This window comes from Humibacillus xanthopallidus (genome assembly GCF_006717145.1).
Taxonomy (GTDB): Bacteria; Actinomycetota; Actinomycetes; order Actinomycetales; family Dermatophilaceae; genus Humibacillus; species Humibacillus xanthopallidus.
Map to the genome: position 1 here is coordinate 401,299 of NZ_VFQF01000001.1, position 115,343 is coordinate 516,641.

Annotated in this window: 103 protein-coding genes and 1 riboswitch (2 of these 104 only partly in view); of the genes, 73 read left to right on the top strand and 30 right to left on the bottom strand. The window is 71.8% G+C overall.

The window, feature by feature from the left end:
* Positions 1–1,040, bottom strand: the 5' portion of a protein-coding gene (locus FHX52_RS01800; RefSeq protein WP_141819400.1) for an FAD-binding oxidoreductase. The gene continues 328 nt to the left of window position 1, outside the view; only the first 1,040 of its 1,368 coding nucleotides appear in the window; it begins with the start codon at positions 1,038–1,040; the stop codon falls past the left edge of the window.
* Between the two features lie 259 nt (positions 1,041–1,299).
* Between FHX52_RS01800 and ileS the strand changes: the two genes are divergently transcribed.
* The 11 genes from ileS (at position 1,300) to FHX52_RS01860 (ending at position 14,020) form a co-directional block, all read left to right on the top strand.
* The gene (ileS, locus tag FHX52_RS01805) at positions 1,300–4,605 is read left to right on the top strand and encodes an isoleucine--tRNA ligase (protein WP_141819402.1); all 3,306 of its coding nucleotides are present in this window, start codon (positions 1,300–1,302) and stop codon (positions 4,603–4,605) included.
* Entirely contained in the window at positions 4,602–5,183 is a 582-nt protein-coding gene (locus FHX52_RS01810; protein ID WP_141819404.1) for a GNAT family N-acetyltransferase, read from the top strand. Before ileS ends, FHX52_RS01810 begins: the two co-directional genes overlap by 4 nt.
* Positions 5,180–6,571 (top strand): bifunctional folylpolyglutamate synthase/dihydrofolate synthase, encoded by a 1,392-nt coding sequence (locus tag FHX52_RS01815; RefSeq protein ID WP_141819406.1) that lies wholly within the window; start codon positions 5,180–5,182, stop codon positions 6,569–6,571. Before FHX52_RS01810 ends, FHX52_RS01815 begins: the two co-directional genes overlap by 4 nt.
* A gap of 164 nt (positions 6,572–6,735) precedes the next feature.
* The gene (locus tag FHX52_RS01825; protein WP_141819408.1) at positions 6,736–7,182 is read left to right on the top strand and encodes a hypothetical protein; all 447 of its coding nucleotides are present in this window, start codon (positions 6,736–6,738) and stop codon (positions 7,180–7,182) included.
* A gap of 75 nt (positions 7,183–7,257) precedes the next feature.
* Positions 7,258–7,707, top strand: a complete 450-nt coding sequence (locus tag FHX52_RS01830) for a DUF4233 domain-containing protein (RefSeq protein ID WP_141819410.1) — start codon at positions 7,258–7,260, stop codon at positions 7,705–7,707.
* Positions 7,704–8,126, top strand: a complete 423-nt coding sequence (gene ndk / locus FHX52_RS01835) for a nucleoside-diphosphate kinase (protein WP_141819412.1) — start codon at positions 7,704–7,706, stop codon at positions 8,124–8,126. The genes FHX52_RS01830 and ndk overlap by 4 nt, the downstream gene beginning before the upstream one ends.
* A 208-nt stretch (positions 8,127–8,334) precedes the next feature.
* On the top strand, positions 8,335–9,360 hold the full coding sequence (gene mreB, locus FHX52_RS01840; protein ID WP_141819414.1) for a rod shape-determining protein: 1,026 nt from the start codon (positions 8,335–8,337) through the stop codon (positions 9,358–9,360).
* A gap of 7 nt (positions 9,361–9,367) precedes the next feature.
* Entirely contained in the window at positions 9,368–10,237 is an 870-nt protein-coding gene (mreC, locus tag FHX52_RS01845; protein WP_141819416.1) for a rod shape-determining protein MreC, read from the top strand.
* A complete protein-coding gene (locus FHX52_RS01850; protein WP_141819418.1) occupies positions 10,234–10,734 on the top strand; it encodes a rod shape-determining protein MreD in 501 nt (166 codons plus the stop codon). Before mreC ends, FHX52_RS01850 begins: the two co-directional genes overlap by 4 nt.
* Positions 10,731–12,806 (top strand): penicillin-binding protein 2, encoded by a 2,076-nt coding sequence (mrdA, locus tag FHX52_RS01855; RefSeq protein ID WP_246069567.1) that lies wholly within the window; start codon positions 10,731–10,733, stop codon positions 12,804–12,806. The genes FHX52_RS01850 and mrdA overlap by 4 nt, the downstream gene beginning before the upstream one ends.
* 80 nt (positions 12,807–12,886) lie before the next feature.
* Positions 12,887–14,020 (top strand): FUSC family protein, encoded by a 1,134-nt coding sequence (locus tag FHX52_RS01860; protein ID WP_141819420.1) that lies wholly within the window; start codon positions 12,887–12,889, stop codon positions 14,018–14,020.
* A 142-nt stretch (positions 14,021–14,162) separates the two neighbouring features.
* Here FHX52_RS01860 and mctP read toward each other — a convergent pair whose 3' ends face one another.
* Positions 14,163–15,833, bottom strand: coding sequence for a monocarboxylate uptake permease MctP (mctP, locus tag FHX52_RS01865; RefSeq protein WP_141819422.1), 1,671 nt, complete (start codon positions 15,831–15,833; stop codon positions 14,163–14,165).
* Entirely contained in the window at positions 15,830–16,159 is a 330-nt protein-coding gene (locus tag FHX52_RS01870) for a DUF3311 domain-containing protein (RefSeq protein ID WP_221630432.1), read from the bottom strand. Before FHX52_RS01870 ends, mctP begins: the two co-directional genes overlap by 4 nt.
* Before the next feature lie 206 nt (positions 16,160–16,365).
* Here FHX52_RS01870 and lpdA point away from each other — a divergent pair, with 206 nt between their 5' ends.
* Positions 16,366–17,763: a dihydrolipoyl dehydrogenase gene (gene lpdA, locus FHX52_RS01875; protein WP_141819424.1), complete on the top strand. Its 1,398-nt coding sequence runs from the start codon at positions 16,366–16,368 to the stop codon at positions 17,761–17,763.
* A gap of 241 nt (positions 17,764–18,004) precedes the next feature.
* A complete protein-coding gene (locus tag FHX52_RS01880) occupies positions 18,005–18,625 on the top strand; it encodes a hypothetical protein (protein WP_141819427.1) in 621 nt (206 codons plus the stop codon).
* 78 nt (positions 18,626–18,703) lie between these two features.
* On the opposite strand, the gene FHX52_RS23690 is transcribed toward FHX52_RS01880, so the two are convergent.
* On the bottom strand, positions 18,704–18,859 hold the full coding sequence (locus FHX52_RS23690) for a DUF6131 family protein (protein WP_185747035.1): 156 nt from the start codon (positions 18,857–18,859) through the stop codon (positions 18,704–18,706).
* A 398-nt stretch (positions 18,860–19,257) separates the two neighbouring features.
* Between FHX52_RS23690 and FHX52_RS01885 the strand changes: the two genes are divergently transcribed.
* The 3 genes from FHX52_RS01885 (at position 19,258) to FHX52_RS01895 (ending at position 22,731) form a co-directional block, all read left to right on the top strand.
* Positions 19,258–19,869, top strand: coding sequence for a helix-turn-helix domain-containing protein (locus FHX52_RS01885; protein ID WP_185747036.1), 612 nt, complete (start codon positions 19,258–19,260; stop codon positions 19,867–19,869).
* A gap of 196 nt (positions 19,870–20,065) precedes the next feature.
* Positions 20,066–20,335: a 30S ribosomal protein S15 gene (gene rpsO / locus FHX52_RS01890; RefSeq protein WP_141819432.1), complete on the top strand. Its 270-nt coding sequence runs from the start codon at positions 20,066–20,068 to the stop codon at positions 20,333–20,335.
* 146 nt (positions 20,336–20,481) lie between these two features.
* A complete protein-coding gene (locus tag FHX52_RS01895; protein WP_141819434.1) occupies positions 20,482–22,731 on the top strand; it encodes a polyribonucleotide nucleotidyltransferase in 2,250 nt (749 codons plus the stop codon).
* Positions 22,732–22,826: 95 nt separating this feature from the next.
* Here the strand turns inward: FHX52_RS01895 and FHX52_RS01900 are convergent, their stop codons facing one another.
* The 3 genes from FHX52_RS01900 to FHX52_RS24205 all read right to left on the bottom strand — a co-directional run bounded on the left by FHX52_RS01900 (position 22,827) and on the right by FHX52_RS24205 (position 26,156).
* Positions 22,827–23,855 carry a cytochrome c oxidase assembly protein gene (locus FHX52_RS01900; protein WP_185747037.1) on the bottom strand — a complete coding sequence of 343 codons (1,029 nt, stop codon included), beginning with the start codon at positions 23,853–23,855 and terminating at the stop codon, positions 22,827–22,829.
* Positions 23,856–23,916: 61 nt separating this feature from the next.
* Entirely contained in the window at positions 23,917–25,194 is a 1,278-nt protein-coding gene (locus FHX52_RS23695; RefSeq protein ID WP_185747038.1) for a YncE family protein, read from the bottom strand.
* Complete coding sequence (locus FHX52_RS24205; protein WP_246069568.1) at positions 25,191–26,156, bottom strand: polysaccharide deacetylase family protein; 966 nt, start codon at positions 26,154–26,156, stop codon at positions 25,191–25,193. Before FHX52_RS24205 ends, FHX52_RS23695 begins: the two co-directional genes overlap by 4 nt.
* Positions 26,157–26,249: 93 nt before the next feature.
* Between FHX52_RS24205 and dapB the strand changes: the two genes are divergently transcribed.
* Positions 26,250–27,038: a 4-hydroxy-tetrahydrodipicolinate reductase gene (gene dapB, locus FHX52_RS01910; protein WP_141819438.1), complete on the top strand. Its 789-nt coding sequence runs from the start codon at positions 26,250–26,252 to the stop codon at positions 27,036–27,038.
* A 28-nt stretch (positions 27,039–27,066) separates the two neighbouring features.
* Here dapB and FHX52_RS01915 read toward each other — a convergent pair whose 3' ends face one another.
* The 3 genes from FHX52_RS01915 to FHX52_RS01925 all read right to left on the bottom strand — a co-directional run bounded on the left by FHX52_RS01915 (position 27,067) and on the right by FHX52_RS01925 (position 28,807).
* The gene (locus tag FHX52_RS01915; RefSeq protein WP_141819440.1) at positions 27,067–27,381 is read right to left on the bottom strand and encodes an AzlD domain-containing protein; all 315 of its coding nucleotides are present in this window, start codon (positions 27,379–27,381) and stop codon (positions 27,067–27,069) included.
* A complete protein-coding gene (locus FHX52_RS01920) occupies positions 27,378–28,043 on the bottom strand; it encodes an AzlC family ABC transporter permease (protein WP_141821978.1) in 666 nt (221 codons plus the stop codon). Before FHX52_RS01920 ends, FHX52_RS01915 begins: the two co-directional genes overlap by 4 nt.
* Positions 28,044–28,162: 119 nt before the next feature.
* Complete coding sequence (locus FHX52_RS01925) at positions 28,163–28,807, bottom strand: GNAT family N-acetyltransferase (RefSeq protein WP_141819442.1); 645 nt, start codon at positions 28,805–28,807, stop codon at positions 28,163–28,165.
* Between the two features lie 106 nt (positions 28,808–28,913).
* On the opposite strand from FHX52_RS01925, the gene paaA reads away from it, so the two are divergent.
* The 11 genes from paaA to FHX52_RS01980 all read left to right on the top strand — a co-directional run bounded on the left by paaA (position 28,914) and on the right by FHX52_RS01980 (position 38,542).
* Positions 28,914–29,969, top strand: coding sequence for a 1,2-phenylacetyl-CoA epoxidase subunit PaaA (gene paaA, locus FHX52_RS01930; protein ID WP_141819444.1), 1,056 nt, complete (start codon positions 28,914–28,916; stop codon positions 29,967–29,969).
* Between the two features lie 59 nt (positions 29,970–30,028).
* Positions 30,029–30,319 (top strand): 1,2-phenylacetyl-CoA epoxidase subunit PaaB, encoded by a 291-nt coding sequence (gene paaB / locus FHX52_RS01935; RefSeq protein WP_141821979.1) that lies wholly within the window; start codon positions 30,029–30,031, stop codon positions 30,317–30,319.
* 8 nt (positions 30,320–30,327) lie between these two features.
* Positions 30,328–31,173 carry a 1,2-phenylacetyl-CoA epoxidase subunit PaaC gene (paaC, locus tag FHX52_RS01940; protein WP_141819445.1) on the top strand — a complete coding sequence of 282 codons (846 nt, stop codon included), beginning with the start codon at positions 30,328–30,330 and terminating at the stop codon, positions 31,171–31,173.
* Positions 31,173–31,697: a 1,2-phenylacetyl-CoA epoxidase subunit PaaD gene (gene paaD, locus FHX52_RS01945; RefSeq protein WP_141819447.1), complete on the top strand. Its 525-nt coding sequence runs from the start codon at positions 31,173–31,175 to the stop codon at positions 31,695–31,697. Before paaC ends, paaD begins: the two co-directional genes overlap by 1 nt.
* Positions 31,698–32,873, top strand: a complete 1,176-nt coding sequence (gene paaE, locus FHX52_RS01950; RefSeq protein WP_141819449.1) for a 1,2-phenylacetyl-CoA epoxidase subunit PaaE — start codon at positions 31,698–31,700, stop codon at positions 32,871–32,873.
* Between the two features lie 226 nt (positions 32,874–33,099).
* The gene (locus FHX52_RS01955) at positions 33,100–33,282 is read left to right on the top strand and encodes a hypothetical protein (RefSeq protein ID WP_141819451.1); all 183 of its coding nucleotides are present in this window, start codon (positions 33,100–33,102) and stop codon (positions 33,280–33,282) included.
* Between the two features lie 106 nt (positions 33,283–33,388).
* Positions 33,389–34,201, top strand: a complete 813-nt coding sequence (locus FHX52_RS01960) for a thymidylate synthase (protein WP_141819454.1) — start codon at positions 33,389–33,391, stop codon at positions 34,199–34,201.
* 46 nt (positions 34,202–34,247) lie between these two features.
* The gene (locus FHX52_RS01965) at positions 34,248–34,715 is read left to right on the top strand and encodes a dihydrofolate reductase (RefSeq protein WP_141819456.1); all 468 of its coding nucleotides are present in this window, start codon (positions 34,248–34,250) and stop codon (positions 34,713–34,715) included.
* Positions 34,716–34,923: 208 nt separating this feature from the next.
* On the top strand, positions 34,924–35,811 hold the full coding sequence (dapA, locus tag FHX52_RS01970; protein WP_141819458.1) for a 4-hydroxy-tetrahydrodipicolinate synthase: 888 nt from the start codon (positions 34,924–34,926) through the stop codon (positions 35,809–35,811).
* A 60-nt stretch (positions 35,812–35,871) separates the two neighbouring features.
* On the top strand, positions 35,872–37,557 hold the full coding sequence (locus FHX52_RS01975; RefSeq protein ID WP_141819460.1) for a ribonuclease J: 1,686 nt from the start codon (positions 35,872–35,874) through the stop codon (positions 37,555–37,557).
* Between the two features lie 7 nt (positions 37,558–37,564).
* Positions 37,565–38,542: an endonuclease/exonuclease/phosphatase family protein gene (locus tag FHX52_RS01980; protein WP_246069569.1), complete on the top strand. Its 978-nt coding sequence runs from the start codon at positions 37,565–37,567 to the stop codon at positions 38,540–38,542.
* 228 nt (positions 38,543–38,770) lie between these two features.
* Here FHX52_RS01980 and FHX52_RS01985 read toward each other — a convergent pair whose 3' ends face one another.
* Both FHX52_RS01985 and FHX52_RS01990 read right to left on the bottom strand, forming a co-directional pair.
* Positions 38,771–40,159, bottom strand: coding sequence for an aminotransferase class V-fold PLP-dependent enzyme (locus tag FHX52_RS01985; RefSeq protein ID WP_141819464.1), 1,389 nt, complete (start codon positions 40,157–40,159; stop codon positions 38,771–38,773).
* Between the two features lie 37 nt (positions 40,160–40,196).
* Positions 40,197–40,322, bottom strand: a riboswitch (SAM riboswitch).
* A gap of 141 nt (positions 40,323–40,463) precedes the next feature.
* Positions 40,464–41,897: an MFS transporter gene (locus tag FHX52_RS01990; protein ID WP_185747039.1), complete on the bottom strand. Its 1,434-nt coding sequence runs from the start codon at positions 41,895–41,897 to the stop codon at positions 40,464–40,466.
* 282 nt (positions 41,898–42,179) lie between these two features.
* Here FHX52_RS01990 and FHX52_RS01995 point away from each other — a divergent pair, with 282 nt between their 5' ends.
* Positions 42,180–45,158 carry an FtsK/SpoIIIE family DNA translocase gene (locus FHX52_RS01995; RefSeq protein WP_141819468.1) on the top strand — a complete coding sequence of 993 codons (2,979 nt, stop codon included), beginning with the start codon at positions 42,180–42,182 and terminating at the stop codon, positions 45,156–45,158.
* 230 nt (positions 45,159–45,388) lie between these two features.
* Here the strand turns inward: FHX52_RS01995 and FHX52_RS02000 are convergent, their stop codons facing one another.
* Genes FHX52_RS02000 through FHX52_RS24710 form a run of 6 tightly spaced genes read right to left on the bottom strand, consistent with a single transcriptional unit; the run spans position 45,389 to position 53,193 of the window.
* The gene (locus FHX52_RS02000) at positions 45,389–46,066 is read right to left on the bottom strand and encodes a response regulator (protein ID WP_141819469.1); all 678 of its coding nucleotides are present in this window, start codon (positions 46,064–46,066) and stop codon (positions 45,389–45,391) included.
* Positions 46,063–48,669: a sensor histidine kinase gene (locus FHX52_RS02005; protein ID WP_141819470.1), complete on the bottom strand. Its 2,607-nt coding sequence runs from the start codon at positions 48,667–48,669 to the stop codon at positions 46,063–46,065. Before FHX52_RS02005 ends, FHX52_RS02000 begins: the two co-directional genes overlap by 4 nt.
* Positions 48,670–48,686: 17 nt before the next feature.
* Positions 48,687–49,268: a potassium-transporting ATPase subunit KdpC gene (kdpC, locus tag FHX52_RS02010; RefSeq protein ID WP_425460077.1), complete on the bottom strand. Its 582-nt coding sequence runs from the start codon at positions 49,266–49,268 to the stop codon at positions 48,687–48,689.
* Between the two features lie 21 nt (positions 49,269–49,289).
* Positions 49,290–51,407 (bottom strand): potassium-transporting ATPase subunit KdpB, encoded by a 2,118-nt coding sequence (kdpB, locus tag FHX52_RS02015; RefSeq protein ID WP_141821980.1) that lies wholly within the window; start codon positions 51,405–51,407, stop codon positions 49,290–49,292.
* A gap of 53 nt (positions 51,408–51,460) precedes the next feature.
* Positions 51,461–53,107 carry a potassium-transporting ATPase subunit KdpA gene (gene kdpA, locus FHX52_RS02020; protein ID WP_141819471.1) on the bottom strand — a complete coding sequence of 549 codons (1,647 nt, stop codon included), beginning with the start codon at positions 53,105–53,107 and terminating at the stop codon, positions 51,461–51,463.
* Positions 53,107–53,193 carry a potassium-transporting ATPase subunit F gene (locus FHX52_RS24710; protein ID WP_084327844.1) on the bottom strand — a complete coding sequence of 29 codons (87 nt, stop codon included), beginning with the start codon at positions 53,191–53,193 and terminating at the stop codon, positions 53,107–53,109. Before FHX52_RS24710 ends, kdpA begins: the two co-directional genes overlap by 1 nt.
* A 102-nt stretch (positions 53,194–53,295) precedes the next feature.
* Between FHX52_RS24710 and FHX52_RS02030 the strand changes: the two genes are divergently transcribed.
* A complete protein-coding gene (locus FHX52_RS02030; protein WP_141819472.1) occupies positions 53,296–54,042 on the top strand; it encodes an ion channel in 747 nt (248 codons plus the stop codon).
* A 56-nt stretch (positions 54,043–54,098) separates the two neighbouring features.
* Here FHX52_RS02030 and FHX52_RS02035 read toward each other — a convergent pair whose 3' ends face one another.
* The gene (locus FHX52_RS02035; protein ID WP_425460078.1) at positions 54,099–55,331 is read right to left on the bottom strand and encodes a dipeptidase; all 1,233 of its coding nucleotides are present in this window, start codon (positions 55,329–55,331) and stop codon (positions 54,099–54,101) included.
* Between the two features lie 28 nt (positions 55,332–55,359).
* On the opposite strand from FHX52_RS02035, the gene rimO reads away from it, so the two are divergent.
* From rimO to FHX52_RS02065, 6 genes are all read left to right on the top strand, one after another.
* Complete coding sequence (gene rimO, locus FHX52_RS02040; RefSeq protein ID WP_141819474.1) at positions 55,360–56,865, top strand: 30S ribosomal protein S12 methylthiotransferase RimO; 1,506 nt, start codon at positions 55,360–55,362, stop codon at positions 56,863–56,865.
* The gene (pgsA, locus tag FHX52_RS02045; RefSeq protein ID WP_342777887.1) at positions 56,862–57,779 is read left to right on the top strand and encodes a CDP-diacylglycerol--glycerol-3-phosphate 3-phosphatidyltransferase; all 918 of its coding nucleotides are present in this window, start codon (positions 56,862–56,864) and stop codon (positions 57,777–57,779) included. Before rimO ends, pgsA begins: the two co-directional genes overlap by 4 nt.
* A 3-nt stretch (positions 57,780–57,782) precedes the next feature.
* Positions 57,783–58,349 carry a CinA family protein gene (locus tag FHX52_RS02050; protein WP_141819475.1) on the top strand — a complete coding sequence of 189 codons (567 nt, stop codon included), beginning with the start codon at positions 57,783–57,785 and terminating at the stop codon, positions 58,347–58,349.
* Between the two features lie 74 nt (positions 58,350–58,423).
* Positions 58,424–58,726: a helix-turn-helix domain-containing protein gene (locus tag FHX52_RS02055; RefSeq protein WP_141819476.1), complete on the top strand. Its 303-nt coding sequence runs from the start codon at positions 58,424–58,426 to the stop codon at positions 58,724–58,726.
* A 17-nt stretch (positions 58,727–58,743) separates the two neighbouring features.
* The gene (locus tag FHX52_RS02060) at positions 58,744–59,610 is read left to right on the top strand and encodes a serine hydrolase (RefSeq protein ID WP_141819477.1); all 867 of its coding nucleotides are present in this window, start codon (positions 58,744–58,746) and stop codon (positions 59,608–59,610) included.
* Positions 59,607–60,713 (top strand): mandelate racemase/muconate lactonizing enzyme family protein, encoded by a 1,107-nt coding sequence (locus FHX52_RS02065; RefSeq protein WP_141819478.1) that lies wholly within the window; start codon positions 59,607–59,609, stop codon positions 60,711–60,713. The genes FHX52_RS02060 and FHX52_RS02065 overlap by 4 nt, the downstream gene beginning before the upstream one ends.
* Before the next feature lie 29 nt (positions 60,714–60,742).
* Here the strand turns inward: FHX52_RS02065 and FHX52_RS02070 are convergent, their stop codons facing one another.
* Positions 60,743–62,353, bottom strand: coding sequence for a DUF3352 domain-containing protein (locus tag FHX52_RS02070; protein WP_141819479.1), 1,611 nt, complete (start codon positions 62,351–62,353; stop codon positions 60,743–60,745).
* Between the two features lie 359 nt (positions 62,354–62,712).
* On the opposite strand from FHX52_RS02070, the gene FHX52_RS02075 reads away from it, so the two are divergent.
* The 4 genes from FHX52_RS02075 to FHX52_RS24210 all read left to right on the top strand — a co-directional run bounded on the left by FHX52_RS02075 (position 62,713) and on the right by FHX52_RS24210 (position 65,428).
* On the top strand, positions 62,713–63,045 hold the full coding sequence (locus FHX52_RS02075) for a DUF6221 family protein (RefSeq protein ID WP_141819481.1): 333 nt from the start codon (positions 62,713–62,715) through the stop codon (positions 63,043–63,045).
* 166 nt (positions 63,046–63,211) lie between these two features.
* Positions 63,212–63,451: a DUF3046 domain-containing protein gene (locus FHX52_RS02080; protein WP_141819483.1), complete on the top strand. Its 240-nt coding sequence runs from the start codon at positions 63,212–63,214 to the stop codon at positions 63,449–63,451.
* 235 nt (positions 63,452–63,686) lie between these two features.
* A complete protein-coding gene (recA, locus tag FHX52_RS02085; protein ID WP_246069849.1) occupies positions 63,687–64,727 on the top strand; it encodes a recombinase RecA in 1,041 nt (346 codons plus the stop codon).
* 2 nt (positions 64,728–64,729) lie between these two features.
* Positions 64,730–65,428 carry a regulatory protein RecX gene (locus FHX52_RS24210; protein ID WP_246069571.1) on the top strand — a complete coding sequence of 233 codons (699 nt, stop codon included), beginning with the start codon at positions 64,730–64,732 and terminating at the stop codon, positions 65,426–65,428.
* 115 nt (positions 65,429–65,543) lie between these two features.
* On the opposite strand, the gene FHX52_RS02095 is transcribed toward FHX52_RS24210, so the two are convergent.
* Positions 65,544–66,149 (bottom strand): YceI family protein, encoded by a 606-nt coding sequence (locus tag FHX52_RS02095; protein WP_141819487.1) that lies wholly within the window; start codon positions 66,147–66,149, stop codon positions 65,544–65,546.
* A 176-nt stretch (positions 66,150–66,325) separates the two neighbouring features.
* Between FHX52_RS02095 and miaB the strand changes: the two genes are divergently transcribed.
* The 6 genes from miaB (at position 66,326) to dapF (ending at position 72,632) form a co-directional block, all read left to right on the top strand.
* Complete coding sequence (miaB, locus tag FHX52_RS02100; RefSeq protein ID WP_221630438.1) at positions 66,326–67,930, top strand: tRNA (N6-isopentenyl adenosine(37)-C2)-methylthiotransferase MiaB; 1,605 nt, start codon at positions 66,326–66,328, stop codon at positions 67,928–67,930.
* A gap of 43 nt (positions 67,931–67,973) precedes the next feature.
* Positions 67,974–68,603 (top strand): peptide deformylase, encoded by a 630-nt coding sequence (gene def, locus FHX52_RS02105; protein ID WP_141819489.1) that lies wholly within the window; start codon positions 67,974–67,976, stop codon positions 68,601–68,603.
* On the top strand, positions 68,600–69,574 hold the full coding sequence (gene miaA / locus FHX52_RS02110) for a tRNA (adenosine(37)-N6)-dimethylallyltransferase MiaA (protein ID WP_246069572.1): 975 nt from the start codon (positions 68,600–68,602) through the stop codon (positions 69,572–69,574). Before def ends, miaA begins: the two co-directional genes overlap by 4 nt.
* 111 nt (positions 69,575–69,685) lie before the next feature.
* Positions 69,686–70,021, top strand: a complete 336-nt coding sequence (locus FHX52_RS02115; RefSeq protein WP_141819491.1) for an ArsR/SmtB family transcription factor — start codon at positions 69,686–69,688, stop codon at positions 70,019–70,021.
* On the top strand, positions 70,018–71,784 hold the full coding sequence (locus tag FHX52_RS02120) for a SulP family inorganic anion transporter (protein WP_141819493.1): 1,767 nt from the start codon (positions 70,018–70,020) through the stop codon (positions 71,782–71,784). Before FHX52_RS02115 ends, FHX52_RS02120 begins: the two co-directional genes overlap by 4 nt.
* Positions 71,781–72,632, top strand: a complete 852-nt coding sequence (gene dapF, locus FHX52_RS02125) for a diaminopimelate epimerase (RefSeq protein ID WP_141819495.1) — start codon at positions 71,781–71,783, stop codon at positions 72,630–72,632. Before FHX52_RS02120 ends, dapF begins: the two co-directional genes overlap by 4 nt.
* Positions 72,633–72,882: 250 nt before the next feature.
* Here dapF and FHX52_RS02130 read toward each other — a convergent pair whose 3' ends face one another.
* Positions 72,883–73,494: a class I SAM-dependent methyltransferase gene (locus FHX52_RS02130; protein WP_141819497.1), complete on the bottom strand. Its 612-nt coding sequence runs from the start codon at positions 73,492–73,494 to the stop codon at positions 72,883–72,885.
* A 73-nt stretch (positions 73,495–73,567) separates the two neighbouring features.
* On the opposite strand from FHX52_RS02130, the gene hflX reads away from it, so the two are divergent.
* Both hflX and FHX52_RS02140 read left to right on the top strand, forming a co-directional pair.
* Positions 73,568–75,085 carry a GTPase HflX gene (gene hflX / locus FHX52_RS02135; protein ID WP_141819499.1) on the top strand — a complete coding sequence of 506 codons (1,518 nt, stop codon included), beginning with the start codon at positions 73,568–73,570 and terminating at the stop codon, positions 75,083–75,085.
* Positions 75,086–75,226: 141 nt separating this feature from the next.
* Positions 75,227–76,342: a GNAT family N-acetyltransferase gene (locus FHX52_RS02140; protein WP_141819501.1), complete on the top strand. Its 1,116-nt coding sequence runs from the start codon at positions 75,227–75,229 to the stop codon at positions 76,340–76,342.
* A 6-nt stretch (positions 76,343–76,348) separates the two neighbouring features.
* Here FHX52_RS02140 and FHX52_RS02145 read toward each other — a convergent pair whose 3' ends face one another.
* Positions 76,349–78,052, bottom strand: a complete 1,704-nt coding sequence (locus tag FHX52_RS02145) for a formate--tetrahydrofolate ligase (protein ID WP_141819503.1) — start codon at positions 78,050–78,052, stop codon at positions 76,349–76,351.
* Positions 78,053–78,212: 160 nt separating this feature from the next.
* On the opposite strand from FHX52_RS02145, the gene FHX52_RS02150 reads away from it, so the two are divergent.
* The 3 genes from FHX52_RS02150 to rpsT all read left to right on the top strand — a co-directional run bounded on the left by FHX52_RS02150 (position 78,213) and on the right by rpsT (position 82,099).
* Positions 78,213–80,453: an ATP-dependent DNA helicase gene (locus tag FHX52_RS02150; RefSeq protein WP_141819504.1), complete on the top strand. Its 2,241-nt coding sequence runs from the start codon at positions 78,213–78,215 to the stop codon at positions 80,451–80,453.
* A gap of 192 nt (positions 80,454–80,645) precedes the next feature.
* Complete coding sequence (gene holA, locus FHX52_RS02155; RefSeq protein WP_141819506.1) at positions 80,646–81,611, top strand: DNA polymerase III subunit delta; 966 nt, start codon at positions 80,646–80,648, stop codon at positions 81,609–81,611.
* 227 nt (positions 81,612–81,838) lie between these two features.
* A complete protein-coding gene (gene rpsT, locus FHX52_RS02160) occupies positions 81,839–82,099 on the top strand; it encodes a 30S ribosomal protein S20 (protein ID WP_141819508.1) in 261 nt (86 codons plus the stop codon).
* 101 nt (positions 82,100–82,200) lie between these two features.
* Here the strand turns inward: rpsT and FHX52_RS02165 are convergent, their stop codons facing one another.
* Positions 82,201–82,749 (bottom strand): type II toxin-antitoxin system PemK/MazF family toxin, encoded by a 549-nt coding sequence (locus FHX52_RS02165; RefSeq protein ID WP_141819510.1) that lies wholly within the window; start codon positions 82,747–82,749, stop codon positions 82,201–82,203.
* A gap of 126 nt (positions 82,750–82,875) precedes the next feature.
* Between FHX52_RS02165 and FHX52_RS02170 the strand changes: the two genes are divergently transcribed.
* From FHX52_RS02170 to FHX52_RS02185, 4 genes are all read left to right on the top strand, one after another.
* Complete coding sequence (locus tag FHX52_RS02170; RefSeq protein WP_141819512.1) at positions 82,876–84,090, top strand: MFS transporter; 1,215 nt, start codon at positions 82,876–82,878, stop codon at positions 84,088–84,090.
* 231 nt (positions 84,091–84,321) lie between these two features.
* Complete coding sequence (locus tag FHX52_RS02175) at positions 84,322–85,401, top strand: extracellular solute-binding protein (RefSeq protein WP_141819514.1); 1,080 nt, start codon at positions 84,322–84,324, stop codon at positions 85,399–85,401.
* A 47-nt stretch (positions 85,402–85,448) separates the two neighbouring features.
* On the top strand, positions 85,449–87,008 hold the full coding sequence (locus FHX52_RS02180) for an ABC transporter permease (protein WP_246069573.1): 1,560 nt from the start codon (positions 85,449–85,451) through the stop codon (positions 87,006–87,008).
* Positions 87,005–88,051: an ABC transporter ATP-binding protein gene (locus FHX52_RS02185; RefSeq protein ID WP_141819516.1), complete on the top strand. Its 1,047-nt coding sequence runs from the start codon at positions 87,005–87,007 to the stop codon at positions 88,049–88,051. Before FHX52_RS02180 ends, FHX52_RS02185 begins: the two co-directional genes overlap by 4 nt.
* Positions 88,052–88,082: 31 nt before the next feature.
* On the opposite strand, the gene FHX52_RS02190 is transcribed toward FHX52_RS02185, so the two are convergent.
* A complete protein-coding gene (locus tag FHX52_RS02190) occupies positions 88,083–89,249 on the bottom strand; it encodes a M48 family metallopeptidase (protein WP_246069574.1) in 1,167 nt (388 codons plus the stop codon).
* A 168-nt stretch (positions 89,250–89,417) separates the two neighbouring features.
* Between FHX52_RS02190 and lepA the strand changes: the two genes are divergently transcribed.
* Positions 89,418–91,277 carry a translation elongation factor 4 gene (gene lepA / locus FHX52_RS02195; RefSeq protein WP_141819520.1) on the top strand — a complete coding sequence of 620 codons (1,860 nt, stop codon included), beginning with the start codon at positions 89,418–89,420 and terminating at the stop codon, positions 91,275–91,277.
* A gap of 81 nt (positions 91,278–91,358) precedes the next feature.
* On the opposite strand, the gene FHX52_RS02200 is transcribed toward lepA, so the two are convergent.
* Together FHX52_RS02200 and FHX52_RS02205 are read right to left on the bottom strand one after the other, a co-directional pair.
* On the bottom strand, positions 91,359–92,207 hold the full coding sequence (locus tag FHX52_RS02200; protein WP_141819522.1) for a tyrosine-protein phosphatase: 849 nt from the start codon (positions 92,205–92,207) through the stop codon (positions 91,359–91,361).
* Positions 92,208–92,249: 42 nt separating this feature from the next.
* Positions 92,250–93,023 carry a peptidylprolyl isomerase gene (locus FHX52_RS02205; protein ID WP_141819524.1) on the bottom strand — a complete coding sequence of 258 codons (774 nt, stop codon included), beginning with the start codon at positions 93,021–93,023 and terminating at the stop codon, positions 92,250–92,252.
* Positions 93,024–93,083: 60 nt separating this feature from the next.
* On the opposite strand from FHX52_RS02205, the gene hemW reads away from it, so the two are divergent.
* From hemW to FHX52_RS02220, 3 genes are all read left to right on the top strand, one after another.
* The gene (gene hemW, locus FHX52_RS02210) at positions 93,084–94,319 is read left to right on the top strand and encodes a radical SAM family heme chaperone HemW (RefSeq protein ID WP_141819526.1); all 1,236 of its coding nucleotides are present in this window, start codon (positions 93,084–93,086) and stop codon (positions 94,317–94,319) included.
* Positions 94,320–94,324: 5 nt separating this feature from the next.
* Positions 94,325–95,782: an aldehyde dehydrogenase family protein gene (locus FHX52_RS02215; protein WP_425460097.1), complete on the top strand. Its 1,458-nt coding sequence runs from the start codon at positions 94,325–94,327 to the stop codon at positions 95,780–95,782.
* A 131-nt stretch (positions 95,783–95,913) separates the two neighbouring features.
* Positions 95,914–97,623 carry a CHAP domain-containing protein gene (locus FHX52_RS02220; protein WP_141819530.1) on the top strand — a complete coding sequence of 570 codons (1,710 nt, stop codon included), beginning with the start codon at positions 95,914–95,916 and terminating at the stop codon, positions 97,621–97,623.
* 37 nt (positions 97,624–97,660) lie between these two features.
* Here the strand turns inward: FHX52_RS02220 and FHX52_RS02225 are convergent, their stop codons facing one another.
* Positions 97,661–98,551 carry a DUF3097 domain-containing protein gene (locus FHX52_RS02225; RefSeq protein ID WP_185747203.1) on the bottom strand — a complete coding sequence of 297 codons (891 nt, stop codon included), beginning with the start codon at positions 98,549–98,551 and terminating at the stop codon, positions 97,661–97,663.
* A gap of 166 nt (positions 98,552–98,717) precedes the next feature.
* Between FHX52_RS02225 and hrcA the strand changes: the two genes are divergently transcribed.
* The 14 genes from hrcA (at position 98,718) to larC (ending at position 114,075) form a co-directional block, all read left to right on the top strand.
* Positions 98,718–99,761 carry a heat-inducible transcriptional repressor HrcA gene (gene hrcA / locus FHX52_RS02230; protein WP_141819532.1) on the top strand — a complete coding sequence of 348 codons (1,044 nt, stop codon included), beginning with the start codon at positions 98,718–98,720 and terminating at the stop codon, positions 99,759–99,761.
* Positions 99,762–99,851: 90 nt separating this feature from the next.
* Positions 99,852–100,985 (top strand): molecular chaperone DnaJ, encoded by a 1,134-nt coding sequence (gene dnaJ, locus FHX52_RS02235; protein WP_141819534.1) that lies wholly within the window; start codon positions 99,852–99,854, stop codon positions 100,983–100,985.
* Between the two features lie 27 nt (positions 100,986–101,012).
* A complete protein-coding gene (locus FHX52_RS02240; protein WP_141819536.1) occupies positions 101,013–101,756 on the top strand; it encodes a 16S rRNA (uracil(1498)-N(3))-methyltransferase in 744 nt (247 codons plus the stop codon).
* Positions 101,757–102,542: 786 nt separating this feature from the next.
* Positions 102,543–102,899 (top strand): HIT domain-containing protein, encoded by a 357-nt coding sequence (locus FHX52_RS02245; RefSeq protein WP_141819538.1) that lies wholly within the window; start codon positions 102,543–102,545, stop codon positions 102,897–102,899.
* Positions 102,896–104,428 (top strand): S10 family peptidase, encoded by a 1,533-nt coding sequence (locus tag FHX52_RS02250; RefSeq protein ID WP_141819540.1) that lies wholly within the window; start codon positions 102,896–102,898, stop codon positions 104,426–104,428. Before FHX52_RS02245 ends, FHX52_RS02250 begins: the two co-directional genes overlap by 4 nt.
* 13 nt (positions 104,429–104,441) lie before the next feature.
* Entirely contained in the window at positions 104,442–105,533 is a 1,092-nt protein-coding gene (locus FHX52_RS02255; RefSeq protein ID WP_141819542.1) for a PhoH family protein, read from the top strand.
* Positions 105,530–105,997, top strand: coding sequence for an rRNA maturation RNase YbeY (gene ybeY / locus FHX52_RS02260; protein WP_141819544.1), 468 nt, complete (start codon positions 105,530–105,532; stop codon positions 105,995–105,997). Before FHX52_RS02255 ends, ybeY begins: the two co-directional genes overlap by 4 nt.
* Before the next feature lie 46 nt (positions 105,998–106,043).
* A complete protein-coding gene (locus FHX52_RS02265; protein WP_141819546.1) occupies positions 106,044–107,360 on the top strand; it encodes a hemolysin family protein in 1,317 nt (438 codons plus the stop codon).
* On the top strand, positions 107,338–108,297 hold the full coding sequence (gene era, locus FHX52_RS02270) for a GTPase Era (RefSeq protein ID WP_141819548.1): 960 nt from the start codon (positions 107,338–107,340) through the stop codon (positions 108,295–108,297). The genes FHX52_RS02265 and era overlap by 23 nt, the downstream gene beginning before the upstream one ends.
* A gap of 54 nt (positions 108,298–108,351) precedes the next feature.
* Positions 108,352–108,717 (top strand): VOC family protein, encoded by a 366-nt coding sequence (locus FHX52_RS02275; RefSeq protein WP_141819550.1) that lies wholly within the window; start codon positions 108,352–108,354, stop codon positions 108,715–108,717.
* Positions 108,718–108,756: 39 nt separating this feature from the next.
* Positions 108,757–108,912, top strand: coding sequence for a hypothetical protein (locus FHX52_RS23700; protein ID WP_185747040.1), 156 nt, complete (start codon positions 108,757–108,759; stop codon positions 108,910–108,912).
* Positions 108,913–109,156: 244 nt separating this feature from the next.
* On the top strand, positions 109,157–110,899 hold the full coding sequence (gene leuA, locus FHX52_RS02280; protein WP_141819552.1) for a 2-isopropylmalate synthase: 1,743 nt from the start codon (positions 109,157–109,159) through the stop codon (positions 110,897–110,899).
* Positions 110,900–110,996: 97 nt separating this feature from the next.
* Positions 110,997–112,583: a glycosyltransferase family protein gene (locus FHX52_RS02285; RefSeq protein WP_185747041.1), complete on the top strand. Its 1,587-nt coding sequence runs from the start codon at positions 110,997–110,999 to the stop codon at positions 112,581–112,583.
* Between the two features lie 4 nt (positions 112,584–112,587).
* Complete coding sequence (gene larC / locus FHX52_RS24510; protein ID WP_141819554.1) at positions 112,588–114,075, top strand: nickel pincer cofactor biosynthesis protein LarC; 1,488 nt, start codon at positions 112,588–112,590, stop codon at positions 114,073–114,075.
* Positions 114,076–114,117: 42 nt separating this feature from the next.
* Here the strand turns inward: larC and larB are convergent, their stop codons facing one another.
* Positions 114,118–114,837 carry a nickel pincer cofactor biosynthesis protein LarB gene (gene larB / locus FHX52_RS02295; protein ID WP_425460079.1) on the bottom strand — a complete coding sequence of 240 codons (720 nt, stop codon included), beginning with the start codon at positions 114,835–114,837 and terminating at the stop codon, positions 114,118–114,120.
* A protein-coding gene (gene larE, locus FHX52_RS02300) for an ATP-dependent sacrificial sulfur transferase LarE (protein ID WP_141819556.1) crosses the window boundary here: on the bottom strand, positions 114,830–115,343 show its 3' portion. Its footprint extends 389 nt past the window's final position; 514 of the gene's 903 nt are visible here — the last part of the coding sequence; its start codon lies beyond the right edge, outside the window — the gene reads right to left on this strand; its stop codon occupies positions 114,830–114,832. The genes larB and larE overlap by 8 nt, the downstream gene beginning before the upstream one ends.

Here is a 115,343-nt window from a genome sequence, read left to right on the forward strand (position 1 = left end):
CGCACGAACTCGGCGAGCCGCCCGATCGGCACGCAGACGTCCTCGGCGAGTCGCCCGCCCAGCGCCTCGAAGGCGGTGCTCATGACCCGGCGACCGGCGAGCAGGGCCTCCGACTCCTGCGCGTCGTCGGCGACCGCGACGTCGGTGGCGCCGGCGGACTCCAGCAGGGCGGCATACCGGACGAGGTCGTCGGCGACGTGCCCGGGCCGGTCGGACTGCACGAGCAGCACGGCCGCGCAGTCGTCCGGGAAGCCGAAGTCGCCGAACGCCTGGATCGCCCGCACGCTCGTGCGGTCGATGATCTCGAGCAGGCACGGTCGGTGCGGGTCGAGCCGCAGCGCGACGATGCCGGCCACGGCGGCGTGGAGAGAGTCGAATACCGCGAGCGCCGTGAGCGCCGGGTCCGGCGCGGGAGCGAGCCGCACGACGGCCTCGGTGACGACGCCGAGCGTGCCCTCCGAACCGACGAAGAGGCCGGTGAGGTCGTAGCCCGCGACCCCCTTGACCGTGCGGTGACCGGTGCGCATCACCTCCCCACCGGGCAGCACGACCTGCAGCGCCTTGACCCAGTCGGAGGTCACGCCGTACTTCACGCAGCACAGCCCGCCCGCGTTCGTCGCGACGTTGCCGCCGATCGTGCACGTCTCCCACGACGCCGGGTCGGGGCCGTAGAAGAGGCCGGCCTCGGCAGCCGCCTGCTTGAGAGCGGCGTTGACGACGCCGGGGCCGACGACGGCATACCCCTCGAGCGGGTTGACCTCGTGGATCGCGTCGAGCCCCTCGACGTTGAGGACGATGCAGCCGTCGGTGGCGGTGGCGCCGCCGGCCCGCGACGTGCGGGCGCCCTGCGGCACGACCGGGGTGCCGGTCGCCTGGGCGTGCTCGAGCACCGCCACGACATCGTCAAGGTCGCGGGCCCGGACGACGGTGAAGTCGTCCGCTGGCGGCCCCAGCGAGACCGTCGCGTCGAGCGCGTACGACCGCCGCACGTCGGGGTCGGCGACCTCACGACGTGCGAGGCGCTCGGGCAGTCTGGGCACGCTGACAGGCTAGACTGACGCCCACAGGCGTTCGAGCCGTCATCAGCGGCGAGCCTCCGGAAGAACAGAGCGAGAGCTCCCACTAGACCCGGACGGGTGGGCCCGTCACAGCCTTGGACAAGAGCGGCCGTATGCCGTCCGCCCGAGTGGGTGGGAGCGTGCGGCAAGCGGGGTGGTACCGCGGCAGCCTCCGGCAGGAGACGTCGTCCTCGTGGCAGAGACGAGCGACCAACAGACGCGAACCCAGGAGACCACCAGCATGACCTATCCCCAGGTCACCACGAACGGCGAGACGACCGGCGAGGGCACTGCCCGTGCGGGCGTGCCCTCCAACCCGCGCTTCCCCGAGATCGAGGAGCGGGTGCTGAAGTACTGGGACGAGGACGGCACCTTCATCGCGTCCGTGGAGGGCCGCGACGCCGGCACCGACGGCGACAACGAGTTCGTCTTCTACGACGGGCCGCCGTTCGCCAACGGCCTGCCGCACTACGGCCACCTGCTCACCGGCTACGTCAAGGACATCGTGCCGCGCTACCAGACGATGCGCGGCAAGCGCGTCGAGCGCCGCTTCGGCTGGGACACCCACGGGCTGCCCGCCGAGCTCGAGGCGCAGCGCCAGCTCGGGCTCAAGACGAAGCAGGACATCGTCGACCTCGGCATCGACAAGTTCAACGACGCATGTCGCACCTCGGTGCTGAAGTACACGGGCGAGTGGCGCGACTACGTCACCCGCCAGGCCCGGTGGGTCGACTTCGACAACGACTACAAGACGCTCGAGCCCGACTACATGGAGTCGGTCATCTGGGCCTTCAAGCAGCTGCACGAGAAGGGCCTCGTCTACGAGGGCTTCCGCGTGCTGCCCTACTGCTGGAACGACCAGACGCCGCTGTCCAACCACGAGCTGCGCATGGACGACGACGTCTACAAGATGCGCCAGGACCCCGCTGTCACCGTCGGCCTCCGCCTCGAGACCGGCGAGCTGGCCCTCGTCTGGACGACGACCCCGTGGACCCTGCCGGCCAACCTCGGCATCATGGTCCACCCCGACATCGACTACGTCGTCGTCGAGTCCGACGTCACGGGCACGACCGAGCGCTACGTCATCGGCGCCGCGCGTCTCGCCGCCTACGCCAAGGACCTCTTCGGCCCCGACGTCGACACGAACACGTTCGACGAGCGGATCGTCGAGCGCCTCAAGGGCGCCGACCTGCTCGGCCGCTCGTTCACGCCGCCGTTCGCCTACTACGAGGGGCACGAGCGCGCCCACCGCGTCTTCCCCGCCGAGTTCGTCACGACGGAGGACGGCACGGGTCTCGTGCACACCGCGGGCGCCTTCGGTGAGGAGGACAAGATCGTCACCGACGCGGCCGGCATCGAGCCGGTGGTGCCCGTCGGCCCCGACGGCCGCTTCACCTGGCCCGTCACCGACTACGAGGGCATGCACGTCTTCGACGCCAACGCGCACATCATCGACCACCTCAAGGCGGCGACCCGGCGAGAGGGCGACACCGGCTCGGTGACGGCCGGCACGGTGCTGCTGCGCCGCGAGACCTACGACCACAGCTACCCGCACTGCTGGCGCTGCCGCGAGCCGCTCATCTACATGGCGGTCTCGTCGTGGTTCGTCGAGGTGACGAAGGTCAAGGACCGGATGCTCGAGCTCAACCAGGAGATCGAGTGGACCCCGTCGCACATCCGCGACGGCCAGTTCGGCAAGTGGCTGGCCAACGCGCGCGACTGGTCCATCTCGCGAAACCGCTTCTGGGGCAGCCCGATCCCCGTGTGGAAGTCGGACGACCCGCAGTATCCCCGTCTCGACGTCTACGGCTCCTTCGAGGAGCTCGAGCGTGACTTCGGGGTCGAGGTCACCGACCTGCACCGCCCCTTCATCGACAGTCTGACGCGCCCCAACCCCGACGACCCGACGGGCCGCTCGACGATGCGCCGCGTCGAGGAGGTCTTCGACGTCTGGTTCGACTCGGGCTCGATGAGCTTCGCCCAGGTGCACTACCCCTTCGAGAACGCCGAGTGGTTCGAGCACCACTTCCCGGGCGACTTCATCGTCGAGTACATCGGGCAGACGCGCGGCTGGTTCTACACCCTGCACGTCCTCGCGACGGCCCTCTTCGACCGGCCCGCCTTCAAGACGTGCGTGAGCCACGGCATCGTCCTCGGCTCCGACGGCCAGAAGATGAGCAAGTCGCTGCGCAACTACCCCGACGTCTCCGAGGTCTTCGACCGCGACGGCGCCGACGCCATGCGGTGGTTCCTCATGAGCAGCCCCATCCTGCGCGGCGGCAACCTCGTCGTCACCGAGCAGGGCATCCGTGACGGCGTGCGCCAGGTGATGATCCCGCTGTGGAACGCGTGGTCCTTCTTCGCGCTCTACGCCAACACCGCCCGTGGCGGCGAGGGCTACGAGGCCAAGCGCTCGACGAGCTCGACCGACGTGCTCGACCGCTACCTGCTCGCCAAGCTCAGCGAGTTCGTCGGCGACATGCGCGACCAGCTCGACGACTACGAGATCGCCTCCGCCTGCGACACGATGCGCAGCTTCCTCGACGTGCTGACGAACTGGTACATCCGTCGCTCGCGCGACCGCTTCTGGGGTGGTGAGACCGAGGAGTCCCTCGCTGCCTTCGACACCCTGTGGACCGCTCTCGAGACGGTCACCCGGGCCACGGCGCCGCTGCTGCCCCTCGTCACCGAGGAGATCTGGCGCGGCCTCACGGGGGGTCGCTCGGTGCACCTCACCGACTACCCCGACCCGGCGGACCTGCCGACCGACCACGCCCTCGTCGTCGCGATGGACCGCGCCCGCGAGATCTGCTCGACGGGCTCGAGCCTGCGCAAGGCGCAGAAGCTCCGCGCCCGCCTGCCGCTCGGTGACCTCACCCTCGTCGTGCCCGAGCCGGCGAGCCTCGAGCCGTTCCGCGGCATCATCCAGGACGAGCTCAACGTCAAGCGCCTCACCCTCGTCGACCTCGCGACGGCGAGCGAGGCCGACTTCGGCATCACCCAGCGCCTCACCGTCAACGCCCGCGCCGCCGGCCCCCGGCTCGGCCGCGACGTCCAGCAGGCGATCAAGGGCAGCAAGTCCGGCGACTGGTCGGTCTCGGCCGACGGCGTCGTCACCGCAGGCGGGCTCGCGCTTGTGGACGGGGAGTACGCCCTCGAGACGGTCGTGGCCGGCGGCGCCGCCGACAGCCGCGCGACGGCGATGCTGCCGGGCGGGGGCTTCGTCGTGCTCGACACGACGGTGACGCCGGAGCTCGCCGCCGAGGGTGTGGCTCGCGACCTCGTCCGCGCCGTGCAGCAGGCCCGGCGCGACGGCGGCCTGCACGTCAGCGACCGGATCAGCCTGACGATCCAGGGGTCCGACGAGGTCTTCGAGGCCACGGTCACCCACCGCGACCTCATCGTCGGCGAGACCCTGGCGACGCAGTTCGCCTCGGGACCCCTCGGCACCAACGGGTCGACACCGGCCGCACCGGTGCTCCCCGGAGCCGTCGACGTCGTCGTCGGTGACAACCAGCCCGCAACGATCCTGGTGGTGAAGCGATGACCGCGCCCCGACCCTCCGACGGCTCCCACGGCGCTCACGGCGGCGTCGGCGAGGACGACCTCGAGATCCGCCTCGCCGACGGCGACGACCTTGCCGGGGTCCTCTCGGTCGGCCACCGCACGTGGCTCGCGACGTACGAGCCCATCGCCGGGCCGGAGTACGTCGCCATGGGCCTCGCGAAGTGGTGGACCCCCGATGTCGTCACGACCTCGATCCGTCAGGGCCGCACCCTCGTGGCCGTCGACGACGACGAGGTCGTGGGCGTCGCGACGTTCGGGGCGCAGGACTCCGCCTTCGCCCTGTGGAAGCTCTACGTCCTGCCGGGCCACCACGGCCACGGCATCGGGTCACGGCTGATGAACGCCGTCGTCGACCGGGCGCTCGAGCTCGGCCACGACCGCATCGTCCTGTCGCACATCGAGGGCAACCGCCAGGCCGCCCGCTTCTACACCGCCCACGGCTTCACCGAGACGCACCGCGAGTCGGGCGGCTCCGGCCTGCCCGTCAGCGTGTGGATGGAGCGCCACATCGCGTCGTCGCGCGAGGACGACGCGGCCCCCTCGGAGGGGTCGGAGTGAGCGGCCGCCCCGACGCCGCGCAGCAGGACGCTGCGCGCACGCTCGAGGAGATGAGGCGCATGCGCGAGATCGAGGAGGAGATCCTCGCCCGCGCCCCCGAGAACGACATCGGCCCGTCGCTCGAGCGCATCACCGCGGTCATGGAGCTCGCCGGCGACCCGCAGCGGACCTATCCGACGATCCACCTCACCGGCACGAACGGCAAGACGTCGACGAGCCGGATGATCGATGCGATCCTGCGCGAGAGCGGGCTGTCGACGGGCCGCTTCACCTCGCCGCACCTGCACGACATCCGTGAGCGGATCACCCTGTCGGGCAAGCCGATCCCGCGCGAGAAGTTCATCGCCGCCTATGACGAGATGGCTCCGCTCATCGAGATCGTCGACGCCCGCTCGCTCGAGTCGGGCGGCCGACGGATGAACTTCTTCGAGGTGCTCGTCGCGCTCGCCTACGCTGCCTTTGCCGATGCCCCGGTCGACGTCGCCGTCGTCGAGGTCGGTCTCGGCGGCTCGTGGGACGCCACCAACGTCATCGACGCCCAGGTCGCCGTCGTCACGCCCGTCGACCTCGACCACACGCACCTGCTCGGTGACGACGTCGTCTCTATCGCCGAGGAGAAGAGCGGCATCATCAAGGCCGACTCCGTCACCGTCTCGGGCGCCCAGGACGAGGACGTCACCCAGGTGCTCAAGGACCGTGTCGAGGAGGTCGGTGGCAGCCGGATCGTCTTCGAGGGCAACGACTTCGGCGTCGTGACGCGTGAGGTCGCCCTGGGTGGCCAGCAGGTCGGTCTCCGTGGCCTCGCGGGGGAGTACGCCGACCTCTTCCTCCCGCTCCACGGCGCCCACCAGGCGAGCAACCTCGCGACTGCGGTTGCGGCCGTCGAGGCCTTCCTCGGCGGTGGGGAGCAGCGCATCGACGCCGACGTGCTCGCTGCGGCCTGCGCGAGCATGACCTCGCCCGGACGCCTCGAGGTCGTGCGGCGGTCGCCGACCGTGCTCGTCGACGCGGCGCACAACCCGCACGGCGCGCGCTCGCTCGTCGCCGCGCTCGACGAGGCGTTCACCTTCACCCGCCTCGTGGGACTCGTCGGCATCGTGGCCGACAAGGATGCCGTCGGCATGCTCGAGGTGCTCGAGCCGGCCCTCGACCACGTCGTCATCACGCGCAGCTCCTCGCCGCGGGCGATGGCTCCCGACCGCCTCGGCGCGCTCGCGTCCGAGATCTTCGGCGAGTCCCGCGTCACCGTCGTGCGCGACCTGCCCGACGCGCTCGAGCAGGCCGTCACGCTGGCGGAGGCCGAGGGCATGGGCGGCGGGGTCATCGCGACCGGCTCGGTCATCACGGCCGGCGAGGTGCGCATGCTCCTCGGCACGACGGACGTGTGACCGGCGGATGTCGCAGCTCGCCGCCGGCCGGCCGCCAGTCCGAGTGGGCACGACCGCCCGAACCGCCGTGACCGCCCGAACCGCCGTGACCGCCCGAACCGCCGTGACCGCCCGAACCGCCGTGACCGCCCGAACCGCCGTGACCGCCCGCTTAGGCTGACCCCATGCCTCCCTTCGTCAAGCTCGTCGTCATCGTGGCGGTCGTCGTTCTCGCCGTCGTGCTGTGGGGGCGGGTCATGGGCCGGCGCGACCCCGACCGCAAGCTCGTCGGCCTCACCGACGCCGTGCGCGCCAAGGTGAGCCGCGAGATCAGCGCCGGCCACAAGCTGAACGCGATCAAGATCTACCGCGAGGCCACCGGCGCGCCGCTCACCGACGCCAAGAGCGCGATCGACAACTGGTTCGTGCCCGGCCGGGGGCCGGGCGTTCGTGACGCGGCGTCCTCGTGGAGCGAGGGGCGCCTGACCGACGAGGCCCGTTCGCGCATCAGCGAGCTTGTAATGGCGGGTCGGCGCGAGGACGCCATGGCCCTCTATGCAGAGGCCACGGGCGCGAGCAGCACCGAGGCCCAGGCCATCATCCGCACGTGGGACACCGCGCAGGACTTCTGACCCAGGACCCCCGGCCACCCACTCGCACTCCCGAGCCCCACCGCACTCCAGCACCCAGCACCCGAGGACCCTCCGATGCGCGGCATCATCTTCTACGGCACGACCGGCAAGTTCACCTGGCGCATGCTCGCCACCGTGCTCGGCGGCGAGGCGCTCTGCATCGCGCTCGGTGCCCTCGTCGCCCGCGGCCTCGCGGCGACCGACGCGGCAGCCAGCCCCACGGCATACCTCGTCGTCGGGATCGGGCTCGCGGCCCTCGCCGTCGTCGCGGCGGGCACGCTGCGCCGGCCCTGGGGCATCACCCTCGGGTGGGGGGTGCAGGCGCTGACCCTGCTCAGCGCGCTCGTCGTGCCGCTCATGCTCGTCGTCGGCATCTTCTTCCTCACGATGTGGGTCACATGCCTCATCCAGGGCGCGCGGATCGACGCCGAGGTCCTGCAGCGCGAGGCGGCCGCTGCCGAGGCAAACGTCACGGCCGAAGGCGGTGGGTCGGCCGGCGGCCCGGCCGATAGGGTGGACGAGTGACCACCGAACGCTCACTCGTCCTCGTCAAGCCCGACGGATTCAAGCGCGGACTCTCCGGGGAGGTGCTGCGTCGCATCGAGGCCAAGGGCTACACCCTGGTCGCCCTCGCGGTGCTGACCCCGACCCGCGAGCAGCTCGCCGTGCACTACGAGGAGCACGTCGGCAAGTCGTTCTACGAGCCGCTCGTCGACTTCATGACCTCGGGCCCGGTCACCGCCGTCGTCATCGAGGGCGAGGACTGCGTCAAGGGCTTCCGCTCGCTCGCCGGGGCCACCAACCCCACCGAGGCGCTGCCGGGCACGATCCGCGGCGACTTCGGGCGCGACTGGGGCACCCCGGTGCAGCAGAACATCGTGCACGGCTCGGACTCGCACGAGTCGGGCCAGCGCGAGATCGCCATCTGGTTCCCCGAGCTCTGAGCCGGGCGGCCGGGTGGCCGCTCTCCCCGGCGCCGCTCCGGTGTCGTCCCCTCGGACGTCCCGCGGTCCGCTGACCCCGGGGTGTGCCGTCCGGTGGCGTGCCGCGCCACGCCCGGGGCCGCGTCACTCGAGTCACACCCGTCACACAATGCGCGACACTCGCCCGATGCGCTCGGGCCCGCGCGGTGGCCGCGACACAATCCGGGCCATGACCACCTGGCCGGCGCTCGGACGCGATCTCGCGATCGACCTGGGCACCGCCAACACGCTGATCCACGTGCGCGGCCGGGGCGTCGTGCTCGAGGAGCCGTCGGTCGTCGCGGTCGAGGTCGGCTCCGGCCGGCTCGTCGCCGCCGGCACGCAGGCCAAGGAGATGCTCGGGCGGGCCCCGGGCACCATCCGGGCCGTGCGGCCCCTGCGCGACGGTGTCGTCTCCGACGCCGACGAGGCCGAGCGGATGCTCCGGTGGTTCATCGACCAGGTGCGCCCGTCGCGCCTCGTGCGGCCCCGGATGGTGCTGTGCGTGCCGAGCGAGGTCACCGGCGTCGAGCGCCGCGCCCTCGAGGACGCGGCGACCCGGTGCGGCGCCCGCCGGGTCTACATGGTCGAGGAGCCGATGGCCGCCGCGGTCGGGGCCGGCCTGCCCGTGCACGAGACAGCGGCGAGCATGGTCGTCGACATCGGTGGGGGCACGACCGACGTCGCCGTCATCAGCCTCGCCGGCATCGTCACCTCCACCTCGCTGCGCACAGCCGGCGACGAGATCGACGAGGCCCTCATCAGCCACGTCAAGGCCGAGTACTCCCTCCTGCTCGGCGAGCGCAGCGCCGAGGACATCAAGGTGGCGGTCGGGTCGGTCTTCCCGCTCCGCGAGGAGCTGACGACGCGCCTGCGCGGGCGTGACCTCACGACAGGACTGCCCAAGACCATCGAGGTCGGCTCGGCCGAGGTGCGCCGGGCCATCGAGGGTCCCGTGCTCCAGATCATCGAGCTCGTGCGGGCCACCCTCGACGTCTGCCCGCCCGAGCTCGCCGGAGACATCATCGACCGCGGCATCACGCTGACCGGCGGGGGAGCGCTGCTACGCGGGCTCGACGCTCGGATGCGCCACGAGCTCGGCGTGCCCGTCCACGTGGCCGAGGACCCGCTGCGGGCCGTCGCTCGTGGGGCCGGTCGCTGCGTCGACGACTTCGCGAGCCTCGAGCGGGTGCTCGTCGGGGACCGCCGGCTCTAGGCCGCCCATGGACCCGACCCACCAGCGCCGCCTCCTCGCCGGGCTCGTCGTCGCCACCCTGGCCCTGCTCGGCGCCGACCTCGCCGGCTCCGGAGTCGCCGGAGCGGTGCGCGACGCCGGCGGCGCGGTGCTCGGGCCCGTCCAGCGCGCGCTCTCCGGAGCGCCCCGCGACGAGATCGCCGCTCTCGAGGCGCAGAACGTCCTGCTCCGCGCCACGGTCGCCGACCAGCAACGGCGGCTCGCGGAGCGGGAGCGCCTCGCCGAGCTGGTCGGCGGCGACCCGGCGACCGGTCACCGCTTCGTCGCGGCCCGCGTCGTCGCCAGCGACATCAGCCCGCTCGGAGGCCGCGGCCTGACGCTCGACGTCGGCACCCGCGACGGCGTGACGGCCGACTCGACCGTGGTGACCGCCGAGGGACTCGCCGGGCGCGTCGTCGCCGTGTCGCCCTGGACGTGCGACGTGCAGGTGCTCGGCAGCACCGGCTCGGTCATCGGCGTGCGGGTCGGCCCTGCGGGCACCCTCGCGACGGTGAGCTCGCCCTCGTCGACCGACCGCGAGTCGCGGCCGCGCGGGTCGCTCACGCTGTCGTTCGTCCAGCCCGGCACGCCCGTGGTCGGTGACACCGTGACGACCCTCGGCAGCGTCGACGAGCGCCCGTATGCCGCAGGCATCGTCGTCGGCACGGTGACCGCCGTCGACCCCGACCGAGGACAGCTCACCCGCACCGCGACCGTGCGCCCGGTCGTCGACCCCGACGCGATCGACGTCGTCGCCGTGCTCGTGCCGCAGGACCGGGTCGCAGCGCGTCCTGAGGTGCCCGCGGCCGGCGCCGCCTCCGGACCGGTCGTCGCGACCGAACAGGGGGCCGCGTCGTGAGGGTCACGCTGCTGGGAGTCTGCAGGACGGCATACGTCGTCGTCGCGGCGCTGCTGTCGGCTACGCTGCTGCCCCGGCTCGGGGTGCCGGAGGAGTGGGTGCCCGACCTCGTGCTCATCGGGGTCGTCGCGACGGCCGTGCTGCGCGGGCCGGTGCACGGCGCCCTCGTCGGGCTCGTGGCCGGCTGGGTCGTCGAGCTCGTGCCGCCCGTCGGGTCGCCGCTCGGTCTCACGCCGCTCGTCATGATGCTCGGCGGGCTCGTCGGGGGGCTCTTCCACCGGGTGTCATCGCGCACGCTCGGCCGCGCGGTCCTCGCGCTGGCCGCTGCCGGCGTCGTCGTCCTGCTCGGCCGCGCTGCCTCGGTGATCGTGGCCGAGGGCAGCGTCTCTGCGTCCGAGGGGCTGGGCCGGCTCGCCTCGACCGTCGCCGTAGGGCTGCTCGCGCTACCCGTGCTGCTCGCCGTCGACCGCGCCCTCGTGCGACGGAGGCTCGGGTGAGGCGCCGTCGCCCGCCCCGTGGCGCGGGGGTCCGGCGCGCGGGCACCCGCGACAGGGGTCGCACCCGCTGCGCCCGCCCGACCCGGCCGACTGGGGTCGCCGGCGTCGTGCTCGTCCTGCTCGTGTCGCTCTTCGGCCTCGTCGTCGCGCGGCTCGGCCAGGTGCAGCTGCTGGGTGGGGCCGAGCTGACCAGCCAGGCCGGCTCGGTGCACACCCGGACGATCACCGAGCACGCCCTGCGCGGGCAGATCCTCGACCGCACCGGGGCGCCGCTCGTGTCCAACGCCTTCACGACCGTCGTCACCCTCGAGCGGGGGGTCCTGCTCGACGCCGACGACGGCGGGCGCGCCCTCGTGCGATCCGTCGCGGCGGTGCTCGGCCAGCCCTTCGACCGGCTCTGGAGCAAGACGATGCTCTGCGGCACCGTCGGCGCTCCTCGGGCTCCCGCGTGCTTCAACGGCTCGCCCTACGTGCCGATCCCGATCGCGACCGGCGTCGACCCGCAGCGCGCGCTGACGCTCATGGAGCAGCCCGAGAAGTTCCCCGGCATCGGCGTGGCCCCGGAGCCGGCGCGCAGCTATCCCGCGCCCTCGGGAGCCAACGCCGCCCACCTGCTCGGGTGGGTCGCGCGGGCCGGCGTCGCCGATCTCGAGAAGGGAAGCGGCGCCATCGACGCCGAGGACGTCGTCGGCAGGTCGGGTCTCGAGCAGCAGTACGACTCAGCGCTGCGTGGGCGCAACGGCGCCACCGTCGTCGCCATCGACCCCCGCGGCGTCGTCACCGAGACGCTGTCGAGCCGGGCACCGGTGCCGGGGTCCGACGTCGTCACCCACCTCGACGCCCGGCTCCAGGCCCGCACCGAGGCCGTGCTCGCGCAGACGGTGGCCCGGGCCCGCGCCGAGGGGCTGCCCGCCGACGCCGCCGCAGCCGTGGTCCTCGACGTCACCAACGGCGCCGTCGTCGCGGCAGCCAGCAACCCGGCATACGACCCCGGCGTCTTCACCGGCGGCATCAGCAGCGCGCAGCTCGAGCAGCTGAGCGACGAGAGGCGCGGGGTGCCTCTCACGTCGCGGATCACGAGTGAGACCTTCCCGCCGGCCTCGACCTTCAAGGTCATCTCGGTGCCGGCTGCGGTGGCGTCGGGAGCCAGGCTGACCGGCACCTACGACTGCTCACCGAGCCTCACCGTCGGCGGCCGGGTGTTCAAGAACTTCGAGTCGCGCGGCTACGGGCCGATCGACCTGCACCAGGCGCTCGTCGTCTCGTGCGACACCGTCTTCTACCGCCTCGCGTATGCCGCGTGGCAGGCGCAGGGGGGCATCGCCGCGCCGCCCGGCGCGCGGGACTCCTTCGCCGAGACCGCGCGTGCCTTCGGCATCGGGCGGCCCACCGGCATCGACGTGCCGGGGGAGTCGGCCGGTCGCCTGCCCGACCGGACCTGGAAGGAGCAGTACTGGTCCACCACCCGCACCGCGACCTGTGAACGGGCCAGGAGCGGCTATCCGGAGGTGGCGCGCACCGACAAGGAGCGCGCCACCTACCTCACCCGGCTCGCCGTCGAGAACTGCGCGAGCGGCTGGCAGTGGCGCGCCGGCGACGCCGTCAACTTCTCGATCGGGCAGGGCGACCTCGCGGTGACGCCCCTGCAGATGGCGCAGGTCTACTCCGCGATCGCCAACGGCGGCACGCTGTGGCAGCCGCAGGTCGCGGCGGGTTTGCGCGCCCCCGGCGGTGCCGTCACGCCGATCGCGCCGCGGCGCACCGGCACCGTCGGGGTGCCCGCCGAGGTGCTGGCCTACGTGCGGGCGGCCCTCGCCGACGTGACCCGGCCCGGAGGCTCCGCGGGGACGGCATGGGCCGGCTTCCCCCAGGACCGCTACCCGGTCGCCGGCAAGACCGGAACCGGAGAGGTCTTCGGCAAGAAGGCCACCGCGTGGTTCGCCGCCTTCGGGCCCACGACACGGCCGAAGTACGCCGTCGTCGTGGTCGTGAGCCAGGGTGCGTCGGGCTCGAAGGTGGCTGCGCCCGCGGTGCGGAAGATCTTCGATGCCATCCTGTCCCTGAAGCTCTGACAGCTCTGAGAGTTCCGGGTGCGCCCCAGCGCGCTGGGGCCCGGAGCGCTCCGACAGCACTGACGAAGGGGGAGGCCCGGATGGACGACTACCTCCGCAGCGACGCGCCGGTCGTCGAGGCGCTCGACCGCGCCTGGGACCGGAGCAGGCTGAGCGCCGCGACCCGTCTCGCCCGGCTGCGGTCTCGAGCCTTCCTGCTCGTCCAGTGCGCCGTCGCCGCGGGCGTCGCATGGTGGGTCGCCGCCGACGTCCTGGGGCACCGCTCGCCGTTCTTCGCTCCCGTCGTGGCCGTCATCTGCCTCGGCATGTCCTACGGGCAGCGGCAGCGCCGCGTCGTCGAGGTGGCCATCGGCGTCGCCGTCGGGGTGTTCGTCGCCGACGTGTTCGTCCACCTGGCCGGCAGCGGGCCGTGGCAGATCTCCGCCGTCGTGCTCGTCTCGATGGGTGCCGCGTCGCTGCTCGACGGGGGTCCGGTGCTCGTCACCCAGGCCGCCGTGCAGGGCATCGTCGTCGCGGCCCTGGCCGCGACACCGGGGCAGGCCTTTACCCGCTGGACCGACGCGCTCATCGGAGGCGGGGTGGCCCTCGTCGCAGCGACCGTCGTTCCGCAGGCACCGCTGCGCCGCCCCCGGGTGGCCGCGGCCGAGGCGGTGCGCAAGATCAGCGAGCTGCTGCGCCGTGCCGAGGCCAGCGCCGACGACCTCGACGTCGAGAAGGCCGCCGCGGTGCTCGCCTCGGCCCGGGGCACGGAGTCGCTGCTGCGCGAGCTGAGCACCGCTGCGGACGAGGGACTCTCGGTCATCGCCAGCTCGCCGTTCAAGCGCCAGCACGCGCCCCACGTCCGCAAGATGGTCGAGCTCGTCGAGCCCCTCGACCGGGCGATGCGCAGCACCCGCGTCCTCGTCCGGCGGATCACCGTGTCGGTCGGGCGCGAGGAGCCGCTGCCGCCCGCCTACCGCGAGGTCATGCTCGAGCTCGCCGACGCGGTCGACGTCATCGCCCGTGCCCTCGCGGAGAACGCCTCACCCGAGATCGGCCGCTCCGCCATGCTCGCCGTCGCCGAGAGCACCGGCCGGCTGCCGCGCACCGAGAGCCTCGCGACCGAGACGGTGCTCGCCCAGCTGCGCTCGGTCGTCGTCGACCTGCTGCAGGTCACCGGTCTCGACGTCGACGAGGCCATCGAGGCCCTCCCGCCAGAGCGGCCTCGCCCCTGAACGGCGCACGACAGCCGGGCGGCGTGCGCCCCAGCGGTCCCGAGGCTGCACGGCATACCTCGGTGGTGCGCCCACGAGACGCGCGAAGGGCACCGTCCTGCGCCCGAAGGCGGTGGACGGTGCCCACTCGTGAGTGCGGCGCTCAGGCCGAGGGGGTCGTCTCGTGCGGCCCGACCTCGAGCTTCTGGACCCGGGGGTCGCCCGCGTCGGCGAAGTAGTCGGCCGGCACGGTCGAGTCGACACCCTCCGGGGCCTTCGCCGCACGCAGCACCAGCGTGAGCACCACGGCCACGACGACGTTGATCGCGAAGGCGGTGACGGCGATGTAGCCGAGCTGCCCGATGACGGGCATGTTCGCCACGGAGCCGGCGAAGGGCGCACCCGTCGCCTTGTTCGTCACGTTGTAGGCCGCCACCGTGCCGTAGACCATGCCGACCGCCCAGCCGGCGAGTAGCGCCCAGCGGTGGAACCACCGCGTGTAGAGGTAGAACACGAGGGCCGGGAACGTCTGGAGGATCCAGATGCCGCCGAGGAGCTGGAAGTTGATCGCGTTGCTCTTGTCGAGCGTCAGCACGAAGATCAGCGCGAACCCCTTGACGACGAGCGAGGTGATCTTGCTGACCTGCGCCTCCTGCTTCGTCGTGGCGTCCGGCTTGATCCACGCCTTGTAGATGTTCCGGGTGAAGGTGTTGGCCGCGGCGATCGACATGATCGCGGCCGGCACGAGCGCACCGATCGCGATCGCAGCGAAGGCCACACCGGCGAACCACGACGGGAACATGTCCTCGAAGAGCTGCGGGATGACGAGCTGGCCGTTCACCTTGCCGTCGAGCCCGACCGGCTTCGTGCCCGCGGCGATGGCCACCCAGCCGAGCAGCGCCAGCAGACCCAGCAGGAAGGAGTAGGCCGGCAGTATCGCGGCGTTCTTGCGGATCGTGTTGCGGCTCTTGGCCGACAGGGTCGCCGTGATCGAGTGCGGGTACATGAACAGCGCCATCGCCGAACCGAGCGCCAGGGTCGCGTAGGCCCAGTAGGCGCCGGGTCCGGGGATGAAGACGTTGGGTTTGCCGGTGGCGGGGTTGGTCGTCGTCGTCATCTTGTTCTCGGCAGCGTCGAAGACGTGACCCCATCCGCCGACCTTCGAGGGCAGGTAGATGACGGCGACGATGATGACGATGTAGATGAGGATGTCCTTGACGAACGCGATGATCGCCGGTGCGCGCAGACCGGAGGTGTAGGTGTAGAGCGCGAGGACGAGGAACGCGATGAAGAGCGGCAGGTCCTTGGCGACCCAGTTGCCGCCGCCGCCGACACCGACGACCTCGAGGACGGCCTGGATGCCGACGAGCTGGAGCGCGATGTAGGGCATCGTCGCGAGGAAGCCGGTGATCGCGACGGCGAGCGAGAGCCCGCGCGAGCCCGAGCGGCCCTCGACGAAGTCGGCCGGCGTCACGTAGCCGTGGCGGTGCGAGACCGACCAGAGGCGGGACATGAAGATGAAGATGATGGGGTAGAGGATGATCGTGTACGGCACGGCGAAGAAGCCGTTGACCGCACCGAAGGCCCACATCGCCGCCGGCACCGCGACGAACGTGTAGGCCGTGTAGAGGTCACCGCCGAGCAGGAACCACGTGATCCACGTTCCGAACGAGCGACCGCCGAGGCCCCACTCGTCGAGGCTCTCCATGCTCGTCGGGCGACGCCAGCGAGCGGCCCAGAACCCCGCCATCGCGACGACGACGAAGAAGAAGATGAGGACGGCGAGGGCGACGCCGTTGACGCCGGGCTCGTTGGCCGCAACGAGGGCGCTCATCGGACCTCTCCCTCGGGTGCGCCGTCGTCGCCGGTGCCGCTGGCGGCCTCGCTGTCGAGGAACGCGTCACCCTCCGGCGTCATGGGCACGTGCGGCCGGGCCTTGAGGACGATCCGGTATGCCGTGTAGGTGAGCGCCGAGGTGATCGCCACCCACAGGAACTGGTACCAGATGAAGAACGGGAAGCCGCCGAGCCGGGGCTCGTCCTTGGCGTACGTGCCCACGAGCAGCAGCGCGATGATCGGCAGGGAGAGCAGGACGCCTGCGACAGCCAGCAGTCCCTTGTTGGCAGGTGGCGCCTTGTGGCGATGCGGGGTGGTGCTCACGCGAGTGACCTCCGTTGGTCCGGAGCCGGTAGGACCGGCAGGTGCGTCGCGGAACTTACTCCCGAGCCGACCGGATATGGGGGCTGAGTCGCGGTGTTTTGTCGACTGAAACGCAGATTGTGATGTTGTGGGTGCGAATGTGGTGACTGAGTCCCGCTGACGGGCACTGTCTCGTGGGGCCGCTCGGCACAGATAGGCTGTCGGCCATGGCTGATTTCGATGTCGTTGTGCTCGGTGCCGGACCCGGGGGCTACGTCGCGGCGATCCGCGCGTCCCAGCTCGGCAAGAAGGTCGCCGTGGTCGAGAAGCAGTACTGGGGCGGTGTCTGCCTCAACGTGGGGTGCATCCCCAGCAAGGCGCTGTTGAAGAACGCCGAGCTCGCGCACACGCTGACGCACGAGAAGGCGAAGTACGGCATCGAGGGCGACGCCACGATGAGCTTCGGCCCGACCCACGCCCGCAGCCGCAAGGTGTCCGAGGGCATCGTCAAGGGCGTCCACTTCCTCATGAAGAAGAACAAGATCGAGGAGATCGACGGCTGGGGCACCCTCACCTCGGCGACCTCGATGGACGTGGCGCTCAACTCCGGTGAGAAGCGCTCGATCACCTTCGACAACCTCATCATCGCGACGGGCTCCGTCACGAGGATGATCCCGGGCGTCCAGGTCAGCGCGAACGTCGTCACCTACGAGGAGCAGATCCTCGACCCCGAGCTCCCGGGCTCGATCATCATTGCCGGCTCGGGCGCGATCGGTGTCGAGTTCGCCTATGTCATGAAGAACTTCGGCGTCGACGTGACGATCGTCGAGTTCCTCGACCGGATGGTGCCCACCGAGGACGCCGACGTGTCGAAGGAGCTCCTCAAGCACTACAAGAAGCTCGGCGTGAAGGTCATGCTCGGCACGAAGGTCGAGTCGGTCGAGGACACCGGTTCTGGCGTGCGCGTCACCGTGAGCCCGGCCGCCGGCGGCGACCAGCAGGTGCTCGAGGCCGACCGGCTCCTGTCGGCCATCGGATTCGCCCCGCGCACCGAGGGCTTCGGCCTCGAGGCGACCGGTGTCGAGCTGACCGACCGCGGCGCCATCGCCATCGACGAGTACGGCCGCACCAACGTGCCGAACGTCTTCGCGATCGGCGACGTCACCGCCAAGCTCATGCTCGCCCACGTCGCCGAGGCGATGGGCATCGTCGCCGCCGAGACGATCGCCGGCGTCGAGACGATGGCCATCGACTTCCGCTTCATCCCCCGGGCCACCTACTGCCAGCCGCAGATCGGCTCGATGGGCCTCTCGGAGGCCCAGGCGAAGGAGGCCGGTCACGACGTCAAGACGGCGACGTTCCCCTTCTCGGCCAACGGCAAGGCCATGGGTCTCGGCGAGCCCGTCGGCTTCGTCAAGGTCATCGCCGACGCCGAGCACAACGAGATCCTCGGCGCGGCCCTCATCGGCCCCGACGTGACGGAGCTGCTCCCCGTCCTCAACCTCGCGCAGACCTGGGACCTCACGGCTGACGAGGTGTCGCGCACCGTCTTCGCGCACCCGACGCTGGGCGAGGCCGTCAAGGAAGCCGTCCACGGCATCGCCGGCCACATGATCAACTTCTGACCCAAGCCCCCGTATGCCGTCCGGCCGGCTCCGCTCTGCGGGGCCGGCCGCGCTGCTGCTGGGTTCCCTTCTCATCGGCACGTTTCTAGTCGGCTCGTGCACCGGCGCCGGTGGGGCTCCGACGGTGGCTACGGGCAGCACCGCCGCGGTCACCGACGGCAGTGCGGCCACGACGAGTGCGGGAGCAACGGACGGCTCGAGCGTGCGTGCGAGTATCCCTGCCGCAGTGGGGGATTCGACGATGACCCCCGTCCCGGAGGCATCGGGGTGCTCGACGGTGAGCAACCGCGGCAATCGCGCCCCCGTCCGCGCGGAGCAGCTGTGGCCCGGTGCCAGCCAGATCGGGTCTGATGCCTCCGAGGCGAGGGTGCGCCCCGGCGCTGGCCGATGCGCCGGAGAGCTCCCCACCCCTCCGGACTGCGACCTGAGCCTGCCGTGGGCGGCGCTGGACGCCGAGGAGCTGCTCCGCATGTCGGGTGCCGACCGTGTCGTCTCCGGTCGGGCGTATGCGCGCCTCGCAGCCTCCACCGGCTCGAACGCCGGCTCGAACACCGGCGAAGCGTCGTTGCTCTACGTCGCAATGGACTTCGGCGCGGGCGGAAGCCGACTCGCGGGGGCAACCGGGTGGTTCGCCGGTGCTGTCGAGAGATGCAGGCTGGGCGGGCCGGGCTCTCTCGCGGGCGTCACCGGGCTCGTCGGCGAGCGTCACAAGCCGACGCTCGGACCAGGCGACAAGGGCGTCTTCCTCGTGACGACCCAGGGATCACAGCTCGTGTGCCTGGTCTTCGAAGGCGGCGCATGGACGCCGACCTCGCGTGCGGAGGTCGTCCGCCGGGTCCTGCCCCTGCTGCGCGCCGCCTGAGCGCGGGGGAGACGGGCAAAGCCCCCACGACCAGGTCGTGGAGGGCTTCACTCGGGTGCTGTGGTGCGGGTGCAGCGATCAGTACCAGTGCTTCCGGCCACCGATGGCGCGGCCCGTGGTGCCGAGCAGGAAGAGCACAGCTCCGACGACGACGAGGACGATGCCGATCGTGGTGAGGATGCTGATCTTGGCGAGCCAGCCGACGAGCAGCAGGATCAGTCCGAGGATGATCATGGTGTCGCTTCACTCCTTTATGTGGGGGTAGGGGTCCCGAGCCCTACGTAAGTACCCGGGGTGGTGAAGTCCCGGACACCCCAACGGTCACGGAACGGTCACGAACGCCATTTCGCCCGAAATGCCCTCTCTGCCATGCCCGTTCGGCGACGGCCACCCCACGGGCCAGCCCTCCGCCCACCCGCCTCCTCTGCCCTCACCCGCTGCCCCGCCTCACGGAGCAGTGGGACCCCGTGCCCCGTCTGGCGGGGCAGCGGGACCCGCTGCTGCGTTTGGTCGAGCAGTGGGTCCCCCTGCGTCGGTGCGGGGGGCAGCGGGTGCGTCGGGGAGTGCCTGACGGTGGGGGAGGGTTGTCGGTGGCGTCGGGCATGCTCGGCCCAACGACGGGGGAGGCAGCGGTGGACGACGATCTTGATGTGGCTCGGCTCGTGATGCGGGTTCGGCGGATGGCCGACCTCAGCCAGCGTGACCTCGCGGCCCGGCTGGGCACGTCGCCCTCGACGGTGGCGCGCATCGAGACGGGTGGGTGTGCGGTGTCGGTGAGCCTGCTCCGTCGCATCCTCGGCCTCGCCGGACTTCGTCTTGTCGCAGTCGCGCCCGACGGGCAGCCTGTCGCACCGGTTGCGGGAGACACGTTGCGCGACAACGGCGGTCGCCGCTTCCCGTCGCACCTCGACGTCGACCTGCCGAGCGAGGTGCCGAAGCTGCGTCAGCTCATGCCGCGGCGCGACCGGCCGCCGGCCAAGGGCTGGTACCGCCAACGGCCACTCCGCGACGAGCGCCGTGAGCAGGACGGCGTGCCCCCGGACCACCCGACGTTCGATGACCTGCGCGAAGCGGCTCAGCGCGAGCGAGCCCATCTCAGACGGGTGCGTGCGCTGCTCGCGCGGGCTGCCCCGACACCGCCTGAGTGCACGTGCGAGATCGACTGCCTCATGTCTCCCGGCTGCCTTCCGGCGTGTGCATGCCAGTGCGAGCCGCGCCGCCCCCGCGACCACCAGCGGGAATGACTGGTGGAATGACCGGTGGAACGTCCCGTGGAGGGTGCCGTCGGGACGCTCCACGGGCCACCTTTGGCCGATTAGGGCGCCTGTTGCGCCGCTGTTACGCTTAGAACCGCCGTACGTCCGGCCGCGGATCGAGAGCGCCCAGGTGGACATGCCCTGGAGCACCGCGCAAACGAGAAGAGAAGGAGTCGGTTCATCCATGCCTTTGGAAGCTGACGTCAAGAAGCAGATCATGACCGAGTACGCCACGAAGGACGGCGACACCGGCTCCCCCGAGGTCCAGATCGCGATGCTCACGCAGCGCATCAAGGACCTCACCGAGCACTCGCGGGCCCACAAGCACGACCACCACAGCCGTCGTGGGCTCCTGCTGCTCGTCGGCCGTCGCAAGCGCATGCTGCGCTACCTCGAGGCGACCGACATCGAGCGCTACCGTGCGCTGATCAAGCGCCTCGGTCTGCGTCGATGAACACGTGACGAAAGGCGGTCCCCGCTCCGCGGAGGCCGCCTTTCGTCGTAGGTGCGCCCGGGCCCTGTGGGGCCGGCGCACCCGAAGAAACCACGCACACAACGACGATGTGCGCGGCACTTGAGAAAAAGAAAGCGAGGGCCCACATGGAGGGTCCAGACATCACGTTCGCCGAAGCCGTCATCGACAACGGCTCCTTCGGCACCCGCACGGTCCGCTTCGAGACCGGCCGCCTTGCCCGTCAGGCCGGCGGCGCCGTCACGGCGTACCTCGACGACGACACGATGCTGTTGTCCACCACGTCCGCCGGCAAGCAGCCGAAGGACCAGTTCGACTTCTTCCCGCTGACGGTCGACGTCGAAGAGCGCATGTACGCCATCGGCAAGATCCCCGGCAGCTTCTTCCGCCGTGAGGGTCGCCCCTCGACCGAGGCCATCCTCACCTGTCGCCTGATCGACCGGCCGCTGCGCCCGACCTTCAAGAAGGGTCTGCGCAACGAGGTCCAGGTCGTCATCTCGGTGTTCTCGCTGAACCCCGACCACCAGTACGACGTGCTCGCCATCAACGCCGCGAGCGCCTCGACGCAGATCTCCGGACTGCCCTTCTCGGGCCCGATCGGTGGCGTGCGTGTCGCGCTCATCGACGGCCAGTGGGTCGCGTTCCCGAACTTCTCCGACGCCGAGCGCTCGGTCTTCGACATGGTCGTCGCCGGTCGCGTCGTCACGCACGCCGACGGCAGCGACGACGTCGCGATCATGATGGTCGAGGCCGAGTCCACCGAGTCGACGTGGGACCTCGTCAAGAACGAGGGCAAGCAGGCTCCGACCGAGCAGGTCGTGGCCGAGGGCCTCGAGGCCAGCAAGAAGTTCATCAAGCAGCTCTGCGACGCCCAGGCCCAGCTCGCCGCCGCGGCAGCCAAGCCGGTCCAGGACTTCCCCGTCTTCCTCGACTACGAGGACGACGTGTATGCCGCCGTCGAGGGCGCCGCTCTCGCCGACACGACCGCTGCGCTGACGATCGCCGGCAAGCAGGAGCGCGAGGACCGCCTCGACGAGATCAAGGCTGCCGTCAAGGCCGAGCTCGCCGACCAGTTCGAGGGTCGCGACAAGGAGGTCTCGGCTGCCTTCCGCTCGGTGCAGAAGAAGCTGATCCGCCAGCGCATCCTGCGCGACAAGGTCCGCATCGACGGCCGTGGCCTCGCTGACATCCGCGCCCTCGGCGCCGAGGTCGAGGTCCTGCCGCGCGTGCACGGCTCCGCGATCTTCGAGCGCGGCGAGACCCAGATCATGGGTGTCACGACGCTCAACATGCTCAAGATGGAGCAGCAGCTCGACACGCTGAGCCCTGTCACGCGCAAGCGCTACATGCACAACTACAACTTCCCGCCCTACAGCACCGGTGAGACCGGCCGCGTCGGTTCGCCGAAGCGCCGCGAGATCGGTCACGGCGCCCTGGCCGAGCGCGCGCTCATGCCGGTCCTGCCGACGCGCGAGGAGTTCCCGTACGCCATCCGTCAGGTGTCCGAGGCTCTCGGCTCCAACGGCTCGACGTCGATGGGCTCGGTCTGCGCCTCGACCCTGTCGCTGCTCAACGCCGGTGTGCCGCTGCGCGCCCCGGTCGCCGGCATCGCCATGGGCCTCGTGTCCGACACGGTCGACGGCGAGACGCAGTACGCCGCCCTCACCGACATTCTCGGTGCGGAGGACGCCTTCGGCGACATGGACTTCAAGGTCGCCGGCACCAAGGAGTTCGTCACGGCCATCCAGCTCGACACGAAGCTCGACGGCATCCCCGCCTCGGTCCTCGCCGGCGCGCTGACCCAGGCCCGCGACGCGCGTCTGCACATCCTCGACGTCATGGCCGAGGCCATCGACGTGCCCGACGAGATGAGCCCCTACGCACCGCGGATCATCACGGTGAAGGTCCCCGTCGACAAGATCGGTGAGGTCATCGGCCCGAAGGGCAAGATGATCAACCAGATCCAGGACGACACGGGCGCCGACATCTCGATCGAGGACGACGGCACGGTCTACATCGGTGCGGTCGACGGCCCCTCGGCCGAGGCGGCTCGCGCGGCGGTCAACGCCATCGCGAACCCGCAGATGCCCGAGGTCGGCGAGCGCTTCCTCGGCACGGTCGTCAAGACGACGACGTTCGGTGCGTTCGTCTCGCTGCTGCCCGGCAAGGACGGCCTGCTGCACATCTCCGAGGTGCGCAAGCTCGTCGGCGGCAAGCGGATCGACAGCGTCGACGACGTCGTCAAGATCGGCCAGAAGATCCAGGTGGAGCTCAAGGAGATCGACCCGCGCGGCAAGCTCAGCCTCGCTGCGGTCCTGCCCGAGGGCGACGACAAGGCCGAGGCTGCGGACGCGGCCGAGGCTCCTGCCGAGGTCTGATCCGTCCGGATCGTTCGTGAGAGCGGCCCGCCACCCCACACCGGGGTGGCGGGCCGCTCCGCGTTGGTCGGGGGTCGGCGCGGGATGTCTAGGGATCAGTCACGCTGGCGGAAGCGCCCGGCCATTCGTGGGTCCTGCTCCCACCACAGCACCGAGTTCGCGACCGGCGGCGCGGGCTCGCCCACGGCCGGGGCCGCAGTCTGCACGGTGCCCGGTGCCGCTGCAGGTGCCGCCGCAGGGGCCACTCCCGGTGCTGCTGCCGTCAGCGCCTCGTCGTCGAGGCGTGCGTCAACCTCTCGCGCGTCACGCTCGTCGCTGCGGATCCACTCGACGAAGACCGCCCCGATGACGGGCAGCCCGACCGCCTCGGCGACGGCGAGCATGGCGCCCCCACCCAGGCGCTGGTCCATGAGCGGAGTGAGGCCGCTGGCACCCGAGGCGAAACCGGGGAACGACGGCACGAGCAGGACGCTCGAGGTCATGACGACGATGCCGGGGACCGCGTCGAGCAGACCGTCGATGAAGGCGAGGAAGGTGCGCACGGGCGGCGTGGCCCAGCGTGGGAGCAGCTCCTCGGTGAGCAGCGGCAGGACGAAGAGCAGCCCGCTGCCGAGCAGCACGACGTAGAGCACTACCGCGGACGTAGGGGAGACCATCGTCTGGGCGAACCACGGCGTCAGCATGACGAGCAGGACCGTGCCGACCGCCAGGCCGGAGCCGACCGCGGGGAAGGTCAGCACGCGGGCGACGCGGCCCTCGACGAGGCGGAGCAGGAGGGGCGTCCGCTCCCCGCCGGCAGCCCGGCTCCGGGCTCGGACGAGGCCGACGGGGTCACCGAGCGCGAGACCCACCGGAGTGAGCGACGCGAGCACTCCCACCTGGAGGCAGGCGATCCAGAAGACCTCGGTGCGGTGGACCGCGAGGGGCCCGCACACGGCATACGCCAGCGAGCCGACGCCGGCCAGGAGGAAGAGCGCCGGCCGACGCCACGGCCACGGCACCCCGGACGCGCGGGCGCGGAGGACCGCCACGGCATACGGCACCGTGACGACCCCGACGAGCGCCAGGCCGGCGGGGGAGGCGGTCCAGTCGGCGAGGAGGGAGGAGGGCGTCAGGACGGGCACGCCCGGAATGGTGACGCCGGAGCCTGACAGCGCGGTGGGAGCGACCGGCGGGTGCCGCCCGTCATCGCATGTTGCCGGTGTGCCCGAGCGAGAAGCGCCCCGGTTGCGGCCAGACGAGCAGGCCGTGCGGCCCGGCGTCGGTGTGGATCCGGGCGATGAGGCGACCGGAGCCCGTGTCGATGACATAGACCGCCGCGCTGTAGCGGCCCGAGAGCCACAGCTGCGACCCGTCGGACGTGACGCCCCCCATGTCGGGAGTGGCGTGACCCGGCAGGTGCCAGGTGGTCTCCGGGCGGTCGGTGGCCGCGTCGAAGACGGTGATCGTGCCCGCGTCGCGGTTGGACACGAAGATCCGCTTCGCGTCCCTCGCGGGGTAGATGCCGTGGGCACCCTTGCCGGTCGGTACGAAGTGGTCGTAGGTGAGGGTCTTCGCGTCGATGAACCACACCCCGTTGCGCAGCATGTCGGCGACCATGAACCACCGCCCGTCCGGAGTGAGCCGGACGTCCTGCGGCATCGAGGAGGCTCCCCGGGCGAGACCGCGGCGCGGGCCAGTCATCGCCATCGCCATCGTGGGAACCGTTGCTCCCGGCGTCCGGATCGCGTTGAGGTCGAGCACCTTAAGCACCCGGGTCGCGCCGGCGTCGACGACGAGGAGGCGGCCGTTGAACTCGCAGCTGGCGACGAAGGTGCGCAGGTCGGCGGTGAAGTCGGCATGGTTGACGCCGGCGCACTCGGGCACGGAGAGCGAGCGCACGCGGTGCAGCGTGTGGGCGTCGAGCACGTCGATGGCGCGGAACCGCGACGCCATGACGAGTGCGAACCGCCCGTCGGGGGTGAAGTAGAGGTTGTAGGGGTCGCGGACCGGCACGGGCGTGCCGACGGCTCCCGTCGCGGGGTCGATCGGTGTCAGCGCGTTGCCCTTGTCGGAGTTCACCCAGAGGCGCCTCAGGTCCCACGCCGGCACGACGTGCTCCGGCGAGGCGGGCACCCGGACCCGCTTGACCACGTTGTGGGTCGTCGGGTCGATGACCTCGAGCGTGCCCGCGACCTGGTTCGGCACGTAGACGAGCGGCTTGGCGTGCAGAGCGGCGCCGGTGAGCAGACCCGCTCCGGTGTGCGCATACGCCGAGGCGGTGCCCCCCGCGGTGCTGCCCGCAGCTGCCATCGACCCGGTGCTTGGGCTCGGCGCTGGTGCGGACGAGGCTGCGCCGTTCGCGGCGGTCTCAGGCCCTGCCACCGACATCGGGCTCGAGCAGGCGCCGACGGAGAGGGCGACGAGACCTGCGAGGCAGGCCGTCGCCACCGACCCGAGCCAGCGCCCGTGCAGCCGGATCACGCGAGCAGCCTGGTGACGGTGACCGGCTGGAGCGAGCGGGAGGCGAGCCCGGCGAGGATCGACGGCAGCGCCGTGATCGTGCCGGGGTGGCCGAGGTGCAGGCTGACGATCGACCCGGCGCGAACCGCCGCCAGCGTGCGCGACACGACGACGGCCGAGCCGGGGTCCTGGTAGTCGGCCGGATCGACGTCGAACGAGATGCAGCGGGCATACCCGCTCGCTCGGGCTGCCGTGCGGATCGCCGCCGTCGAGCTGGGCGTGCCGGACGGCCGGAAGAGGTAGGGAGACGACCCGTCGATCGCGGCGACCGCCGTTGCGCCACGGGCGATCTCGGTGTGTGCCGCGGCCTCGGACAGTCGGGGCATGGTCTGGTGCGACCACGTGTGGTTGCCGAGGTCGTGACCGGCCGCGACGATCGCCCGTCCGAGGTCCCGGTTCGCCGAGAGCCAGGTGCCGACCGCGAAGACGGTCATGTGAGCGCCGTGGTCGGCGAGGATCGACAGGGCTCTCCTGGTGAGAGCCGGGTCGCCGGCGCCGTGGAAGGTGAGGGCGACGGCCGGGGTCGACGACGCTCCCCGGCGCACGTCGGGCCCGGGGGTGCGCAGGAGGGCAGGCACCGTCTGCGCCCCGCCGGAGCCCGCGGCGGTTGACGTGGGGCGCGCAGCCGGAGCGGAGGATGGAGGGGGCGCCGTGCCGGAGCCCGCGGGTGCGCTGGGCGTGCCGGGAGCGCCGGAGGCGTTGGCGGCATCGGACCCAGTCGGGCTGCTCGTGGAGCAGGCGGCGGCGCCGAGGCCGACAACGACCGCGAGCCCTCCGCTCAGCAGGGCACGTCTGCCGACGTCGGAGCCCTGGTCGAGTGCCCTGTCGGGCCGGTCGTCACGCTGGTCTGCGGGCTGGCCGCCAGGATGGTCTTCGGGCCGGTTGCCGGGCTGGTCTTCGGGCTGGTGTTCGGACAGGAGCACCGCGTGATTGTGCTGGCGCCACCTGCACGCCGGCTGGTACCCAGCCCCGAGCCCACTGAGCCGGGCACCCCTGCGCTCGCTAGGCTGACCCGCGTGAGCGACACGACACGGCGGCCGTCCCGAGACATCGCTGTCGCCGTGATCGGCGCGAGCGGACGCATGGGGTCGGAAGCGGTTCGTGCCGTCGAGTCGGCCGAGGGCCTCGTGCTCGTGGGGGCCTACGGTTCCGGTGACGACCTCGGCGACCTCGCCGGCGCCGACGTCGCCGTCGAGCTGACCGTACCGACGGCCTCACCCGCCAACGTCGCGCACTGCGTCGAGCGTGGGGTGCACGTCGTCGTCGGCACGACCGGCTGGGACGACGCCCGGCTCGAGACCCTGCGTGGCCAGCTCGCCGAGGCGGCCCCTGCGAGCAGCGGTGCGGGTGTCGGCGTGCTCATCGCCCCCAACTTCGCCATCGGGGCGCTGCTCATGATGGCCTTCGCCGCGAAGGCCGCTCCGTTCTTCGAGTCTGTCGAGGTCATCGAGCTGCACCACCCGGCCAAGGTCGACGCGCCCTCCGGCACCGCGGCGCGCACTGCCGAGATGATCGCCCGGGCGCGCGCGGACGCCGGCACCCCGGCGGCGCCCGACGCGACGACCCACGACCCCGACGGTGCGCGCGGGGCCCGGGTGCACGGCATACCGGTGCACTCGGTGCGGCTGCGCGGCCTCACCGCCCACCAGGAGGTGCTGCTCGGCAACGCGGGGGAGCAGCTGACGCTGCGCCACGACTCGTTCGACCGCGGATCCTTCATGCCGGGCGTCATCGCAGCCGTGCGGTCGGTCGCCGACCACCCCGGCCTCACCGTCGGCCTCGAGCACTACCTCGGCCTGACCTGAGCTGCTCCGCCTGCCCTCGTGGGCCGGGTCAGCCCCAGCCGAGGGCTCGGAGGGCAGCCGCGGTGGCCGCTCCGAGGACGACGACGAGGAGGAAGGGCGCGCGCAGCAGGAGCGCCACGACGGCCACGCCGACGGCGGCGAGCCGGGCGTCGACGACGAGCGTGCCCTGCGGGCCGCCGAACGTCTGGGTGGCGACGAGCGCGGCAAGCATCGCGACGGGGATGGCAGCCGTGACGCGCCGGGCTCGCGGGTGCGAGAGGGCGCTCTCGGGAACGAGGTAGCCGGCGAGCTTGAGCGCGAAGGCGACCAGCGCCGCCACGACGACGGCGACCCACAGGGTCATCGGCGCCTCCCCGCGATGAGGGCGGCGAGAGCCGCCAGCACGACAGGTATGCCGGCCGGTAGCGCGGGAAGCAGCACCACCGCGATCACTGCCCCGACGACCGCGATCGCAACGGTCTCGCGGTCGCGCAGTCGGGGCCACAGCAACGCCGTGAAGGCCGCGCACGCCGCGGCGTCGAGGCCGTAGGTGCGAGGGTCGCCGAAAGCGTCGCCGACGAGCGCTCCGAGGAGGGTGGCGAGGTTCCACAGCACGAAGACGCCGACTCCCGTCACCCAGAAGCCGAGCCGCGACGCGCGTGGATCGCCTTGTGTCACAGAGACGGCCGTCGACTCGTCGATCGTGAGATGGGCGGCGGCTGCCCGGCGCCAGCCGTGCACCCGGAGGACCCGGCGCAGCTCCAGGCCGTAGAGGCCGTTGCGCACGCCGAGCATCGACGACGCGGCGATGGCGGCAGGTGCGGCCGCCACCCCGCCGCTGCCGATGATGCCGACGAAGGCGAAGTGCGAGCCTCCGGTGAACATCACGAGCGACAGGACGCACGCCTGCCAGACCGACAGGCCGGCCGTCACGGAGAGCGCTCCGACGCTGACACCGTAGGCGCCTGTCGCCAGGGCGACGGACAGTCCCTGGCGCAGGACCAGGCGGCGCTCGCCGGGGTCCAGCGGGCCGGGCTGGTGATCGTCGCCAAGCCGTGGGGCGGGTGCCTCCGCGGAGTCCTCGACGGGCCGCACCTCGCACCCCTGCGCCGAGCGCTCGGACCGCTCGGACCGCTCGGACCGGTTCACTCCGCCTCCGGAGCGAGGCCGGCCGACAGGCGCACCTCCCGCGCCGTCGTGCCCTCGGCGTCGACGACCCGCTCGCGGTGCGCACCGTCGGTCTCGAGGCCGGCCGCGGTGAGGAAGGCCCGGGTGTGGTCGTCCGTCGCGAGCACCCAGGCGGCGAGCACGTGGCGGTCGCGTCCCCGGGCCGTGTCGACAGCAGCGTGGAGCAGCCGCGAGCCGTGCCCCTGCCGGCGCGCCTCGGGGTGCACCGCGAGCACGAGCAGCTCGGCGGTCTCCTCGCCGTCCGGGTCGGACGACGGGCCGACCGCTGCCAGGCCGACGACCTGCTCGCCGGCACACGCGACGAGGAGCAGGTGGTCGCGCGACGGCGCGTTCGTCAGCGACTCGCGCCAGGCGCTGGTGAAGACCCGGGGCTCGAACCGCGCGAGGACCTCGTCACGCAGCGTGCCGGCATACGCCTCGCGGTAGACGACGGCCTGCACGAGACCGACGGCGGGGGCGTCGGAGACCCGGGCGACGCGCACGCTCGCGTCGGCGACGGGCCCGCGCTCCGACCCGTGGTCGTGCGAGTGCCCGTGCTCGTGCCCGTGCCCGTGCTCGTGGGAGTGGTCCTGCGGAGGCGGTGTCTGCTCGTCGTGTGCCACCCCGGCATCCTCTCAGGCAGCCGCGGCTCGCTCGTCAGCCGCGGTCCCCGGACGCCACGCGCCCCCGGCTTTGGACGCGGACGGGCCGGTCTCGCATACTGGACGCATGTATGGCAATGACGTCATCGACCCGAACGTGCCGCTCAACGCGGCCGAGACCGCCGCCTACGACGAGGCGGCCGCGCACGTCGAGGGGCGGGCGGTCGGCGAGGCGTCCGCGGAGGGCTTCGACGCCCTCATCGCGGCCGACCAGCGCATAGAGCCGCGCGACGCGATGCCGGACAAGTACCGCGAGACCCTCATCCGGCAGATCGCCCAGCACGCGCACTCCGAGATCATCGGCATGCAGCCCGAGGGCAACTGGATCACCCGGGCACCGTCGTTGCGCCGCAAGGCGATCCTCATCGCGAAGGTGCAGGACGAGGCGGGCCACGGGCTCTACCTCTACAGCGCCGCCGAGACCCTCGGCGTCGACCGCGCCGAGCTGCTCGACCGGCTGCACGACGGCAAGCAGAAGTACTCCTCGATCTTCAACTACCCGACGCTGACGTGGGCCGACAACGGCGCCATCGGCTGGCTTGTCGACGGCGCGGCGATCATGAACCAGGTGCCGCTCTGCCGCTGCTCCTACGGCCCGTACGCGCGCGCCATGATCCGGGTCTGCAAGGAGGAGAGCTTCCACCAGCGGCAGGGCTTCGAGATCCTCTGGACCCTGATGCGCGGCACCGAGGCCCAGCGGGCGATGGCCCAGGACGCCGCCAACCGGTGGTGGTGGCCGGCGCTCGCGATGTTCGGCCCACCCGACACCGGCGAGGCTGCCAAGGGGGGTGGCCACACGGAGCAGTCGATGGCCTGGGGCATCAAGCGGTTCGCCAACGACGACCTGCGCCAGAAGTTCGTCGACATGATGGTGCCGCAGGCCGACAAGCTCGGCATCGTGCTGCCCGACCCCGACCTGCGCTGGAACGAGGAGCGCGGGCACTACGACTTCGGCGACATCGACTGGGGCGAGTTCTGGCGCGTGCTGCGTGGCGACGGACCCTGCAACGCCGAGCGCATCGAGCACCGCCGCAGCGCCCACGCGGAGGGCGCGTGGGTGCGTGAGGCAGCCACCGCGTATGCCGCCAAGCAGGCTTCCCGACGTCAGGAGAGTGCCGCGTGAGCGGAGCGCAGACCCCGCCCACCGAGCAGGCCGCCGGGACGGCGGCGGACAGCCCCCCGGTGGCGCCCGAGCGGAGCTGGCCCCTGTGGGAGGTCTTCGTGCGTGGCAAGCGTGGCCTCTCGCACGTGCACGCCGGGTCGCTCCACGCACCTGACGCGGCGTTCGCCCTGCGCAACGCACGCGACGTCTACACGCGTCGTCAGGAGGGCGTCTCGATCTGGGTCGTCCGCGCCGATGACATCACGGCGAGCAGCCCCGACGAGAAGGACTCGTTCTTCGACCCGGCGGCCGACAAGATCTACCGCCACCCGACCTTCTACGACGTGCCCGACGACGTCGAGTACCTGTGAGCGCCGACATGAGCTCCGACGTGAGCCCGGTGAACTCCACCAACGCCCCGGCCGAGTCCGAGGAGTCGCTCCCCGGCGCCGCCGAGAACGGCCCGTCGGGCGAGCTACCGGAGGCCGCCTACCTCCTGGGCCTCGCCGACGACGCGATGGTCTACGCCCAGCGCCTCTCCGAGTGGATGACGAACGCCCCGCAGATCGAGGAGGACATGGCGCTCGGCAACATCGCGCTCGACCTGCTCGGCCAGGCGCGTGCGCTCTACCCCTACATCGGCTCCATCGACGGCACGGGCCGCGGTGAGGACGACTACGCGATGCTGCGCGACGAGCGCGACTGGCGCAACGTGCATCTCGTCGAGCAGGAGCGGGGAGACTTCGCCGACGAGATGGCGCGGCTGCTGTGGTTCTCCGCCTACCAGGTCGAGCTGCACACGGCGCTCACCGGCTCGTCCGACGACGTCGTCGCCGGTGTCGCGGGCAAGGCGCTCAAGGAGGTGCGCTACCACCTAGACCACGCCTCGCTCTGGGTCGTGCGCCTCGGCGACGGCACGGAGGAGTCGCACCGTCGCATGCAGGCCGCCCTCGAGCGTGTGCTGCCCCACCTCGCCGAGCTGTTCGACGACGACGAGGCTTCCGTGACAGCCGCCGGGCTCGGGGTCGGGGTGCTGCCCTCGAGCCTGCACGACGCCGTCGTCGGTCGCGTCCGGCGGGTCACCGACGAGGCCACCCTCACGCTGCCCGAGGCGTCGTCGTGGCGTTCGCGCGGTGGCCGAGCCGGCATCCACTCGAGGCCGATGGGCTACCTCCTCGCCGAGATGCAGCACATCGCGCGCTCGCACCCGGGTGCTACGTGGTGATGGCTGTGGCCGTGGAGTCCGCTGTCGCGCAGGCGATCTCGCGCATCCCGGACCCGGAGGTCCCCGTCATCACGATCGCCGAGCTCGGCATCCTGCGCGACGTCGAGGTCGACGAGCAGGCGCACACCGTCGTCGTGACGATCACCCCGACCTACAGCGGGTGCCCCGCGATGGAGGCGATCGCGGCACGCATCGCCTTCGCGGCCCACGAGCAGGGGTATGCCGCCGACGTCCGCACGCAGCTGTCGCCGGCCTGGACGACCGACTGGATGACGGACGAGGGCCGAGAAGCCCTGCGGCGCTTCGGCATCGCCCCGCCGGGGCCGGTGTCGGGGTCGGTTTCGGGGGAGGCGGCCGAGTCGCGCGGCCCGGTGGCCGTGACCCTCCAGCGGCACGTTGTCGCCTGCCCCCGCTGCGGCTCCACCGACACGACCGAGATCGCCCACTTCGGCTCGACCGCCTGCAAGGCCCTGCGCCGATGCTCCGCGTGCCTCGAGCCCTTCGACGAGTTCAAGGCCATCTGAATGACCGACGTCACCACCCCCACTGACCAGGCTGTCGACGAGACCGCTGGCGAGCCGGCTCCGACCGACGCAGCCCCTGCGGCGGCTCGGCACCGGGCCCGCTTCCACCCGCTCACCGTCGCGGCCGTCGAGCGCCTCACCGACGACGCCGTCGCCGTCACCTTCGAGATCCCCGACGAGCTGCTCGAGGAGTACCGCTTCGAGCCGGGCCAGCACCTCACCGTCCGGGCGATGATCCAGGGGCAGGAGGTGCGCCAGTCCTACTCGATCTGCCAGTCGCGAGGGGCCGCCGGCATGGAGCACCTGCGCCGGGTCGCCGTCGCCCGCGTGCCCGAGGGCCGCATGTCGACCTTCCTCAACGACGTCGTCGCACCGGGCGACGTGCTCGACGTGATGACACCGCTCGGGTCGTTCACGTGCCCGACCCGGCCGGACGGCATACGCCATCACGTCGCGATCGCCGCGGGCTCGGGCATCACGCCCGTCATCGCCCTGCTGACGACGGCGCTCGAGGAGGAGCCCGGCTCGCGCGCGACGCTGCTCTTCGGCAACCGGCGCACGAGCTCGATCATGTTCCTTGAGGAGCTCGAGGACCTCAAGAACCGCTTCCCTGGCCGCTTCCAGCTCATCACGGTGCTCTCGCGCGAGGCGCAGGACGTCGAGCTCTTCCACGGGCGGCTCGACCGCGAGCGGCTCGAGGCGATCTTCGGAGCCCTCGTGCCGGTCGACCAGGTCGACGAGTGGTATCTCTGCGGCCCGTTCGGCATGGTCACCGGGGCCGAGGAGCTCCTTCTCGAGCGCGGTGTCGACCCCGGGCACGTGCACCACGAGATCTTCCACGTCGACGACGGCACGGCCCCGAAGCGGCCCGTCGTCGTCGACACGGGGGCGCCGCCCGAGGCGACCGTCACCATCAACCTCGACGGGCGCACGACCGTCATCCCGATGCCGAGCCGCGACGAGACCATCCTCGACGCGACGCTGCGGGTGCGACCCGACGCCCCCTACTCGTGCACCGGCGGCGTCTGCGGCACCTGCCGCGCGCGCGTCGTCGCGGGGGAGGTGCGGATGGACCGCAACTACGCCCTCGAGCCCGAGGAGGTCGCCGCCGGCATCGTGCTCGCCTGCCAGAGCCACCCGGTGACCGACGCGGTCAGTCTCGACTACGACGCCTGACCATGGGCGGCGGGCCGGTCGAGGGGAGTGCACTTCGCCCCCGCCCGGCGCGGAGCGCCCTCAGCCGGGCCCTCGCCACCCTGCTCGGACTCATGGCCGGGGCCAGCTGCGTGGCCATCGGCCTCTGGCTCGTTCCGCACCTGCGGGCCAGACGGGTGAGACACGACTCGATCTCCCTCGCGCGTCGCCCTCGAGTCGCAGACTGGAGGGGAGCGGAGGAGAGGACATGAGCAACGGCAATGCAGGTGCAGCAGGCGGCGGCGCCCTCTACGGGCTGGGGATCTTCGGTGCCTGGGTCTACTTCTGGCAGCAGGCAGACGTGTTCTGGGAGTACGTCCTCGCCGTCTTCCAGGGTCTCTTCTGGCCGGCCTTCATGGTCTACGAGGTGTTCTCGGCGCTCGGTCGCTGACTCGGGGCTGGCTCGGGACCGGACTCGAGGCCGGTGCTGTCGCCGCCGTCGCCGCTGGCGGCTCGGCGTTCGCGGCGCTGTCGCCGCCCCGGGCTAGGCTGCGGGCGTGCGGCAGTATCTCGATCTCCTCGACCACGTCCTGACCCACGGTCAGGAGAAGTCCGACCGGACCGGCACCGGCACGCTCAGCGTCTTCGGCCACCAGATGCGCTTCGACCTCGCCGAGGGCTTCCCGGCCATGACGACGAAGAAGCTGCACCTGCGCTCGATCATCGGCGAGCTGCTGTGGTTCCTCCGCGGCGACACGAACGTGCGCTGGCTCCAGGAGCGCGGCATCTCGATCTGGGACGAGTGGGCCGACGAGCGCGGCGACCTCGGGCCGATCTACGGCTACCAGTGGCGCTCCTGGCCGACGCCCGACGGCCGGCGCGTCGACCAGATCGCCAAGGTCATCGACCAGATCCGCACCAACCCCGACAGCCGCCGGCTCATCGTCTCCGCGTGGAACGTCGCCGACGTCGACGACATGGCGCTGCCGCCGTGCCACACGATGTTCCAGTTCTACGTCTCTCCGCCCGGGCCCGACGGGCGGCGCCGCCTCTCCTGCCAGCTCTACCAGCGCAGCGCCGACATCTTCCTCGGCGTGCCCTTCAACATCGCGAGCTACGCCCTCCTCACGCAGATGGTCGCCCAGCTGACCGACCTCGAGCCGGGGGAGTTCGTCCACACCCTGGGCGACGCCCACCTCTACCTCAACCACCTCGACCAGGCGCGGCTCCAGCTGACCCGCACGCCCCACCCGCTGCCGACGATGCGCATCACGCCGGGCAAGACCGACATCGACGACTTCGACCTCGACGACTTCGACCTCGTCGACTACGTCGCCGACCCCGGCATCAGGGCCCCGATCGCCGTCTGAGCCCGATCGGGTTCACGTCCGCCGAGCCTTCTGGGAGGCTGTCGTCATGACCCGAGTGACGATGATCGCCGCCGTCGGCCGGGGCGGCGTCATCGGTGACGGCGCGTCGATGCCGTGGCACCTGCCCGACGACCTCAAGTACTTCAAGCGCCAGACGATGGGCCACCCCATGGTCATGGGGCGGCGCACCTTCGACACGATGGGCGTGCTCCCCGGCCGGCGCAGCATCGTCATCACCCGGCAGCCCGACTGGCACCACCCGGGTGTCGAGACTGCCCACTCGCTCGTCGAGGCGCTCGCGCTCGCCGGCCCCTCCGACGAGGTCTTCGTCGTGGGCGGTGGTGAGATCTACCGCGAGGCGATGCCGTATGCCGGCCGGCTGCTCGTCACGGAGGTCCACCAGTCCTCGCCGGGCTCGGTCACCTTCCCCCCGATCGACCCGGACGTGTGGCTCGAGACGAGCCGCGAGGAGCGCGACGGCTTCGCCTGGGTGAGCCTCGAGCGGCGATCCTGAGCCTCCCGTCGGGGACCGCAGAAAATTCCTCGGCGAGTTCTGTAACGCGCGGGCTGTTGCTCCGATGGAGCAGGTGCGAGGCACTACTCGGACCCCCGAGCGAGTAGTGCCTCGCTTTTTCGTGTCCGGGCGGTGCCGAGGGGCGCGCCCAGGTCGTTGGCGGCGGGCGCAACGGGTGGGGCCGGGGTGCGGGCGCTAACCTTGCCCCATGGCAGGAGCACCCGCGCTCGGACGCGTCCTCTCGGCGATGGTCACCCCGATGCGGGAGGACGGCTCGATCGACCTCGAGCAGGCGCAGGCCCTCGCCGTCCACCTCGTCGACCACGGTCACGACGGGCTCGTCGTGTCGGGCACGACGGGGGAGTCGCCGACGACCTCCGCCCAGGAGAAGGACGAGCTGCTGCGCGCGGTCATCGAGGCGGTCGGGGGCCGTGCGGTCATCATCGCCGGAGCCGGCAGCAACGACACCGCGAAGAGCGTCGAGTCGGTGCAGATGGCGCACAAGGCGGGCGCCGACGCCGTCCTGGCCGTCACGCCGTACTACAACAAGCCCCCGCAGGCCGGTCTCGTCGCGCACTTCACGGCCCTTGCCGATGCCAGCGACCTGCCCGTCATGGTCTACGACATCCCCGGCCGCTCGGGCATCGCCATCGCGCGTGAGACCTACCTGCGCATCGCCGAGCACGACCGCATCACGGCCGTCAAGGACGCGCGCGGCGACCTGTGGTTCGCGAGCGAGCTCATGCAGGCGACCGGGCTCGACTGGTACTCCGGCGACGACGCGATGAACCTCGCCCACCTCGGCAACGGTGCCGTGGGCTTCGTCGGCGTCACCTCGCAGGTGGCCCCCACGGCATACCGCGAGATGGCCGACGCGGTGCTGGACGGACGTTGGGACGACGCTCGCGCGGTGCACCGGCGTCTCGCCCCGATCGTCGAGGCCGTCATGAACGTCACCCAGGGCGCCATCATGGCCAAGGCCGCCCTCGCCGAGCAGGGGCTCATCACGAACGCGACGGTTCGCCTGCCGCTCGTCCCCGCCGACGACGTGCAGCGCAGCCTGCTGCGCGAGGCCCTCGCGGTCGTCACCGCGTGACCGCCACAGACACAACCACGGGTCGCTCGAGCGACCTCACCACCCAATGACAGGACACCTGTGAGCCACCCTCACCCCGAGCTGACCGCGCCCCCCTCCCTCCCCGACAACGGCCTGAGGGTCGTCGCGCTCGGCGGGCTCGGCGAGGTCGGCCGCAACATGGCCGTTCTCGAGACGAAGGGCCGGCTGCTCGTCATCGACTGCGGCGTGCTCTTCCCCGAGGACCACCACCCCGGCGTCGACCTCATCCTCCCGGACTTCACCTACATCGCGGACCGCCTCGACGACATCGAGGCCATCGTGCTGACGCACGGCCACGAGGACCACATCGGCGCCGTGCCCTACCTGCTCAAGCTCAAGGGCGACATCCCCCTCATCGGCTCCACGCTGACCCTCGCGCTCGTCGAGGCCAAGCTCAAGGAGCACCGCATCCGGCCCTACACGCTCGCCGTCAAGGAGGGCCAGCGCGAGCGGCTCGGCGTATTCGACCTCGAGTTCGTGGCGGTCAACCACTCCATCCCCGACGCGCTCGCCGTCTTCGTGCGCACCGACGCCGGCACCCTGCTGCACACCGGCGACTTCAAGATGGACCAGCTTCCCCTCGACGGGCGGCTCACCGACCTGCGCGCCTTCGCCAGGCTCGGCGAGGAGGGCGTCGACCTCTTCCTCACCGACTCGACGAACGCCGACGTCCCCGGCTTCACGACCCCCGAGCTCGAGATCGCGCCGGCCATCGACAAGGTCTTCCGGCACGCCGAGCGCCGCATCATCGTGGCCTGCTTCAGCAGCCACGTGCACCGCGTGCAGCAGGTCCTCGACGCCGCCGAGAAGGCCGGCCGCAAGGTCGCCATGGTCGGCCGGTCGATGGTGCGCAACATGGGCATCGCCGCCGAGCTCGGCTACCTCAGGGTGCCCGACGGCATCCTCATCGACATCAAGAAGATCGACAGCCTGCGCGACGACGAGCTCGTCCTCATCTGCACCGGCTCCCAGGGCGAGCCCATGGCAGCGCTCTCGCGGATGGCCAACCGCGAGCACCGCATCGACGTCGGCCCGGGCGACACTGTCCTGCTCGCGAGCAGCCTCATCCCCGGCAACGAGAACGCCGTCTACCGCATCATCAACGGCCTGATGCGTCTCGGCGCCAACGTCGTGCACAAGGGCAACGCCAAGGTGCACGTGTCCGGCCACGCGAGCGCCGGTGAGCTGCTCTACTGCTACAACATCGTCAAGCCGCGCAACGTGCTGCCCGTGCACGGCGAGTGGCGGCACATGTATGCCAATGCCCAGCTCGCGATCCAGTCGGGCGTGAAGGAGCGCAACGTCGTGCTCGCCGAGGACGGCGTCGTCGTCGACCTCGTCGACGGGGTCGCGGAGGTGACCGGTGTGGTCGACGTCGGCTACGTCTACGTCGACGGCAGCAGCGTCGGCGGCGCCGACGAGGCGCTGCTCAAGGACCGCCGCATCCTGCGCGACGAGGGCTTCATCACGTGCATCGTCGTGCTCGACGCCGCGACCGGCAAGATCGCGAGCGGTCCCGAGATCACGGCTCGCGGCTTCGTCGAGGACGAGGAGATCTTCCAGCAGGTGATCCCCAAGGTCGAGCGCGCCATCGAGGAGGCCGTCGCGAACGGCGTCCGCGACGACCAGCAGCTCCAGCAGGTCGTGCGCCGAACCGTCGGCTCGTGGGTCGGCGGCAAGATCCGTCGCCGGCCGATGATCATCCCGGTCGTGCTGCAGGCCTGAGGTGGTCGTGCGCTCCGAGGTGCGACGCCGCCTGGCCGACGTCGCGATCCTCGTCGTGCTCCTCGGGCTCGTCGCGGTGGGGTCGCTGCGCTGGGTCGACACGACGGCATACCCCGTCGTCGTGCTCCAGACGGCGGCGCCGTTCGTCGCGATCGGGCTGCTGCTCCTCACCGTCGTGACGGTGGTGCTGCGGCGCTGGTGGGTGCTCGTGCCCGTGGGTGTCGCGCTCGTGGTCGCGGCTGCCCAGGTCGTGCCGGCCTTCGTCTCCCACGCCTCGCCCGACGCCACCCGCGACCTCACCGTGATGTCCGCGAACCTGCGGGTGGGCCGGGCGCAGCCGACGCAGCTCATGGATGCTGTGCGCTTCCACGCCGTCGACGTGCTCGTGCTCACCGAGGTGACGCCGTCGGCTCTCGAGGGGCTGAGCCGCGAGGGTGCCGACTCCTACTTCCCGCAGCGCGCCGGCGAGGCCGAGGTCGACGGCTACGCGGGCACGATGGTGCTCTCGCGCTACCCGCTGCGCGAGGTGGCCGCCGATCTCGGCGGCTCACCCAACCGCCAGCCGGAGGTCGCCGTGACCATAGACGGCGTCGATCTGCGGGTTCAGACGGCCCACCCGTCGGCCCCGATCCCCGGCCAGACGACCGAATGGCGCGCCGGTCTGCGGGCGCTGCAGGCGTGGAAGGAGCGGCAGACCGGAACCGCCCCGATCCTGCTCGTCGGCGACTTCAACAGCTCGTCGGCCCACCCGGGCTTCCGAGCGGTCGCCGCCGGCCTCGACGATGCCCAGCGCACGACCGGCAGCGGTTGGGTGCGCACGTGGCCGTATGCCGGCAGCCGGCTCCCGCCGTTCGTGCAGCTCGACCACGTGCTGAGTCGCGGTCTCACCGTCATCGACTCCGGTCAGGTGGCGATGAACGGCACCGACCACGCCGCGGTGTGGGGCAGCTACGCCCTGCCGAACGCGTCCGGCGCGGCCCCCTGAACCCGGATTCGAGGTGATCTCGGGCCCCACGTAGATCCCAGCATCACCTCGACTCAGGCGGCGCTCTCACCGGTTCGAGGTGATCTCGGGCCCCACGTAGATCCCAGCATCACCTCGACTCAGGCGGCGCACCCTCCGGTTCGAGGTGATTTCAGGCCTGACGTGGGTGTCAGGATCACCTCGACTAGGGCGGTGGTTGCTGCTCGTTCGAGGTGATGGTGGACCGTGTCACCAGGGTCGTTCGACCTCGATGTCGCGCGGGTCGCCGCCATCGACGGCCCAGCCGGCCTCGGTGTGCGTCCACGTGGCCGCCGTGCCGTCGGCGACGAGCGAGGCGACGGCACCGATGAGGCGCTCCACGGCCTCGTCGGTCGTGCCGAGGCCGATGCTGGCGCGGACAGCCGTCGCAGGACGCTCGCCCCACGGGTCCTCGAGCAGCTCGTCGACGAGCAGGTGGGCGCAGAACTTGCCGTCGCGCACCCCGATGCCGTGCTCGACCGAGAGGGCCTGAGACACGAGCGAGGAGTCCCAGCCGGCGATGGTGAAGGCGAGCACGCCGACGCGGTCGTGGTCGTCGTCGAAGAAGGAGAGCACCTCGACGCCCGGCACGGCCTCGAGGCCGTCACGCAGCCGGGCCAACAGCCGCACCTCGTGGGCCTCGATCGCCTCGCGGTGGCGGCGAATGGTCGCACAGGCGGCGGCGATCGCCACGGCCCCGACGACGTTGGGGCTACCGCCCTCGTGGCGGGCGGGGCCGATGGCCCAGACCGTGCCCTGCTCGGTGACGGTGCGCGTCGCGCCGCCGCCGGGCAGGTAGGGGGTGCCGGCGTCGAGCCAGTCGCTCCGGCCGGCGAGCACCCCCGCGCCGAAGGGGGCGTACGTCTTGTGACCCGAGAACGCGACGTAGTCGGCGTCCCAGGCGGCGAGGTCGATGGTGCGGTGGGCCGACAGCTGGGCGGCGTCGACGGCGATTCGGGCGTCGTGCGCGTGGGCGACGGCAGCGAAGCGCTCGACCGGCCACACCTCGCCGGTGACGTTGGACGCGGCGGCGATGACGAGGAGCCGGTGGCGCGACGGGTTGTCGGCGAAGGCCTCCTCGAGGAGCTCCACCGCGTCGTCGACGCTCTGCGGGACGGGCAGACGCACCGTGCGCAGACGGCCCCACGGCAGCAGGGTGGAGTGGTGCTCTGTGCCGAAGACGAAGACGGTCGTGCGGCTGGGCAGCGCACGAGCGAGCACGCCCCACGAGTCCGTCGTCGTTCGGGTGAAGATGACGGTGTCGCCGTCGCGGGCGCCCACGAAGTCGGCGACCTCGGTGCGAGCCTGCTCGTACCACGCGCTCGTGAGCCGCGAGGCGTAGCCGGCGCCGCGGTGCACCGACGCGTAGGTCTCGAGCGTGCGGTCGACCGCCTGCTTCACCGTGACGAGCGCCGGGGTCGAGGCGGCGTGGTCGAGGTTGGCGTATGCCGTGGGGCCGGCGAGCGTGGGAACGTTGAGGCCCGCGCCCACGACCTCCGGAAGGGCCGCCCTGTCGGGCACGGCGTGCAGTGCCCGGGTGCGCACGACGGGGGCCGGGGCCGTGGAGGCGCCACAGAAGGTGCTGGGAAGGACAGACATGTCAGTGCTCCTGGGTGTCTGGGACCCACCGGATGCAGGCCCGCGCTTGCCGGACCTCGATCTGCGTTCTAACGAGGCCCGGCCTGGTCGTCACCCGGAGCACCCCACCGCGGAGGAGGGTTGCTGGCCAGCGAGCCGGGGCTTGTCACTGGCACTCATGACCTGCGCAGAACGATAGGGGAGAGGTCTCGCGGCTGTCCACGAGGTGGCCCGCGGGTGTCGTCATCTGAGACAGGCGCGCGGACGCCACCGTGCGGCATACGTCATCGGGCGGCGCACGTCCTCATCCGGCGGGGCCACACCCTCACCGGGCGCGGCGTTGCCGTCGGACCTCGCGGAGCTCCGCGAGAAGCGAGAGTCCGGGCCGGTCGTTCATCGTCCGCCAGGCCGCGAGCCCTGCTGCGCACATGCCGAGACCGGCGAGGAGGTAGGCCGCCATCGCGCCGGTGTAGGTGAGGTCGAACGGCCCGACCCCGAGCGTGCGGGGCAGCGAGAGCAGGGCGTCGAAGGCGGCCGCGAGCAGCGGCGCCACGGCGAGCACGAGGACGAGCACCACGCCGTCGAGCGACTGCACGAGCGCGAAGGTGCGACCTCGCAGCTCGTCCTCCACGGTGAGGCCGAGCAGGGTGTAGCCGACGACCCAGGCGACGCCGATGACGGCCCCGAGCACCGTCGAGAGGGGGAGCGCGAGCAGGAGCGTCGGGACGAGCGCGAGGACGAGGAGGATGACTCCGGCACTCGTCAGGGCGGCGCCGAAGATCCGCGGTCGGGAGAGCCCGGCGAGCACGCGCGGGCCTCCCACGATCCCGAGCGCCATGCCGGTGAAGACAGCGACGAAGAGCATGCCGTAGCCCGGCGCACCCGCCCCCATGTCCTTGACGAAGCGGGTTGCGAGCCCGATGACGAGACCGCCGGCGGCGAAGGCGCCCATCATTCCGGCGATGAGGCCGCGGACGAACGGCCGCTCCTTCACGACGAGCAGGCCGTCGGTGACGGTGCGCAGGATCGACTGGCCGGCGAGGGCCTCACTCGCGGCGCGGCGGGGGAAGGTGAGCCGCGAGACGATCCAAGCGCTGACGACGAAGGTGGCGCCGTTGACGTAGATCGCGAGGAAGATCCCCTCGGGGTCGAGGCCGGGCAGGAGCGATCGCAGGGGGACGCTGAGCAGGGACAGCACGGAGAAGGCGAGGGCCGCGAGCGGCGCCGTGCCGTAGCTGCCGACGAGACCGAGCTGGTTGGCCAGCTCGAGCCGTTCCGGTGGGACGAGGTTGGGCACCGTCGCGTCCTTGGCCGGGTTCCAGAAGAGCGAGACGCACTCGATGACGAGGATGGCGACGTACATCCACCACAACGTGCCGACGAGGGGGATCGAGACGAAGAGCGCGAAACGCAGGAGGTCGCCAACGATCATCGTGTGACGCCGGTCGAGACGGTCGGCCACGACCCCGGCGAGCGGGCCGAGGACGACCGCCGGCGCGATGCGAAGGATGAACACGCCTGAGACGGCGAGGTACTCGCCCACTCCGCCGGGGGCGAGCTCGGCGGCGAGGGCGGTCGTGGCGAGCAGTGCCAGCCAGTCGCCGAAGCTCGAGAGGGTGCCGGCGACGAAGAGGTTGCGGAAGGGGCGGATGGCGAGCAGCTGCCGCAGGCCGGGCCGCTCGGGACTCCCGGGACGTCCGGGACGCGCGAGACCCTCGGGGGCGTCCTGCCCCTCGGCCGGGTGCGGACCCGTGCTCACACCTCCAGAGTAGGAGCCGGTGTCAGCCACGAGCGGTCGCCGGGCGAAAGAGCAACGCGTCGCACACTGCGGGTCCGAGCAGCGAGGGCGGCGGAGTGCTCGCTCGATCCGACGGAGTGCTCTCTCGATTGTCCGTGGCGGGCGCAGTGCCCTCGCGACCGCTCGATGGGGCGGAGTGCTCTCTCGATAGCCACGCGCGGACCGCGGTCGAGATCGCGGTCTTTGCCCCGTGGTGCGCGTGTGACGCGTGAGTTGGGAGGGACGGTGACGTACGGTGCCATCATGGCGACTCGTCCGTCCAGCAGTCAGCGCCCGAGCAGCGCCGCCGCGACCCGTGCCAAGGGCACGTCCGGTGGCTCGTCGGCGCGCCCCGCCGCTGCCCGGTCGACGCGGCCGGCGCAGCGCAAGCCGGCCGCCCGCAAGGCGCCGGCCCGCACGTCCAGGACGCGCGACGGGGGGCTGCCGTTCCCGCTCGGCGCCGTGCGCAACACGTGGATGGGGGTCTCGCACCTCGCCGGCGGCGCGGTGCGCCGCGTCGGCCACAGCGCGGCCGACCTCGAGCCGGAGCACCGTCGCGACGGCATCGGATTCGCGCTCATCGCCCTGGCGGTCGTCGTGGCCTCACGCGAGTGGTGGGGGGTCAGCGGCGTCTTCGGCCAGGTCGTGCACGCCGTCTTCGCCGGTACCTTCGGCCGCGTCGCGTATGCCGTGCCCCTCGTCCTGCTCGCCCTGGGCCTGCGGATGCTGCGCGCCCCGCAGGACGACGGCGCCACCAACCGGGTCGTCGTCGGCACCATCGCGCTGACCTTCGCCGCCTGCGGCCTCTCGCACATCGCCGACGGCATCCCCAACCCGCCCGACGGCGCCGACGGCATGCGGGCCGCCGGGGGCATCATCGGCTTCCTCGCCTCGAGCCCGGTCGCCGCGGCCGTCTCGGTGCCCGGCGCCATCGTCCTGCTCTGCCTCCTCGGCGTCTTCGGCCTGCTCGTCATCACGGCGACGCCGGTCAACATGATCCCGACCCGGCTGCGCCAGCTGAGGGCGCTCGTCATCCACCGCGCCGCTGATGCTCCCGGTGCCGCAGTCGACCCCGATGCCACGCAGGCGGTGCCCGAGGCGAAGGCGAAGCGTCGTCGCGCCGTCGACCTCAGCGACCGCGACGGCGACGAGGCGTTCCGCCAGGCCGCTCAGAAGGGACTCGAGGACGACGCCGACGGGCCCCGCCCCGGCGAGAAGCGCCCCACGCCGCCCGGGCTCGTCGTCCCGCGCCCCTCGGGTGCGAAGGGCGCGGCTGCAGCCGCCGGTGCCCCCGCGGGTGGCACCGAGCGCGTCATCGACGCCACCGACCCGCGCACCCTGGGCGCTCCCGACACCTCCAAGGTCGGACCCAAGGCCGAGCTCATCCCCCCGCCGATGTCCGACCTGCCGGCGCGCGCCGAGCAGCTGAGCCTCGGCGGCGACATCACCTACCGCCTCCCCGACCACGCGATGCTCACGCCGGGCCCCGCGCACAAGACCCGGAGCGAGACCAACGACCGGGTCGTCGAGTCGCTCACCAACGTCTTCGACCAGTTCGACATCGACGCCGCGGTCACGGGATTCACCCGCGGCCCGACCGTCACGCGCTACGAGATCGAGCTCGGCTCGGGCACCAAGGTCGAGCGCGTCACCGCCCTCTCCAAGAACATCGCGTATGCCGTCGCGTCGGCCGACGTGCGCATCCTCAGCCCCATCCCCGGCAAGTCCGCCATCGGCATCGAGATCCCCAACCTCGACCGCGAGAACGTCTCGCTCGGCGACGTGCTGCGCAGCCACACGGCCCGCAGCAACGAGCACCCGATGGTCATGGGTGTCGGCAAGGACGTCGAGGGTGCCTACGTCATCGCCAACCTCGCGAAGATGCCCCACCTGCTCGTCGCCGGCGCCACGGGCTCGGGCAAGTCGAGCTTCGTCAACTCGATGATCACCTCGATCCTCATGCGCGCCACCCCCGAGGAGGTCCGGATGATCCTCGTGGACCCGAAGCGCGTCGAGCTCACGGCCTACGAGGGCATCCCGCACCTCATCACCCCGATCATCACCAACCCCAAGAAGGCCGCCGAGGCGCTCGCCTGGGTCGTCAAGGAGATGGACCAGCGCTACGACGACCTCGCGGCGTTCGGCTTCAAGCACATCGACGACTTCAACAAGGCGGTGCGCGCAGGCAAGGTCAAGCCGCTGCCGGGCTCCGAGCGGCAGATCACGACCTACCCCTACCTCCTCGTCGTCGTCGACGAGCTCGCCGACCTCATGATGGTCGCCCCGCGCGACGTCGAGGAGTCGGTCGTGCGCATCACCCAGCTCGCCCGCGCGGCCGGCATCCACCTCGTGCTCGCCACGCAGCGCCCGTCGGTCGACGTCGTGACCGGCCTCATCAAGGCCAACGTGCCCTCGCGCATGGCCTTCGCGACCTCCTCGCTCGCCGACTCGCGCGTCGTGCTCGACCAGCCGGGCGCCGAGAAGCTCATCGGCCAGGGCGACGCGCTCTTCCTCCCGATGGGCGCGAGCAAGCCGATGCGCGTCCAGGGCGCGTGGGTCAACGAGTCCGAGATCCACGAGGTCGTCAAGTTCGTCACGACGCAGCTGAAGCCCAACTACGTCGAGGACGTCACCGTCGTCGCGCCGAAGAAGCAGATCGACGACGACATCGGCGACGACCTCGACGTGCTGCTCCAAGCGACCGAGCTCGTCGTCACGACGCAGTTCGGCTCGACGTCGATGCTCCAGCGCAAGCTGCGCGTCGGATTCGCCAAGGCCGGCCGCCTCATGGACCTGCTCGAGTCGCGCGGCGTCGTCGGCCCGAGCGAGGGCTCCAAGGCGCGCGACGTGCTTGTGCGTCCCGACGACCTGCCGCAGACGCTCGCGCTGCTCCGCGGCGAGGACGTCCCCCATCCCAACGAGCCGGCCGACCTCGACGACATCATCGAGCACCCCGAGCCGTATGCCGCCCCGCCCGTCGCGATCGAGCCCCCCGGCACGCACCCCGACGAGACGGCATACGCCGGTGGTGACCTCGACGACGACACCGACGCCCTCGACGGCACCCCGCAGCGCACGGCCGCGATCGTCGCGCAGCGCGGCGAGCGCCGGCTGCGCGAGGAGGACACGACCGCGGTGGGGGTCTGGAGCCCCGGCGAGATCAAGCCGCTCGTCGAGGACGACGACGAGGAGTCCGAGGACGCCTGGAACCTCACCGACCGAGGCGGCCGCGAGCGCTACTGACCCGTCGAGTGGCCAAAGTTGGCCGCCCCCACCACGTCGAGTGGCCACATTTGGTCGTCTCAACGCGTCGAAAGGCCAAAGCCGGCCGCCTGCACGATGTCGAGAGGCCACAGTTCGTCGCCTCCGCTGAAACTGCAGAGGCGGCCAGAAGTGGCCACTCGACTGCGAGGAGGCGGCCAGAAGTGGCCACTCGACTGCGAGGAGGCGGCCAGGAGTGGCCACTCGACGGGTCAGGGTGTGAAGCGGTAGCCGAGGCCCGGCTCGGTGATGAGGTGCCTCGGGTTGCTCGGGTCGGGCTCGAGCTTGCGGCGCAGCTGGTTGGCATAGACGCGCAGGTAGTTCGACTCCCGGCCGTAGGCGGGTCCCCAGACCGAGCGCAGCAGGTCCTGTTGGAGCACGAGGTGCCCCGGCTCTCGGCAGAGGGCCTCGAGCAGTCGCCACTCGGTCGGGGTGAGGCGGATCTCGGCCCGCTCCACGGTGGCCCGACGCTCCGAGAAGTCGAGCGTGAAGTGGTCGGTGCGCACGGTGCCGATCTGCCGCCCGACCTCGCCGCTGCGCCGTACCGCCGCGCGCACCCGGGCGAGCAGCTCCTCGACCCCGAAGGGTTTCGTCACGTAGTCGTCGGCTCCGAGGTCGAGCGCCTCGATCTTGTCGTCGCTCTCGTGGCGGGCCGACAGCACGATGACGGGCACGGAGGAGGTCGTGCGGATGCGGCGCAGGACCTCGGTGCCGTCGAGATCCGGCAGGCCGAGGTCGAGGATGACGACGTCGGGTGCGTCCTCGGCCGCCGACAGCACCGCGGTGCGCCCGTCGCTCGCCGTCACGACGTCGTTGCCGTGCGCACGCAGGGCGATCGAGAGGGTGCGCAGCAGGCGGGGATCGTCGTCGACGACGAGGACACGGCTCACGGCTCCTCCTGGGGCGCGGCGATCGGGAGCTCGAGGACCATGGTCAGCCCGCCACCGGGGGTGTCCTCGGGGACGAGCGTGCCACCCATGACCGTCATCAGGCCGCGCGCCACGGCGAGGCCGAGGCCGAGGCCGTCGCCCTGCGGGGCGTCCCCGGCGCGCTGGAAGGCAGCGAAGATGCGGTCCTTGTCGGCGTCGTCGACGCCGGGCCCACGGTCGACGACGCGCAGCTGCACGGTCTCGCCGATGCGTCCGGCGGTGATGCGCACGTCAGTGGTCTGGCTGTGCCGCAGGGCGTTCTCCACGACGTTGGCGAGGACTCGGTCGAGCAGCCCGAGGTCGGTGCGCACAGGTGGCACGTCGGGCTCGAGCGCCACCTCGACGCGGCCGGGGTCCGACGTCGTGCGCACCGTGCTCACCACGGCGTCGAGCAGGTCGACCGAGTGGTGGTGGGGCTGCACGCTCCCGGTCTCGAGCCGTGACAGGTCGAGCAGGTTGCCGATCAGCGCGTCGAGCCGGTCGGCCGACTCCTCGATCGACTCGAGCAGCTCCGCCTCGTCGTCGGGCGGCAGCTCGAGGCCGGTCTGGCGCAGGGTCGAGACCCCGGCCTTGATGCTGGCCAGCGGGGTGCGCAGGTCGTGCGACACGGCGGCGAGCAGCGTCGTGCGGGCCGCGTTGTCACGGGCGAGGCCGGCCGCCTGACGCGCCGCCTGCACGAGCTGCTCGCGGCCGTGCAGGATCGCGGCGTGCGCGGCATACGCGTTGACGAGGCGCTGGTCCTCGGCGGCGACGGGCGGGCCGTCGAGCAGCAGGTGCACCCCGTCGTCGACCGCCACGTCGACGGCCCACGAGAGGTCGGGCGGCAGGTCGGAGCCGACCGCGAGGTGCGGGTCGGTCGAGGCGAGCACCCGCGGTGGGGGGCCGCCCGACAACACCGACACCCCCGACGACTTCGACACCCCGGACCCCCCCGACCCCTCGGAAGGCTCGGAGCGGTCCGAGAGCTCCGGCAGCACGGACTGCTCGGTCAGCACCGCGGAGTGCATGCCGAGGGCGTCGCGCGCCTTCTCGAGCAGGACGGGCAGCGGGCGGGGCTCGGCGAGCAGGTCACGGCTCAGCGCGGCGAGCGCGGCAGACTCGCGCTCGGCCGAGACGGCCTGCTCGGTCCGCCGGGCCGCGACGTTGACGACCGAGCTGACCGCCATCGCGACGAGGATGAAGACCGCGACGGCGAGCGCGTTGGGCGGGTCGCTGATCGTCAGCGTGCCGCGCGGCTCGGTGAAGAACCAGTTGACGAGGAGCGAGCCGGCGACGGCGCAGAAGAGCGCCGGCCAGATGCCGCCGACGAGCGCGCACACGACGGTGAGGGCGAGGTAGAGCAGCAGGTCGAGCGAGAGCGTGTGCCCCTCGCGCGTCGCCACGAGGACGGCCGTCAGCGCGGTGAGGGAGACGACCGCGAGCAGCAGGCCCGCGACCACGCGCCCCGCCGGGAGCCCGCCCGACCGCGGGCTGCGGCGTCGGACCCTCGACCCCTCGTGGGAGACGAGGTGCACGTCGATGTCGCCGGAGCTGTCGGCGACCTCCGACGCGATGCTCGGCCGGAGCAGCTGCTGGAACCGCCCGCGGCGGCTCACGCCGACGACGACCTGGGTCGCGTTGACGCCCCGGGCATGGTCGAGGATCGCCTCGGCGACGTCATGACCCGACACCTCGTGGAACTCCGCGCCGAGGTCGCGTGCGAGCCGGCGCAGCCGTGCGAGCACCGCCGGGTCGATCGAGGCGAGCCCCTCGGCCGAGCGCACGTGGCAGGCGATGAGGTCGCCGCCCGCAGCCCGGGTCGCGATGCGGGCACCCCGGCGCAGGAGGGTCTCGCTGCCGGGGCCGCCGGTGAGCGCGACGACGATCCGCTCCCGGGCCGGCCACTGCTCGTGGATGCCCTGGTCGGCGCGGTAGCGCTCGAGGGCCTCGTCGACGCGGTCGGCCAGCCACAGCAGGGCGATCTCGCGTAGCGCCGACAGGTTGCCGACGCGGAAGTAGTTCGACAGCGCGGCATCGACCTTGTCGGGACCGTAGATGTTGCCGTGTGCCATCCGCCGCCGCAGCGCCTCGGGTGACATGTCGACGAGCTGCACCTGGTCGGCGCGGCGCACGACCTCGTCGGGCAGCGTCTCCTGCTGCCGGATGCCGGTGATCGACTCGACGACGTCGTTGAGCGACTCGAGGTGCTGGATGTTGACCGTGGAGAGCACGTCGATGCCGGCATCGAGCAGCTCCTCGACGTCCTGCCACCGCTTCTCGTGCCGCGACCCGGGCACGTTGGTGTGGGCCAGCTCGTCGACGAGCACGACGTGGGGTCGCCGGGCGAGGACGGCGGCCGTGTCGAGCTCGGTCAGCGAGGACCCGCGGTACTCGACCGTCAGCCGCGGCAGGATCTCGAGCCCTTCGAGCTCCGAGGCGGTGTGCGCCCGCCCGTGGGTCTCGACGATGCCCACGACGACGTCGGTGCCGCGCTCACGCCGGCGGTGGGCCTCGTCGAGCATCGCGAAGGTCTTGCCGACCCCCGGCGCCGAGCCGAGAAAGATGCGAAGGGACCCACGACCCATGGACCGATCCTGTCAGGTCAGCCGGCGGACCGGCCGGAGAGGGCCGCGAGGGCGAGATTGAGCTCGAGGACGTTGACGCGTGGCTGGCCGAGGAAGCCCGCGACCCGGCCCTGCACATGCGCGTCGACGAGGGCGGCCACCTGCGACTCCGCCAGCCCGCGGGCCGCGGCGACGCGCGGCACCTGGGACACGGCATACGCCTGCGAGACGTGCGGGTCGAGCCCGCTGCCGGAGGCCGTCAGCGCGTCGGCGGGAGCGGTGGCCGGGTCGAGCCTGGCGGTGGAGGCCCGCCTCGCCACCTCGTCGGTGAGCGCGGTGCCCGAGAGGTTCGAGCCGCCGCTCGTGTCACCCGCGTAGCCGCTCGCGGACGGGCGACCCCAGAACCACTGGGCGCCCGTCCACTGCTGCCCCACGAGGTAGGACCCGACGACCGAGCCGTCGACGCTGACGAGCGAGCCGGCGGCCTGGTCGCGGGCGACCGCCTGGCCCACGCCCCAGACGACGGCCGGGTAGAGCACGCCGAGGAGGACGGTGAGGACGAGCATGGCGCGCAGGCCGGCCCACGACTGCTTGACGAAGGAGCTGAGCGTGCTGGTCACGAGGGTCACACCCTTTCGGGGTCAGAGGGGGAGGTGGCTAACGACGAGGTCGATCAGCTTGATCCCGATGAACGGGGCCACGATGCCGCCCAGGCCGTAGACGAGGAGGTTGCGCCGGAGGAGGGCGGTGCTGCCGGCGGCGCGGTAGCGAACTCCCTTCAGCGACAGCGGGATCAGCGCGATGATGATGAGCGCGTTGAAGATGACTGCCGAGACGATCGCCGACTTCGGCGACGCGAGGCCTATGATGTTGAGCGCGTCGAGCCCCGGGAAGAGGATGACGAACATCGCCGGGATGATCGCGAAGTACTTCGCGATGTCGTTGGCGATCGAGAACGTCGTCAGGGCTCCGCGGGTGATGAGCAGCTGCTTGCCGATCGAGACGATGTCGATGAGCTTCGTCGGGTCGGAGTCGAGGTCGACCATGTTGGCCGCCTCCTTGGCCGCCATCGTGCCGGTGTTCATCGCGACGCCGACGTCGCTCTGGGCGAGCGCGGGCGCGTCGTTCGTGCCGTCACCGGTCATCGCGACGAGCCGGCCACCCAGCTGCTCCTGCTTGATGAGCGCCATCTTGTCCTCGGGCGTCGCCTCGGCGAGGAAGTCGTCGACCCCCGCCTCGGCCGCGATCGACTTCGCCGTCAGCGGGTTGTCGCCGGTGATCATGACGGTCCGGATGCCCATGGCCCGCAGCTGCGCGAAGCGCTCCTTCATGCCGGGCTTGACGACGTCCTTGAGGTGGATGACCCCGAGCACCCGAGGTGCCCGGCCGGGCTCCTGCACGGCCACGGCGAGCGGCGTGCCGCCCGAGCTCGCGATGCCGTCGACCTCCGTGACCACCCCGCTCGGCATCTCGCCGCCGTGGCTCGTGACCCAGCGCGCGACCGAGTCCGCCGCGCCCTTGCGGTATGCCGTGCCGTCGGGGAGGTCGGCCCCCGACATGCGCGTCGCGGCCGTGAACTCGACGAACGTCGCGCCGTCGCGGGGCAGCCGGTCGAGTGCCTCCCGCGTGGGCGAGTCGAGGGCTGCCGCCGCGAGCTCGACGATCGAGCGCCCCTCCGGGGTCTCGTCGGCGAGCGAGGAGACGTATGCCGCCCGGGTGACCTCCTCGTTGCCGAGGCCCGGCGCCGCGAGCAGCTGCGTCGCCCTGCGGTTGCCGTAGGTGATGGTGCCCGTCTTGTCGAGCAGCAGCGTCGACACGTCACCGGCTGCCTCGACGGCGCGGCCGGACATGGCCAGCACGTTATGCTGGACGAGGCGGTCCATCCCGGCGATGCCGATCGCCGAGAGCAGCGCGCCGATGGTCGTCGGGATGAGGCACACGAGCAGCGCGACGAGCACGACGGGGGACTGGGCCTGCCCGGAGTAGACCGCCATCGGCTGCATCGCCATGACGGCGAGCAGGAAGATGATCGTGAGCACGGTGAGCAGGATCGTCAGGGCGATCTCGTTCGGCGTCTTCTGGCGCGACGCACCCTCGACGAGGGCGATCATCCGGTCGATGAAGGTCTCTCCTGGCCTGGTCGTGATGCGCACGGTGATGCCGTCGGAGAGCACCGTCGTGCCCCCGGTGACGGCGCTCCGATCACCGCCCGACTCGCGGATCACCGGGGCGGACTCGCCGGTGATCGCCGACTCGTCGACGGTCGCCATGCCCTCGATGACGTCGCCGTCACCGGGGATGACCTCGTTCGGTCGCACGACGACGACGTCACCGATGGTGAGGTCCGAGGCGGCGACCGTCTCGAGCGAGCCGTCGGGGAGGCGGCGCTCGGCGGTGGTGGTCCGGCGGCTGGCGCGCAGCGTCGCGGCCTGGGCCTTGCCGCGGCCCTCGGCAACGGCCTCGGCCATGTTGGCGAAGAGGACGGTGGCCCAGAGCCAGATGCTGAGGGTCCAGGCGAACCACGACGGGTCGGCGACCGCCTGCACCGTCGTCACGACCGAGCCGACCCATACGACGAACATCACGGGGCTGTGCCAGACGTGCCGCGGGTCGAGCTTGGCGACGGCCTGGGGCAGCGTCGTGACGAGCTGGCGCGCGAGCTGGGTGTAGGACGTGCTCGTGTGGCCGGGGCGGATGAGCGCGTCTCCGCCGTCGTTGCCTCGTCCGTGCCGCTTCTGCCGCCGCGCCCCGGGTTGCATGGGGTCCGCGGGGTTGGAGGCGGTGGGTGACGACGTCGTCGTCGAGCTGGGGGTCATGAGAGTGCCTCCGCGAGGGGACCGAGGGCGAGTGCCGGGAAGAAGGTGAGGCCGCCGACGACGACGGCCACCCCGACGAACAGGCCGACGAAGGTGGGCGAGTGGGTGGGGAGGGTGCCGGCGGTCACCGGTCGACGACGCTGTGCCACAAGCGAACCCGCGAGGGCGAGCACGAGGACGATGGGCGCGAAGCGGCCCACGAACATGCAGAGCGCCAGCGTGAGGTTGGTGTAGGGCGTGTCAGCGGAGAACCCCGCGAAGGCGCTGCCGTTGTTGTTCGCCGCGGACGTGTACGCATACATCACCTCGGTGAGGCCGTGCGGGCCGGTGGCGAGCATCTGCGAGGTCACGAGCGGCGCCACGATGCCGATGCCCGTGAAGACGAGGACGAGCAGCGGCATGACGAGGACGGTCAGCGCGGTCAGCGTGATCTCGCGGCGACCGATCTGCTTGCCGAGCAGCTCCGGCGTGCGCCCGACCATGAGACCGGCGATGAAGACCGTGAGGATCGCGACGACGAGGGCGCTGTAGAGGCCCGTGCCGACGCCACCGGGTGACAGCTCGCCGAGCATCATGCTGAAGAGCGCGCCACCGCCGCCGAGCGCCGAGAAGCTCTCGTGCATCGAGTTGACGGCGCCGGTCGACGTGGCGGTCGTGCTCGTCGCGAAGAGCGCCGAGGGCCACACGCCGAAGCGCACCTCCTTGCCCTCGAGGGCGCCCAGCGGCCCGGCTGCAGCGTGCACCTCCGACCACGTCACCGCGGTGAGCATGAGCGCCCACAGGCTCGCCATGAAGCCGAGCACGGTCCAGCCCTGGCGGCGGTCACCGACCATGACGCCGTAGGTGCGCGGCAACGAGAACGGGATGACGAGGAGCAGGAAGACCTCGACGAGGTTGGTGACGGCGTTCGGGTTCTCGAACGGGTGGGCCGAGTTGGCGTTGAAGTAGCCGCCACCGTTCGTCCCGAGCTCCTTGATCGCCTCCTGCGACGCCACGAGCCCGCCCTGGAGCACCTGGTGCCCGCCGGAGAGCGTCGTCACCGTCGTCGGGGCGGTGAGGTTCTGGATGACGCCGCCGAGCAGCAGCACGACTGCGCCGACGAGGGCGAGCGGCACGATGACGCGGAAGAGGCCACGCACGAGGTCGACCCAGAAGTTGCCGAGGTCCGTGCCGCTCGAGCGGGCGAGGCCGCGCACGAGCGCGATCGCGACGGCGAGGCCGACGGCGGGGGAGACGAAGTTCTGGACCGTCAGGCCCACGGTCTGCACGAAGGGCGACGTGCCGGCCTCACCGGCATACGACTGCCAGTTGGTGTTCGTCACGAACGAGACGGCGGTGTTGACGGCCGTGTCGACGTTCATCGAGGCGCCTCGGGCGAGCGGTAGGACGCTCTGGAAGACGATGAGCAGGAAGAGCAGGACGATGCCCACGACGGAGAACGCGAGGACGGCGACGGCATACGTCACCCACCGCTGCTCGGAGGCGGGGTCGACCCGCACGAGGCGATAGACGAGGCGCTCGACGCGCCAGTGCCTCGTGTCGGTGAAGACCTTCGCCATCCAGCTGCCGAGGGGCACATGGACGGCGGCGAGGGCGGCGACGAGGACGGCGATCGTGAGCAGCCCGCTGACGGTGTCGCTCATCAGAAGCGGTCAGCGTGCAGGAGGACGTGGACGAGGTAGCCGAGCACGGCCAGCGCCACGAGGCCCAGGAGGATGTTGGTGACCATGAGACGTGTCTACGGCGGGGCACCGGCGCCGCTTCGACCCGTTGACGCCCGACTGACGCCTCTTGACGCGTTCTTGACGACCCCCGCACTAGGCTCCGGCAGGTGAGTGCCTCGCTGGAGCTGTGGCCGTCGTCGCCCCGTCGCGTCGGACCGCCCGGCCGTCTCGACCGCCTGCGTCGCAAGGTGACCGACCTGCCCTGTGCGCTGCTGCTCTTCGTGCAGCTCGGCGCGCTGCTGCTCTATCCGTTCGTCGAGACGGCGACCTTCGGTGACTACCGCGAGGCGGGGCGCGCGATCTTCGGGATCATCGGCCTGCTCGTGCTCTTCCTCGCCGTGCGGGCGGTCCGGGCCACGCCGGCGCTGACCTGGGTGGCAGTCGTCCTCGGCGGGCCGGTCGTGCTGCTCACGGTCTCCGAGGCGATCTGGCCGGACAATGACTCCATCGCGTTCTGGAGCGCCCTGCTGCACGCGCTCTTCTACTTCTACACGGGCTACGGCCTGCTGCGATACATGTTCGCGGACAACTGGGTGACCCGTGACGAGCTCTATGCGACCGGGGCGACCTTCACCGTCGTGGCGTGGGGGTTCGCCTACCTCTACGTCGCCGTGCAGTTCATCTGGCCGAACTCGTTCACCATCTACGGCGAGGCCGTGCCGGGGGTCCGCAGCTGGTACGAGCTGCTCTACCTCTCCATCACGACGATGACCTCGACGGGCCTGTCGGACATCTACGCGGTGACGCCGCACGCCCGGTCGTTCGTGCTGCTGCAGCAGATCGCCGGCATGCTCTACGTCGCGCTCGTCGTCGCCCGCCTCGTCGGTCTCACCATCGCCCGCTTCCGCCAGTAGGCGGTCGTCGCGGGTGGCGGCTCACCGCTGGGGTATGCCGCGTGCCCGGGTCGCGCTCAGGCCGTGCCGTCGAGCTCGGCGAAGGTCGCGAGGCTCGGCGCCCGGGTCGTCTGCAGGTCGCGGGCCACGGCCTCGACGTCGCGCATGACCCGCAGGGTGTTTCCGCGGACGAGCTTGGCCACGTCGGCCGGCGACCACGACCGCTCGAGCAGCGCCGCGACGAGCCGGGGGTAGCCGCTGACGTCCTCCAGCCCCACGGGGAAGGTGTCGGTGCCGTCGTAGTCGCCGCCGATGCCGACGTGGTCGATGCCGGCGACCTCGCGCACGTGCTCGAGGTGGGCGACGACCTGCTCGATCGTCGCGTCGGGCTTCGGGTGCCGGGCCTGCCAGCCGGCGGTGAACCGGCCGAAGGCCTCCCAGTCGCGGGCCTCCACGCCCACCTCGGCGGCCGCTGCTGCTGCCTCGAGCCGCCACGCCGCCGTCGCGGGGGAGACGAACTCCGGCACGAACGTCACCATGCAGACCCCACCGTTGCCGGGCAGGACGGCGAGCACGTCGTCGGGCACGTTGCGCGGGGTGTCGCAGAGGGCCAGGGCGCTCGAGTGGCTGAAGATGACCGGCGCCGTCGTCGTCTCGAGGGCGGCGCGCATCGTCGTCGCGGCGACGTGGCTGAGGTCGACCATCATCCCGAGCCGGTTCATCTCGGTGACGACCTCACGCCCGAAGGCGCTGAGTCCGCCGACGACGGCCACGTCGGTGGCCGAGTCGGCCCAGGGCGTGTTGTCGTTGTGAGTCAGCGTCAGGTAGCGCACGCCGAGGACGTGCAGCATCCGCAGGGTGCCGAGGGAGCACCCGATCGAGTGGCCGCCCTCCGCCCCGAGCAGCGACGCGATGCGTCCTGACTCCCGGGCGCGCTCGACCTCGTCGGCGGTGCGCGCGAGAGCCAGCCGGTCGGCATACGTCGCGATCATGAGGTGCACGGCGTCGACCTGCTCCAGCGTGGCCGCGACGGCGGCGTCGCCCTGAAGCGTGCTCGGCACGAAGACCGACCAGAACTGCCCGCCCACGCCGCCCTCGGCGAGGCGGGGGAGGTCGGTCTGCGTCGTGGGCACCCGCGCGGCGATGTCGAGCGCCTCGAAGTCGTAGCCGGTCTGCTCCCGAGCGGCCCACGGCAGGTCGTTGTGGCCGTCGACGAGGGGGTGCTCGGCGAGCACCGCCCGAGCCTGCTCGAGGCTGCTGCCGGCGGGCTCGGTCGGGGCGGTCGGGGTGCGTGCTGGCATGTCCGTCATTGAACACCGGTCCATCTAGAGTGGACGCATGACCCCTCCCCACCCGAGCACCGACCGGAGCGTCGCGCTCGTCACCCTCGGGTGCACCCGCAACGAGGTCGACTCGGAGGAGCTCGCCGGGCGGCTCCAGGCGGAGGGCTGGCGGCTCGTCGACGACGCCGCAGAGGCGGATGTCGCCGTCGTCAACACGTGCGGCTTCGTCGAGCAGGCCAAGAAGGACTCCATCGACGCGCTGCTCGAGGCCTCCGACCTCAAGGGCGCGGGCGGCCGCACGCAGAAGGTCGTCGCCGTCGGCTGTCTCGCCGAGCGCTACGGCACGCAGCTCGCGGAGCAGCTGCCCGAGGCCGACGCCGTGCTCGGCTTCGACTCCTACCGCGACATGAGCACCCACCTCCAGACGATCCTGGGCGGCGGGCACGTCGCCAGCCACACGCCGGGCGACCGTCGCACCCTCCTGCCGCTCTCGCCCGTCGACCGCCAGGGCGGCAGCAGCGGCGTCGCGCTGCCGGGTCACGGCGACACGCAGCCGTATGCCGCCCCTACCGAACCGCTCGACAACGCGGCCGACAGCGCCGACAGCGTGCCCACGCCGGCCTCCGGCCCCCGCGTCATCCGCGCCCGCCTCGACGGCCGGCCCTGGGCGCCCCTCAAGATCGCCTCGGGCTGCGACCGCCGCTGCTCCTTCTGCGCCATCCCGATGTTCCGCGGGGCCTTCGTCTCGCGCCGGCCGGCCGACATCATCACCGAGGGCCGGTGGCTCGCCGAGCGTGGCGTCAAGGAGCTCTTCCTCGTCTCCGAGAACTCCACGTCCTACGGCAAGGACCTCGGCGACCTCGGTCTGCTCGAGAAGCTGCTGCCCGAGCTGACCGCCATCGAGGGCATCGAGCGGGTCCGCGTCTCCTACCTCCAGCCCGCCGAGATCCGCCCCGGCCTGCTGCGCGCGATGGCCGACACCCCCGGTGTCGTGCCCTACTACGACATCTCCTTCCAGCACGCCTCAGAGCCGCTGCTGCGCTCGATGCGCCGCTTCGGCTCGCGCGAGGCCTTCCTCGACCTGCTCGCACGCGTTCGCGCGGACGCCCCCGAGGCCGGCGTCCGCTGCAACGTCATCGTCGGCTTCCCGGGCGAGACCGAGGCCGACCTCGACGAGCTCGAGGCGTTCCTCACCGAGGCCCGCCTCGACGTCGTCGGCGTCTTCGGCTACTCCGACGAGGACGGCACCGAGGCGGAGGGGTATGCCGGCCACCTGGCTCCCGAGGTCGTCGCCGACCGTCTCGACCGCTTCACGCGCCTCGTCGAGGAGCTCAACGCCCAGCGGGCGGAGGAGCGCATCGGCGAGCACGTCGTCGTCCTCGTCGAGGAGATCGACGACGACGGACTGCCCGTGGGCCGCGCGGCCTTCCAGGGCCCGGACGTCGACGGCGTCACCCTGCTGCACCTGCCCGAGGGGGCAGCCCTGCCCGCGGTCGGCGACCTCGTCGCCGCCGTCGTCGTCGGCACCGAGGGCATCGACCTCGTCGCGGAGCCGCGATGACCGCGGGTGGCTTCCACCGGGGGGAGGGGCCGGCTCCCCGTCCGACCGACTGGAACCTGCCCAACGCGCTGACGGTGCTGCGCTTCCTCCTCGTGCCCGTCTACGCGGTGCTGCTCTTCATGGAGGGCGGCTCGAGCCCGTGGTGGCGCTTCTGGGCCTGGGCGGTCTTCGTCCTCGCCGCCGTCACCGACGGCATCGACGGCAAGATCGCGCGGCAGCGGGGCGAGATCACGAACTTCGGCAAGGTCGCCGACCCCATCGCCGACAAGGCCCTGACCGGCACCGCCTTCATCGGGCTGTCCGTGCTCGGGGTCATCTGGTGGTGGGTGACGGTCGTCATCCTCGTGCGCGAGGTCGGCATCACCGTGCTGCGCTTCGTCGTCATCCGGCACGGCGTCATGCCGGCCGGCCGTGGCGGCAAGCTGAAGACGATGTTGCAGACCCTGTCGCTCGGCGCCCTGACCTTCCCGCTGGCGGTGCTGCCGCTCGGTGGCGCGTGGCTCTTCGTCGCCTACGTGCTGCTCGGGGCGGCTCTCGTCATGACCGTCGTCAGCGGTGTCGACTATGTCTTCAAGGCCGCCCGGCTGCGCGAGACGAGTGAGCGCACGAGGCTGCGACGGGAGCGGCGCGCTGCCGGCCGTGAGTCCCGCACCCGCGACGAGGCCCGGGTCTCCGCGACACCGTCCGCTGCCCCGACAGTCGGCGCTACGGCCGACGCCCCGAAGCCAGCCGCCGACCCGGGCACTCCGCCGGCGTCACAGAGCCTGCCGACGCAGAGCCTGCCGACGCAGATCCAGCCGACGGCCCCCGTGAGCACCGATGCGCCCGGGGCGGAACGGCATACGGCTGCTTCGGAGACCGACCCGCACCCCAGCGCCGACCCCGCGGGCCGCGGGGGACCCGGGCGAGAGTGACCCGTGACGGGCGGCGCTGACCCGGGGGAGCGGCTCGTCGAGCTGCTGACCGAGCGCGGTGAGACGGTCGCGAGCGCGGAGTCGCTGACGGCCGGACTCGTCGCCGCGACGGTCGCCGACACCCCGGGGGCGTCGGTGGTGCTGCTCGGCGGCGTCGTCGCGTATGCCGCGCGTGTCAAGGTGGAGCTGCTCGGGGTGCCGGCCGAGCTCGTCGACCGGGTGGGCACCGTCCACCCCGACGTCGCCGTCGCGATGGCCGAGGGCGTGCGGACGCGGCTCGGGGCGACGTGGGGCCTGTCGACGACGGGGGTGGCCGGCCCCGGACCGGCCGAGGGCAAGCCCTCCGGCACCGTCCACATCGCGGTAGCGGGACCCTCGGGAACAGCGACCGAGGCCCTGGAGTTGAAGGGTGGCAGGGCAGCCGTGCGGTCCGGTGCCGTGCGCGCAGTGCTGATGCTCGCCCTTCGCGAGATCGGCGCCACGCGGACAACCCCTGCACCACCGACAGGGGCTGGGGGTACGGTAGGCCTAGCAGCCACCGACGACGGTGGGCCGCGCACGAGCACCTGACGACCGGATCAGCCGACGATCTGGTCCACCATCCGACGACGAGCCGCTGAGACGAGGACCTGGAGGAGGCCGGCATGACGACACTGTTGCGACGCGAGCTCGGTGACGTCCTGCGCGAGCGCCGCCGGGCCCAAGGCCGCACGTTGCGTGAGGTCTCGGCCACCGCCTCGGTCTCCCTCGGCTACCTCAGCGAGGTCGAGCGCGGTGAGAAGGAGGCCTCGTCCGAGCTGCTCGCCTCGATCTGCGGGGCTCTAGAGCTGCCGCTCTCGCAGGTGCTCATCGACGTCTCGAGCCGCATGGCCGAGAGCGAGGGCCTGGCCCCGACAGTCACCCTCCCCGTGCCGAGCAACGACGTGGTGTCGGCCTCCGCGGCCTGATCCTCTAGCGTTCTGGGGTGCCCAGCTCCTTCGCCGACCTCGAGGCCCGTCTCGACGACCTTGCCTCGCACGACCCGTCCGCCTCCGTGTCCGCATGGCTCGGTGACCTGGCCGGCCGGTGCCGCTGGAGTCACCGGGCGGACGCTCCGCACTACGCCGCGTCGACGATGAAGCTGCCCCTCGTGATCGCCGCCCAGCGCCGCGTCGTCCGCGGTGAGCTCGACCTCGATGCCCCGCACCCGGTGCGAAACGCCTTCGCGTCGGTCAAGGACGGCTCGCCCTTCACGATGGACGAGGACGACGACCAGGACCCCGAGACGTGGGCGGCCGTCGGGGGCACCCGCACCCTGCGCGAGCTCGCCGAGCACGCCATCACCCACTCCGGCAACCTCGCGACCAACCTCCTGCTCGACGTCGTCGGACGCGACGAGGTCGCCGAGGTGCTGCGGCTCGCCGGGTGCTCGCCGACGACCGTCGTCGGCCGCGGCATCGAGGACGCCGTCGCCCGCGAGGCTGGGATCACGAACACCGTCACCGCCGCCGACCTCGGCCTGCTCATGGCCGCCGTCGCCCGCCGCGAGCCGGCGCTCGGAGGGGAGCCGGTGTGCGGGCCCGTCGAGCAGATCCTCGCGCGGCAGCTGCACGTCGACCAGATTCCGGCCGGGCTGCCGAGCGGCACGCCGACCGCGAGCAAGTCGGGCTGGATCCCGGGGGTCTCGCACGACGTCGCCCTCGTCCGGCCCGTCGGCGAGGACCCGTTCGTCCTCGCGATCTGCACGACGGTCGACCTCGGCGAGCACGAGGCTGCTGCCTTCGTCGCGTCGGTCGCGGCCGACGTCTGGGCGGTCGATCACGCACTCGACGTCCGGGAGGTGGAGCAGTGACGACGATCGACCGGGTCGAGACGAGAGCAGTCTCGGTGCGCCTGCACACCCCCTTCGTCACCGCGCTGCGACGCACCGAGACGACCGACACCGTCGTCGTGACGGTCACCGACAGCGACGGGCGGGTCGGGTGGGGCGAGGCCCCGCAGGTCTGGCAGGTCACCGGTGAGTCGCTCGCGGGGGCAACGGCCTGCATCGAGACGATGCTCGCGCCGGTGCTCCTCGGCCACGCCCTCGACGACCGCGACGACCTCGCCGCCGTCGCCGGGGCCGTCCAGCGGGCCGTCGCCCGCAACTTCGGCGCCAAGGCCGCGATCGACGCCGCGCTGCACGACCTCGTCGCCCGGGCGGAGGGCACGAGCGTGGCCGCCCTGCTCTCAGGCCGGCCGGACGGCATACCGGAGCGGCTGACGACCGACGTCACCCTGTCGGCCGGCGCGGCGGCAGCGCTCGCCGACACGGCGCGGGAGCGGGTCGCGGCCGGCTTCACGACGCTCAAGATGAAGGTCGGCACCGACGCGTCGACCGACGTGCAGCGCGTGGCCTCGGTGCGCGACGCCGTCGGGCCAGGCGTCGCGATCCGGCTCGACGCCAACCAGGGCTGGACCCGCGAAGAGGCTGTCACGGTCATCCGGGCGCTCGAGGCCGCCGACCTCGGCGTCGAGTTCGTCGAGCAGCCGGTCGTCGCCGACGACGTCGAGGGGCTCGCCTGGGTGCGCGCGCGGGTCGGCCTGCCGGTCATGGCCGACGAGTCCTGCTACGGCCACCACGACCTCGAGCGCATCATCCGCCTCGGCGCGGCCGATCTCGTCAACGTCAAGCTCGCCAAGTGCGGGTCGCTGACGCTGGGGCGCGCGTTGCTTCGCCGCGCCGAGGAGGCCGGGCTGGGCACGATCGTCGGCTCGATGATGGAGAGCCACATCGGGGTCGGGGCCGCCGCTGCCCTCGTGGCCGCGCAGCCGACGACGCGCACCCCCGACCTCGACGCTGCCTGGTGGTCGCTCGAGTCACCCGTCGAGGGCGGAATCGGCTACAGCGCCAACGAGATCCGTATGCCGTCCGACCCTGGCTCGGGCATCAGGGGCTGGGCGACCGCGGGCTAGGTGCGGGGTTTGGTGCAGCGGGTGGACGATCAGTTGCCGACGACCCGCAGCGAGAACGACGCCTCGCCGGGGCCGGTGACGGTGGTCGACCCGCCGACCGCGCGCAGCGACTCGACGACGGCCCTCGTGTCGCCCTGGAGGTCACCGAGGTAGGCGCTCTCGATGCGGTCGAGGTCGACGAAGAGCACGCCGTTGGCGCGGCTCACGTCGCCGAGTGTGGCCTTGAAGGTGTCGGTGTCGCCGAGGGCGCCGCCCTTTTTCAGGCTGGCGACGTAGGCCGGGTCGGTGGCGAGGTAGACGGTGCCGCCGTCGACGGTGTGGGTGAGGATGCCGCCCATCGTCTGGTCGAGGCGGTCGACGAGGGCGCCCGCTCGCGCGCTGTCGCTCGAGACGATCTTGCCGCCGACGACGAACGAGTCGGCGACGCGCAGGTCCTGCTGGGGGAGCGAGAGCGTGAAGGAGCGGCCGAGCAGCACCTTGAGATCGTCTGGCAGGGTCACGTCGAGCTGCTTCTCGATCTCGCCGATGACGTCGCCGCCGGTCATGCCGCTCAGGTTCTCGAGCTGCGTCGAGAGCGTCGGCCAGGCCGAGTCGATCGCTTGGTCGGCGCCCGAGACGTGCAGGGCGGCGGCCGTGTCGTCGGGGAGATCGACGAGCTCGGAGGTGTCGCCCGGAGCGGCGTTGACGGCCTTGGCGCCCCGCACGACACCCGCGAGCTCGACGAAGGACGGGTCGAAGCGCAGGGCCGCGGCGACCCGGCCCTGCATACCCGCTGTCGTGGCGCTCGGGGGTCTCGCGGTGCCCGCGGTGCCCGGCGTGCCGAGCGCGCCCGCTCCGAGGTCCTGCAGCTGCGTGGCGCCGGTGGTCATGTCGAACCAGGCGGAGACGACGCCCTGCTCGCCGAGGGCGGTCATGTCGCCGGTGAACGTGCTGTTGGCCGCGAGCGTGCCCTTGGCGATGGCCGCCATGGTCGAGGCACCGGTGCCGGGGGGCATGACGAGGGCATAGCCGTCCTTCGTCTCGATGTCGGCGCCGTCCTTGTCGCACGCGAAGAGCTTGCCGAGCGCCTCCTTGGCCCGGGCCTCATCGCTCACCTGGACGGCGAGAGCGACGTTGGGCTTGTCCGTGGTGCCACCGGGGCGGATGGCCACGCCGGCGCGCTCACCGAGCCACGGCGCGATGTCCGTGTCGTAGCGCAAGGTCGAGACGCAGCTGTCGGCGGCGTCCTGCGTGACGAGGTCCCAGAGCTTCCTACGGGGGTCGTCGCCGGTCAGGGTGTCGCGCACCTGCGGGAGCTTGCCGAGGAAGCGAACCGCGGCGATCTTCTGCCCGGCCGATGGGTCGATGTCGAGGCGGACGTAGCCGTACGCGTCGCCCGGCAGCACGTCGGCCGGCTGGGCTCCTGCCCCGCTCAGCTGCTGCACCGCGAAGACCGCTCCGCCGCCGAGGAGGAGGGCCGCGGCGACGCCGCCGATGACGAGCCCGGTGCGGCCACGGCCGGGGCGTGCCGCCGGGGGGTGATCCTGCGGGTCGGAGAGCCCGACCCCGGTGGTCGACGCCGGTGCCGGCGGGGCGCCGGGGTACGTGTAGCCGGCGTGAGGAGCGGGGTCCGGGGTGTGCTCCGGAGTCGGGTCGGTCATGGTCGTTCTCCCCCTGCACGGTTGGTGCGCCGTCACTGTTCACGGATGACCGGTGACGGTCTGGACGATACCTCCGGCCACCGACAGGCGTGGCCGGATCGGGCAAGGCTTCGACGTCGCACATCGCTTCGGTCGTTCCATCGACCCCGGACGCCCGAGAGCGACGGCACCAGGCACGCATACCGCCCGAATCCGCTGGTCCGGCGCGATCGGCGGGGTCGCATCGCCCCCAAAAGCCCGTCGTGCGGTCATGATGGATCCCGGTCCTCCGGGGGGAGGATCCACCACGCGTCCACGGGGGGCTCGGGTCATGCCCGAGCGGGTCCAGCGACCCGAGCAGACCGATCAAGGAGGACAGGGTGCCGAACACCCAGACGGTGACCGAGTTCCTGTCGGCACGGATCGCGGAGGAGCGTGAGCGCGCGGAGGGGGCGAAGTGGGCCATGGGCCCGTCGTGGTTCGTCGCCGACCCGGCCAGTCGGGTCGACACCTACGTCGCGTCGCTGAACCCGGACCGCACCCTGGCCGACCTCGCGGCCAAGCAGTGGCTCATCGACCGCGTCGGCGTGCTCGACGACGGAACGGCCGACCAGCGCCGCGCCGGCATGAAGGACGAGGCGGAGTACGCCTGTCTCGTCTTCGCCTCGGCCTACGCCGACCATCCGGACTACCGCGCCGAGTGGCGTCCCTGACCCGCTCGCGGCTCCATCTGTCGGCGCTTGCCGGCGTGACCGGTGCCTCGGGGCCGTAGAACGCAGCGCGCGTATGCTGGCCCGGATCGAGGCGCGGACGGCAGTGAGCCTCCCGTTCGACGCACGCAGGTCAGGTCGGCAGGCAGGTCAGGAGGACCCCGTGCGGATGAGCCACTTCTGGACCCTCATGGACGACGAGTTCGGGCCGGCGTATGCCGGGTCGCTGGCTCGCGACCACGTGCTCGGCACGCTGCAGCAGCGCACCGCGCTCCAGGCCATCGCCGACGGGGTGCCACCGCGCCAGGTGTGGGAGGCGATCTGCGACGACATGGACGTGCCGCAGGATCGCCGACTGGGGCGCGACGACCGGGTGGCCCGGGGGGCGCAGGGCGGATCGGCCCGCTAGGCGCCTTCAGGGTGCGGCGTGTCGCCGCTCCATCTCGAACACCTGTTCGGTAGTGTCGTCCACAGGTCCTGGGCCATCACTCGCATCATCCACAGGCCGTCTCGTGGAACACCTCGATGTCGGCGCAGGCACCTAACGTCTGACCCGACAGCACATCTCACGACGAGGCCGTGCGCGGGTCGAAGGTAGACGACCACTGCGCAGACGGCAGACAGGTGACCACGACATGGCAGCCATGCAGGAAAAGGACAAGGACAAGGCCCTCTCCTCGGTGATGGGTCAGATCGAGAAGAGCTACGGCAAGGGTGCCGTGATGCGTCTGGGCGACGACGTGCGGGCACCCATCGAGGTGATCCCGACCGGCTCGATCGCCCTCGACGTCGCGCTCGGCATCGGCGGTCTGCCGCGGGGCCGGGTGGTCGAGATCTACGGGCCGGAGTCCTCGGGCAAGACGACGGTGGCCCTCCACGCGGTCGCCAACGCGCAGAAGGCTGGTGGCATCGCGGCGTTCATCGACGCCGAACACGCGCTGGATCCCGACTACGCCCAGAAGCTCGGCGTCGACACCGACGCGCTGCTCGTCTCCCAACCCGACACGGGGGAGCAGGCGCTCGAGATCGCCGACATGCTGATCCGCTCCGGCGCGATCGACATCATCGTCATCGACTCCGTGGCGGCGCTCGTGCCGCGCGCCGAGATCGAGGGTGAGATGGGCGACAGCCACGTCGGCCTGCAGGCCCGGCTCATGAGCCAGGCACTGCGCAAGCTGACCGGTGCGCTCAACAACACCGGCACGACGGCGATCTTCATCAACCAGCTCCGCGAGAAGATCGGCGTGATGTTCGGCTCGCCCGAGACGACGACCGGTGGCAAGGCGCTGAAGTTCTACGCGTCCGTGCGTCTCGACGTGCGCCGCATCGAGACCCTCAAGGACGGCACCGAGCCGGTCGGCAACCGCACCCGCGTCAAGGTCGTCAAGAACAAGGTCTCCCCGCCCTTCAAGCAGGCCGAGTTCGACATCCTCTACGGCCACGGCATCTCGCGCGAGGGCGGCATCATCGACATGGGCGTCGAGCACGGTTTCGTCCGCAAGGCCGGCGCCTGGTACACCTACGACGGCGACCAGCTCGGTCAGGGCAAGGAGAACGCCCGCAACTTCCTCAAGGACAATCCCGACCTCGCCGACGAGATCGAGAAGAAGGTCAAGGAGAAGCTCGGCGTCGGGCCGCGGGTCGACCAGCCTGCCGAGGTCTCGGACGTGCCCGTCGACTTCTGACCATGACGGGTGACGACCGCGGAGTCGGACACGGAGACGACCGTGCGTCCCGGGCGGCCGCGAGCGCCGAACGTGAGGAACGACTGACCCGGGCCGCCGCCGCCCTCGCAGCGGCTGAGGGGGTGGTGGCGGCCGGGGCGGGTCCAGCGCGGACCCCGAAGCGCGGCACGGGGCCGTTCGCGCCGCCGCCGGACGACCCCGCTGAGGCGAGCGCCGAGGCTGACCCGGAGTCGGTGGCTCGCGCCATCGTGCTGCGCCAGCTGAGCATGGCTCCACGGAGCCGGGTGCAGCTCGAGCGCAAGCTGCGCCAGCGCGGGTGCGACGACGACGTGGCGGCTCGGGTCCTCGACCGCATGACGCAGGTCGGCCTCATCGACGACGAGGCTTATGCGGAGATGCTGGTGCGGGCCCGGCACTCGGGCAAGGGGCTGGCGCGGCGCGCGCTGGCCCACGAGCTGCGCAAGCAGGGCATCGACCAGGACGTGGCCGACGAGGCGCTCGGGCAGGTGGGTGCGGGCGACGAACGGCTGCGCGCCGAGCAGCTCGTCGAGAAGCGGATGCGGAGCCTGCACGGTCTTCCTGCTGACGTGCAGACCCGCCGGCTTGCCGGCCTGCTCGCCCGCAAGGGCTACTCGAGCGAGGTGGCCTGGCCGGTCATCCGGGATGCCGTCGACGGAGCGCCGGAGCACCAGCGCGACTGAGCGTCCGTGCGGTCGGCACACCTCGGCGGGCACGCGAAAGGGTGGGGAGTCGAGGCTCCCCACCCTTTTGGTCTCGTCGGCGTCAGGCGCCGGGAGTGCGTCGTGCTGCGGTCGCTCAGGCCTCGGACGGCACGATGGCGATGGCCGAGACGTCGAACTCGAGCTTGACCTTCTCGCTGACGAGGACGCCACCGGTCTCGAGGGCGGCGTTGAAGGAGAGGTTCCACTCGGTGCGGTCGATCGTGACCTCACCCTCGAAGCCGACGCGGGTGTTGCCGAAGGGGTCCTTCGCCGAGCCGGTCTCCTCGAAGGGGATCGTGACGGACTTGGTCACGCCGTTGATCGTGAGGTCGCCGGTGATGTCCCACTCAGAGCCGTCGCGCTCGACGTTCGTCGAGACGAAGGTGATCTGCGGGTAGTTGGCGATGTCGAAGAAGTCGGGGGTCTTGAGGTGACCGTCGCGCTGCTCGTTGCCGGTCGTGACACTGGCGGCCTCGATGGTGACGGTGACCGAGGAGTTGGCCGGCGTGGCGGTGTCGACGTGCGCGTTGCCCTCGAACTGGTCGAAGTGGCCGCGGACCTTCGTGACCATCGCGTGGCGGGCCGAGAAGCCGATGCGGGTGTGGCTGGGGTCGATGGCGTAGTCGCCCGTGATGTCGTCGACGGCGACGGAGGTGGCCTCGGTGGCGACCTCGTCCTTGCTGCGGTTGAACAGACCCATGATGGTTCCTTTGGAAGTAGGTATTTGAACTTTCAACAATCAGGCTGACACCTGATCGTTGAATTGTCAAGCGAGGGGGTCAACGAGAAAAGCCTGCCCCGTATTCCTGGACGCCGCCTGTCGAGACCGCGACGCGGGACGGAAGGGTGGGGGTGACGCCGTACTCTTGACGGGCCATGACGACGCATCCCAGCCTTCCCAGTCCGTCCCAGTCCGCCGTGTTCGCAGCGTCCGCCCCGTCCGCTCCGGACGCCGCGACGCCGCCCGCTCCCCGGACCTACGACGTGCGCACCCACGGGTGCCAGATGAACGTCCACGACAGCGAGCGGCTGTCGGGTCTGCTCGAGACCGCCGGCTTCGTCGACCTCGCCGGCCTGCCCGCGGGGGAGCGGCCGGAGGTCGCCGACGTCGTCGTCTTCAACACCTGCGCTGTCCGCGAGAACGCCGACAACAAGCTCTACGGCAACCTCGGCCAGCTGCGCCAGGCCAAGCTGAAGAAGCCCGACATGCAGATCGCCGTGGGCGGCTGCATGGCGCAGAAGGACCGTGGCACGATCATCGAGCGGGCGCCGTGGGTCGACGTCGTCTTCGGCACCCACAACATCGGCTCGCTTCCGGCCCTGCTCGACCGGGCGGCCCACAACAAGCGTGCCGAGGTCGAGATCCTCGAGAGCCTCGAGGTCTTCCCCTCGACGCTGCCCACGCGGCGCGACTCGGCCTACAGCGGCTGGGTCTCGATCTCGGTGGGCTGCAACAACACGTGCACCTTCTGCATCGTGCCGAGCCTGCGCGGCAAGGAGCAGGACCGCCGCCCGGGCGAGATCCTCGCCGAGATCGAGGCCCTCGTGGCCCAGGGGGTCGTCGAGGTCACCCTCCTCGGCCAGAACGTCAACACCTACGGCGTCGAGTTCGGAGACCGTCTCGCCTTCGGCAAGCTGCTCCGCGCGTGCGGCGAGATCGACGGCCTCGAGCGAGTGCGCTTCACGAGCCCCCACCCGGCAGCCTTCACCGACGACGTCATCCTCGCGATGGCCGAGACGCCCAATGTCATGCCGAGCCTGCACATGCCGCTGCAGTCCGGCTCCGACAAGGTGCTGAAGGACATGCGCCGCTCCTATCGCAGCGCGAAGTTCCTGCGCATCATCGACACCGTCCGTGAGCACATCCCGGATGCCGCGATCACGACCGACATCATCGTCGGCTTCCCGGGCGAGACCGAGGAGGACTTCCAGGGCACCCTCGACGTCGTGCGGGCCGCGCGCTTCTCGAGCGCCTTCACCTTCCAGTACTCCATCCGTCCGGGCACGCCTGCCGCGACGATGAAGCAGCAGGTGCCCAAGGAGGTCGTCCAGGAGCGCTTCGAGCGGCTCATCGCCCTCCAGGAGGAGGTCAGCTGGGCCGAGAACCGCACCCTCGAGGGCCGCGAGGTCGAGGTGCTCGTCGCACCGTCCGAGGGGCGCAAGGACGCCGAGACGCGCCGCCTGTCGGGCCGTGCCCGCGATAACAGGCTCGTCCACTTCGCCGTTCCGGACGGCGCCGAGGTGCCGCGTCCGGGTGACGCCGTCACCGTCGCCGTGACCTATGGCGCGCCCCATCACCTCGTCGCCGACTCGGGCGTCCAGGGCGGCGCGTATGCCGTCCGGCGCACTCCCGGGGGCGACGCGTGGGAGGCGCTCCAGGACGCCCCGAACGGCACGGGCAAGCCGGCCGTGAGCCTCGGCATGCCGGCGGTCGGACGCCCGACGGTGCCGCCTGCGGCACCCGCCTGCGCGGCGCCCTGACCGCGATTCGGAGGCGGCCGCGGCCGCATGCTTGACTTGGCGCATGAGCGTGCGCCCCATCGTCATCACCGGTGAGCCCGTCCTGCACCGGGCGGCTGCCCTCGTGGCCGACTTCGACGACGAGCTCCGCACCCTCGTCGACGACATGTACGAGACGAACGTCGCGGCGAACGGCGTCGGCCTCGCGGCCCCGCAGATCGGCGTCGGCCTGCGCGTCTTCATCTGGAAGATGGCCAACGACGACGGGGTGCCCGAGCAGGGGCACGTCATCAACCCGACGGTGACGACCTCGCGCATCCCACAGGAGCGGCCGAACCCCGATGAGGAGACCGAGGGCTGCCTCTCCGTCCCCGGTGAGGCGTTCCCGCTCAAGCGCGCCGACCGGGCTCACGTGGTCGGGCTCGACGTCGACGGGCGACGCGTGGAGTTCGACGCGACCGGCTGGTTCGCCAGGTGCATGCAGCACGAGTACGACCACCTCAACGGCACGCTCTACGTCGACCGTCTCGACGACCGCCAGTCGAAGAAGGCGCGCAAGGCGGTCAAGCGCAACGGCTGGGGCAAGCCCGGCCACTCGTGGATGCCCGGCGTCGATGAGGACCCATTCGGTCACGACGAGGACGTCGCTGAGGTCCAGCACGCCGACGGCCACGCGGGAGAGCTCGCCGGGTGACGGAAGCCGACCCGGAGGCGCGACCTGCGGGCCCCTCCGGCGACGCCGGCTCCGGCCCGATCATCGCGGTCGTCGGAGCCACGGCGACCGGCAAGTCCGGCCTCGCCCTCGACCTCGCCGAGCGGCTCGGGGCCGAGATCGTCAATGCCGACGCGATGCAGCTCTACCGGGGGATGGACATCGGCACCGCCAAGCTGCCGCCGGCCGAGCGTCGTGGCATTGCCCACCACCAGCTCGACGTCCTCGACGTGACGCAGGAGGCGACCGTCGCGGCCTACCAGCAGGCTGCCCGGTCGGACCTCGTCTCCATCGCTGCCCGCGGGCACCGGGCGGTGCTCGTCGGCGGTTCCGGCCTCTATGTCCGGGCGGCGCTGGACCGGCTCGACATCCCGCCCACCGACCCTGGGGTCCGGGCGCGGCTGGAGGACGAAGCCGAGCGCCTCGGCGGTGTGGAGCTGCACCGGCGCCTCGCCGAGAGCGATCCGGAGGCGGCCGCCCAGATCCTGCCGGGCAACGTCCGCCGGGTCGTGCGCGCCCTCGAGGTCATCGAGATCACTGGGCGGCCTTTCAGCGCATCCATGCCCAGACGCGAGTTCGTCTCTCCCGCAGTCATGGTCGGCTTGCGGGTCGACAGAGCAGTGCTCGACGAGCGCATCGACAGACGGGTCGAGGCGATGTGGGAGACCGGGTTGCGCCAGGAGACCGAGGGCCTGCTCGAGCGAGGTCTGCGCACCGGCGTCACCGCCTCGCGTGCCATCGGCTACAGCCAGGCCATCGCAGTGATCGACGGTGAGTTGGACGAGGCCCAGGCCAGGGCCGACACGGCGCAGGCGACCCGTCGCTACGCCCGACGCCAGGAGTCGTGGTTCCGCCCCGACCCCCGCATCGTCTGGCTCGACGCGACCGACGGCGACCACGCCCGGTTGCTCGACGAAGCCCTCCGCGTGATCGACGGGCTGCGCGCCTCCTGAACGGCTGACGCCGACGGGTGGGGGCCGACTCTGATTGGGCCTGTGTGACTCGACCACCTCACGACTTGATAAAGTGTGCAACTGTTCAGGTCCGCATCGAAGGGTCTTCTCATGAGTGTGCCGCTCTACCAGGCGAAAGCAGAGTTCTTCAAGACGCTCGGGCACCCGGCTCGCATCCGCATCCTCGAGCTGCTCTCCGAGCGTGACCACGCCGTGCACGAGCTGCTCGACCGCATCGACATCGAGCCGAGCAGCCTCTCGCAGCAGCTCGCCGTCCTGCGGCGCACGTCGCTCGTCACGTCGACGCGGGTCGGAGGTGAGGTCGTCTACTCGGTCAGCGTGCCCGAGGTGCGTGACCTGCTGCTCGCGGCACGGCGCATCCTCTCCGGCATCATCGCCGCCCAGGGTGAGCTCGAGTCCGAGCTGAGCCCGACGGCGGGCTCATGACGCTCGAGCTCGACAGGCAGAGCGCCCGGGCCTGGACGGTGCGCCAGGCGCGGCGGGTGCGAGCCCTGTCGCCGCGCCGGTCCGACTGGGCCTCGGTGCGGCTCGGCAGGGACCTGCCCGCCGGCCTCATGGTCGGCCTTGTCGCACTGCCCCTCGCCCTCGGCTTCGGCGTGAGCTCCGGGCTCGGGGCCACGGCGGGGCTCGTGACGGCTGTCATCGCCGGGGCCGTGGCAGCGGTCTTCGGCGGCAGCCGGGTGCAGGTCAGCGGCCCGACCGGGGCCATGACGGTCGTCCTCGTGCCCATCATCGCGACGTACGGCACGCACGGCGTCCTCGTCGTCGGACTCATGGCCGGTGTCGTGCTCATCGCGCTCGGCTACGTCGGAGCGGGCCGCTACATCCGCTACGTGCCCGTGCCGGTCGTCGAGGGCTTCACCCTCGGCATCGCTGCGATCATCCTGCTCCAGCAGGTGCCCGCGGCGCTCGGTGTGCACGCCGAAGGGGAGAAGGTGCTCGGCCAGGCGCTGGGAGCAGTCGGCGTGTGGGCGTCGCACCCGGTCTGGCCATCCGTCGCGGTGGCCGCGGCCGTCGTGGCGGGGGTGCTGGGGCTCGCGCGGCTGCGCCCCGGCGTGCCGTGGGCCCTTGTCGTCGTCGTGCTCGCGACGGCCGCCAACTCGGTCCTCGGCCTCGGGATCGCCACCATCGGCGCGGTCCCCGCCGGACTGCCGGCTCCCTCGCTCCCGTCGATGGCCGTGTCCGACCTCAGCTCGCTCCTGCTTCCGGCCGTGGCGGTCGCGGCCCTCGCCGCCCTCGAGAGCCTCCTGTCGGCGACCGTGTCCGACGCCATGAGCGTCGGTCAGCGGCACGACTCCGACCGTGAGCTCGTCGGGCAGGGCCTGGCCAACCTCGCCGCGCCGCTCTTCGGCGGCATCCCCGCCACTGCCGCCATCGCGCGCACGGCTGTCAACGTGCGATCCGGTGCGTCCTCCCGGCTCGCGGCCCTGACGCACGCGGCCGTTCTCCTCGTCATCGTCCTCGTCGCCTCGCGCTGGGTGGCGATGATCCCCACCGCGGCACTCGCCGGAGTCCTCGTCGCGACGGCGGTGCAGATGGTCCGGGTCTCGAGCCTCGGCGCCCTTCTGCGCTCCTCGCGCGGTGATGCCGTCGTGCTCGTCGGCACGGCTGCCGCCACCGTCCTGCTCGACCTCGTCATGGCGGTGCTGCTCGGGCTCGTCATGGCCGGCTTCTTCGTGCTTCGCCAAGCGGCGTCCTCCGCCCGGCTCGAGGAGGTGCCCCTGGACGAGAGCGACCACGTGGACGAGGAGCTCGCCCTGCTTGACGAGCACATCGTCGCCTACCGCATCGACGGCCCGATCTTCTTCGGCGCCGCGCACGACTTCCTCCTCGAGCTGACCGAGGTGAGCGACGTGCGCGTCGTCGTGCTGCGCATGTCCCGTGTCTCCGTCATCGATGCAACGGGCGCCACCGTGCTCGCCGACACGATCTCGCGGCTCGAGGCGCGCGGGATCTCGGTGCTGCTCTCGGGCGTGCGCCCGCAGCACGAGCGGATCCTGCGCGAGCTCGGCGTCTACGACGGTCTGGCGCACGAGAAGCACCTCTTCACGACGACGCCCGGCGCGATCGAGCACGCCCGCGTGCACGCCGCCCGGGTCGCTCACGACCCGTCGGCGACCCCGCCAGAGACCGACGCGGTGGACCCCGCGAGCCCGGCCGGACGGCATACCGGAGAATGGCCGGCATGACGCGCTTCACCAAGGGCCACGGCACCGAGAACGACTTCATCCTCGTCGCCGACCTCGAGGGCTCGCTCGAGCTCACCCCCGCCCAGGTGCAGCGCATGGCCGACCGGCATGCCGGCATCGGTGCCGACGGCGTCATCCGCGTCGTGCGCACTCGCTTCGCGACCGACGACACGGTGCGTGCGCTCGCGCCCGAGGCCGAGTGGTTCATGGACTACCGCAACGCCGACGGCTCCCTCGCCGAGATGTGCGGCAACGGCACGCGGGTCTTCGCGGCCTTCCTGCGCCGTGAGGGGCTCGTCTTCGGCAGCTCGTTCAGCATCGCGACGCGCGCCGGCGTCAAGACCGTTCGCGTCACCGAGGAGGGGTATGCCGTCGACCTGGGTCCGTGGCGCCTCGTCGACGAGGAGGGGGCGCGGCGCGACGGCTTCGACGTCATGGTGAAGCCGCGCCACGGCAAGCCGGTGCCTGCGCTCTCGCTCGACCTTGGGAACCCTCACGCCGTCGTCATGCTGCCGGAGGGCATCGCCCTCGAGAACCTCGACCTCACCGAGGCGCCGGAGCTGCACCCCGAGCCGGCAGCCGGCGCCAACGTCGAGTTCGTGCGGGCGGAGGGCCCCGGCCACATCGCCATGCGGGTGCACGAGCGCGGGGTGGGTGAGACCCGCTCGTGCGGCACGGGCGCCGCCGCTGCAGCACTCGCGACCCGCTTCTGGTCGGGCGTCGAGGACCTGTCGCCCTGGACCGTCGACGTGCCCGGTGGCCGACTCACGGTCACCCCGCTCGCCGGGCAGCGGGTCGAGCTGGCGGGGCCGGCCGAGCTCGTGGCCGACGGCGACTTCCCCCTCTGACCCACCTCCGACGACTCCCCAGTTCCCCCAGTCCCCTCGATTCGAGGTGATGCCGGGAGTGACGTGGGTGCCGCGATCACCTCGAACCGGGGGCACCGACGGCCGGGTCGAGGTGATGCCGGGAGTGACGTGGGTGCCGCGATCACCTCGAATCCGGGGGATCGGCGGGGGCACCGACGGCTGGGTCAAGGTGATGCCGGGAGTGACGTGGGTGCCGCGATCACCTCGAACCGGGGGTGGGGAAGGGGCGTCAGGCGCGGCGGACCTCGAGGATGCGGAAGGCCTTGGCCGACGACAGTCGTGTGCACCGCAGACCCCAGTCCTGGGCGTTGATCCACGTCTGCAGCGAGTCGGAGCCCAGGTGCTTCTGCACGACGAGGTGGGCGACGCCGTCGTCGGCGAGGCGGGGGAGCCATCGCTCGAGCAGGGCGTGCAGCGCCGCCTTGCCCACGTGGATCGGCGGGTTCGACCAGATCGTCGCGAAGCGCACGTCGTCGGGCACGTCGTCCGGCTCGCAGAAGGTGATCGTCTCGACGCCCAGCTCGCCAGCGTTCGCACGCGCGAGGTCGAGGGCCCGGCGGTTGACGTCGACGCCCCAGACCCGGGCCGCGGGGGAGCGCAGCGCGAGGGTCAGGGCGATCGGCCCCCAGCCGCAACCGAGATCGAGCAGGTCGCCCGTGGGGCTGGGGTCCGGGGCCCCGGCGAGGAGGACGGCCGTGCCGGGGTCGAGTCGCTCGGGGGAGTAGACCCCCTTGGCCGTCGTTAGGGTCACGGACCGGCCGTCGAGCCGCACGGCGATCTGCCGGCGCTCCTCGGGCGATGCGGGCTCGGCGGTGAAGTAGTGGTCAGGCTGCTCGCTCATCGGCGCCCACGCTAGCGGGCCGGGCACAAACGGGTGGCTCGTGGCGTTGGACGAGTGGGACCATAGGGAGAACATGACGACCAACCACAGCAACCGCCCCACCAGCGACATCCGTGACACGACCCGCGAGCGCGACCTGCTCGCCACCCGCGCCGACGCCTTGGGCGACGGCGCGAACGACGGTTACGACGACCTCGACGAGACGCTGCTGCCGCTCTACGACGGTGACCAGCTCGAGCGCGAGGAGCGCGCCGCCCTACGCCGCGTCCAAGGCCTGTCGACCGAGCTCGAGGACGTCACCGAGGTCGAGTACCGCCAGCTACGCCTCGAGCGCGTCGTGCTCGCCGGCGTCTGGACCGAGGGCAGCGCCGACGACGCCGAGAACTCCATCCGTGAGCTCGCGGCCCTCGCCGAGACCGCCGGCTCGACCGTGCTCGAAGGCGTCGTGCAGCGTCGCCAGAAGCCCGACCCGGCGACCTGGCTCGGCAAGGGCAAAGCCCTCGAGCTGCGCGACATCGTCGTCGAGGAGGGCGCCGACACCGTCATCTGCGACGGCGAGCTGGCTCCGAGCCAGCGGCGTGCCCTCGAGGACGTCGTCAAGGTGAAGGTCATCGACCGCACCGCCCTGATCCTCGACATCTTCGCCCAGCACGCGAAGAGCCGCGAGGGCCGCGCCCAGGTCGAGCTGGCCCAGCTTCAGTACCTCCTCCCGCGCCTGCGTGGCTGGGGTGAGTCGATGTCGCGACAGGCCGGTGGCCGCGTCGCCGGCGGTGAGGGCATCGGCTCTCGCGGACCCGGTGAGACCAAGATCGAGCTCGACCGCCGCCGCATCAACACGAAGATCGCCAAGCTGCGCCGAGACATCAAGGGCATGAAGACGAGCCGCGACACACGCCGGCACTCGCGTCACGCGGGAGGAGTGCCCTCCGTCGCCATCGCCGGCTACACCAACGCCGGCAAGAGCTCTCTGCTCAACCGCCTCACCGGCGCCGGTGTGCTCGTCGAGAACCAGCTCTTCGCCACCCTCGACCCGACCGTGCGTCGCACCGAGACCGCGGACGGCCGTGTCTACACGCTGGCCGACACCGTCGGCTTCGTGCGGAGCCTGCCGCACCAGCTCGTCGAGGCGTTCCGCTCGACGCTCGAGGAGGTCGGCGACTCCGACCTGCTCCTGCACGTCGTCGACGGGTCGCACCCCGACCCCGAGGGTCAGATCTCCGCGGTGCGCGAGGTGCTCGCCGAGGTCGGCGGTGATCAGCTCAAGGAGATCATCGTCGTCAACAAGGCCGACATCGCAGACCCCGAGGTCCTCGCCCGGCTGCGCCGGCACGAGAAGCACTGCGTCACTGTGTCGGCCCGCACCGGCGCCGGGCTCGACGAGCTGCGTGAGCTCATCGCGCGCGAGCTGCCCAAGCCGGACATCGAGATCGACGTGCTCGTGCCCTACGACCGCGGTGACCTCATCTCGCGCATCCACGAGGAGGGCGAGATCCTCGAGAGCGAGCACGTGGCCGACGGGACCCGGCTGCGCGCGAAGGTGACGCCGGTCATCGAGGCCGACCTCGCGGCATACGCCGTCGTCGCCAGCTGACCACGGCGTCGCAGAGACCGAAGGGCCCCCACCGTGGGGCCCTTCGGCCTGTCGGGAGCGTGCTGTCGGTGACGTCGGTGAGGATGAGCCCATGGACCTCGAAAGACGCTGTGACTGTTGCCAGCCCGGGTTGTGCGCCTCGTGAGCGCTCCCGTTTGGTTGACGACGGAGCGCCTCGCCCTGCGTCGTCCGAGGGCCGACGACCTCGACGACTACGTGCGTCTGCACACCGACCCGCGCACCTACGCGCACTCGCCGGCGAGCATGCCGACACCCGAGGGCTGCCGCGAGCGGCTGTCGGCCGACCTCTCCGACTGGGAGCGTGCCGGGCTGGGGTATGCCGCCGTCGTCGACCGTGCCACCGGCGCGGTCATCGGGTGGGCGGGCTTGCGGCACAAGGACTCTGATGCCTCTGCCCTGAACCTCTACTACCGTCTCGCCTTCGACCGCCTGGGCCGCGGGTTCGGGCTCGAGATCGCCCGGGCTGTCGTGGCCTGGGGCGTCGAGCACCGACCTGACGATCTCGTCACGGCGATGGTCGACGAGGTCAACACCGCGTCACGGCGCACGGCCGAGCGCTCCGGCCTCTTCGCGTGCGGCACCCGGGCACCGCGGGACGACCCTCACGGCGAGCCCATGCTCTACCTCGAGGCGCCCCGCGTGTCAGCCGTCCCCACCGGCGACGTCGATGCCCTGCGCGACGACATCGTCGACCTCTGGGTCCGGGTGAACGACGCCGGCGGCTCGGTCGGGTTCCTGCCCGGGGCGCCGCGCGCCGACGTCGCGGCGGCGCTCGACCGCCACCTCGACGACGTGCGCTCCGGCCGCAGCCTGCTCTGTGTCCTGCGCGAGCCGGCAGGCCCGGAGGGTGAGCCGGCGGGCCCGCAGGGCGATCGGGCGGGATCTCGGCCATCGGCGGCCGGGCCGGTGCGCGGCATCGGGCTCTGGGAGCACGCGCTCGGCTTCCCCTACGAGCACGTCGCCGGGCTCAAGCGGCTCATGGTCGACCCGCAGCTGCAGGGGCGCAACCTCGGTCGGATCCTGCTCGGGGGCATGGTCGGCATCGCCCGCCGCGACCTTCCCCATGTCGAGCTGCTGCGCCTCGACTACCGCGACGGGTTGGGCCTCGGGGAGTTCTACGGGCGCGCGGGCTGGAGCGAGGTGGGGCGCGTCCCGCGCGGGCTCAAGCTGACCGAGAGCGACTACCGCGACGACGTCGCGATGGCGCGCCGGGTCGATGGCGCGCCGCTGCGCTGAGGGAGCTCAGGACAGTCCGACGATCGAGCCGTCCTCGGTGAGGTCGATGCGCTCGGCGTTCGGCGACTTCGGCAGGCCGGGCATCGTGCGCATGTCGCCGCAGATCGCGTAGACGTAGCCGGCGCCCACGGCCGCGCGCACCTCACGCACGGGCAACCGCCAGCCGGTCGGCGCACCCTTGAGGGCGGGGTTCGAGGAGATCGACAGGTGCGTCTTGGCGATGACGACGGGCAGAGTGCCGAAGCCGAGCCGCTCGTACTCCGCGAGGGCCTTGGCCGCGGCGGGGCTCACATCGATGCCGTCCGCCCCGTAGACCTCGCGGGCGACGGTCTCGATCTTCTCGGTCAGCGGCATCTCGAGCGGGTAGAGGAAGCGGAAGTCGGTGCGCTCCTCGGCCGCCTCGGTGACGACCCGGGCGAGGTCGAGCGCGCCGGGCCCTCCGTCAGCGACGTGTGTCGTCACGGCGCACCGCACCCCGAGCTCGTCGCACAGCGCACTGATCACGGCGTGCTCGGAGTCGAAGTCGGTCGGGAAGGCGTTGATCGCGACGACGGGCGCGATGCCGAAGCGCTGGATGATCTCGATGTGCTTGCGCAGGTTGGGCAGCCCGGAGCGCACGTCGTCGGGGTTCTCGTCGAGCAGTCCCTCGGGCAGGGGCTTGCCGGGCTTGATCGTCCAGCGCCCGGAGTGGGCCTTGAGGGCGCGCACGGTGGCGACGAGCACCGCCGCGTCGGGAACCAGCCCGCTGACCCGGCACTTGACGTTGAAGAAGCGCTCCGCGCCCATGTCGGCGCCGAAGCCGGCCTCGGTGATGACGTAGTCGCTGCCACGCACTCCCACGAGGTCGGCGATCACCGAGGAGGTGCCGGTCGCGATGTTGCCGAAGGGCCCGCAGTGGATGATGGCCGGGCCACCCTCAAGGGTCTGCAGGAGGTTCGGCTTGAGGGCGTCGCGGAGGATGACCGCCATGGCGCCCGCGGCCTGCAGGTCGTCTGCCGTCACGCTCTTGCCCTCGACGGTGTAGGCGACGACGATCCGGCCCAGCCTCAGCCGCAGGTCCTCCAGTGAGGTGGCGAGCGTCAGCAGCACCATGACCTCGCTCGCGGCGGTGATGTCGAAGCCGGTCTGGCGCACGAGGCCGTCCTCGCGGGCGCCGATGCCGACGATGACGGTGCGCAGCGCCCGGTCGTTGACGTCGAGGACCCGGCGCCAGGTGATGTTGCGGACGTCGATGCCGAGCTTGTTGCCGTGGTGCAGGTGGTTGTCGATCATTGCCGAGAGCAGGTTGTGCGCGGCCGTCACGGCGTGGAAGTCGCCCGTCAGGTGCAGGTTGAGGCGCTCCATCGGCACGACCTGGCTGTAGCCGCCCCCGGCCGCGCCGCCCTTGATGCCGAAGGTCGGGCCCATCGACGGCTGCCGCAGGGCGACGACCGCGCGCTTGCCGAGACGGCCCATGGCCTGCGCGAGGCCCACCGAGGTCGTCGTCTTGCCTTCGCCGAGGGGCGTCGGGGTGATCGCCGTGACGACGACGTACTTCGCCCGATGGCCGGTGTCCGGCTCGTCGAGGACGGAGAGGTCGATCTTCGCGACGTCACGCCCCCACGGCTCGAGCTGGTCCTCGGTTAGTCCGAGGTCGGACCCGACGTCGACGAGCGGACGCAGGGTCGCCGCGTGCGCGATCTCGAGGTCGGTGGGCATCGTTGCACTCATGAGTCGATACAACTCCCGGATCTTTGCTCGCACAACAGAATCGCCGCAATGACGAGTGTGATGTCGGGCCCAGGCGGGACGATCCACGCCGCATACCGCCGGTCCACAGGGCGGGGGCCAGGGGGGCAGGGCCCCCACGCGTCGGCACTACCCTGATCCAATGCCCCAGCGACCTGCGCTCGACGACCTCCTCCACGCCGCGGTGTCAGGGGTCGGGGGCGCCGAGCGGCCCGGTCAAGTCGAGATGGCGCGGGCCGTCGCCCGCTCGATCGACGCGCACGAGCACCTGCTCGTGCAGGCGGGCACCGGCACCGGAAAGTCGCTCGCCTACCTCGTGCCGGCCGTCGCCCACGCGTTCGAGGCGGGCAAGCCCGCGGTCGTCGCGACGGCCACGCTCGCGCTGCAGGCCCAGATCGTCGACCGCGACATGCCCCGCGTGGCCGACGCGCTGGCGCCCGTTCTCGGACGTCGCCCGACCTATGCCCTCGTCAAGGGCCGCCGCAACTACGTGTGCCTCAACAAGCTCGAGGGCGGCTTCCCCGACGACGATGAGGGGCTCTTCGGTGTCGGTCAGGTCGACGCTGCTGCCGGGCGGCTCGGCCAGGAGGTCGTGCGCCTCCGCGAGTGGGCCACGAGCACCGACTCCGGCGACCGTGACGAGCTCGTCCCCGGTGTGTCCGAGCGGGCCTGGCGGCAGGTGTCGGTCTCGGCGCACGAGTGCATGGGCGGCAAGTGCCCGCTCGTCGCCGAGTGCTTCGTCGAGCGCGCCCGCGAGGCGGCCAAGGACGTCGACGTCATCGTCACCAACCACTCCTTCATGGCCATCGACTCGTTCGAGGGCCGCCAGATGCTGCCCGAGCACGACGTGCTCGTCGTCGACGAGGCCCACGAGCTCGTCGACCGCGTCACCGCGACGATCACCGACGAGCTCACCGGTGCCATGGTCATGACGGCCGCCCGCAAGGCGGGTCGGATGTCGGAGAACGGTTCGGCGCTCGAGGAGGCAGGGGAGCTGCTCGCGGCCGCGCTCGAGCCGCTCGAGGAGGGCCGGATGCTCGGGGTGCCCGACTCGGTCGCCCTCGCGCTCGCTCGGGTGCGCGACACGGCGCGCACGGTGCAGAGCGACCTCAAGCCGCCGCCCGGTCAGGAGGCCGACGGGGCGCGGCAGGTCGCGCGAGCCGCCGTCGACGAGGTGCAGGAGAACGCCGAGCGCATCCTCGAGGAGCGCGAGCTCGACGTCGTGTGGCTGAACCGCGACCAGCGCCGCGGCCCGGTCCTGCGTGTCGCCCCGATGAGCGTGGCGATGCTCGTGCGCGACAAGGTGTTCGACAACCGCACCGTCGTGCTGACGTCGGCGACCCTCGAGCTCGGCGGCACCTTCGACGCCGTCGCCGGCACGATCGGCCTGCGGGGGGAGGGCGCCCCGGCGTGGCAGGGCCTCGACGTCGGCAGCCCGTTCGACTATCCGAAGCAGGCCATCGCCTACGTCGCCGCCCACCTGCCCCCGCCGGGTCGCGACGGCGCCGGCGACGACACGCTCGATGAGATCGAGGCGCTGGTCCGCGCCGCCGGCGGACGCACGCTCGGGCTCTTCTCCTCGATGCGGGCGGCGCAGACCGCAGCCGAGATCATGCGGGCGCGCTTCGGCGACGACATCCCGGTCCTCTGCCAGGGCGAGGACCAGATCACGACGCTCGTGCGCCAGTTCGCCCGCGACCCGCGCACCTGCCTCTTCGGCACCCTCACCCTCTGGCAGGGGGTCGACGTGCCGGGGTCGTCGTGCCAGCTCGTCATCATCGACCGCATCCCGTTCCCGCGCCCCGACGACCCGCTCGCGTCGGCCCGCTCGCAGGCCATCGCGCGGATGGGCGGCAACGGCTTCATGGCTGTGTCTGCGACACACGCCGCGCTCCGGCTCGCCCAGGGGGCGGGTCGGCTCGTGCGACGGTCAGACGACCGTGGGGTCGTCGCCTTCCTCGACTCCCGGATGATGACGGCGCGGTATGCCGGCTTCCTCCAGCGCTCGTTGCCCCCCTTCTATCCCACGACCGACAAGACGATGGTGCTCGCCGCCCTCGCCCGCCTCGACGCGACGGCGTCGCCGCCCGTCGCCGTCGAGGAGCCCGCGCTGCGGTCGCTCACCGGTGCCCGCGCCGACGCCGACGGCACCGAGCACCCGAGGCCTGTCGCGGGGCCGCCGCCGGTCGCCGAGTCGACCCGCAGCGCCGTCACCGCCGGCCATGCGTGGACCGACGAGCAGGACGAGGAGCTGCGCGATGCCGCCGAGTCGGGCATGCAGCTGGACGAGCTCGTCGACCACTTCGAGCTGAGCGAGGAGACCATCGCGGCCCGCCTCGAGCAGCTCGACCTCACCCTCGCCTCCGGCGCCCTCTTCGACTGACCCGGCCACGCGGCATACCCCGTCGGTGCCCGGCCCCACCTTCCTCGCAACACACCGAGCAGGCGCCAACACCACGAGGTGTGCCACGGGGGGTTGCCAACTGCTCGGTGTGTTGCGGGCGGCGACCAGGCGTCAGGCGCGCCTCCGGGGTGGGCGGCTCACGGTGTCGGGGGCGCGTGGCATGGTTGGGCCATGACCGACCCGGCTGCCTCCTCGCTCGTCCTCGTCACCGGGCCCGAGGAGTTCCTCGTCGAGCGCGCCGTCTCCGGCGTCGTCGCGAGCGCCCGCGCGGCCGAGCCCGACCTCGAGGTCATCCGTCTCGAGCCGGGCACCTACGAGGCCGGCGCCCTGCAGATGCACGCGAGCCCGTCGCTCTTCGGCGGCGTCAAGGCGATCGTCGTCACCGGGGTCCACGAGGCGCCCGAGGAGATGCAGGCCGACCTGCTGACGCTCGTCGCGACCCCCGACCCCGACCTGCTCCTCGTCGTGGCGCACGGCGGTGGCATGCGCGGCAAGAAGGTCCTCGACACGATGAAGAAGTCCGGTGCCCGCGTCATCGACTGCCCCGCCGTCAAGACCGACCGCGACAAGACCGACTTCGTCATGAAGGAGTTCGCGGCCGCCCACCGCAAGATCACGAACGAGGGTGTGCGTGCCCTGATCGAGGCGGCCGGCAAGGACCTCCGTGAGCTGGCGGCGGCCTGCTCTCAGCTCGTCTCCGACACCGAGGGCCCCGTCGACGACGCCGTCGTGGACACCTACCACGGCGGCAAGGTCGAGGCGACCGGCTTCCGCGTCGCCGACGCGACCGTCGCGGGCCAGCCCGGCGAGGCGCTGCGCCTGCTCCGGCACGCCATCGCCTCGGGGGTCGACCCGGTGCCGATCGTCGCCGTCATCGCCTCGCAGCTGCGCCAGCTCATCAAGGTGGGATCGGCCGGCCGGGGCAGCTCGGCCCAGCTCGCCAAGAGCCTCGGCATGGCCCCGTGGCAGGTCGACAAGGCACGTCGGGCCGTCGGGCACTGGAGCGCCGACGGGCTCGCCGTCGCCGTCCAGGCCATCGCCGCCGCCGACCACGAGGTCAAGGGCGGTGGTCGCGACCCGGTCTATGCCGTCGAGCGCGCCATCCTCACCATCGCTCGAGCCCGCGCGGCGAGCTGACCCCGGCCGGGCGGCATACCCCCGCGGTGGGCCGACCCCAGCACCGGAGCCGGTTTGGAGGGGAGCCGGGGCCGCTGGTAACTTTAACCCTTGCGTGCGCGCTCTTGGTCGTGCGCGCATGCAGGCTCTACCCAGAGCGGCTCACGCAGGGTGCCCCACGCCCGGTCCCGAGACGCTTTGCCGCCCTCTAACGGCAACCATCCGACCGAACGAAAGAAAATCTCAACGTGGCAAACATCAAGTCGCAGCTCAAGCGCATCAAGACGAACGAGAAGCGCACCGAGCGCAACAAGGCCGTCAAGAGCGAGCTCCGCACGTGGATCCGCAAGTTCCGTGAGGCCGCTGCCTCCGGCGACAAGGATGCGACGTCCGACGCCCTGAAGGTCGCTTCGACGAAGCTCGACAAGGCTGTCTCCAAGGGCGTCATCCACGCCAACCAGGCCGCCAACAAGAAGTCGGCCATGGCGAAGAAGGCCGCGTCGCTCTGACGCGAGCCGCACCAGCCCTGTTCGGGCCCGTCACCGCTCGGTGACGGGCCCGAACTGCGTCTTGAACGCCTCCTCGGGCGGGCGGTGAGGCGGCGGACGCGTCAGCGCAGCTGCGCGCGGGCCGCCGCGACGACGCGCTCGTAGCGGTCGCGGGGGAGCACCGCCCCCTCGCGCCGCACACCGTGGGGGTCGACCCGGACGAGCCGGTTGACCCGCACCTCGCTGGGTCGGCCGCGCCGGTCCCAGTCGCCCGTGCCGATGTCGACCCACTCACGCCCCGAGCGGCGCTCCTGCTGCTCGTCCACGTCGTGGTCCTTGCTCGTCAGCGGCAGCGCGACGAGCCAGTCGGCCTCGCGGCCGATGACGAGCACGGGCCGGTCCTTGCCCTGGGTGTGGTCCTCCTCGTAGGGCACCCACGTCCACACGATCTCGCCGGGGTCGGGGTTGCCGTCGGGCGCGGGGGAGTACGTCGTGTCGGGCAGCGTCGTCGCATCGCCGGGGTATGCCGTCCGGCCGCCCCCGCCGTCCTGCGCGCGCTGGGTGCCCGGCTTGGTGCTCTGAGTGCCCGGCTTCGGTCGGGGAGCGGGCTGGGAGCGGGGGCCGCGCAGGGCGCTGCGCAGGCCCTGGAGGAGGCGGTCGAGGGCAGACATGGGAATCACCGTAGCCGCGCCACCGTTACCGTTTGGGTCTGAGCGCGGGTCGATGGCGATCCACCCTGTCCGCTCCTAGTGCCCCCGGCACTGCCCGTCCGAGCCCTGAACCCGGAGAACCCACCCGTGAGCCCCGCCGCACGACGCACGACCTTTGCCATCCTCGCCCTCGCGCTGGGTGGCTTCGCCATCGGCACGACGGAGTTCGTCACGATGGGGCTGCTGCCCCAGATCGCCGAGGGCACCGGGGTCGACATCGCGACGGCCGGTCACTACGTCTCGGCCTACGCCCTCGGGGTGGTCGTCGGCGCTCCGCTCATCGCCGTCATGGCGGCGAAGGTGCCGCGCAAGGGCCTGCTCATGGCGCTCATGGGCTTCTTCGCCGTGTCACACATCGCGATCGCCTTCGCCGACACCTACCCGACCGTCATGGCCGCCCGCTTCCTCGCCGGCATCCCGCACGGCGCCTTCTTCGGCATCGGCTCGGTCGTCGCTGCCTCGCTCGTGTCGCACCAGCGGCGCACGGCCGCGGTCGCCACGCTCCTCGGTGGCCTCGGTGTCGCCAACGTCATCGGGGTGCCCCTCGCGACCCTGCTCGGGCAGCGCTACTCGTGGCACCTGCCCTACCTCGTCGTCGGCGCCGTCGCAGTCGTGACCGTCGCCGCGATCGGCGTCTTCCTGCCCCACCAGAGCCCGAGCGGCGAGGAGTCGATGCGTTCGGAGATGCGGGCCCTGCGCCGCCTGCAGGTCTGGCTCGCCCTGCTCATCGGCGTCGTCGGCTTCGGCGGCATGTTCGCGATGTACTCCTTCATCACGCCGACGATGACCGAGCTCGCCGGGCTGGACGAGAGCTACATCCCGTGGGTGCTCGCGGCATACGGCATCGGCATGGTCACGGGCATGGTCCTCAGCGGCCGCGTCGCGAACCGCGTCGGGGTGCTCAAGGGGATCATCATCGCGCTGTCGCTCGTCGGGGCGCTGCTCGCCGTCTTCGGCTGGGCGGCGCAGGTGCTGTGGCTCGCGGTCGTGATGGTCTTCGTGCTCGGGGTGCTTCCCTCGATCGTCGTCCCGCTGCTGCAGACGCGCCTCATGGACGTCGCCCACGAGGGGCAGTCGCTCGCGGCCGCGCTCAACCACTCGACGCTCAACATGGCCAACGCCCTCGGGGCCTGGCTCGGCTCGCTCGTGCTCGCCGCCGGCTGGGGCTACGGCGCGCCCAGCCTGGTGGGCGCCGGGCTCGCGCTCCTCGGTGTCGGCGTGGCGGTGCTGTCCGCCGTGCTCGAGCGGCGTGCGCGCGTCGCCCGTTCCACCGCGCGGCCCGTCGAGACCGCCAACGTCTGACCATCCGCGACTCGCGGACTCGGGGACTCGGGGACTCGGGGACTCTCAACGACTCCGGGCCCGGGCGGTCCACGGTGGACGGGATTTGGCGTGCGCGAGCCTCGCAAATAAGGTGAGGCTTGCCTAACTCGCCAACGCGGTGAGGTCACCCAGTCCGGAGCAACTCACACCTGTCACGCGACTCGGCGGCCGAGCCCTCCTGCCCTCGACCCTGACACTGGGAGCCTCCTCGTGAACCTCCGTCGCCGACGTCCCGCCCTGCTCGTCCCCGCCCTCGCGGCCACCGCCCTCCTCGCCCTCGCGGCCTGCGGCTCCGCGGACGCCCCCGCCTCCGGATCGACCGGTGCCGCTGGGTCCTCGTCGGGGGCAGCCGCCGCCGACGGTGACCTCGTCATCTACAGCGGCCGCAACGAGAAGCTCGTCTCGGGCCTGCTCGACCAGCTGTCCGCCGCGACGGGCGTCAAGGTCAGCGTGCGCTACGCCGGCTCCAGCGAGCTCGCCGCGCAGCTGCTCGAGGAGGGCGACGCCACCAACGCCGACCTGTTCTTCAGCCAGGATGCCGGCGCCCTCGGAGCCCTCGGAGCGGCCGGCCGGCTCGAGGCCCTCGACCCGGCACTCACCGCCACGGTCATCGACGGCTACGCCGACCCGGCCAACCTCTGGGTCGGCACGTCGGCGCGCGCACGCGTCGTCGCCTACCACCCGGGGCAGGCGCCCGAGGCGGCGCAGATGACGAGCATCGACGCGGTGCTCGACCCCCGGTACAAGGGCAAGGTGGGCTTCGCCCCGTCGAACGCCTCCTTCCACGCCTTCGTCACCGCGCTGCGCGTCACCAAGGGTGAGGACGGCGCCAAGACGTGGCTCGAGCGCTTCCGCGCCAACGAGCCCAAGGCGTACGACAGCAACGTCGCCGTGCTCGACGGCGTCGACAAGGCCGAGGTGTCGCTCGGCCTCATCAACCACTACTACTGGTTCGAGAAGTCCGCCGAGAAGGGCGAGTCCGCCGTGACGGCGAAGATCCGCTTCCTCGGCTCGGACGACCCCGGCGCGCTCATCAACGTCGCCGGAGTCGGCGTGCTCAAGGGCACCGACCAGAAGGAGGCCGCGACCAAGGCGGTGTCCTTCCTCCTCGGCCCCCAGGCGCAGAAGTACTTCACCGAGACGACGTTCGAGTACCCCGTCGTCGACGGAACCCCCACGCCCGCCGGCCTGCCCGCGCTCAAGGACCTGCGCAGCTCGAGCGTCGACCTCAACAAGCTCGACTCGCTCGACCGCACCCTCGCGCTCCTAGGCGAGGTGGGTCTCACCTGAGCGCGCGCGACGCCGGGCGGGCCCCGCTCTGGCTGGTCGTCCCGTCGGTGGCAGGAGCGCTCCTCGCGCTCCTGCCGCTCGGCTACCTCGTGCTGCGCACCGTCGAGGCCGGCGACCGGGTCGGGGCGATCCTCACCCGCCCGGGCACCCTCGAGCTCGTCGGTCGCAGCCTCGCCCTCGTCGGCACGGTGACGACGCTGTGCCTCGTCCTCGGCGTCGGACTCGCGGCTCTCGTCACCCGCACCACCCTGCCCGGCCGGCGGGTCCTCGCCGTGCTGCTCGCACTGCCGCTCGCCGTCCCGAGCTACGTCGCGGCCTTCGCCTGGGTCGCGGCCGTGCCCTGGGCGCGCGGCTTCGTCGGGGCGACGCTCGTCCTCACCGCCTGCACCTACCCCTACGTCTACCTCCCCGTTGTCGCGGCGATGCGCGGGGTCGACCCGGCGCAGGAGGAGGTCGCCCGCAGCCTCGGCCGCGGCCCGTGGCGCACCTTCCTCACGGTGACGGTGCGACAGGTCTGGCCCGCTGCGGCGTCGGGTGGTCTGCTCGTCGCGCTCTACGCGCTGAGCGACTTCGGGGCCGTGTCGCTGCTGCAGTTCGACGCCTTCACCCGCGTCATCCACACCTCCTACCGCGCGAGCTTCGACCGCACGCCCGCGGCTGTCCTCTCGCTGCTGCTCGTCGTCCTCACCGTGCTCATCGCGCTGGGTGAGCGCCGCAGCCGTCGGGGCCTCGAGCAGACCCGGGTGGGCTCGGGAGTCTCGCGTCGCTCGGAGCCGCTGCGGCTCGGGCGAATGGCCGCGGCCGCGGCGACCGCTGCCGTCCTCGCGGTCCTCGCGGTCGCACTCGCGTTCCCGCTCGCCTCGCTCGCCTACTGGTTCGTCACAGGGCTCTCCGCCGGCGTCGACGTGGAGCGTCTCGTGACGAGCACGGCGACGACCCTCCTGCTCGCGGTGCTCGGCGCCCTCGTCACGATGGCCTTCGCCGTGCCGATCGGGGTGCTCGTCGCCCGCCATCGCTCGCGCGCGACCTCCGCCATCGAGCTCGGCGCCTGGGCGGGCCACGCCCTGCCGGGCATCGTCGTCGCCCTTGCTCTCGTCTTCTTCGGGATCCGCGTCGCGCAGCCGATCTACCAGCGCACGCCGCTCCTCCTCATCGCGTATGCCGTCCTCTTCCTCCCCGCGGGCGTCGGCGCCGTGCGTGCGTCCGTCGCGATGAGCTCACCCCGGGTCGAGGAGGTCGCCCGCTCGCTCGGGAGCCGACCGCTCGACGTGCTGCGGCGGGTGACGCTCCCGCTGGCCGGCCCCGGGGTCGCGGCCGGCACGGCGCTCGTCCTGCTGACGATCATGAAGGAGCTGCCGGCGACGCTGCTGCTGCGCCCGACCGGCGCCAACACGCTGGCCACGAGCCTGTGGACCGAGACGGGGGTCGCCGCGTATGCCGCCGCCGCTCCCTACGCTCTCGCGCTCGTGGCGCTCGCCGTCGTTCCGACGCTGTGGCTCATGCACGCGCAGGGGCGGCTCGGTGAGTCCGGTGAGTCGGGCGACCCCTGCGAGCCCCCCACCTCCCTCGACCAACCCAGTGACCCGCACCGAAGGAGAGTCCCGTGAGCACCGTGACGCTGGAGGGCGTGACCAAGGCGTTCGGCGCGACGAACGCGCTCGACGACGTCGACCTCACCGTGGCGGGCGGTCACCTCACGGCCGTGCTCGGGCCGTCCGGCTGCGGCAAGACGACGCTGCTGCGGGTCGTGGCCGGTTTCGTGCGGCCCGACGCCGGCACGGTCACCGTGGGCGGAGCGACCGTTGAGGCGTCGGGGACCCATGTCGCGCCGGAGCGTCGCGGAGTCGCGATCGTGCCGCAGGAGGGGGCGCTCTTCCCGCACCTCGACGTTGCCGCGAACGTCGCGTTCGGCCTGCCCGGCCGCCGGCGTGACCGCGCGACGGCCGGCCGGGTGGCCGAGATGCTCGCGCTGATCGGCCTCGAGGGCCACGGCGACCGTCGTCCCGACGAGCTCTCCGGTGGTCAGCAGCAGCGGGTCGCGCTCGCGCGGGCGCTGGCTCCGAGCCCCGGTGTCGTGGTGCTCGACGAGCCCTTCTCGGCGCTCGATGCCGGCCTCCGGGCGCAGGTGCGCACCGAGGTGCGGGGCGTGCTCCGCGCCATCGGGGCGACCGCAGTGATCGTCACCCACGACCAGGAGGAGGCGCTGTCGATGGCCGACTCCGTCGCCGTCATGGACCGTGGTCGCGTCCTCATGCACGGCAGTCCCGCGGAGGTCTACCAGCGGCCCGCCGACCTCGTCGTCGCGCGCTTCGTCGGCGACCTCGTCGAGCTGCCCGGCACCAAGGCGGGAGCGACGGTTGAGACGGCGCTCGGCGTGCTGCCCCTGCACGGCACTGCCGAGGTGCCCGACGGGCCGGTGCTCGCGGCGCTGCGACCGGAGCAGATCCGGGTCGACGGCCGAATCGAGCGCCACGGTCACCGCGCCCACGTCGACGACGTCGTCTTCCAGGGACACGACTCGATCGTGCGGCTCACCCTCACCGGGTCCCGCCCCACCCTGCGCCTGGCCGCCCGATCCCAGGCTCCGCTCCGGCCGGGAGACGACGTGGCCGTCCGCGTCATCGGGCCGGCGCTCGCCTACCCCCGCTGACCACCCCAGACGTGGACGGGGCCGAGCACCCTCAGGGGCGCCAGCGGTCGGGCTCGGACTCCCGCTCTGGCTGGGGTGCCGTCGGGTCGTAGGGAGGCGTCACCGAGGGAGTGTCGACGGGGCGGTATGCCGCGGGCTCGGGTGCCGTCAGTGCCACCGGGAGCGGGGTGGTCGGGGCAGCGGGGGTGCGCTGCGGCCACGCCGGCTGGCCCACCGGCAGGTCGGCCCGGACCGCCCGGTCGTCGGCGCCCGCGCCGATTCCCGTCGGGGTCGTGGGCTGGAAGCCGACCATCGCCGGGAGCGCGTAGGTGCCCGGGGCGGGAGCCTCGCCCCAGAGCCAGGGCTCGCGGGGTCGCCAGAGGAGGCGGCCGGGGCGGCGCCGGTCGCGCAGGGCGTGCATGCGCCAGAGCAGCACCGGGTGCGACGACGACGCGTTGACGACCCAGACGAAGAACCCCGGCTCGGTGACGGCCCGGTCGGCCATCGCGTCGACGTCGACGGAGCGGTTGAGGTACTTGCCGCCCGCGAGGGTCGCCATCGCGAGCCGGGCACCCTGCGGGGCGAGCGCGTGTCCGTAGTTGTCGGCGGTGTACTCCTGAGCGCGGCTCAGCGTCGAGCCGACGACCGGGATCCACTGCGAGGCGAACGTGCCGAGGATGCGCCAGTAGCTGACGTGGCCCGCCGCGATGTGGCCGACCTCGTGGGCGATGACGAAGCGCAGCGCCTCGGGCTCGCGGGCGGCGCCACCGACCTCGAGCAGGTCGCTGTTGATGAAGACGAAGCGCCGGAAGCCGTGACCCGATGCGGCTGCGTTGATGACCCCGTTGCCGAGCACGACGTAGGCGTCGGGGACGAACGACAGCCCCGAGCGCGCGGCCGCATCGACGAGCATTGCGTAGGCCTCGGGGAACTGCTCCGGGGTCAGCTTGATGCCGTTCAGCCGCTGCTGGGCCCAGAGCTGGCCACGCGCGAACCACACGAGCAGCGGCGCGAAGATGAGGGCGAGCGCGTAGACGTCGGGTGCGCGCCCCTCGTCGTTGGCGGCTAGGATCTCGTCGAAGGCGAGCACGAGCAGGACGAGCGAGGCGATGATGGCGAGGACGAGCACGAGGATCTCTCGCGGGTGGCGCACGTAGCGGCGCAGCGGCAGGTGTGACCCCGGAGCGACCGGCAGCGTCAGCATGGGTTGGGCGCGCATGGGCGCCATTGTGCGGCACGACACTGACCTCGGCCACGTCGGCAGCCGTCACGGCATACGGCGAAAGCGTGGGAGACTGTGCCGGTGGCAGCGGGCGTCGGCCCACCCGACCCGCGCCATCCCGATCCCCACTCCCCATCCTGCGAGGTTCGTCCCACCGTGTCGCCCATGGCCCGTACTGCGCTGGCGCCCCACGCAACGCCGCCGGACCTCATCCGCAACTTCTGCATCATCGCCCACATCGACCACGGCAAGTCGACCCTGGCCGACCGGATGCTGCAGAAGACGGGCGTCGTCGACCCTCGGGCGATGCGCGCGCAGTACCTCGACCGCATGGACATCGAGCGCGAGCGCGGCATCACGATCAAGAGCCAGGCCGTGCGCATGCCGTGGGCCGTCGAGGACGCCGCCGGCGCGTCGACGACCTACGCGCTCAACATGATCGACACGCCGGGTCACGTCGACTTCACCTATGAGGTGTCGCGGTCGCTGGCTGCCTGCGAGGGAGCGGTGCTCCTCGTCGACGCCGCACAGGGCATCGAGGCGCAGACGCTGGCCAACCTCTACCTGGCCATGGAGAACGACCTCACGATCATCCCCGTGCTCAACAAGATCGACCTGCCGGCCGCCCAGCCGGAGAAGTACGCCGAAGAGCTCGCCAAGCTCATCGGCGGCGAGCCGGACGACTGCCTCCGCGTGTCGGGCAAGACGGGCGAGGGCGTCGAGCCGCTCCTCGACACCATCGTCGCGCAGATCCCGGCCCCGACCGGTGACGCGAACGCGCCCGCCCGCGCGATGATCTTCGACTCGGTCTACGACACCTACCGCGGCGTCGTGACCTACGTCCGCGTCGTCGACGGCAACCTCAACCCCCGCGAGAAGATCGTCATGATGTCGACGCGGGCGACCCACGAGCTGCTCGAGATCGGCGTCATCAGCCCCGAGCCGGTGCCGAGCAACGGCCTCGGCGTCGGCGAGGTCGGCTACCTCATCACCGGCGTCAAGGACGTGCGCCAGTCGCGCGTCGGCGACACGGTCACCAACGCGAGCAAGCCCGCCAGCAAGGACCTCGGCGGCTACCGCGACCCGAAGCCGATGGTCTTCTCCGGCCTCTATCCCATCGACGGCTCGGACTACCCCGACCTGCGCGAGGCCCTCGACAAGCTCAAGCTCAACGACGCCGCGCTCGTCTACGAGCCCGAGACCTCGGCCGCCCTCGGCTTCGGTTTCCGCGTCGGCTTCCTCGGCCTGCTCCACCTCGAGATCGTGCGGGAGCGCCTCGAGCGCGAGTTCGGCCTCGACCTCATCTCGACGCAGCCCAACGTCGTCTACGACGTGACGATGGACGACGGCAAGGCCGTGCACGTCACCAACCCGAGCGAGTACCCCGACGGCAAGATCCGCGAGGTGAGCGAGCCGATCGTGCGCGCCACGATCCTCTCGCCGTCGGAGTTCGTCGGGGCGATCATGGAGCTCTGCCAGCAGAAGCGCGGCAGCCTCCGCGGCATGGACTACCTCTCCGAGGACCGCGTCGAGATGCGCTACACGCTGCCGCTCGCCGAGATCGTCTTCGACTTCTTCGACCAGCTGAAGTCGCGCACCCGCGGCTACGCCTCGCTCGACTACGAGCCCGACGGGGAGCAGGTGGCCGACCTCGTGAAGGTCGAGATCCTCCTCCAGGGCGAGACGGTCGACGCGTTCTCCGCGATCGTCCACAAGGACAAGGCCTACGCCTACGGCGTCATGATGGCGAGCAAGCTCAAGGACCTCATCCCGCGCCAGCAGTTCGAGGTCCCGATCCAGGCCGCGATCGGCTCGCGCATCATCGCGCGCGAGAACATCCGCGCCATCCGCAAGGACGTCCTCGCCAAGTGCTACGGCGGCGACATCAGCCGCAAGCGCAAGCTCCTCGAGAAGCAGAAGGAGGGCAAGAAGCGGATGAAGATGGTCGGCCGCGTCGAGGTCCCCCAGGAGGCCTTCGTGGCCGCGCTCTCGAGCGACGGCGACAAGGGCAAGAAGGGCTCGTAGCGCGTCGCGCTCCAGCCTGGGTCACGACGTCGCTCGCTTCACCGGCGCAGGTATGCCGTCCGGTGCGGTCTCGTCGCCCGCCTAGTCGCCGAGCAGCTTGCGGCGCAGGCGGTCGGTGTCGGCTGCGGTCCATCCTTGGGTGCCCAGCCAGCCGATGGCGCCGCCGTGTCGCTCGTCGAGGGTCTGCAGCAGCAGGCGCATCGTGTCGGTGGTCGGGGACTGCTGGGCGACGGTCTTGTCCTGCAGGTTCGCGGCATACGCCGTGCTCGAGCGCAGGCGCGCCATGATCGCGGGCACGCGCTCGGCGGACGCGGCGTAGTCGGCGATGACGAGGTCGTCGGGCACGCCGACGACCTTGAGGGCGAGCCCGACGACGGTACCGGTGCGGTCCTTGCCGGCGGCGCAGTGCACGATCGCAGCGCCCTCGCTCGACGCGATCGCGTCGAGGGCGGCGACGACGGAGTCCGGGCGGGTCGCGAGGTAGGACAGGTAGTGCTCCGACCAGAACTGCTCGTGGCTGCGGCGGTGCTCGTCGTCCGCGCGGCCACCGGCGGCCGAGGCCTGCGCAGCAGCGGCTGCCGCCTCGCGGCGCTCGTCCGTCTCCCACGGGAGGGCGCGCTCCGCCGCGGGGATGCCCGACTCGACCGAGTCCTCGCGGTAGAGCGTGTGGTGGTGGTGACGGACGTGCACCACGGCCCGCAGCGGTCCGTCGCCCTCCTTCGCCAGCTCGACGTGCGTGCGCAGGTCGACGACGTCGCTCACACCGAAGCGGGTCACGAGCGTGTCGATCGCCTCCGGCGACAGGTCCTGGAGGTTGTCGGAGCGCAGCAGTCGGCGGGGTTGCACGAGCTCACCCGACTCGGTCGGGAGGCCGCCGAGGTCGCGCATGTTGACGACGCCGTCGAGGTCGATCCACTGGGGGCGATACACCCCAGCAGCCTATGCGAGCACGGGCTGCACCCCGCCGGGGCGTCAGTCGCGCACCACGCTCACGGTGAGGACGCTGATCGAGGTGAACGGTGGCGCGTCCGGTCGGGTGTCCTCGCCGCCCTGCGCTGCGATGTGGTCGATGATCTCCTGGCCCTCGACGACCCGGCCGAAGACGGAGTAGACGGGGGCGCCGGCCGTCACGGTGAAGTCTCGGTGCACCATGAGGAACTCGCCCGCGGTGCCCCGCACGTCGTCTCCGCGAGCCATGCCCACCATCCCGCGCACATAGTGGCCGCCGGGGGGTGCGTTCTCGAGGGGCAGGCCGTAGCCGGGGTCGCCGAGGCTGCGCCCCGTGGGGTCACCGCACTGGAGGAAGCCGGTCGCCGCCTGGCGAGTCGTCAGGCGGTGGCAGACGCTGTCAGACCAGTAGCCGGACCGCGCCAGGGTCACGAACGACGCGACCGTCGCCGGGGCGGCCGCTCCGTCGAGCTCGAGCCGGATCACGCCGCACGTCGTCGTCAGGGTGGCGCGCCACCGGGCTCCGGCCGCGATCGCAGGTGCCGGCGCCGATGCGAGGTGGGGCACCGTGGCGGGGGTTGGCGGCGGCGCGCTGCACGTGACCGCCCCGGCCGCCCGCCCCGGCGGAGTCGTCGCGGGCGTCGGTGAGCTCGTCGGACTCCCCGGCGACGGATCCCCGGTCCACGTCGACACGAGGAGCAGGGCCGCAGCGGCTCCGAGGGCGGCGAGCACCAGCAGCACGGCTGTGCGCAGCGACGGCACGGCCGGTGGGGGCTGGCGCTCGCCCGCGCCACTCATCCCACCAGCGTAGGCCGACGGCCTGTCGGCGGCGCCGTGCTCGCCTGAGACAATCGAGGTATGCCGCCCTCCGCCCTCCCCGACGGCGACCCCGCACCCGTCTCTGGCGAGCTCCCAGCAGCGGCCCTGGCGTCGATCGCGGGCACCGAGCTCGGCATCTACGTGCACGTGCCGTTCTGCACCGTGCGGTGCGGCTACTGCGACTTCAACACCTACACCCTCACCGAGCTCGGCGGCCTCGGGGCCACGATCGGCGTCGACACCTACGCCGACGCCGCCCTCGCCGAGGTCGACCTCGCCCGGCGGGTGCTCGGTGACGAGGCGCCCGCCGTGTCAACGGTCTTCGTCGGTGGTGGAACGCCGACGATGTTGAGGTCGGGCGACCTCGTGAGGATGCTGAGCGGCATACGGGAGCGCTTCGGGCTGGCACCCGGCGCCGAGGTGACGACGGAGGCGAACCCCGACTCCGTCACGCCGGAGTCGCTCGCGCAGCTCTCCGAGGGCGGTTTCACGCGCGTGTCGATCGGCATGCAGTCGGCGGTGCCGCACGTGCTCGCGACGCTCGAGCGCACGCACGACCCCGACAACGTGGCACGTGCGGTCGCAGCCACCCGCGCGGCGGGCATGCAGGTCAGTGTCGACCTCATCTACGGCACGCCGGGGGAGTCGCTGGACGACTGGCGCCGCAGCCTCGAGACGGCGATCGCCCTCGAGCCCGACCACATCTCGGCCTACGCCCTCGTTGTCGAGCAGGGCACGAAGCTGGCGGCGCAGGTGCGCCGGGGGCTCGTGGCGATGCCCGAGGACGACGACGAGGCCGACAAGTACGAGCTCGCCGACGGGCTGCTCGCCGATGCCGGCTTCGGCTGGTACGAGGTGAGCAACTGGGCCCGTTCGGAGCAGACGCGCTGCCGGCACAACATCGCCTACTGGGCGGGCACCAACTGGTGGGGCGTCGGCCCGGGCGCCCACAGCCACGTCGGCGGGGTGCGCTGGTGGAACGTCAAGCACCCGAGCGCGTATGCCGCCCGCCTGCGCTCCGGGGAGTCGCCCGCCCAGGCGCGTGAGTCGCTCACCGACGAGCAGCGCCACGACGAGCGGGTGCTGCTCGGCACCCGTCTCGTCGAGGGGCTGCCCGTCGACGACCTCCGCACCGGTGGCCGGGGAGCGGTCGCGGGCCTCATCGCCGACGGCCTCATCGACGGCGCGGCCGCTGTCGCTCGCGGTCGGGTGGTTCTCACCCGGCGCGGCCGGCTCCTCGCCGACACTGTTGTCCACCGCCTCCTGGCGGCGTGAAAGACCTGATCCAGCAAAGGAACCCGATGACTGACCTCGCCTCCTCCACATCGACGGCCGAGTCCGACGTGGCATCCACCGTGTCCTCGGTCGTGGCGCAGGCCCGGCGGACCTTCGACAGCGGGCGCACCAAGCCGTATGCGTGGCGTGAGGCGCAGCTGAAGGCCCTGCGCGAGCTGCTCATCGACAACCACGACGAGATCGCGCAGGCACTCGACGCCGACCTCGGCAAGAGCGCCGAGGAGTTCTGGCTCACCGAGATGGGTCTCGTCGTGAGTGAGATCGACCACACCCTGAAGCACCTGCGCCGGTGGCTCGCCCCTCGCCGCGTCTCGGTGCCGTTGCGCGTGCAGCCCGGGCAGGCCCAGGTCGTGCGCGAGCCGCTCGGGGTCGTGCTCGTCATCGCTCCCTGGAACTACCCCGTGCTGCTCACCCTCGGGCCGCTCGTCGGCGTGCTGGCCGCCGGCAACGCCGCGGTCGTCAAGCCGAGCGAGGTCGCGCCGGCGACGTCGGCCGTCATCGCGCGGCTCATGTCGCAGCACCTCGACCCCGAGGCGGTGCACGTCGTCGAAGGCGGCGTGCCGGAGACGACGGCGCTGCTCACGGAGCGCTTCGACCACATCTTCTACACCGGCAACGGGGTCGTCGGGCGCATCGTCCTCGAGGCGGCGGCCAGGCACCTGACGCCCGTCACGCTCGAGCTCGGCGGCAAGTCGCCGACCTTCGTCGACGACGGTGTCGACCTCGAGACGACGGCGCGTCGCCTCGTCTGGGGCAAGTTCACCAACGCCGGGCAGACCTGCGTCGCGCCGGACTACGTGCTCGGCACGCGGCAGACCCTCGATGCGCTGAAGCCTTTGCTCCTCAAGTCGATTCGTGACACCTACGGCGAGGATCCCCGGGGTTCGGCTGACTACGGGCGCATCATCACGGCGCGCCATCTCCGTCGCCTGATCGAGCTCATCGACCCCGCGAAGGTCGTGACGGGTGGCGAGAGCGACGTCTCGACTCGCTATCTCGCGCCGACGGTGCTCGACGAGGTCTCGCTCGACGACCCGGTGATGGGGGAGGAGATCTTCGGGCCGGTGCTGCCCCTCGTCGAGGTCTCGGGCGTCGACGAGGCCATCGAGATCATCACCGGCCGCGAGAAGCCGCTCGCCCTCTACGTCTTCACGTCGAAGCCCGAGACGAGGCGGCGGTTCGTCCGTGACACGTCCTCGGGAGCCCTCAGCTTCAACATCCCCCTGGCCCACCTCGCCGTTCCCGAGCTGCCCTTCGGCGGCGTCGGCATGAGCGGCATGGGGGCCTACCACGGCGAGTTCTCGATCGACCTCTTCTCGCACGCCAAGGCGGTGCTGCGCCAGCCCCTGCGGCCGGACGCGACGGCCGTCGTCCGCCCGCCGAGGACACCCGCCCAGCGACGGATCATCGATCGTTTCGTCTTCCCGGGTCGCCGCCGCTGACTAGCACACGCGGGCGAAATGTCGCCGGAGGGGCGCGGCGTGTCGCAAGGGATTTATGAGAAAGCAGTGACGTGGTGACGCTTCTGTCCTAGATTCCGTAGGGACCCGATGCCCACGACGGGAGTCTCACGGTGAGTGCAGCCGCATGTCCAGCAGCCAGCCAGACCCCTGCGGCACCCGTCCCGGCGCGGCGGCGGACGTGGCGGCGGACGCGGCGGCGCTTCCTGCCGGTGCTGGCGCTCGTGCTCGCCGTGCTCGCGAGCGTCGGCCTCACGGCACCGGCCCGCTCGGCCGAGTGGATCGTCCTCTGCACCGGCTACGACTCGTGCAACGCGGCGGGCTACCCCGACAGCAGCTACAAGGCGGTCTCGTCGACGAGCTACTGGCGCCAGACGACGGGCCACAACTGCACGAACTACGTCGCCTACCGCCTCGTCAAGAACGGTCTGCCCAACGTCAAGCCGGCCTCCCTGACAGGCAACGCCTACAACTGGGGTCCGTCCTTCCCGACGCAGACGAACAACAGCCCCGCCAGAGGCGCAGTCGCGTGGTGGAACACGTCCTACTCCGCGACCGGGCACGTGGCCTACGTCGAGAAGGTCATCTCACCCTCGGAGATCCTTGTCTCCGAAGACAACTGGGGCGGTGACTTCCGGTGGCGCCGCATCACGCTGACCGGCGGTCGCTGGCCCACCGGCTTCATCCACTTCAAAGACCAAGGCACGAGCGCGCCGACGACAGACACGTCCTGGCAGGTCGCCGGCCCGGTCCGCCTCCTCGACACCCGGACCGGCAACGGCGCCCCGAAGGCGCGCGTCACGGGCGGGTCGGCGGTCACGTTCCAGGTCACCGGCCGAGGAGGGATGCCCACCTCCGGCGTCGACAAGGTGCTGCTCAACATCAACGCGACGACCCCCGCCACCGACGGCTACCTCACGGTGCACGCGTCCGGGACGACGCAGCCGACGGCGCGTGCGGCGTCCGTCACAGCCGCGCGGCCCAACACGACGAGCGTCATGACCCGGGTCGGCTCCGACGGCAAGGTCCGCATCTACACCTCTGCCACGACCGACCTCTCGGCCGACGTCGTGGGCTGGTCGGCCACCGGAGGCAACGTCGCGGGTGGGGCGCCGGTGCGGGTGCTCGACACGCGCACCGGACTGTCTGCGACCAAGGCCAAGCTCGCCGCGGGCGGCACCCTCAGCCTCACCGTGACCGGCCGGGCCGGCGTCCCGACCTCCGGCGCCTCGGCGGTCCTTCTCGACGTGTCGTCGTCGGGCGCGACGGCCGGAGGCTGGCTGACGACCTACCCGTCGGGGGCGACTCGGCCCGCGGCGCCGCAGGTGCGCTACGAGGCCGGTAAGGCCGGCACGGGCCTCGTCGTGGCGCGCGTCGGGACGGGAGGGGCGGTCAAGATCCACTCGTCGGCCCAAACGGACGTCATGGTCGACATCGTCGGGTGGCTGCGTTCGGGAGGCGACCAGGTCGCCCTGACGCCGACGCGCGTCTTCGACAGCCAGAGCGGCCTCGGCTACCCCGCGGGTCGGGTGAGCGCGGGCTCGGCACCCATCGTGCCGGTGCTCGGCCGGGCGGGGGTGCCGTCCTCGGGCGTCAGCGCCGTCACCGTCACCGTGACCGCCGTGTCGCCCACGGCGGGCGGCTACCTCACCGCCTACCCGAGCGGCGCCGCAGAGACGCCGTACGCCACGGTGAAGTACCCCGCTGCCGCCACCGTGGTCAACACCATCGTCGTGCCGATCGGACCGGACGGGGCGATCCGCGTGAGGTCGTCGGCGGCGGCATACGTCAAGGCCGACATCACCGGCTACGTGCTGCGCTGAGGGGCGACGCGACGCGACGCGGGCGGGGACGGACCCGTCAGGCGACCGGTTCCGTGACGAAGTCGATGAGCTCCTCGACGCTCGCGAGCAGGGTCGGCTCGAGGTCGGCGTAGGTGCGCACGGTGCCGAGGATGCGCTTCCAGGCCAGGGCGATGTCGGTCTGGGTGTCGTGCGGCCAGCCCAGCTCGGCGCAGATGCCGTGCTTCCACGACGTGCCTCGCGGGATGACCGGCCAGCGCTGCCACCCCAGCCGCTCGGGACGCACCGACTGCCACACGTCGACGTAGGGGTGGCCGAGGATCCTCACGTGCGCGGCGAGCCCGGGCAGGGAGCGCGCCTGCTCGACGATGCGCGCCTCCTTCGTGCCCGGCACGAGGTGGTCGACGAGGACGCCGAGCCGTCGCCCGGGGCCGGGCTGGAACTCGGCGATGATGCCGGCGAGGTCGTCGACGCCGTCCATCATCTCGACGACGACGCCCTCGATGCGCAGGTCGTCGCCCCACACCTTCTCGACGAGCTCGGCGTCGTGGCGCCCCTCGACGTAGATGCGCGAGCCGCTCGCGACCCGGGCCCGGGCGTCGTGCACCGCCACCGACCCGGAAGCCGTGCGCGACTGCGCGCGGAGCGCGTCGGCGAGCTGCGCCTGGGCCGCGGTGCGGGGAGGGGTGAGCGTCACGGGACGGCCGTCGACGAGGAAGCCGGGTCCGAGGGGGAAGGCCTTCGTGCGCCCACGGCGGTCCTCGAGGTGCACGACACGCATACCGCCGGCCTTCTCGACCCGCACGACGGCGCCCACCCAGCCCGTCTCGACCTCCTCGACGACGAGGTCACGCTCGGCGGGCAGGTCGGTCGACCGGCCCCGCTTGGGGGCGCGCCAGTCGCCGGAGAGCACGTCGTTGCCGTAGCGGTCGTCAGGGCACACGGTCAGGCAGCGTATGCCGTCCGGTCGGCGTGCGCTCCGACGCCACGCCCGGGGGAGGGCCGCGACCTTCGACACCGGCCGCGCCGTTCGGTGCAACGGCGGCCGACCGCGTAGACTTGGCACTCGTCAATCGAGAGTGCCAGACGTGCGCACGAGCAGCGAGGGAGGCCGCATGAGCGAGGACCGCAGGCTCATGGTGCTGCGCGCCATCGTGCAGGACTACGTGCAGACCTCCGAGCCCGTCGGGAGCAAGGCCCTCGTCGAACGACACCACCTCGGGGTGAGCGCGGCGACGGTGCGCAACGACATGGCCCTGCTCGAGGAGGAGGGCCTCATCCACGCCCCGCACACGTCGGCCGGGCGCGTGCCGACGGATGCCGGCTACCGCGTCTTCGTCGACCGGCTCAGCGCCGTCAAGCCGCTCAACCCGGGGGAGCGTCGGGCGATCAGCCAGTTCCTCGAGGGTGCCGTCGACCTCGACGACGTCGTCGACCGCACGGTGCGGCTGCTCGCCAGCCTGACCCGGCAGGTCGCGGTCGTGCAGTACCCCTCGTTGACCCGCTCGACGGTGCGCCACATCGAGCTCGTGCCGATCGGTGCGACGCACCTCATGATCGTGCTCATCGTCAACACCGGCCGCGTCGAGCAGCGGGTCGTCGACACCGGTCGCTCGCTCGTGGACGCCGAGGGCGAGGCCCTCGTCGCCTCGATCCGCTCGCGCATCAACGAGGTCGCGGCCGGCGTGCCCTTCACCCACGCGGCGACCCGCCTGCGCCACCTCGTCGAGGACGCCCCCGAGACCGACCGGGCCGTGACCGAGGCCGTGGTGTCGGCCCTCGGCGACGCGCTCGTCGAGGAGCGCGAGGAGCGGGTCGTGCTGGCCGGCCAGGCCAACCTCGCCCGCGCGGGCACCGACTTCCCGCGCACCATCGGCCCCATCCTCGAGGCCCTCGAGGAGCACGTCACGCTGCTGCGCCTCCTCGGCCAGCTCGGTGACGACCCCGACCTCGTGTCCGTGCGCATCGGCTCCGAGAACCCCGTCACCGGGCTGCAGTCGACCTCGCTCGTCTCGATGGGGTATGGCTCGGGAGCCGAGCGGGTCGCGAGCCTCGGCGTGCTGGGGCCGACCCGGATGGACTACCCCCTGACGATGGCCTCGGTCCGGGCCGTCGCGCGCTACGTCTCCGAGATCCTCGACGCCAACCAGACCACCTGACGCAGATCCCCACCCTCCGCAACGAGGCCAGCCGCCGGAGCACCGTCGCACCGGCACCACCCGCACCACGTCCCACGAAGGAACCTCAGCTTGAACGACTACTACGCCGTCCTCGGGGTGGCTCGCGACGCGAGCCAGGAGGACATCAAGAAGGCCTACCGTCGCCTCGCCCGCAAGCTGCACCCGGACGTCAACCCGGGCGCGGAGGCCGAGGAGGAGTTCAAGCGGGTCTCGCAGGCCTACGACGTGCTCTCCGACCCGCAGAAGCGGCGCTCCTTCGACCTCGGATCCGACCCCTTCGCCAGCGGCGGCGGCGCGGGCTACGGCGCGGGCGCGGGCTTCTCCTTCAGCGATGTCATGGACGCCTTCTTCGGCGCCGGCGCCCAGGGTGGGGCGCGTGGACCCCGGTCGCGGGTGCAGCGCGGCCAGGACGCCCTCGTGCGCCTCGACATCGACCTCGCCAAGGCCGTCTTCGGCTCCGAGGAGGAGCTGACGCTCGAGACGGCCGTCGGGTGCGCCCGCTGCGGCGGCGACGGGGCCGAGCCGGGCACCGGCCGAGAGACCTGCCCCATCTGCAAGGGTGCGGGCGAGGTCCAGCAGGTCCAGCGGAGCTTCCTCGGCCAGGTCATGACCTCACGCCCGTGCGTCAACTGCCAGGGCTACGGCTCGAACCTCACCGACCCGTGCCACGACTGCTCCGGCGACGGGCGCGTGCGCACGCGTCGCAACCTCAAGCTCAAGGTGCCCGCCGGCGTCGACACCGGCACCCGCATCCAGCTGACCGGCGAGGGTGAGGTCGGCCCGGGGAACGGGCCCAACGCCGACCTCTACGTCGAGATCCGCGTCGTCAACCACGAGACGTTCACCCGGCGGGGCGACGACCTGCACTGCAGCGTCGAGCTGCCCATGGCGGCGGCTGCGCTCGGCACCACGCTGAAGCTCTCGACCTTCGACGGCATGCAGGACCTCGAGATCAAGCCCGGCACGCAGAGCGGTGAGATCCACACGTTGCGCGGCCTCGGTGTCACCCACCTGCGCCACGGTGGCCGCGGCGACCTCCTCGTCCACGCCACGGTGCAGACCCCGACGCGGCTCACGGAGGAGCAGCGCGAGCTGCTCCAGCAGTTCGCGGCGCTGCGCGGCGAGGAGCGTCCGGAGGGCCGACTCGCGCCCGCCAACAAGGGGCTCTTCGGCAAGCTGCGCGACGCCTTCAAGGAGAAGTGACGTCGTGAGCGCAGGGGAGTGCTCGCGGTGACCCACCAGCTCTTCCTCGGGGACGCCGCGGCGGTCGCAGCCGCGGCCGCCGGCGGCGTGCTCGTGCTCGACGGCGACGAAGGCCGTCATGCGGCCACGGTCGTGCGGGTGCGGCCGGGCGAGCGCTACCTCGTCGCCGACGGCGCCGGGCGCAGTGTCCTCTGCGAGGCAGAGGAGGTCGACCGCACCCGGGTGTCCGGCCGGGTCGTCGAGGTGACCGACGAGCCTTGCCCGCAGCCGCGCCTCGTCCTCGTGCAGGCCCTGGCCAAGGGCGACCGCGACGAGCAGGCGATCGAGGCCGCCACCGAGCTTGGTGTCGACGAGGTCGTGCCGTGGCAGGCGGAGCGCTCGGTCGTCGTCTGGCGCGGCGAGCGTGCCGCGAAGTCGCTCGCCAAGTGGACCTCCGTGGTCACGCGTGCGACCAAGCAGTCCCGCCGCGCCCGGTTGCCGCTCACCTCCGCCGTAGTCGACCTCCCCGCGCTCGTGGCGCGCGTGCAGGCGTCCGCGCTGACGGTCGTGCTCCACGAGGAGGCGACGTCGCCGCTCGCCGGCCTCGACCTGCCCGCCGACGGCGAGGTGCTCGTCGTCGTCGGCCCCGAGGGAGGCATATCGCCCCGCGAGCTCGAGGCCCTGACGGCTGCGGGCGGCCGAGCGGTGCGGCTCGGCACGACGATCCTCCGGTCCTCCTCCGCCGGCCCCGCGGCCCTGGCCGTCATCAACGCCGCCACCCGCTGGCGCTGACCCAGACCTCCGAGCCCACCCCCGACTCGAGGTGATCCCGTGTGCCACGTGGGTGGCGCGATCACCTCCAATGGGGCTTCAACCTTCCCCGATTTGAGGTGATGCCGGGCCCCACATGGGTGGCGCGATCACCTCCGATGGGCGGGAGGGCGGCATACCGGCTCGTGGTGGTGAAACCCCCTGCGGTTGGAGGTGATCCCGGGCCTCACGTGGGTGGCGGGATCACCTCGATCCGGTATGCCGTCCGGCTGGGTCGAGGTGGTCCCCGGCCTGACGTGGGTGGCGGGATCACCTCGAATGGGCGGGAGGGCGGCATACCTGCTCGTCGGTGGTGAAACCCCCTGCGGTTGGAGGTGATCCTGGCCCTGACGTGGGTGGCGGGATCACCTCGAATGGGCGGGAGGGCGGCATACCTGCTCGTCGGTGGTGAAACCCCCTGCGGTTGGAGGTGATCCTGGCCCTGACGTGGGTGGCGGGATCACCTCGATCCGGTATGCCGTCCGGTTGGGTGGAGGTGATAGCGGACCTCACGTGGGTGGCGGGATCACCTCGAACGGGTGGGAGGGCGGCATACCTGCTCGTCGGTGGTGAAACCCCCTGCGGTTGGAGGTGATCCCGGGCCTCACGTGGGTGGCGGGATCACCTCGATCCGGTATGCCATCCGGCTGGGTGGAGGTGATAGCGGACCTCACGTGGGTGGCGGGATCACCTCGAATGGGCGGGAGGGGGGCATACCGGCTCGTCGACGCAGGTGCGCGGTGGGGTCGACGTCCCTAGGGTTCAGGCATGAGCCAGCAGACGCCCGACGACTGCATCTTCTGCAGGATCGTCGCCGGCGACCTCCCCTCCGACCGCGTCGCCGAGACCGAGCGGTCGATCGCATTCCGCGACATCAACCCAGCGGCGCCGGTCCACGTGCTCGTCGTCCCGCGGCGGCACGAGCCGACGATGGGAGCCCTCGCGGCATCCTCCGACGACCTCACCGACGTCTTCCGCCTCGTCCAGCAGGTCGCGGAGCAGGAGGGCGTCGCCGACGCGCACCGGATGGTCGTCAGCACCGGCAGCGGCGCGGGCCAGACCGTCTTCCACGCGCACGTCCACGTGCTCGCGGGTGTCCATTTCAGCGAGGAGTGGCTGTTGTGAGCGACACGACCGAGACCGACAAGAACGCCTCTGAGCGCGAGAAGCCCTCTGCCACAGGCACGTCCACGGACTCGAACGGCAAACCCGAGCCCAAGGAGCCGGTCGACGACCTCGTCACGACGCACCACACGCTGCGCGTCGGGCGCCGCCAGCTGCGCTACACCGCCACGACCGGACGAGTGGTGCTGCGCGAGGAGCACCACGAGGACGGCACCTTCGGCGGTCACAAGGCTCGCGCCGAGCTGTCGCTGACGAGCTACGTGCTCGACGGCGCGGACGTGCGCAAGCGGCCGGTCACCTTCGCCTTCAACGGTGGGCCCGGCAGCTCGAGCGTCTGGCTGCACCTCGGGTTCCTCGGCCCCCGCCGCGTGGTCATGGGCGACGTCGGCGCGCTCGAGCCGCCGCCCTACGACCTCGTCGACAACCCGGAGTCGCTCCTCGCCGTCAGCGACCTCGTCTTCATCGACCCCATGTCGACCGGATGGTCGCGCGCGGTCGAGGGCGGCAAGCCCGGCGACTACCACGGCTACCAGAAGGACATCGAGTCGGTCGGCGAGCTCATCCGGCTCTGGACGTCACGCCACCGCCGCTGGATGTCGCCGAAGTTCATCGCGGGGGAGTCCTACGGCACCCTGCGCGGCGCGGCGCTCGCCGGGCACCTCCAGGAGAGGTACGGGATGTACCTCAACGGGCTCATCCTCATCTCCAGCGTCCTCGACCTGTCGTCGATCGACTTCGACAAGCAGCGCAACGACCGCGCGCACGCCCTCTACCTCCCGACGTATGCCGCCATCGCCCACTACCACGGCAAGCACGGCCGCCGTGGCCTGAGGGGAGTCCTCGACGAGGCGGAGGCGTATGCCGCCCGCGACTACCCGTGGGTCCTCTCCCGTGGTGCCCGGCTGGCCCCGTCCGAGCGGCGTGACGCGGTGGCGACCCTCGCCCGGCTGACGGGGCTCGGTGAGGACTACGTCGACCGCGCCGACCTGCGCATCGAGCACTGGCGCTTCTTCACCGAGCTGCTCCGCGACCAGCGGCTCTCGGTCGGCCGACTCGACGGCCGCTTCACCGGCCCCGCCGCGAGCGCGATCGCCGAGGGCATGGACGCCGACCCCTCGATGGACGCCATCGCCGGCCCGTATGCCGCCACGTGGAACCACTACGTCCGCGACGAGCTCGGCTTCGACAGCGACCTGCACTACGAGCAGATCTCGCGCCTCGTCCACCCCTGGTCGTTCAAGGACTTCGAGGGCCGGCCCATCGACGTCTCGCCGCAGCTCGAGCGCGCGATGCGCCAGAACCCGCACCTGCGGGTGCACGTCTCCTACGGCTACTACGACGGGGCCACCCCGCACTTCGCCGCCGAGGACGTCGTCGCCCACCTCCAGCTGCCCGACGCGCTGCGCGCCAACATCGAGCACGCCTACTACGAGGCCGGGCACATGATGTACGTCCACGAGCCGACCCGCCGCCGCCAGAGTGCGGATCTCGCAGATTTCGTGGTGAGGAGCTCCGCCGGTCGCACGTAGACTCGACATCACGATGAATGACGCCTCCTCACCCGGCCCCGAGTCGAGCGCCCCTGTCAGCCCCGTGGACTCCGACGCACCCGTGCTGACCCGCCGCATCCCGCCGCCCATCGAGATGGTCGCCCTGCTGGGCCCGCGCGACGAGCTGCTGCGGACGATGGAGCGGCAGTTCCCGCTCGTCGACACCCACGTGCGGGGCAACGAGATGACCTTCAGCGGCCCGACCGGCGAGCTCGAGATCATCGACACCCTCCTCGACGAGCTCCTGACGATCGTCGACCTCGGCCAGCCGCTCAACCGCGACGCCGTCGAGCGCTCGATCGGGATGCTGCGCAACCAGTCTGCCGAGCGACCCGCCGACGTGCTGACGATGAACATCGTGAGCAGCCGGGGCCGCACGATCCGGCCCAAGACGCTCAACCAGAAGCGCTACGTCGACGCGATCGACCAGCACACGGTCGTCTTCGGCATCGGCCCGGCCGGCACCGGCAAGACCTACCTCGCGATGGCCAAGGCCGTCGCCGCCCTCCAGGCCCACCAGGTCAACCGGATCATCCTCACCCGGCCTGCCGTCGAGGCCGGTGAGCGCCTCGGCTTCCTGCCCGGCACCCTCAACGACAAGATCGACCCGTACCTGCGGCCGCTCTACGACGCCCTGCACGACATGGTGAGCCCCGAGACGATCCCGCGGCTCATGGCCTCGGGCACGATCGAGGTGGCACCGCTCGCCTACATGCGCGGACGCACGCTCAACGACGCCTTCATCATCCTCGACGAGGCACAGAACACCTCGAGCGAGCAGATGAAGATGTTCCTCACCCGCCTCGGCTTCGGCTCCAAGATGGTCGTCACCGGCGACATCACCCAGGTCGACCTCCCGGGCGGCACCCGCTCGGGGCTGCGGGTCGTGCGCGACATCCTCGAGGGGGTCGAGGACGTCCACTTCGCCGAGCTGACCTCGCACGACGTCGTGCGCCACCGGCTCGTCAGCGCCATCGTCGACGCCTACGAGGCCGACGAGGCCAAGCGCGAGAAGCGTGAGCGCAAGACGTCCGCGGCTGCCCGCGAGCGACGTGCCCACGGCGCCCGGGAGGCCCGGGCGTGAGCATCGACGTCCTCAACGAGACCGACGAGAAGGTCGACGAGCTCGAGCTGCTGGCCTGCTCGAAGTACGTCCTCGAGCAGATGCGGGTCCACCCGCAGGCCGACCTCTGCATCAAGCTCGTCGACGAGGAGGCCATGGAGGTGCTCCACGTGCAGTGGATGGACCTGCCCGGCCCGACCGACGTCATGAGCTTCCCGATGGACGAGCTGCGTCCCGGCCGCGAGGGCCAGGAGCCCGAGGAGGGCACCCTCGGCGACATCGTGCTCTGCCCGTCCGTCGCGACGCGGCAGGCCGCCGAGGCGGGGCACGCCCCGATGGAGGAGATGCTGCTCCTCACGACCCACGGCATCCTGCACCTGCTCGGCTACGACCACGCCGAGCCCGACGAGGAGCGCGAGATGTTCGAGCTCCAGCGCCAGCTCCTCCTCACCTTCCTCGCCACCCGGGGCCGACCCGGCACGTGAGCCATCCGGCACCGACCACACCGCCGCTCACCCACGAGAGACCCTGATGCTCCCGCAGTTCGTCCTCCCGGCCCTCATCAGCATCGCCATGGCCTTCGTGCTCTCGGCGTCCGAGGCGGCCATCTTCCGGATGTCGCGGGTGCGGGCGGCGGAGCTCTACGACGAGGGCCGCTCCGGCGCGAAGTCGCTCATGGTCGTGGTCGGCGACTCCGCGGCATACCTCTCGGTCATCGCCTTCCTCCGCGTCGTCGCCGAGGCGACCGCAGCGGTGCTCGTCACGCTCGCCGTGGCCGGGCAGGTCGAGTCGACGTGGAGCCGGGCCCTCATCAGCATCGCGATCATGGCCGTCGTGTCCTTCGTCGTCGTGGGGGTCTCGCCGCGCACCCTCGGCCGCCAGCACTACGACACCGTCGCGCTGTGGAGCGCGCCGCTCGCCGTCGGGTTGCGGCGCGTGCTCGGCCCGGTCGCCAAGCTGCTCGTCGTGCTCGGCAACGCCGTCACCCCCGGCAAGGGCTACAGCGACGGCCCCTTCCAGACGGAGTCGGAGCTGCGCGACCTCGTCGACATGGCCGGCCGGTCCGACGTCATCGAGGACGACGAGCGAGAGATGATCCACTCGGTCTTCGAGCTCGGCGACACCGTCGTGCGCGAGATCATGGTGCCGCGCACCGACATGGTCGTGCTCGACGCCGACAAGTCGCTGCGCAGCGCGATGTCGCTCTTCCTGCGCTCCGGCTTCTCGCGCATCCCCGTCGTCGGCGAGGACAGCGACGACGTGCGCGGCCTGCTCTACTTCAAAGACGTCGCACGGCGGCTCAACGCCGCCCCGGAGGACGCGAAACGGCTGGCGACCGAGGTGACCCGCCCCATGCACTTCGTGCCCGAGAGCAAGCCGGTCGACGACCTGCTCCGCGAGATGCAGCGGGACCAGAACCACTTCGCGATCGTCGTCGACGAGTACGGCGGCACTGCCGGCCTCGTGACGATCGAGGACATCATCGAGGAGATCGTCGGAGAGATCGCCGACGAGCACGACCGTGAGGCGCCGGGCGTCGAGCAGCTCGAGGACGGCACGCTGCGGGTGCCCGCGTCGATGGACATCGACGACCTCGCCGAGCTCTTCGACGTCACGATCGACGAGGAGGACGTCGACACCGTCGGCGGCCTGCTCACCAAGGCGATCGGCCGGGTGCCGATCGTCGGCTCCTCGGCCCGCATCGCCGGGCTCGAGCTGACGGCCGAGCGCATGGCCGGGCGTCGTCACCGCGTGGCCTCGGTCATCGTGCACCGCGTCACGGCAGAGGACACTGACCTGCACCACACCGACACGGAGGACGCCCATGGGCACGCGAGCGGGCACTGACGGCACGGGATCCCGGGACGGCGACCAGGCGGCATACCGCGCCGGGTTCGCCTGTCTCGTCGGCCGGCCCAACGCCGGCAAGTCGACGCTGACCAACGCCCTCGTGGGGCAGAAGGTCGCGATCACGAGCTCCAAGCCGCAGACGACGCGGCACACGATCCGCGGCATCGCGACGACGCCGCAGGCGCAGCTGATCCTCGTCGACACCCCCGGGCTGCACAAGCCGCGCACCCTGCTCGGCCAGCGGCTCAACGACCTCGTGCGCGAGACGCTCCTCGAGGTCGACGTCATCGGCTTCTGCCTGCCTGCCGACCAGCGCCCCGGCCCGGGCGATGCCTTCATCGCGAACGAGCTGACCGAGCTGCGCTCCGTGCGTCGCCGGCCGGTCGTCGCGATCGCGACCAAGGCCGACACCGTCGACCGCGACAAGCTCGCCGAGCACCTCATGGCCATCGACCAGCTCGGCGACTGGGACGCGATCATCCCGTGCTCGGCGGTGTCGGGGGAGCAGGTCGACCAGGTGCGCGACCTGCTGTCGTCCTACCTCCCGCGCTCGCCCAAGCTCTACCCCGACGGGGTCATGACCGACGAGCCCGACATCATCATGATCGCCGAGCTGGTCCGCGAGGCAGCCCTCGAGGGCGTGCGCGACGAGCTGCCGCACTCGCTCGCGGTCGTCGTCGAGGAGATGGTCCCTCGGGAGGGGCGCCCCGCCGACAGCCCGATGCTCGACGTGCGCGTCAACGTCTTCGTCGAGCGGCCGAGCCAGAAGGCCATCGTCATCGGCAAGGGGGGCTCCCGGCTGCGCGAGGTGGGCACCAACTCCCGCAAGGCGATCGAGGAGCTGCTCGGCCAGAGGGTCTACCTCGACCTGCACGTCAAGGTCGCCAAGGACTGGCAGCGCGACCCCAAGCAGATGCAGCGCCTCGGCTTCTAGCGACTGCGGCGCGGGCGATGTCGCGCCGTCGGTGGGCGCCCCTAGCCTGCCGGGATGAGCAGCCCGATCCAGTGCCGTGTCGGCCAGGTCTTCATCCCCGTCCGCGACATGGCCTCGGCCATCCGGTGGTATGCCGCCCTGCTGGGTTTCGAGCAGGGGGTGGCGTCCCACGGCGCCACCATCTACGACATCCCCACCGACGGAGAGACCCGGCTGGCGCTCGACGCCAACCGGCCGGACGTCGAGGCGGCGGGGCCGCCTCGCTTCTTTCTCTGGACCGATGACATGAGCGCGACGGTCGCCCACCTGCGTGGGCTCGGGGTGACGGTCACCTCCGACGTCGAGGACATCGGCAGCGTCCTCTTCGTCCAGTTCGAGGACCCCGACGGCAACGCGCTGATGGTCTGTCAGCGCACCTGACTCGCCTGTCCGTCCTAGACTTGGAGCAAGGAGGCTGACATGTCGGAGACAGCCGCGCACGACCACGAGCTCGAGGTCCTCGAGGACGACCAGAACGTCCCCCCGCGCCCTGAGGAACAGATCGCCGACGCGCTCGGTGGTGGCACGCTGGATGACACCGAGCCGCCGGTCGAGGCCGACTTTCCGGCCCCCTGAGCCCGCCTCGACGGCCTGTCGTCCGGGCCCGTCGTCGTGTGACGCGCGCCCGCGAGGTCTCACGATCCGGGCAGCGGTCCCGAGGGGTGGACGTGACGCGGCGACCCGGCATACGGTGAAGGCGTGCGAGCGGTGAGCCTCCTTCTTCTCTGCCGCGACGAGGCCTGACCCCGGCCCTCCTCGTCGCGGAGTTTCCCGTGTCCGGCCGGACACCGAGCGAAACGCAGACGAAGAGAGTGCAGAGATGATCCACCCCCAGCTGACGTCGGGTATGCCGTTCCAGAAGTACCAGCCCTTCCACGAGCAGATCCCGTTCGACCTGCCCGACCGCACGTGGCCGACGAAGCGCATCGAGACGGCCCCGCGCTGGTGCGCGGTCGACCTGCGTGATGGCAACCAGGCGCTCATCGACCCGATGAACTCCGAGCGCAAGCTGCGGATGTTCCAGCTGCTCGTGAAGATGGGCTACAAGGAGATCGAGGTCGGCTTCCCGTCGGCGAGCCAGACCGACTTCGACTTCTGCCGCGAGCTCATCGACGGCGGGCACATCCCCGACGACGTGACGATCCAGGTGCTGACGCAGTGTCGCGACCACCTCATCGAGCGCACCTTCGACGCGATCCGTGGGGCGAAGCAGGCGATCGTCCACTTCTACAACTCGACCTCGATCCTCCAGCGCCGCGTCGTCTTCGGGCTCGACCAGAACGGCATCATCGACATCGCCGTCCAGGGTGCCCGCCTCATCAAGAAGCTCGAGGAGACGATCCCCGACACGCAGATCTACTACGAGTACTCGCCGGAGTCCTACACCGGCACCGAGCCCGACTTCGCGATGCGCATCTGCAACGCCGTCATCGAGGTGCTCGACCCGACGCCCGACCACAAGATGATCATCAACCTGCCCGCGACGGTCGAGATGATCACGCCCAACGTCTACGCCGACACGATCGAGTGGATGATCCGCCACCTCGACCGTCGGGAGTCCGTCGTCGTCTCGCTCCACCCGCACAACGACCGCGGCACGGGGGTCGCGGCCGCCGAGCTCGGCTACCTCGCCGGTGCGGACCGCATCGAGGGGTGCCTCTTCGGCAACGGCGAGCGCACGGGCAACGTCGATCTCGTCACCCTCGGCATGAACCTCTTCAGCCAGGGCATCGACCCCCAGATCGACTTCAGCGACATCGACGAGATCCGCCGCACGGTCGAGTACTGCAACCAGCTGCCGGTCGGCGAGCGCCACCCCTACGGCGGCGACCTCGTCTTCACCGCCTTCTCCGGGTCGCACCAGGACGCCATCAAGAAGGGCTTCGAGGCGATGGAGGTCCAGGCCAAGGACAAGGGCACCTCGGTCGACGACCTCGTGTGGGGCGTGCCCTACCTCCCCGTCGACCCGCACGACCTCGGCCGCTCCTACGAGGCGGTCGTGCGCGTCAACAGCCAGTCCGGCAAGGGTGGCGTCGCCTACATCATGAAGTCCGAGCACCAGATGGACCTGCCGCGCCGGCTCCAGATCGAGTTCTCCGGCGTCGTCCAGCGCGGCGTCGACCAGGACGGCGGCGAGGTGGCGCCCGCCGAGCTGTGGGCGAGGTTCCAGGACGAGTACCTGCCGGACCCGAGCCGCGCCTGGGGCCGTTTCGAGCTCGTCAACGTCGTGACCGACTCGACCGTCGACGGCGTCAGCACGCTCGAGGCCACGATGCGCGACGGTGACGAGAGCCTCACGGTGACTGGTCGAGGCAACGGCCCGATCGCCGCCTTCGTCGACGCGCTCTCGACCGTCGAGGGCGCTCCGGACGTCCGGGTCCTCGACTACGCCGAGCACGCCCTGTCGGCCGGTGGCGACGCACGCGCCGCTGCCTACGTCGAGTGCGCCGTCGGTGAGCGCGTGCTCTGGGGTGTCGGGGTGGACCCGTCGATCGTGACGGCGTCGATCAAGGCCGTCGTGTCCGCGGTCAACCGCTCCGTCCGGGACGCCACGCGCGGCTGAGCCGCGAGTGAGGCCCGCCGCACCAGCGCGGCGGGCCACAGCCGCGCCTCCCGAGCCGCTGACCCGTGCCCGGACGGCGCTGGGATACCGTCTGCGCATGGACTCACCGGTCGGCCGCCTGCTGCTGCGGCTCACCGGGGTCGGGCTGCTCGGCGTGGCCCTCGTGGCGCTCGTCGCGCCACGACCGGTCATCACCCCCTACCGCTGGCCGGTGGTGGTCGCCGGTGTCATCGCCCTCGTCCTCGTGGCGCTCGTCGTGCGCATGCCGCGGTGGCTCGTGCGCGGCTGGGTGCCGCCGGTGGTGGCCGTCGGCGGGGGAGTCGTGACGGCAGCGGTCGGGCTCGCCGGGCAGTACGCATACGGCTGGGACGCGCGGGTCGTGATGGACCTGGCGCGCACGCTCGACTCCGGTCAGCCGCTGCCGGCGCTCGGCGTCGACTACTTCTCGCTCTACCCGAACAACCTCCCGCTCCTCGCCATCGACCAGTGGGGTCACGCGGTCGCGCGGCAGGCGGGTCTGACGGCCGACGAGGTGCTCATCGGGCTCAGCGCCGTCTGCGTCGCCGTGACCCTGCATGCCGTGCACGACCTCGTCACCCGGGTCGCCGGCCGCGGTCCCGCCCTCTCTGCCCAGCTCGTCACCCTCGTGCTCGTCGCCACGAGCCCCTGGGTGGCCGTGCCCTACACCGACCTCTACGCGATGCCGTTCGTCACCGGCGGTGCCGCTCTCGCGGCCCGCGCCCTCGCGCCGGGGCGCCGCGAGGTGCGCATCGTCCTGTGGGGGATCTCGATCCTCGCGATGACCGTCGCCTACGCGCTGAAGACGACCCCGGTCGTCATGGTCATCGGGGTCGCGGTCACCGTCCTCGTGGCGGTCTTCGACGGTCACCAGCACCTCGACCGGCGCGCGGCCGGACTGGCCGCCTGCGCGGCCGGGCTCGTCGTGTTCTCAGCCCTGGCTGTCGCGGTGCCGACCCTCGCGCAGAACGCATCGGGGGCCGACAACTCGCAGCTGCGAGCCGATGTGTCACCGAGCCCGCTGTGGTGGCTGGCCAACGGCTCTTACGAGAAGACGAGCGCGTCGGGGGTCACCAACTACGGCACGTACTCCCGCGAGATGGTCGCGGCCATCGAGGGGCGCCGGCCTGAGCAGATGGACGCCTATGCGCGTGCGTTCCTCGCCGACCGGTGGGCCGAGCGAGGGCCGGTCGGCACGCTCGCGTTCTACGGCAACAAGCTCGCCTGGAACTGGGGCGACGGCATGTTCTCGGCCTGGGTCGAGGGGGCCGACTCGCTGCCAGGGGTGATGCCTCCCGCAACCGGTGCGGCCGCGGCCGTGCAGGAGATCAACGGGCTGCACGGGCGGTGGTACCCGCTGCGGGCCGAGCTGGCCCAGGCGCTGTGGATCACGGTGCTCCTGCTCGCTGGCGTCGGGCTGCTGCGGGCGCCCTACCGCCGCGAGATCGTCCTGCTCGCGGTCACGGTGCTCGGCATCGCCGCGTTCACCCTGCTCTTCCAGGGGCGGGCGCGCTACCTCTTCGCCTTCGTCCCGCTCGTCGTCGCCCTCGCCGGCATGGTGCACCTCTGGGTGCCGCACCTGCGGCGACCGCGGCTGCGGGCCGTGCGCGATCTGCGCACCGGGGGCACCGGCGGCACCGGGAGCGCTGGCCGTCGCCTACGGTGAACCCATGAGCGACCCGGAGCGCGGCGAGGACGTCTGCGTCTGGCTCGACGTCTCGGCGGGTGTCTCCGGCGACATGCTTCTCGGAGCCCTCGTCGACGCGGGTGCGTCGCTCGAGGTCGTGCAGTCCGCCGTCGACGCGGTCATCCCGCAGACCGTGCGTCTCGTCGCGCACGAGACCGTGCGGGCCGGCATGCGGGCGCTCAAGGTCGACGTCGAGCTGCTCGCGGCGGACCAGCACCACCGGCACTGGTCGGAGATCAGGGACCGCCTGCGGGAGGCCGATCTCGCCGAGGTCGTCCGCGAGAACTCTCATGCCGTCTTCGAACGGCTGGCCGTCGCCGAGGCACGCGTCCACGGCACGTCCGTCGACGACGTCCATTTCCACGAGGTCGGCGCCTGGGACTCTATCGCGGACGTCGTCGGCACCTGTGCTGCGCTCGCCGACCTCGGGGTGCTCGTCGCGGGCGGGGGCGAAGTCGAGGTGCCGCGGACGGACCTCGCGGCGGCGGTGGACGTCGAGCTGGCCGCGGCCGTCGCGCCGGCGGTGAACCTCGCGGCGGCGGTGGACGTCGACCCGGCGGCGGAGGTCGCGCCGGGTGGGGCCCGGTCGCATCGCGTGACGGCCAGCCGCATCTCGTTGGGATCCGGCTCGGTCCGGGCCGCGCACGGCAGGGTACCGGTGCCCGTGCCGGCGGTGCTCGAGCTGTGTCGTGGGTGGGACGTGACGTCGGGAGGTGACGGCGAGCTCGCCACGCCGACGGGGGTCGCGCTGGTGACCGCCATCGCGGCCGAGCAGTCGCCGATGCCGGCCATGACCGTTCGGTCGATCGGCATCGGAGCCGGCACCAAGGAGCAACCCGACCGGGCCAACGTCGTGCGCGTCGTGGTGGGTCAGCAGGTCGGGGTGCAGGGGTCGGGCACGGCACCGGACGCAGACGGGGTCACTGCTCCGCTGACGTCATCGGTCGCTGCCACCGCGTGGGGCGCGGGCGCAGAATCCGGCAGGTCGGAGCGTCTTCAGGTGCTCGAGGCCAACGTCGACGACCTCGACCCGCGGCTGTGGCCGACCGTCATCGACGGGCTGCTCGACGCCGGGGCCGCCGATGCGTGGACCACCCCGATCACGATGAAGCGCGGTCGGCCCGCTCAGCTGCTGTCCGTCCTCGCCGCGCCGTCGCTGGTGGCAACACTCATCGACGTGGTGTTCGCCTCGACGAGCACCATCGGGGTGCGGGTCCGCGACGTCACCCGCTGTGCGCTCGACCGCGGCTGGGCGGACGTCGATGTCAGCGGGCAGCGCGTGGGCATCAAGGTGGCCCACCGCGAGGGCCGGATCGTCAACGCAGCCGCCGAGTTCCGCGACGTCGAGGCCGCGGCTGCGACCCTCAACCTGCCGGTGCGCGAGGTGCTCGACGCAGCCGAAGCGGCAGGTGCGGCTGCCGGACTGGCGCGAGGCAACGGCATACCGAAGGGTCTGCGCGCCACGCCGTGACGCCCGGGGACGGAGGAGCCCGTCAGCTGGGCGCCGATGCCCTCAGGGCGCGGCGATCTGGGCCGCGAGGTGCCCGGCGCCGTAGCCGTTGTCGATGTTGACGACACCGACGCCGGGTGAGCAGGAGTTGAGCATCGAGAGCAGCGGGGCGAGCCCTCCGAAGGCCGCGCCGTAGCCGACGGAGGTCGGCACGGCGACGACAGGCGACGCGGCGAGGCCGGCCACGACGCTCGGGAGGGCGCCGTCCATGCCGGCGACCACGACGATCACGCGCGCCCGGTCGATGAGGTCACGGCGCGCGAGGATCCGGTGCAGCCCGGCCACGCCGACGTCGACGACGAGCTCGGTGGACCGTCCGAGGTAGCGCGCGGTCAGCACGGCCTCACGGGCCACCGGCAGGTCTGACGTACCCGCGCAGAAGACGGCGACGAGCCCGCCGGACGGAGCGGGAGGGTCGGGCGGCCAGGCGAGGAGGCGAGCGGTCTCGTCGTGGACGGCGTCGGGCAGGACGTCGAGCACGGCCTCGGCGTGGTCGGCGCTCGCGCGGGTGAAGAGCACGGCGCCGGAGGTCGTGCCGTCGGCAGCCGCAGTACGCAGGCGCTCGGCGATGGCCCGCACCTGGTCGGGCGTCTTGCCCTCGCAGAAGATCGCCTCGGGGTAGCCGCGGCGGGCGGCTCGCCCGAGGTCGAGCTCGGCCACGTCCGCCACGTCGCCACTGTCGGGTCGCGCGGCGCCGTCGGGGCGGGCGGCGACGTCAGCCACGGGTGACCTGGACGAGCGGCAGGGTGAAGGCGCCGGACTGGATGCCGGAGACGTCGACGGCGACGAACGCGAAACCCGCGGCCCTCCCCGCCTCGTGCAGCGCGGCTCGGACCGGAGCCGCCATCGACCGCGCGAGGTCGGCCTCGGACAGCTCGATGCGCGCCACCTGGTCGTGGTGGCGCACCCGGCAGTCCTCGAAGCCTAGCGAGCGGACCGCCGCCTCGAGCTGCTCGACCTGAGCGAGCTTGGCAGGGTCGACGACAGTGAAGTGGGGGATGCGCGAGGCGAGGCACGGGGCGGCAGGCTTGTCGGCGTTGGGGAGGCCGAGGGCGCGAGCGAGCTCGCGCACGTCCGCCTTGGTGAGCCCGGCGTCGGCGAGCGGGCGCAGCACGCCGTGGTCGGTCGCCGCGCGCGAGCCCGGGCGGTCGGGGCGGCGCGCGTCGTCGGCGTTCTCGCCGTAGGCGACGGCCGTCAGTCCGTGCGCGCGCGCCACGTCGTCGGAGATC

What these genes read in the sequence shown, in the direction of transcription:
- ileS (WP_141819402.1), top strand. Translation starts at nt 1,300, where the DNA reads ATGACCTATCCCCAGGTCACCACGAACGGCGAGACGACCGGCGAGGGC.
- FHX52_RS01810 (WP_141819404.1), top strand. Translation starts at nt 4,602, where the DNA reads ATGACCGCGCCCCGACCCTCCGACGGCTCCCACGGCGCTCACGGCGGC.
- FHX52_RS01825 (WP_141819408.1), top strand. Translation starts at nt 6,736, where the DNA reads ATGCCTCCCTTCGTCAAGCTCGTCGTCATCGTGGCGGTCGTCGTTCTC.
- FHX52_RS01830 (WP_141819410.1), top strand. Translation starts at nt 7,258, where the DNA reads ATGCGCGGCATCATCTTCTACGGCACGACCGGCAAGTTCACCTGGCGC.
- mreB (WP_141819414.1), top strand. Translation starts at nt 8,335, where the DNA reads ATGACCACCTGGCCGGCGCTCGGACGCGATCTCGCGATCGACCTGGGC.
- mreC (WP_141819416.1), top strand. Translation starts at nt 9,368, where the DNA reads ATGGACCCGACCCACCAGCGCCGCCTCCTCGCCGGGCTCGTCGTCGCC.
- FHX52_RS01860 (WP_141819420.1), top strand. Translation starts at nt 12,887, where the DNA reads ATGGACGACTACCTCCGCAGCGACGCGCCGGTCGTCGAGGCGCTCGAC.
- mctP (WP_141819422.1), bottom strand. Translation starts at nt 15,833, where the DNA reads ATGAGCGCCCTCGTTGCGGCCAACGAGCCCGGCGTCAACGGCGTCGCC.
- lpdA (WP_141819424.1), top strand. Translation starts at nt 16,366, where the DNA reads ATGGCTGATTTCGATGTCGTTGTGCTCGGTGCCGGACCCGGGGGCTAC.
- FHX52_RS01880 (WP_141819427.1), top strand. Translation starts at nt 18,005, where the DNA reads ATGACCCCCGTCCCGGAGGCATCGGGGTGCTCGACGGTGAGCAACCGC.
- FHX52_RS23690 (WP_185747035.1), bottom strand. Translation starts at nt 18,859, where the DNA reads ATGATCATCCTCGGACTGATCCTGCTGCTCGTCGGCTGGCTCGCCAAG.
- rpsO (WP_141819432.1), top strand. Translation starts at nt 20,066, where the DNA reads ATGCCTTTGGAAGCTGACGTCAAGAAGCAGATCATGACCGAGTACGCC.
- FHX52_RS01895 (WP_141819434.1), top strand. Translation starts at nt 20,482, where the DNA reads ATGGAGGGTCCAGACATCACGTTCGCCGAAGCCGTCATCGACAACGGC.
- FHX52_RS01915 (WP_141819440.1), bottom strand. Translation starts at nt 27,381, where the DNA reads ATGACCCTGTGGGTCGCCGTCGTCGTGGCGGCGCTGGTCGCCTTCGCG.
- paaA (WP_141819444.1), top strand. Translation starts at nt 28,914, where the DNA reads ATGTATGGCAATGACGTCATCGACCCGAACGTGCCGCTCAACGCGGCC.
- paaC (WP_141819445.1), top strand. Translation starts at nt 30,328, where the DNA reads ATGAGCTCCGACGTGAGCCCGGTGAACTCCACCAACGCCCCGGCCGAG.
- paaD (WP_141819447.1), top strand. Translation starts at nt 31,173, where the DNA reads ATGGCTGTGGCCGTGGAGTCCGCTGTCGCGCAGGCGATCTCGCGCATC.
- paaE (WP_141819449.1), top strand. Translation starts at nt 31,698, where the DNA reads ATGACCGACGTCACCACCCCCACTGACCAGGCTGTCGACGAGACCGCT.
- FHX52_RS01955 (WP_141819451.1), top strand. Translation starts at nt 33,100, where the DNA reads ATGAGCAACGGCAATGCAGGTGCAGCAGGCGGCGGCGCCCTCTACGGG.
- FHX52_RS01965 (WP_141819456.1), top strand. Translation starts at nt 34,248, where the DNA reads ATGACCCGAGTGACGATGATCGCCGCCGTCGGCCGGGGCGGCGTCATC.
- dapA (WP_141819458.1), top strand. Translation starts at nt 34,924, where the DNA reads ATGGCAGGAGCACCCGCGCTCGGACGCGTCCTCTCGGCGATGGTCACC.
- FHX52_RS01985 (WP_141819464.1), bottom strand. Translation starts at nt 40,159, where the DNA reads ATGTCTGTCCTTCCCAGCACCTTCTGTGGCGCCTCCACGGCCCCGGCC.
- FHX52_RS01995 (WP_141819468.1), top strand. Translation starts at nt 42,180, where the DNA reads ATGGCGACTCGTCCGTCCAGCAGTCAGCGCCCGAGCAGCGCCGCCGCG.
- FHX52_RS02005 (WP_141819470.1), bottom strand. Translation starts at nt 48,669, where the DNA reads ATGGGTCGTGGGTCCCTTCGCATCTTTCTCGGCTCGGCGCCGGGGGTC.
- kdpB (WP_141821980.1), bottom strand. Translation starts at nt 51,407, where the DNA reads ATGCAACCCGGGGCGCGGCGGCAGAAGCGGCACGGACGAGGCAACGAC.
- kdpA (WP_141819471.1), bottom strand. Translation starts at nt 53,107, where the DNA reads ATGAGCGACACCGTCAGCGGGCTGCTCACGATCGCCGTCCTCGTCGCC.
- FHX52_RS24710 (WP_084327844.1), bottom strand. Translation starts at nt 53,193, where the DNA reads ATGGTCACCAACATCCTCCTGGGCCTCGTGGCGCTGGCCGTGCTCGGC.
- FHX52_RS02035 (WP_425460078.1), bottom strand. Translation starts at nt 55,331, where the DNA reads ATGACGGACATGCCAGCACGCACCCCGACCGCCCCGACCGAGCCCGCC.
- rimO (WP_141819474.1), top strand. Translation starts at nt 55,360, where the DNA reads ATGACCCCTCCCCACCCGAGCACCGACCGGAGCGTCGCGCTCGTCACC.
- pgsA (WP_342777887.1), top strand. Translation starts at nt 56,862, where the DNA reads ATGACCGCGGGTGGCTTCCACCGGGGGGAGGGGCCGGCTCCCCGTCCG.
- FHX52_RS02055 (WP_141819476.1), top strand. Translation starts at nt 58,424, where the DNA reads ATGACGACACTGTTGCGACGCGAGCTCGGTGACGTCCTGCGCGAGCGC.
- FHX52_RS02070 (WP_141819479.1), bottom strand. Translation starts at nt 62,353, where the DNA reads ATGACCGACCCGACTCCGGAGCACACCCCGGACCCCGCTCCTCACGCC.
- FHX52_RS02080 (WP_141819483.1), top strand. Translation starts at nt 63,212, where the DNA reads ATGAGCCACTTCTGGACCCTCATGGACGACGAGTTCGGGCCGGCGTAT.
- recA (WP_246069849.1), top strand. Translation starts at nt 63,687, where the DNA reads ATGCAGGAAAAGGACAAGGACAAGGCCCTCTCCTCGGTGATGGGTCAG.
- FHX52_RS24210 (WP_246069571.1), top strand. Translation starts at nt 64,730, where the DNA reads ATGACGGGTGACGACCGCGGAGTCGGACACGGAGACGACCGTGCGTCC.
- FHX52_RS02095 (WP_141819487.1), bottom strand. Translation starts at nt 66,149, where the DNA reads ATGGGTCTGTTCAACCGCAGCAAGGACGAGGTCGCCACCGAGGCCACC.
- miaB (WP_221630438.1), top strand. Translation starts at nt 66,326, where the DNA reads ATGACGACGCATCCCAGCCTTCCCAGTCCGTCCCAGTCCGCCGTGTTC.
- def (WP_141819489.1), top strand. Translation starts at nt 67,974, where the DNA reads ATGAGCGTGCGCCCCATCGTCATCACCGGTGAGCCCGTCCTGCACCGG.
- FHX52_RS02115 (WP_141819491.1), top strand. Translation starts at nt 69,686, where the DNA reads ATGAGTGTGCCGCTCTACCAGGCGAAAGCAGAGTTCTTCAAGACGCTC.
- FHX52_RS02120 (WP_141819493.1), top strand. Translation starts at nt 70,018, where the DNA reads ATGACGCTCGAGCTCGACAGGCAGAGCGCCCGGGCCTGGACGGTGCGC.
- dapF (WP_141819495.1), top strand. Translation starts at nt 71,781, where the DNA reads ATGACGCGCTTCACCAAGGGCCACGGCACCGAGAACGACTTCATCCTC.
- FHX52_RS02130 (WP_141819497.1), bottom strand. Translation starts at nt 73,494, where the DNA reads ATGAGCGAGCAGCCTGACCACTACTTCACCGCCGAGCCCGCATCGCCC.
- hflX (WP_141819499.1), top strand. Translation starts at nt 73,568, where the DNA reads ATGACGACCAACCACAGCAACCGCCCCACCAGCGACATCCGTGACACG.
- FHX52_RS02145 (WP_141819503.1), bottom strand. Translation starts at nt 78,052, where the DNA reads ATGAGTGCAACGATGCCCACCGACCTCGAGATCGCGCACGCGGCGACC.
- FHX52_RS02150 (WP_141819504.1), top strand. Translation starts at nt 78,213, where the DNA reads ATGCCCCAGCGACCTGCGCTCGACGACCTCCTCCACGCCGCGGTGTCA.
- holA (WP_141819506.1), top strand. Translation starts at nt 80,646, where the DNA reads ATGACCGACCCGGCTGCCTCCTCGCTCGTCCTCGTCACCGGGCCCGAG.
- FHX52_RS02165 (WP_141819510.1), bottom strand. Translation starts at nt 82,749, where the DNA reads ATGTCTGCCCTCGACCGCCTCCTCCAGGGCCTGCGCAGCGCCCTGCGC.
- FHX52_RS02190 (WP_246069574.1), bottom strand. Translation starts at nt 89,249, where the DNA reads ATGCGCGCCCAACCCATGCTGACGCTGCCGGTCGCTCCGGGGTCACAC.
- lepA (WP_141819520.1), top strand. Translation starts at nt 89,418, where the DNA reads ATGGCCCGTACTGCGCTGGCGCCCCACGCAACGCCGCCGGACCTCATC.
- FHX52_RS02205 (WP_141819524.1), bottom strand. Translation starts at nt 93,023, where the DNA reads ATGAGTGGCGCGGGCGAGCGCCAGCCCCCACCGGCCGTGCCGTCGCTG.
- hemW (WP_141819526.1), top strand. Translation starts at nt 93,084, where the DNA reads ATGCCGCCCTCCGCCCTCCCCGACGGCGACCCCGCACCCGTCTCTGGC.
- hrcA (WP_141819532.1), top strand. Translation starts at nt 98,718, where the DNA reads ATGAGCGAGGACCGCAGGCTCATGGTGCTGCGCGCCATCGTGCAGGAC.
- FHX52_RS02245 (WP_141819538.1), top strand. Translation starts at nt 102,543, where the DNA reads ATGAGCCAGCAGACGCCCGACGACTGCATCTTCTGCAGGATCGTCGCC.
- FHX52_RS02255 (WP_141819542.1), top strand. Translation starts at nt 104,442, where the DNA reads ATGAATGACGCCTCCTCACCCGGCCCCGAGTCGAGCGCCCCTGTCAGC.
- FHX52_RS02265 (WP_141819546.1), top strand. Translation starts at nt 106,044, where the DNA reads ATGCTCCCGCAGTTCGTCCTCCCGGCCCTCATCAGCATCGCCATGGCC.
- era (WP_141819548.1), top strand. Translation starts at nt 107,338, where the DNA reads ATGGGCACGCGAGCGGGCACTGACGGCACGGGATCCCGGGACGGCGAC.
- FHX52_RS02275 (WP_141819550.1), top strand. Translation starts at nt 108,352, where the DNA reads ATGAGCAGCCCGATCCAGTGCCGTGTCGGCCAGGTCTTCATCCCCGTC.
- FHX52_RS23700 (WP_185747040.1), top strand. Translation starts at nt 108,757, where the DNA reads ATGTCGGAGACAGCCGCGCACGACCACGAGCTCGAGGTCCTCGAGGAC.
- leuA (WP_141819552.1), top strand. Translation starts at nt 109,157, where the DNA reads ATGATCCACCCCCAGCTGACGTCGGGTATGCCGTTCCAGAAGTACCAG.
- FHX52_RS02285 (WP_185747041.1), top strand. Translation starts at nt 110,997, where the DNA reads ATGGACTCACCGGTCGGCCGCCTGCTGCTGCGGCTCACCGGGGTCGGG.
- larC (WP_141819554.1), top strand. Translation starts at nt 112,588, where the DNA reads ATGAGCGACCCGGAGCGCGGCGAGGACGTCTGCGTCTGGCTCGACGTC.